The 115,343-nt window shown below is 44.9% G+C and carries 90 protein-coding genes and 1 pseudogene (1 of these 91 running past the window's edge); 33 read left to right on the plus strand and 58 right to left on the minus strand.

Going from position 1 to position 115,343, the window contains the following annotated elements; all coding sequences use genetic code 11:
• Positions 1-301: 301 nt before the first annotated feature.
• The 4 genes from ACJB0T_RS00005 to potA form a co-directional block, all read right to left on the minus strand.
• Positions 302-1,336, minus strand: coding sequence for an extracellular solute-binding protein (locus ACJB0T_RS00005; RefSeq protein WP_479292254.1), 1,035 nt, complete (start codon positions 1,334-1,336; stop codon positions 302-304).
• 94 nt (positions 1,337-1,430) lie between these two features.
• Positions 1,431-2,201, minus strand: a complete 771-nt coding sequence (gene potC, locus ACJB0T_RS00010) for a spermidine/putrescine ABC transporter permease PotC (protein ID WP_112460191.1) — start codon at positions 2,199-2,201, stop codon at positions 1,431-1,433.
• Entirely contained in the window at positions 2,201-3,058 is an 858-nt protein-coding gene (potB, locus tag ACJB0T_RS00015) for a spermidine/putrescine ABC transporter permease PotB (protein ID WP_479290186.1), read from the minus strand. The genes potC and potB overlap by 1 nt, the downstream gene beginning before the upstream one ends.
• Positions 3,042-4,211: a spermidine/putrescine ABC transporter ATP-binding protein PotA gene (gene potA, locus ACJB0T_RS00020; RefSeq protein WP_479290185.1), complete on the minus strand. Its 1,170-nt coding sequence runs from the start codon at positions 4,209-4,211 to the stop codon at positions 3,042-3,044. Before potA ends, potB begins: the two co-directional genes overlap by 17 nt.
• 273 nt (positions 4,212-4,484) lie before the next feature.
• On the opposite strand from potA, the gene ACJB0T_RS00025 reads away from it, so the two are divergent.
• The 4 genes from ACJB0T_RS00025 to ttcA all read left to right on the plus strand — a co-directional run bounded on the left by ACJB0T_RS00025 (position 4,485) and on the right by ttcA (position 7,853).
• A complete protein-coding gene (locus ACJB0T_RS00025) occupies positions 4,485-5,345 on the plus strand; it encodes a hypothetical protein (RefSeq protein WP_479290183.1) in 861 nt (286 codons plus the stop codon).
• Positions 5,338-6,132 carry a glucosaminidase domain-containing protein gene (locus tag ACJB0T_RS00030; RefSeq protein ID WP_479290182.1) on the plus strand — a complete coding sequence of 265 codons (795 nt, stop codon included), beginning with the start codon at positions 5,338-5,340 and terminating at the stop codon, positions 6,130-6,132. Before ACJB0T_RS00025 ends, ACJB0T_RS00030 begins: the two co-directional genes overlap by 8 nt.
• Positions 6,133-6,149: 17 nt before the next feature.
• Positions 6,150-6,806, plus strand: a complete 657-nt coding sequence (locus ACJB0T_RS00035) for a DUF2987 domain-containing protein (protein ID WP_479290180.1) — start codon at positions 6,150-6,152, stop codon at positions 6,804-6,806.
• 153 nt (positions 6,807-6,959) lie between these two features.
• Entirely contained in the window at positions 6,960-7,853 is an 894-nt protein-coding gene (ttcA, locus tag ACJB0T_RS00040; RefSeq protein ID WP_112479370.1) for a tRNA 2-thiocytidine(32) synthetase TtcA, read from the plus strand.
• A 69-nt stretch (positions 7,854-7,922) separates the two neighbouring features.
• Here the strand turns inward: ttcA and uspE are convergent, their stop codons facing one another.
• From uspE to ccoN, 10 genes are all read right to left on the minus strand, one after another.
• Positions 7,923-8,867, minus strand: a complete 945-nt coding sequence (uspE, locus tag ACJB0T_RS00045; protein ID WP_479290175.1) for a universal stress protein UspE — start codon at positions 8,865-8,867, stop codon at positions 7,923-7,925.
• Between the two features lie 157 nt (positions 8,868-9,024).
• Positions 9,025-9,771, minus strand: a complete 747-nt coding sequence (gene fnr, locus ACJB0T_RS00050) for a fumarate/nitrate reduction transcriptional regulator Fnr (protein WP_112460197.1) — start codon at positions 9,769-9,771, stop codon at positions 9,025-9,027.
• Between the two features lie 91 nt (positions 9,772-9,862).
• Positions 9,863-10,537 carry a sulfite exporter TauE/SafE family protein gene (locus ACJB0T_RS00055; RefSeq protein WP_479290172.1) on the minus strand — a complete coding sequence of 225 codons (675 nt, stop codon included), beginning with the start codon at positions 10,535-10,537 and terminating at the stop codon, positions 9,863-9,865.
• Entirely contained in the window at positions 10,527-10,730 is a 204-nt protein-coding gene (gene ccoS / locus ACJB0T_RS00060; protein ID WP_479290170.1) for a cbb3-type cytochrome oxidase assembly protein CcoS, read from the minus strand. Before ccoS ends, ACJB0T_RS00055 begins: the two co-directional genes overlap by 11 nt.
• Position 10,731: 1 nt before the next feature.
• The gene (locus ACJB0T_RS00065; protein ID WP_479290167.1) at positions 10,732-13,101 is read right to left on the minus strand and encodes a heavy metal translocating P-type ATPase; all 2,370 of its coding nucleotides are present in this window, start codon (positions 13,099-13,101) and stop codon (positions 10,732-10,734) included.
• 3 nt (positions 13,102-13,104) lie between these two features.
• The gene (locus tag ACJB0T_RS00070) at positions 13,105-13,584 is read right to left on the minus strand and encodes a FixH family protein (RefSeq protein WP_479290165.1); all 480 of its coding nucleotides are present in this window, start codon (positions 13,582-13,584) and stop codon (positions 13,105-13,107) included.
• 89 nt (positions 13,585-13,673) lie between these two features.
• Complete coding sequence (gene ccoP / locus ACJB0T_RS00075) at positions 13,674-14,648, minus strand: cytochrome-c oxidase, cbb3-type subunit III (RefSeq protein WP_479290164.1); 975 nt, start codon at positions 14,646-14,648, stop codon at positions 13,674-13,676.
• Entirely contained in the window at positions 14,648-14,821 is a 174-nt protein-coding gene (locus ACJB0T_RS00080; protein WP_479290162.1) for a cbb3-type cytochrome oxidase subunit 3, read from the minus strand. The genes ccoP and ACJB0T_RS00080 overlap by 1 nt, the downstream gene beginning before the upstream one ends.
• 10 nt (positions 14,822-14,831) lie before the next feature.
• Positions 14,832-15,452, minus strand: a complete 621-nt coding sequence (gene ccoO / locus ACJB0T_RS00085; protein ID WP_479290159.1) for a cytochrome-c oxidase, cbb3-type subunit II — start codon at positions 15,450-15,452, stop codon at positions 14,832-14,834.
• A gap of 11 nt (positions 15,453-15,463) precedes the next feature.
• Entirely contained in the window at positions 15,464-16,891 is a 1,428-nt protein-coding gene (gene ccoN / locus ACJB0T_RS00090) for a cytochrome-c oxidase, cbb3-type subunit I (protein WP_042501564.1), read from the minus strand.
• 259 nt (positions 16,892-17,150) lie between these two features.
• Here ccoN and ACJB0T_RS00095 point away from each other — a divergent pair, with 259 nt between their 5' ends.
• Positions 17,151-17,507 (plus strand): hypothetical protein, encoded by a 357-nt coding sequence (locus ACJB0T_RS00095; protein WP_479290158.1) that lies wholly within the window; start codon positions 17,151-17,153, stop codon positions 17,505-17,507.
• Between the two features lie 21 nt (positions 17,508-17,528).
• Here ACJB0T_RS00095 and ACJB0T_RS00100 read toward each other — a convergent pair whose 3' ends face one another.
• The 5 genes from ACJB0T_RS00100 to ACJB0T_RS00120 are packed head-to-tail and all read right to left on the minus strand — an operon-like array spanning position 17,529 to position 26,291.
• Positions 17,529-19,673: an ATP-binding cassette domain-containing protein gene (locus tag ACJB0T_RS00100; RefSeq protein ID WP_479290156.1), complete on the minus strand. Its 2,145-nt coding sequence runs from the start codon at positions 19,671-19,673 to the stop codon at positions 17,529-17,531.
• A complete protein-coding gene (locus ACJB0T_RS00105) occupies positions 19,670-21,304 on the minus strand; it encodes an ATP-binding cassette domain-containing protein (protein ID WP_479290154.1) in 1,635 nt (544 codons plus the stop codon). The genes ACJB0T_RS00100 and ACJB0T_RS00105 overlap by 4 nt, the downstream gene beginning before the upstream one ends.
• A gap of 48 nt (positions 21,305-21,352) precedes the next feature.
• Positions 21,353-22,732, minus strand: coding sequence for a TolC family protein (locus ACJB0T_RS00110; protein WP_479290152.1), 1,380 nt, complete (start codon positions 22,730-22,732; stop codon positions 21,353-21,355).
• On the minus strand, positions 22,707-24,941 hold the full coding sequence (locus ACJB0T_RS00115) for an ATP-binding response regulator (RefSeq protein WP_479290151.1): 2,235 nt from the start codon (positions 24,939-24,941) through the stop codon (positions 22,707-22,709). Before ACJB0T_RS00115 ends, ACJB0T_RS00110 begins: the two co-directional genes overlap by 26 nt.
• 3 nt (positions 24,942-24,944) lie before the next feature.
• The gene (locus tag ACJB0T_RS00120) at positions 24,945-26,291 is read right to left on the minus strand and encodes an HlyD family type I secretion periplasmic adaptor subunit (RefSeq protein ID WP_479290150.1); all 1,347 of its coding nucleotides are present in this window, start codon (positions 26,289-26,291) and stop codon (positions 24,945-24,947) included.
• Between the two features lie 319 nt (positions 26,292-26,610).
• On the opposite strand from ACJB0T_RS00120, the gene ACJB0T_RS00125 reads away from it, so the two are divergent.
• The 3 genes from ACJB0T_RS00125 (at position 26,611) to ACJB0T_RS00135 (ending at position 48,950) form a co-directional block, all read left to right on the plus strand.
• Entirely contained in the window at positions 26,611-47,226 is a 20,616-nt protein-coding gene (locus ACJB0T_RS00125) for a tandem-95 repeat protein (RefSeq protein WP_479290148.1), read from the plus strand.
• Positions 47,227-47,704: 478 nt separating this feature from the next.
• The gene (locus ACJB0T_RS00130; RefSeq protein ID WP_479290145.1) at positions 47,705-48,082 is read left to right on the plus strand and encodes a phage protein; all 378 of its coding nucleotides are present in this window, start codon (positions 47,705-47,707) and stop codon (positions 48,080-48,082) included.
• Between the two features lie 616 nt (positions 48,083-48,698).
• Positions 48,699-48,950, plus strand: a complete 252-nt coding sequence (locus ACJB0T_RS00135) for a hypothetical protein (RefSeq protein ID WP_042498800.1) — start codon at positions 48,699-48,701, stop codon at positions 48,948-48,950.
• 78 nt (positions 48,951-49,028) lie between these two features.
• Here the strand turns inward: ACJB0T_RS00135 and ACJB0T_RS00140 are convergent, their stop codons facing one another.
• Together ACJB0T_RS00140 and matP are read right to left on the minus strand one after the other, a co-directional pair.
• Entirely contained in the window at positions 49,029-49,340 is a 312-nt protein-coding gene (locus tag ACJB0T_RS00140) for a DUF3634 family protein (protein ID WP_479290143.1), read from the minus strand.
• 5 nt (positions 49,341-49,345) lie between these two features.
• Positions 49,346-49,804 (minus strand): macrodomain Ter protein MatP, encoded by a 459-nt coding sequence (gene matP, locus ACJB0T_RS00145; RefSeq protein WP_479290141.1) that lies wholly within the window; start codon positions 49,802-49,804, stop codon positions 49,346-49,348.
• Positions 49,805-49,975: 171 nt separating this feature from the next.
• Here matP and ACJB0T_RS00150 point away from each other — a divergent pair, with 171 nt between their 5' ends.
• Positions 49,976-51,613, plus strand: a complete 1,638-nt coding sequence (locus ACJB0T_RS00150) for a S16 family serine protease (RefSeq protein WP_479290140.1) — start codon at positions 49,976-49,978, stop codon at positions 51,611-51,613.
• 70 nt (positions 51,614-51,683) lie between these two features.
• A complete protein-coding gene (fabA, locus tag ACJB0T_RS00155; RefSeq protein WP_479290139.1) occupies positions 51,684-52,202 on the plus strand; it encodes a bifunctional 3-hydroxydecanoyl-ACP dehydratase/trans-2-decenoyl-ACP isomerase in 519 nt (172 codons plus the stop codon).
• Positions 52,203-52,328: 126 nt separating this feature from the next.
• Here fabA and rmf read toward each other — a convergent pair whose 3' ends face one another.
• From rmf to ACJB0T_RS00225, 14 genes are all read right to left on the minus strand, one after another.
• Positions 52,329-52,502, minus strand: coding sequence for a ribosome modulation factor (gene rmf / locus ACJB0T_RS00160; RefSeq protein WP_042475718.1), 174 nt, complete (start codon positions 52,500-52,502; stop codon positions 52,329-52,331).
• Between the two features lie 164 nt (positions 52,503-52,666).
• Positions 52,667-54,772, minus strand: a complete 2,106-nt coding sequence (locus tag ACJB0T_RS00165) for a DUF3466 family protein (RefSeq protein WP_479290137.1) — start codon at positions 54,770-54,772, stop codon at positions 52,667-52,669.
• 5 nt (positions 54,773-54,777) lie between these two features.
• Positions 54,778-56,700 (minus strand): ABC transporter ATP-binding protein, encoded by a 1,923-nt coding sequence (locus tag ACJB0T_RS00170; RefSeq protein WP_479290135.1) that lies wholly within the window; start codon positions 56,698-56,700, stop codon positions 54,778-54,780.
• Positions 56,678-56,929, minus strand: a complete 252-nt coding sequence (locus tag ACJB0T_RS00175; protein WP_479290133.1) for a glutaredoxin family protein — start codon at positions 56,927-56,929, stop codon at positions 56,678-56,680. The genes ACJB0T_RS00170 and ACJB0T_RS00175 overlap by 23 nt, the downstream gene beginning before the upstream one ends.
• 8 nt (positions 56,930-56,937) lie before the next feature.
• Positions 56,938-59,061 carry a bifunctional 23S rRNA (guanine(2069)-N(7))-methyltransferase RlmK/23S rRNA (guanine(2445)-N(2))-methyltransferase RlmL gene (rlmKL, locus tag ACJB0T_RS00180; protein ID WP_479292252.1) on the minus strand — a complete coding sequence of 708 codons (2,124 nt, stop codon included), beginning with the start codon at positions 59,059-59,061 and terminating at the stop codon, positions 56,938-56,940.
• Positions 59,062-59,645: 584 nt separating this feature from the next.
• Entirely contained in the window at positions 59,646-60,191 is a 546-nt protein-coding gene (locus ACJB0T_RS00185; RefSeq protein WP_479290131.1) for a cell division protein ZapC, read from the minus strand.
• Positions 60,192-60,356: 165 nt separating this feature from the next.
• Positions 60,357-61,367 (minus strand): quinone-dependent dihydroorotate dehydrogenase, encoded by a 1,011-nt coding sequence (pyrD, locus tag ACJB0T_RS00190; protein ID WP_479290130.1) that lies wholly within the window; start codon positions 61,365-61,367, stop codon positions 60,357-60,359.
• A 208-nt stretch (positions 61,368-61,575) separates the two neighbouring features.
• Positions 61,576-66,420, minus strand: coding sequence for an NAD-glutamate dehydrogenase (locus ACJB0T_RS00195; protein WP_479290128.1), 4,845 nt, complete (start codon positions 66,418-66,420; stop codon positions 61,576-61,578).
• 157 nt (positions 66,421-66,577) lie between these two features.
• Positions 66,578-66,796, minus strand: coding sequence for a DUF2835 domain-containing protein (locus tag ACJB0T_RS00200; RefSeq protein ID WP_479290126.1), 219 nt, complete (start codon positions 66,794-66,796; stop codon positions 66,578-66,580).
• A 95-nt stretch (positions 66,797-66,891) separates the two neighbouring features.
• A complete protein-coding gene (gene pepN, locus ACJB0T_RS00205; RefSeq protein ID WP_479290124.1) occupies positions 66,892-69,501 on the minus strand; it encodes an aminopeptidase N in 2,610 nt (869 codons plus the stop codon).
• Positions 69,502-69,662: 161 nt separating this feature from the next.
• Positions 69,663-70,325 carry a hypothetical protein gene (locus tag ACJB0T_RS00210; RefSeq protein WP_479290122.1) on the minus strand — a complete coding sequence of 221 codons (663 nt, stop codon included), beginning with the start codon at positions 70,323-70,325 and terminating at the stop codon, positions 69,663-69,665.
• Between the two features lie 180 nt (positions 70,326-70,505).
• On the minus strand, positions 70,506-72,509 hold the full coding sequence (gene prc / locus ACJB0T_RS00215) for a carboxy terminal-processing peptidase (protein ID WP_479290121.1): 2,004 nt from the start codon (positions 72,507-72,509) through the stop codon (positions 70,506-70,508).
• Between the two features lie 17 nt (positions 72,510-72,526).
• Positions 72,527-73,156 (minus strand): RNA chaperone ProQ, encoded by a 630-nt coding sequence (gene proQ, locus ACJB0T_RS00220; protein ID WP_479290119.1) that lies wholly within the window; start codon positions 73,154-73,156, stop codon positions 72,527-72,529.
• A 98-nt stretch (positions 73,157-73,254) separates the two neighbouring features.
• Positions 73,255-73,728 carry a GAF domain-containing protein gene (locus ACJB0T_RS00225; protein WP_479290117.1) on the minus strand — a complete coding sequence of 158 codons (474 nt, stop codon included), beginning with the start codon at positions 73,726-73,728 and terminating at the stop codon, positions 73,255-73,257.
• Between the two features lie 81 nt (positions 73,729-73,809).
• On the opposite strand from ACJB0T_RS00225, the gene ACJB0T_RS00230 reads away from it, so the two are divergent.
• From ACJB0T_RS00230 to rsmF, 4 genes are all read left to right on the plus strand, one after another.
• Positions 73,810-75,606, plus strand: coding sequence for an ABC transporter ATP-binding protein (locus ACJB0T_RS00230; RefSeq protein ID WP_479290115.1), 1,797 nt, complete (start codon positions 73,810-73,812; stop codon positions 75,604-75,606).
• A gap of 36 nt (positions 75,607-75,642) precedes the next feature.
• Entirely contained in the window at positions 75,643-76,896 is a 1,254-nt protein-coding gene (locus tag ACJB0T_RS00235; RefSeq protein ID WP_479290112.1) for a PqiA/YebS family transporter subunit, read from the plus strand.
• Positions 76,897-76,904: 8 nt separating this feature from the next.
• On the plus strand, positions 76,905-79,541 hold the full coding sequence (locus ACJB0T_RS00240) for an MlaD family protein (RefSeq protein ID WP_479290110.1): 2,637 nt from the start codon (positions 76,905-76,907) through the stop codon (positions 79,539-79,541).
• A gap of 164 nt (positions 79,542-79,705) precedes the next feature.
• On the plus strand, positions 79,706-81,127 hold the full coding sequence (gene rsmF / locus ACJB0T_RS00245; protein WP_479290108.1) for a 16S rRNA (cytosine(1407)-C(5))-methyltransferase RsmF: 1,422 nt from the start codon (positions 79,706-79,708) through the stop codon (positions 81,125-81,127).
• A 297-nt stretch (positions 81,128-81,424) separates the two neighbouring features.
• Here the strand turns inward: rsmF and ACJB0T_RS00250 are convergent, their stop codons facing one another.
• Positions 81,425-82,264: a CvfB family protein gene (locus tag ACJB0T_RS00250; protein ID WP_479290106.1), complete on the minus strand. Its 840-nt coding sequence runs from the start codon at positions 82,262-82,264 to the stop codon at positions 81,425-81,427.
• 113 nt (positions 82,265-82,377) lie between these two features.
• Between ACJB0T_RS00250 and ACJB0T_RS00255 the strand changes: the two genes are divergently transcribed.
• Positions 82,378-83,727, plus strand: coding sequence for a hypothetical protein (locus ACJB0T_RS00255; RefSeq protein WP_479292250.1), 1,350 nt, complete (start codon positions 82,378-82,380; stop codon positions 83,725-83,727).
• Between the two features lie 44 nt (positions 83,728-83,771).
• On the opposite strand, the gene ACJB0T_RS00260 is transcribed toward ACJB0T_RS00255, so the two are convergent.
• Positions 83,772-84,251, minus strand: a complete 480-nt coding sequence (locus ACJB0T_RS00260; protein ID WP_479290104.1) for a PaaI family thioesterase — start codon at positions 84,249-84,251, stop codon at positions 83,772-83,774.
• A gap of 178 nt (positions 84,252-84,429) precedes the next feature.
• On the minus strand, positions 84,430-85,329 hold the full coding sequence (locus ACJB0T_RS00265) for a putative PEP-binding protein (protein ID WP_479290102.1): 900 nt from the start codon (positions 85,327-85,329) through the stop codon (positions 84,430-84,432).
• Positions 85,330-85,589: 260 nt separating this feature from the next.
• Here ACJB0T_RS00265 and ACJB0T_RS00270 point away from each other — a divergent pair, with 260 nt between their 5' ends.
• A complete protein-coding gene (locus tag ACJB0T_RS00270; protein ID WP_479290100.1) occupies positions 85,590-86,654 on the plus strand; it encodes a 3-deoxy-7-phosphoheptulonate synthase in 1,065 nt (354 codons plus the stop codon).
• A 1-nt stretch (position 86,655) separates the two neighbouring features.
• Positions 86,656-87,138 (plus strand): YajQ family cyclic di-GMP-binding protein, encoded by a 483-nt coding sequence (locus tag ACJB0T_RS00275; protein ID WP_479290098.1) that lies wholly within the window; start codon positions 86,656-86,658, stop codon positions 87,136-87,138.
• A gap of 50 nt (positions 87,139-87,188) precedes the next feature.
• Here ACJB0T_RS00275 and ACJB0T_RS00280 read toward each other — a convergent pair whose 3' ends face one another.
• Entirely contained in the window at positions 87,189-88,127 is a 939-nt protein-coding gene (locus ACJB0T_RS00280) for a precorrin-2 dehydrogenase/sirohydrochlorin ferrochelatase family protein (RefSeq protein WP_479290097.1), read from the minus strand.
• Between the two features lie 458 nt (positions 88,128-88,585).
• Here ACJB0T_RS00280 and ACJB0T_RS00285 point away from each other — a divergent pair, with 458 nt between their 5' ends.
• The 6 genes from ACJB0T_RS00285 to ACJB0T_RS00310 all read left to right on the plus strand — a co-directional run bounded on the left by ACJB0T_RS00285 (position 88,586) and on the right by ACJB0T_RS00310 (position 94,143).
• Complete coding sequence (locus ACJB0T_RS00285) at positions 88,586-89,614, plus strand: amino acid ABC transporter substrate-binding protein (protein ID WP_479290095.1); 1,029 nt, start codon at positions 88,586-88,588, stop codon at positions 89,612-89,614.
• A gap of 68 nt (positions 89,615-89,682) precedes the next feature.
• A complete protein-coding gene (locus ACJB0T_RS00290) occupies positions 89,683-90,885 on the plus strand; it encodes an amino acid ABC transporter permease (protein ID WP_479290094.1) in 1,203 nt (400 codons plus the stop codon).
• A gap of 1 nt (position 90,886) precedes the next feature.
• Positions 90,887-91,984: an amino acid ABC transporter permease gene (locus ACJB0T_RS00295; RefSeq protein ID WP_479290092.1), complete on the plus strand. Its 1,098-nt coding sequence runs from the start codon at positions 90,887-90,889 to the stop codon at positions 91,982-91,984.
• A 21-nt stretch (positions 91,985-92,005) separates the two neighbouring features.
• The gene (locus tag ACJB0T_RS00300) at positions 92,006-92,755 is read left to right on the plus strand and encodes an amino acid ABC transporter ATP-binding protein (RefSeq protein WP_042498733.1); all 750 of its coding nucleotides are present in this window, start codon (positions 92,006-92,008) and stop codon (positions 92,753-92,755) included.
• 215 nt (positions 92,756-92,970) lie between these two features.
• Positions 92,971-93,633 carry a Bax inhibitor-1/YccA family protein gene (locus tag ACJB0T_RS00305; protein WP_112461762.1) on the plus strand — a complete coding sequence of 221 codons (663 nt, stop codon included), beginning with the start codon at positions 92,971-92,973 and terminating at the stop codon, positions 93,631-93,633.
• Between the two features lie 180 nt (positions 93,634-93,813).
• Positions 93,814-94,143: a TusE/DsrC/DsvC family sulfur relay protein gene (locus ACJB0T_RS00310; protein WP_479290090.1), complete on the plus strand. Its 330-nt coding sequence runs from the start codon at positions 93,814-93,816 to the stop codon at positions 94,141-94,143.
• 37 nt (positions 94,144-94,180) lie between these two features.
• Here the strand turns inward: ACJB0T_RS00310 and yccX are convergent, their stop codons facing one another.
• A complete protein-coding gene (yccX, locus tag ACJB0T_RS00315) occupies positions 94,181-94,456 on the minus strand; it encodes an acylphosphatase (RefSeq protein WP_479290088.1) in 276 nt (91 codons plus the stop codon).
• Positions 94,457-94,605: 149 nt separating this feature from the next.
• On the opposite strand from yccX, the gene ACJB0T_RS00320 reads away from it, so the two are divergent.
• From ACJB0T_RS00320 to ACJB0T_RS00335, 4 genes are all read left to right on the plus strand, one after another.
• Positions 94,606-95,796, plus strand: coding sequence for a class I SAM-dependent methyltransferase (locus ACJB0T_RS00320; RefSeq protein ID WP_479290086.1), 1,191 nt, complete (start codon positions 94,606-94,608; stop codon positions 95,794-95,796).
• Between the two features lie 396 nt (positions 95,797-96,192).
• Positions 96,193-97,509, plus strand: coding sequence for a TolC family outer membrane protein (locus tag ACJB0T_RS00325; RefSeq protein WP_479290084.1), 1,317 nt, complete (start codon positions 96,193-96,195; stop codon positions 97,507-97,509).
• Between the two features lie 2 nt (positions 97,510-97,511).
• On the plus strand, positions 97,512-98,135 hold the full coding sequence (locus tag ACJB0T_RS00330; RefSeq protein WP_479290082.1) for an OmpA family protein: 624 nt from the start codon (positions 97,512-97,514) through the stop codon (positions 98,133-98,135).
• A gap of 122 nt (positions 98,136-98,257) precedes the next feature.
• Entirely contained in the window at positions 98,258-98,617 is a 360-nt protein-coding gene (locus ACJB0T_RS00335; protein ID WP_353496136.1) for a DUF2750 domain-containing protein, read from the plus strand.
• A gap of 60 nt (positions 98,618-98,677) precedes the next feature.
• On the opposite strand, the gene queC is transcribed toward ACJB0T_RS00335, so the two are convergent.
• Positions 98,678-99,364, minus strand: coding sequence for a 7-cyano-7-deazaguanine synthase QueC (queC, locus tag ACJB0T_RS00340; RefSeq protein WP_479290080.1), 687 nt, complete (start codon positions 99,362-99,364; stop codon positions 98,678-98,680).
• Positions 99,365-99,384: 20 nt separating this feature from the next.
• Positions 99,385-100,065, minus strand: a complete 681-nt coding sequence (gene queE, locus ACJB0T_RS00345) for a 7-carboxy-7-deazaguanine synthase QueE (RefSeq protein ID WP_479290078.1) — start codon at positions 100,063-100,065, stop codon at positions 99,385-99,387.
• A gap of 149 nt (positions 100,066-100,214) precedes the next feature.
• On the opposite strand from queE, the gene yidA reads away from it, so the two are divergent.
• The gene (yidA, locus tag ACJB0T_RS00350) at positions 100,215-101,018 is read left to right on the plus strand and encodes a sugar-phosphatase (RefSeq protein ID WP_479290076.1); all 804 of its coding nucleotides are present in this window, start codon (positions 100,215-100,217) and stop codon (positions 101,016-101,018) included.
• 53 nt (positions 101,019-101,071) lie between these two features.
• On the plus strand, positions 101,072-101,977 hold the full coding sequence (gene yegS, locus ACJB0T_RS00355; protein ID WP_479290075.1) for a lipid kinase YegS: 906 nt from the start codon (positions 101,072-101,074) through the stop codon (positions 101,975-101,977).
• Positions 101,978-102,008: 31 nt separating this feature from the next.
• On the opposite strand, the gene ACJB0T_RS00360 is transcribed toward yegS, so the two are convergent.
• The 4 genes from ACJB0T_RS00360 to ACJB0T_RS00375 all read right to left on the minus strand — a co-directional run bounded on the left by ACJB0T_RS00360 (position 102,009) and on the right by ACJB0T_RS00375 (position 104,867).
• Positions 102,009-102,479: an RES family NAD+ phosphorylase gene (locus ACJB0T_RS00360; RefSeq protein ID WP_479290073.1), complete on the minus strand. Its 471-nt coding sequence runs from the start codon at positions 102,477-102,479 to the stop codon at positions 102,009-102,011.
• A complete protein-coding gene (locus tag ACJB0T_RS00365) occupies positions 102,479-102,922 on the minus strand; it encodes an Xre family toxin-antitoxin system antitoxin (protein ID WP_353496130.1) in 444 nt (147 codons plus the stop codon). The genes ACJB0T_RS00360 and ACJB0T_RS00365 overlap by 1 nt, the downstream gene beginning before the upstream one ends.
• 122 nt (positions 102,923-103,044) lie before the next feature.
• Positions 103,045-103,953 carry an N-acetylglucosamine kinase gene (gene nagK, locus ACJB0T_RS00370; RefSeq protein WP_479290071.1) on the minus strand — a complete coding sequence of 303 codons (909 nt, stop codon included), beginning with the start codon at positions 103,951-103,953 and terminating at the stop codon, positions 103,045-103,047.
• 152 nt (positions 103,954-104,105) lie between these two features.
• Positions 104,106-104,867 carry a tRNA-uridine aminocarboxypropyltransferase gene (locus ACJB0T_RS00375; protein WP_479290069.1) on the minus strand — a complete coding sequence of 254 codons (762 nt, stop codon included), beginning with the start codon at positions 104,865-104,867 and terminating at the stop codon, positions 104,106-104,108.
• 69 nt (positions 104,868-104,936) lie between these two features.
• Between ACJB0T_RS00375 and ACJB0T_RS00380 the strand changes: the two genes are divergently transcribed.
• Entirely contained in the window at positions 104,937-105,728 is a 792-nt protein-coding gene (locus ACJB0T_RS00380; protein ID WP_479290067.1) for a sterol desaturase family protein, read from the plus strand.
• A 5-nt stretch (positions 105,729-105,733) separates the two neighbouring features.
• Here the strand turns inward: ACJB0T_RS00380 and ACJB0T_RS00385 are convergent, their stop codons facing one another.
• The gene (locus ACJB0T_RS00385) at positions 105,734-107,779 is read right to left on the minus strand and encodes a methyl-accepting chemotaxis protein (protein WP_479290065.1); all 2,046 of its coding nucleotides are present in this window, start codon (positions 107,777-107,779) and stop codon (positions 105,734-105,736) included.
• 143 nt (positions 107,780-107,922) lie between these two features.
• Here ACJB0T_RS00385 and ACJB0T_RS00390 point away from each other — a divergent pair, with 143 nt between their 5' ends.
• Positions 107,923-108,393 (plus strand): NlpC/P60 family protein, encoded by a 471-nt coding sequence (locus ACJB0T_RS00390; RefSeq protein WP_479290064.1) that lies wholly within the window; start codon positions 107,923-107,925, stop codon positions 108,391-108,393.
• 57 nt (positions 108,394-108,450) lie between these two features.
• On the opposite strand, the gene ACJB0T_RS00395 is transcribed toward ACJB0T_RS00390, so the two are convergent.
• Positions 108,451-108,795 carry a DUF3802 family protein gene (locus ACJB0T_RS00395; protein ID WP_479290062.1) on the minus strand — a complete coding sequence of 115 codons (345 nt, stop codon included), beginning with the start codon at positions 108,793-108,795 and terminating at the stop codon, positions 108,451-108,453.
• A gap of 179 nt (positions 108,796-108,974) precedes the next feature.
• Between ACJB0T_RS00395 and ACJB0T_RS00400 the strand changes: the two genes are divergently transcribed.
• A complete protein-coding gene (locus ACJB0T_RS00400) occupies positions 108,975-109,841 on the plus strand; it encodes a fructosamine kinase family protein (protein ID WP_479290060.1) in 867 nt (288 codons plus the stop codon).
• Positions 109,842-109,851: 10 nt separating this feature from the next.
• Here the strand turns inward: ACJB0T_RS00400 and ACJB0T_RS00405 are convergent, their stop codons facing one another.
• From ACJB0T_RS00405 to ACJB0T_RS00430, 6 genes and pseudogenes are all read right to left on the minus strand, one after another.
• Positions 109,852-110,310 (minus strand): HAD family hydrolase, encoded by a 459-nt coding sequence (locus ACJB0T_RS00405; RefSeq protein WP_495292908.1) that lies wholly within the window; start codon positions 110,308-110,310, stop codon positions 109,852-109,854.
• Positions 110,311-110,373: 63 nt separating this feature from the next.
• A pseudogene (locus ACJB0T_RS00410) lies at positions 110,374-110,907 on the minus strand (GNAT family N-acetyltransferase); the annotation flags it as partial.
• Positions 110,904-111,368: a GFA family protein gene (locus tag ACJB0T_RS00415; RefSeq protein WP_495292904.1), complete on the minus strand. Its 465-nt coding sequence runs from the start codon at positions 111,366-111,368 to the stop codon at positions 110,904-110,906. The gene ACJB0T_RS00415 and the pseudogene ACJB0T_RS00410, both read right to left, overlap by 4 nt.
• Positions 111,299-111,898: a LysE/ArgO family amino acid transporter gene (locus ACJB0T_RS00420; protein WP_479292246.1), complete on the minus strand. Its 600-nt coding sequence runs from the start codon at positions 111,896-111,898 to the stop codon at positions 111,299-111,301. The genes ACJB0T_RS00415 and ACJB0T_RS00420 overlap by 70 nt, the downstream gene beginning before the upstream one ends.
• 71 nt (positions 111,899-111,969) lie before the next feature.
• Positions 111,970-112,161 carry a CPXCG motif-containing cysteine-rich protein gene (locus tag ACJB0T_RS00425; RefSeq protein ID WP_479290056.1) on the minus strand — a complete coding sequence of 64 codons (192 nt, stop codon included), beginning with the start codon at positions 112,159-112,161 and terminating at the stop codon, positions 111,970-111,972.
• Between the two features lie 325 nt (positions 112,162-112,486).
• On the minus strand, positions 112,487-112,942 hold the full coding sequence (locus ACJB0T_RS00430) for a GNAT family N-acetyltransferase (protein WP_479290054.1): 456 nt from the start codon (positions 112,940-112,942) through the stop codon (positions 112,487-112,489).
• A 314-nt stretch (positions 112,943-113,256) separates the two neighbouring features.
• Between ACJB0T_RS00430 and ACJB0T_RS00435 the strand changes: the two genes are divergently transcribed.
• On the plus strand, positions 113,257-113,856 hold the full coding sequence (locus ACJB0T_RS00435; protein ID WP_479290052.1) for an outer membrane beta-barrel protein: 600 nt from the start codon (positions 113,257-113,259) through the stop codon (positions 113,854-113,856).
• Positions 113,857-113,897: 41 nt separating this feature from the next.
• On the opposite strand, the gene arfB is transcribed toward ACJB0T_RS00435, so the two are convergent.
• The 4 genes from arfB to ACJB0T_RS00455 all read right to left on the minus strand — a co-directional run.
• Positions 113,898-114,308 carry an alternative ribosome rescue aminoacyl-tRNA hydrolase ArfB gene (gene arfB, locus ACJB0T_RS00440; protein WP_112479918.1) on the minus strand — a complete coding sequence of 137 codons (411 nt, stop codon included), beginning with the start codon at positions 114,306-114,308 and terminating at the stop codon, positions 113,898-113,900.
• Positions 114,309-114,314: 6 nt separating this feature from the next.
• Positions 114,315-114,611, minus strand: coding sequence for a Dabb family protein (locus ACJB0T_RS00445; protein WP_479290050.1), 297 nt, complete (start codon positions 114,609-114,611; stop codon positions 114,315-114,317).
• A gap of 81 nt (positions 114,612-114,692) precedes the next feature.
• Entirely contained in the window at positions 114,693-114,965 is a 273-nt protein-coding gene (locus ACJB0T_RS00450; protein WP_479290048.1) for a hypothetical protein, read from the minus strand.
• A gap of 144 nt (positions 114,966-115,109) precedes the next feature.
• Positions 115,110-115,343: the 3' end of a mechanosensitive ion channel family protein gene (locus tag ACJB0T_RS00455; RefSeq protein WP_479290047.1), read on the minus strand. It continues 1,446 nt past the right edge of the window; the window shows 234 of its 1,680 coding nt (coding positions 1,447-1,680); its start codon lies beyond the right edge, outside the window; the stop codon is at positions 115,110-115,112.

Below are 115,343 nucleotides of genomic sequence, written 5' to 3' on the forward strand. Positions count from 1 at the left end.
GGCTCCCTGTTAACAATGCCACCCTCAAACACAGTATAGGCCTGACTGAGTATCGGGCTTCGCGCTTTTTTGCACGCTTACCCACCTAAACTGCCGAAGCAGGTTCACTTGCGTTGTGTACTGTTAACTTCCTATCGCTTCCTTCAGACCCTACCGTTGGCCAGCAACGCCCTTGCGATTCGGATTATCTTCCCCTCAGTCGGGGCGATTCAGGTTTCTTTCAACCTGACGGGTTTGCCAGCTTCGCTGGGCAAACAAAAAAGGTGGCTACTGCCACCTTTTGGTACCGAATAAGTAAAGATTACTGACCCGCTTTGAGTTTTAGGAAATAATCTTCGTAAACGACTGTGCTGTCACCAACCGCATCTTGCCACTCTACACGATCTAAATCTTCTTGAGATGGGAATAGAGCAGGGCTGTCTTTAAATTTCTCGTTTGACGCTTTTACTGCTGTTAGATAACCGGTATCGCGAGAAATTTGTTCTGCGATTTCTGGGCGTAGCAAAAAGTCGATCATCTTGTGTGCTGCATCAACGTTTTTCGCACCTGAGCTGATCGCGAAGTTGTCTACCCAACCTATACCGCCTTCTTTCGGGAATACAAGTTTAATTGGTAGACCTTCATTTTGAGCCGCCGCCGCTGAGCCATTCCAAAGCATACCTAAGCCAACTTCACCTGACATGTAAGGTGCACCTGGGTTGTCTGAGTTAAACACCACTACGTTTGGCATTAGCTTTTGCAGTTCTGCGTAAGCTTCGTCAATTTGCGCTTTGTCAGTCGTGTTACCTGAGTAGCCCAATTTACGTAGCGCGATGTGAAACACTTCACGCGTGTCATCCATCATCATTAGCTGGCCTTCAAGCTCTGGCTTCCACAAATCAGCCCAGCTAGTAAACTCTTCAGGATCATACATATCTGTGTTGACAGCCAGACCTGTGATCGCGACAACGTGTGGGATAGAGTAGTCGTTGTTTGGATCGTATGGTTTGTCTAGGTAGTTTGCATCTAGGTTGCTAAAGTTCGATAGCTTTGATTTATCAATCTTTTGAAGCATGCCTTCGTCACGCATTTTTGCTACGAAGTAGGTCGATGGAACGACGAGGTCATAGCCTTTATTGTGCGTTTTTAGCTTTGCATACAAGGTTTCGTTCGACTCGTATGTTGAGTAGATGACCTTGATACCAGTTTCTTTGGTAAATTGCTCTAGGATATTACTGTTGATGTAAGGCCCCCAGTTCATAAATACCAGTTCTTTATCTTCTTTTGCACTAGCTGCTCCAGAAAGAAGAGAAAGTGCACATGCACTACCAGCTAAAAAAGTAGCCCATTTTTTCATTGACGTTAGCTCCAAAACAAACGCTGCCTTAAAGGCATAGATAGAAAAAGAGCAGAATGACAACGCCATTCTGCTCCATTAGTAAAATAGCGGTTTACTTAACCTTTTCTCTTGCCAGTAATTGTGAGGTCACAACCAAGATAAGAGAGACAATTAGCATAATGGTCGCAAGGGCATTCACTTCTGGTGAAATACCGACTTTTACCATTGAGTAAATCTTAAGTGGCAGAATCTCGTACGTTGGTCCTGTCACAAACGAACTCACAATCACATCATCCAGCGATAGGGTGAAGGACAATAACCAACCTGCCGCAACTGCCGGTTTAGCCAGTGGTAAGATAATTTGCTTAAGAATTGTCCATTCACCCGCTCCAAGATCCTTGGCCGCTTCAAGCATTTTTACATCGAAGCCTTTTAAGCGGCTGTACACAGTTACAACCACGAACGGTAAACAGAATGTAATATGTGCAATCAACAAGCTGAAGAAGCCAAGTTGAGCGCCAAGCACCAAGAAAATCGCTAATAACGAAATGGCCATAACAATATCTGGTGACATCATTACAATAAAGAGTAGGCCACTCACTGCGCCTTTACCTTTAAATTGGTAACGGAACAGTGCAACCGCAGTTAAGCTACCAATAATGGTTGCAGCGGTTGCCGAAAAAACAGCGACATTGAGCGAGTGCCAAGCCGCTTGCATTAAGCTGTCGTTGTTAACCAAGGCGTCATACCACTTGGTTGTAAAGCCACCCCATTTCATGCCAAATTTGTTGGCATTGAATGAGTTAGCGATCAAAACAATGATCGGTAGATACAAAAACGCGTACACTACCGTCATAAAACTAAATCTTACAGCGCGTCCCATTATTCGAGCTCCACTTTACGGTTTAAGAGCTTGCCCGCACGGTAGTAGGCATACAACATCACTGCCATCGCGGCGGTGAGAGCGATACTCGTCGCTGCGCCAAATGGCCAATCACGAGCATTCAATATTTGACTCTTAATCACGTTACCAATTAGAAGGTTCTTCGCGCCACCGAGTAGATCGGCGATGTAGAACATACCTAGTGCAGGTAGTAGTACGAGCAGACACCCGCCAATAATACCTGGCATGGTCAATGGCAAGATGACTTTCGTTAGCGTTTGCCATTTGTTAGCACCGAGATCACGCGCAGCCTCAATATAGGTACCGTCCAGCTTCTCAATCGCTGAGTAAAGCGGGAGAATCATGAAGGGTAACAGGATGTAGACCAAACCGATCATTACTGCTGTTTCGGTGTACATAATGCGCAATGGCTTATCGATAATGTCTAAAGCGATTAAACTCTTATTTAAGATACCTTGGGTACCTAGGACAATCTTCAGACCGTAGGTACGAATTAGTGAGTTAGTCCAAAATGGCACTATCACCAAAAACAGCATAAACGGACGCCATTTTTCTGGCATCTTCGCGACGATATACGCAAATGGATAACCAACCACCAAACAGATAAAGGTTGCCACGATCGCCATGTAGAACGAGTGGAATAAGACCTTAGCGTATAGCGGGTCGAGTAATCGAGCGTAGTTCTCGAGTGTGAACGTCATTTCAATCAGGTTGGCTTCGTCTCGAGTTAGGAAGCTTGTACCAATGATCATCACATTTGGGATCAGTACGAATAGTACTAACCAGCTGACAATCAGAGTGATAATGGCGTTCTGTAGATTAAAATTCTTGCTCATCTTTTAGCACCACTTCCCAGCTTTCAACCCAAGTAACGGCAACCTTTTGACCTAGCGAGTGGTCGACATCTGGATCGTCTTCGTTAAAGAATTCGCTCACCATTACACGCATACCAGACTCAAGTTCTACGACAGAATCGAGCGTCATGCCTTTGTAGGTGCGTTCTGCTACGTGACCAACGATACCTTTGTTTTCAGACTCTTTGATCTCTTCGATGCGTAGATCTTCTGGGCGAAGCAATACTTGAAGCTTTTCACCAGATTCAAACGCTTTGTCATAATAAACGATGCTCTTCTGACCTTCGATTTCTGCATTGATACGTTTGTCGTCAATGCGGTCAATTGCCGTTGCGTTAAACACGTTAATCTCACCAATGAAGCGAGCGACGAACAGATTTTTCGGCTCTTCGTAGATTTCACGAGGAGAACCGTCTTGCTCGATCACCCCATCACGCATCACGATGATACGATCTGACATCGACAGTGCTTCTTCTTGGTCGTGGGTAACGAAAATAAAGGTAATACCCAGTTGGCGCTGAAGCTGCTTAAGCTCAATCTGCATTTGCTTACGCAGTTTGTAGTCAAGTGCAGATAGGGATTCGTCCAGAAGTAGAACCTTTGGCTTGTTCACTACAGCGCGAGCAATCGCAATACGTTGCTGCTGACCACCAGAAAGTTGGTGAGGTTTACGCTGAGCCATTTTCTCTAGGCGTACCATTTTCAACGCTTCTAGAACGCGAGGCTCTATTTCAGCGTTTGGCACTTTTTGCATGCGCAAACCAAATGCCACGTTTTCGAAAACGGTCATATGAGGGAAGAGGGCATAGCTCTGGAAAACAGTATTGACGTGTCTCTGTTCAGCAGGGACTTCCGTTACATCTTGGCCAGCGAGATTGAGTCTACCACTGTCGACGGTTTCAAAACCGGCGATCATTCTTAGTACTGTGGTCTTACCGCAACCCGAAGGACCCAAAATAGTGAGAAACTCACCATGATTAACGTTTAAGTTAAGATTTGCGATGATTTCCTTACCATCGAAACTTTTACTCACACCAGCAAGCTGTACGACTGGTGTTCCTTCTGAATGTTTAGCGTTCAACGTCTGTTTATCTCCACCTCGGCCGGAATTTGAGCGGCCAGTTGCTATACACATTTAAGGCGCGCATCATAATCACCAATTAGGTGAAATCAAAGCATTTTCTTATCCCGAAACGAAAAAATTTTGCAGGTAAAAGTAAACATTATTTACCATACTAGGTTTAGAGCGCGTCGAGTTGAATATTTTGCCTTATCAATTGGTTAATTATCACCCAAAAAGACCGAAAAGCAAGGTGATAACAGTGATAAAACAATCTCGTTACCGCTATAATGTCGCAGCCTTTTCAACGAAGAAATGTACTCGTATAGAGTGTCACTTGGAAAACATATGAAAAACGATTTTGAAAGAGACTTCAATTTAGGTGGCTCAATTGAGCGCGCTATCTCAGGAAAATATGACCTCAAGGCTGGGGCTGTGTTCCAAGAAGCGTGGCAGCAAACCATAAAGCATTTTTTGTCTTTCTCTCCAGCAATTATTGCCCTCATTTTTGTGCAAGTGGGTATTTTTTATATCGCACTGCAATTACAACTCGGCGATCCATCCGTTATCTTGCAAGCGTTCCAAGATCCAAGCTTGCTAGATCAGAGCATTTTTCAGGCTATTTTTGTTGCTAACTTTAGTTATGAAGTCGTGAGTGCACCTGTATTCGCGGGCATCTCGCTTATGGCGATGAGCCACGCCGCAGGCCTAACAACGAAAACCAGACACATCGGCAAAGGTCTACAGTTTACCGTTCCGGTTATTATCGCTACGCTATTTAGCTTGATGTTGCAAGGCGTGGTGAGCATGATTTTGCCATTCCTTTCGATGTATCTATCCCTTGCATTTAGCCAATCTATATTGCTTATCTGTGAGAAAAAAGTTCCGCCACTGCAGTCTCTGCTGCTATCACTGCGAGCGGTAAACAAGAAGATTTTCGTACTGGCAGGTATCTACACCTTAGTGATGTTAATGTTCGTGGTCGGTGCGATGTTCTACGGTATTGGTCTTATCTTTGTATTACCGTTTTTCTTCCATGTAAAAGGCATTGTTTATCGCGAAATGTTTGGTATCACCCTAAAGATTGTTGCCACTGAAGATAATGGCTCAAACGATTCTGGTAACGACAGCAACGACGATAACAACGACAGTACACCACCTAGAAACGACGATAAGCCTAATAAGAACCCTGAGGTATTTGATGCGTAGTTCGCATAAATTTCTTTCTATTGCTGCGCTCCTGACAGGGAGCGCTTTTTTGTTCCTTTCTGAAAAATCTGCGGATGACAATGAAGGTGAAGCTATCATCTTGCCAGCCATCGCGGAAGAGAAGCCAGATATCGCGAGCATTACGGACACTAATCAGAAAAAGCAGACGTTTTTTGACTACTTGAGACCAGGTGTCGCCATTGAAAACGCGCGAATTGAGAAAGAGCGCAGACGATTACTTGGCATCAAGCAAGCACTGGATGAGCAGTCTCTGACGAGTGAACAACAGGCTACAGCAAAGCGTCTTGGCAAACTTTATTCATTGGAGCCCTCCGAGGTGAACTATGAATGGGTCAATGCAATGCTTGAAAGGGTAGATGTTTTGCCTGAAGCATTGGTGCTAACGCAAGCAGCCAACGAATCGGCATGGGGAACATCACGTTTTGCCAACGAAGCAAATAACTATTTTGGTCAATGGTGTTATACGAAGGGATGCGGCCTTGTACCGTTGAAGCGAAGCGAAGGAATGTCGCATGAAGTCGCTAAGTTTAGCTCTCCTCAGCAATCTATCCACGGTTACTTTATGAATGTGAATCGCAACAGAGCATATCAAGAATTGCGTGATATTCGTGCTGGTATTCGAGATCGAGGTGAAGATTTGCTGTCAGAGATGACGGCACTGGAGCTCACTAATGGATTACTGCGTTATTCGGAGCGGGGTGAGGCATACGTCAAAGACCTGCAAGCCATGATTCGACATAATGACAAGTTCTGGACAACACAATAATAATCAAAGAATTAAACATGAAAGTAGTAAAGTTAGCCCTTTTAGGTTTTGCCGCAGCCACATTTGCGGTTCCCACTCTTGCCCAAGAGTACATGTTCACCTATTCAAAACTGTTTTCACAAATGAAGAACAATGCGAAAGAAGGCCATGAAGATGTAAAGGTGGGTTTCTTCTTTGTCGATGCCGACTCGAAAACCTTGTGTCGTATCGAAAAAGCTTGGATGGAAAAAGAAGAACACTATGAAGAGTTACCAGCGAGCCCAATCAATGAGCTTGTGGTGCCGCTAGATAACAACCTCAAGTCAGCGAATCCGTTGGTGTTTGTACATACTCCACAAGATCAGCGCTGCGACTTCTCTATGGTGGTGATGACGACCGAACCTATGTCTGGCAAGGTGACTTATGCAGACGTCGAAAAACTGCTGCCGCAAATGCAGGTGATGCTAGAAGACTTAGGTGGCATGTTTGCCAGCTGGTTCACTCCGGATGTTGAAGGCATTACTCTAGAATTCGCGCCTGACATGGAAGGCGTAATATCTTTTTCCAATGGCGACTCCATCGCATTAGAAAACGGCAAAGCGCAAGTACGTCTTAGTGACATCGGCGCAGGTGGTTACATGACTCTTCCAGGAGAGACGATTCGTATCCTGCCTTATCTTCCTGGCGCTCAGTAAGCTGACCCATCTTTCTAGAATTGTTTGACTCCTAAACCAAAGGGGGTCAAACAACCATTTAATCTTTATCAAAAAGCTCGTATAATCCACGCCCCAGATTATTCCCAGTAGGAAATCCTATCGTCGACATTGTCGGCAATGTGAGAGCACGTGATGAATCAGACAGATACAAGAAAAGAAACTCTAGAGTTCAACAAACTTCAAAAGCGTCTTAGAAGAAATGTTGGCAACGCAATTATCGACTACAACATGATAGAAGAAAATGATGTGGTGATGGCGTGTATCAGTGGTGGTAAAGACTCATTCGCGATGCTGGATATCCTATTGAATCTTCAAAAAGCAGCACCAATCAAGTTTGATGTGGTTGCGGTTAACCTTGATCAGAAACAGCCAGGTTTCCCAGAGCACATCCTGCCAGACTATTTTGAAACGCTGAACATTCCTTATTACATCGTTGATAAAGATACCTATTCAGTGGTTAAAGAGAAGATCCCTGAAGGCAAAACGACATGCGGCCTATGTTCGCGTCTTCGTCGTGGCACGCTTTACTCATTTGCTGAGAAAATTGGAGCGACTAAAATTGCACTTGGTCACCACCTTGATGATATTGTGGAAACCATGTTCTTGAACATGTTCCACGGCTCTCGACTAAAAGCGATGCCACCTAAGCTTCGTTCTGATGATGGCCGTAATGTGGTGATTCGACCGCTAACGTACTGCCGTGAAAAAGATCTGATCAAATACGCAGAACATAAAGAGTTCCCAATCATTCCATGTAACCTGTGTGGTTCTCAAGAGAACCTTCAACGTCAGTCGATTAAGGCGATGTTGATTGATTGGGATAAGAAGACTCCGGGTCGCGTTGAAGCTATTTTCAAATCGATTCAAAACGTTAGTCCTAGTCAGCTAGCTGACCGTGAACTATTTGACTTTGTTAACTTGCCACTCGATCGTGAAGGTAATAGAGAAGAATACGAGTTCAGTGAAGCAACTGTGTCATCGACCAACATTGATGAATCGATGTTTATTGATGTGACTAACGTTTAATAGTGACACTTTTTAGAAGAGCGCCCCTCGATGAGGGGCGTTTTTTTATCGAATTGTATGATGTCGTTATTAAGACTGACTTGGGTCTAATGGGCTAATATAGCCATCTGGTTTAAGCGCCATGACATCACAATTGATCTTATCAATCACATGCTCTGCCGTATTACCAATAAACACTGCGGATAAACCAGTACGACCGGTAGTACCAAGAATCACCATACCAGCATCTAGTTGACGAGCTACATCGGGAATGATGTCCTCTGGCAATCCTTGCTCTACGATCGTTTGCTCTTCAGCATAACCATGTTTTTGACGTAGGGCTTTCATAGCTGTTAAATGGTGACCACGAACAGCGTCAGTGTAGGTTGCAGGATCGAACTCTGGGAGTTCAATAGTGATATTTGCAGGTGTAACGGGGTAGGCGTTAACAAGATAACCCGTTGCGTCTAGACGTTCAGTTAAGCTATCAAGCTGCTTCACCATACAATCATTCAAATCAATGTGAGTCGGGTTTTCTGACCCAACGTGAACCGATGCAATAATGTTGGCTTTCTCTGGCCAATCGGCATTCTTAACTAATAAAACAGGGACTGGACACTTACGCAATAGATGCCAATCTGTAGGTGTAAATATTACCGACTCAAGAATATCGTGTTTACGAGTCGCCTTAATAACAATGTCCTGCTTACCTTCAAAAACTTCCTCAACGATCGCTACATACGGTCGGTTATGCCAAACAACAGTGACGTCAAAATCAAAGCTGTCATCGAGATAAGGTTTGGCGACACTTCTCATCCATTCTTCACGCTGGTGTATTACACCGCGCCTCATGGCGTCACGCTCTTCATGTGACAACATAGAAGTCATGTCGTATGAGAAATCGTAGATAGATAAGAAGAAACGGATGTGGCTCCTGGATTTGCTCTTCTTAGCAAGTTGAACCGCACGAGCAAGGGCAGGCTGCTCATCGCTGTTGAGATTCGCTACGACGAGGATTTTACTGTAGATGCTCATAGATACTCCCTACCTAATTGGGTCATTACCTATAAACACTTTAGCGCAAATCTATGAATTTTTTTAGAAAAATTAGATTTTAAGGGGGAGAAAATTTGAAGTGGCTCATTGTAGAGCCACTTTAGAAAGGTTGCCAAAATTTAGGAGTTTGACGAACTTATTCTTTTGATACGCCAGCCATTTCCATCAGTGCATCGTGGTCGATAATAGTGATGTATTTGCCTTTTACACTCAGTACTTCTGCTTTTTGGAAGCGCCCGAGTAGGCGACTGATGGTCTCAACCGTTAGACCCAAATAGTTACCGATGTCACCGCGAGTCATAGTCAGGCGGAATTCTCTTGGGCTGAAGCCACGCTGAGAGAAGCGCGTTGATAAGTTGTATAGGAAAGCCGCTAGACGCTCTTCAGCGTTCTTCTTAGACAGCAGCAGGATCATCTCTTGGTCGCCTTTGATTTCATTCGACATCAAACGCATGATTTGTTGGCGAAGTTTAGGCATTTTACCTGAGAGGTCATCGAGAATTTCGTAAGGAATTTCACACACCATTGAAGTTTCAAGAGCTTGTGCAAAGCTTGGGTGTTCATCACCAGTGATAGCATCAAAGCCCACTAGGTCACCAGCTAGGTGGAAGGCCGTGATCTGCTCGTCGCCTTGCTCTGTAATGGTGTAACTTTTAATGGTCCCTGAGCGAATAGCGTAAAGTGACTTCAACTCGTCACCAGCTTTGAATAGCTCTTGGCCTTTTTGAATCGGCTTTTTACGCTCAATGATTTGGTCGAGTTGATCAAGCTCAGATTCGTTGAGAGTAAAGGGGATGCAGAGCTGACTAATGCTGCAATCTTGGCAATGAATCGCACAGCCGCCAGACTGAACACGTTTTGCTACAGGCTTTTCAGAAATCATAACAACCTTTCACTATTTGATGTACATCAAGATTTTATCATTCATTACCCCCAAAGGGTAGCTAAAAAATCAATGATAAAACAATCATCTATTAGTTTGCGCTAAAAATCATCACTGACTCGTAACCTGTGTATAGTCCATAAACAAGTATCGAAACTGCAGCGATGTTGCGGAAAATGAGTGAATTTTGCAGGGATTTTAATTTTGTAGCACTTGAGCCTACAAGTAGCATAGCGGGTAGGGTACCAAGACCAAAGGCCAACATGGTGGCTGCGCCGCCGAGTGCACTTCCTGAAACAGCTGCCCAAGTCAATACCGAATACACTAGACCACATGGCAACCAGCCCCATAGAAAACCAAACGGAATAGCTTGGGAGTTGTGTTTCAATGGAAGCAGTCTGTTCGCTAGAGGTGAAATACGCTTCCATAACGACTGACCCAGAACTTCAACCTTAAGCAAACCGTTCCACCATCGACCCACATAAAATGCGAGTAACACCATAAACAGAGCAGCGATGATACGAACAAACGCAAGTGATTGATTAAACTGAGAAAGCGATGCAATCCCTGCAATCGTTCCACCCACAACACTACCTATCAACGTGTAACTTAGCAAACGGCCAAGGTTGTAATTGATGATAAGTGCGGTGGGGGTTTTATTCGATTGTCCAATGGAAAGAAGGGAAGCTATGCCACCGCACATTCCCATGCAGTGGCCGGCACCAAGAAGGCCGATGGTAAATGCACCAATGAGGTCAAGATTCACCCTTACTTCCTTTTGTCGTCTTCTCTTTGTTACTTGGTGTATGGGAAGCTTCAGTCTCTTCATCAAATAAGATGTTGTGACCCTGGCGTTCTAAATCTTCAAATTGTTCACTTTTTACCGCCCACAAGAAGATCGCAACCGCCACACACACAAGCACAATCGCAATAGGTATTAGGATATAAATACTTTCCACGTTACTTACCTTCTTCTTTTAGCAAGCGTAGCGAGTTTGACACCACGATAATTGAACTACCAGACATACCGACTACTGCAATGTAGGGTGCAACAAGACCGGCAACCGCGAGCGGTAGAATCAGAAGATTATACCCCAAAGACCAGGCTAGGTTCTCTCGAATAATCTTACGAGTTCTCAAGGCCAATTCACGTGCCGTTAAAATCTTGTCGAGTCGATCTCCAAGTAGCACTAAGTCTGCAGATGCTTTTGCGACGTCGGTGCCACCACCCATGGCAATAGAAAGGTGAGCACCAGCCAAAGTTGGGGCATCATTAATACCGTCACCAATCATCATTGTTACGTCTGAGCTATCTAAAGATTTCAAATAATCGAGTTTGTCACTTGGAGAGGCGCTAGCTACCACGTTATCAATGCCAACACTATCGGCCACAGGCTTAGCATTTGCTAGAGTGTCACCAGTTAATAGGCTTGTTTTAACGCCAGCTGCACGCATCTTTTTGATAAAGTCGGCTGCTTCTTTGCGAATAGGATCGCGATACTCGAAGGTTGCAACGTGTGTGTCATTTATTGACATATAAACACTGTTACGAGCGACATCTTCTCTACCTAAAACAAAAAGCGCACTACCTATTTTAACAGAGGCAGAGTCCAGCTTTCCTATTAGACCTGAGCCGATAACATTCTCAACATCACTGACTTGCACATTTCGATCTAGATAAGGTTTGAATGCTCGGGCAATAGGATGGTTTGCATGACTCTCGATGGAAGCGGCAATTTTCAATAGCTGATTTTCTTCAAATTTACCGAGAACGGTCGTGTTTGCAATCTCAATATCACCATGCGTTAATGTGCCGGTTTTATCGACCACCAAGTGGTTCACTTTGCAAAGTGTTTCGAAGACATGACCACGTCGCGACAAAATCCCTAAGGTGCCCATTCTCGAACTCGAGCACGTAATAGCAGTTGGGGTAGCAAGAGACAAGGCACAAGGGCATGTCGCTACCAGCACAGATAGCATTATCCAGAATGCATCATCTGGTTTGCTTTGGTGCCAGAAGAACCAAGTACCAGCAGCAATGATTAAGATAATTGCAACGAAGTAGCGAGCAACAATGTCCGCGATCTCGGCGATTTTAGGTTTACTAAGCTGAGCTTCATCTTGCAGGCGAACGATACTTGAGATCATCGAATCCGCTTTGGTAGAACTTACCTCTAACTCAAATGCTTCGTCTCCATTGAGCGTACCCGCATAAACAAAGTCATCTTTGTTTTTTACGACAGGAAGCGATTCACCCGTAAGCATAGATTCATCAATGTGAATACGACCATTGAGCACAACGCCATCTGCTGGAATATGTTCACCTGGTAGCACTTTAATCTGATCACCGATCTGTAACGATTTTACCGGGACTTGATCGCCATTTAGCTTATTGGCAATAGCAGGGATAAGCTTTAATAAATTCCCACTTGCCGCCGCAGCTTTACGGCGAGCACGCATTTCCAAATAACGTCCGACTAATAAGAAAAAAGTGAACATGGAAATCGATTCAAAGAACACTTCACCTTTTTCTGCCACCGTCGCGACTAGGCTCGCTACGTAGGCGAGGATCAACGCAATGGAGACGGGGACATCCATCCCAAGAGTACGGCCTTTAATACTACGCCAAGCGTTGATGTAGAAGGGCAGAGCTGAATACAAAAGAACCGGTGTAGCAAAAATCAAACTTACCCAACGGAAGTAGTTTTTGAACTCAGGTTCTAAATCACCGAATACCTCAAGGTACAACGCCACGGCAAGCATCATGACCTGCATAGTTGCAAGACCGGCAATCCCTAGTCGATATAGATACTGCTTCATGGTTGCATGGTAGGCAGCTTCTTGCTTATCTGCCTCGAACGGTGCGGCTTTGTAGCCAAGGGCATGTATGGAAGAGAGAAGTTGGCTAAGTTGGGTCTTGGTTTTATCCCACTTAAGCAAGGCCCGATTCGTTGTCGTGTTTACTCGTATTGAAACGACTCCAGGTTCTACGGTCATTCGTTTTTCAATCAACCACGCACAGGCTGCACAAGAAACACCATCAAGTGACAGTGTCACTTCTTTTGTGTCCTCGTGGTTTCTCACAAACTCGGCTTGTACGTCCTCATTATCGTAATGAATTAATGACCGCAATTGCTCTGGAACGAGATCCGCCTTCTCGGCAGGTGCAGTTCGGTATTGATAGTAGGACACTAGACCACTATCAACGATGGTTTGAGCCACACTTTCGCAGCCGGGACAACACATCTCCCGGTCTGTACCTAAAATTTCTACGTTGAAGTTCGTGTTGGCTGGTACATCTTCACCGCAGTGATAACACGTCTTACTCATAATTTAATCTAACAACACTACATCAGTTTCAGTTGGGAATGTTACTCGGCCTTGAACCATCCAAGCTTGGTCGTGTGGCTGTAGCTCTACGAACCAAGGACCTTGAACATCGTGATCAAGTGTTAGTCGGTAGGTGCCTTTAGCGTCTGCAGTAAGAAGCCTTTCAAAATCACGGTCCGGTAGTGTACGGTGGGTAAACGTAGCGGTAAGAGCAGGGTAGTGAGGCAGTTGTCCTTTTTGGAACTTAATCAAAATAGTATCGCCCACTGACGATACCGCTGCATTGAGCTCTAGTTCTCTAGCAACGTTTATCTTGGTTAAATCCACATTAATCCCTTTTCCTTTTTTATAGTAATCCTCGGCAACTAAGCTGACTTGGTTGTCCATTAACAGCGAGATTCGATAACCAGTTCCGATCACAACAGACAGAGGCAACGCGATCAGGAACCACGGCCAAAATTGTTTATACCAAGGCTTTACCATAAAAAAGTTCTCAACAGCTGAATAAGAAAGAAATTATAATTTATCTAGAAAAGACAGCCCCTTACAAGGGGCTGTTATTGAAATGTTACTTATTTGTCGGAATTACTTAGGCTCCAAACGTACGCTGATACCAGCTGTACTTTTTCTTCACCTAGGATGTCTTTCCATGCTGGCATCACACCCGAACGACCATTCATAACGGTTTCCGTTACAGCCGCGCGCGAGTCACCAAATAACCATACTTGGTCGGTAAGATCTGGTGCACCAACAGCAGGGTTACCCTTACCATCTGTACCGTGACACGCTGCACACACGACGAAACGTGCTTTACCCGCTTCCGCTTCGCGAGCGTTCACTTTACGACCAGAAAGGCTTAGCGTGTAGCTAACGACTTCACGTACGCCGTCTTCGCCCAACGCTTCTTTCCAAGCTGGCATCTGACCAATACGACCTTGCATAACAGTAGTAACGATAGCTTCAGGTTCACCGCCGTATAGCCATGCATTATCTGTTAGGTTAGGGAAGCCAGTTTGACCGCGAGCATCCGAACCGTGACATTGTGAACAGTTTTGTAGGAACAAACGTTGACCTACTTTAAGTGCTTCACTGTCGGTAGCAATTTCAGGGATAGGGCGCAGTGCACCATCCGATGTTTTTGCTAGGCGGTTAAATGCTTCACCGAAGTAGGCATCTGCATCATCAAGCTCTTTTGCGTATTGAACAAGAGTTTTATTCTCTTGTGCAGCGGCAATAGAAGCTTTTGACTCTTCAAGTGAGCGTACGGTTTGATCCGAACTTTGCCAGCCAAGAAGACCCTTGTAGTTACCCAAACCTGGGTACATAGCAAGGTAAATAGCGGCAAAGATGAACGTACCGACAAACAAATAAGTCCACCACTTAGGTAGTGGGTTGTTCAGCTCACGAATACCATCGTATTCGTGCCCCATATCTTCGCCTTCTTCGACACCCATTTTGTCGCGAACACACCAATATAGGATAGCTGCACAACCAACCAGCGTACCGACTGTGATGACAATAATCCATAGACTCCAGAATGTAGTCATTACTTAGTCACTCCTTTTTCTTCGGAGGCAGCTTTTTGTTCGTCCGCAAACACTAGGTTTGCGTCTTCTTCAAAGCGTGCTTTGCGGCTTTTACCAAAGGCCCACCACACAACACCAATGAAGCTTGCGAACAACACTATGGTCCAAATACTGTGAATAGTACCGATATCCATAAGCCCCTCCTTATTTCATCGCATGGCCTAAAGATTGAAGATAAGCAATGATGGCGTCCATCTCTGTTTTACCTTCTACGTCTTTAGCCGCGTTTGCGATTTGCTCATCCGTGTATGGAACGCCAAATTGATTTTTGAAGATTTCAAGCTTCTTCTGTGTCAATTTGCCATCCAGTACGTTTTCCTCTAGCCAAGGGAAACCTGGCATGTTTGATTCTGGAACCAATTCACGAGGATCGATTAGGTGAACACGGTGCCACTCATCAGAGTAACGTCCACCTACACGGGCGAGATCTGGGCCAGTACGCTTAGAGCCCCATAGGAATGGGTGTTCCCAAACGCTTTCACCAGCGACAGAGTAGTGACCGTAACGCTCAGTTTCTGAACGGAAAGGACGGATCATTTGGCTGTGACATACGTTACAACCTTCGCGAATGTAGATATCGCGACCTTCCATTTCCAGTGCACTGTACGCACGAAGATTTTTCACAGGTTCAGTGGTTTGCTTTTGGAAAATCAGTGGAGTGATTTCAACAAGCGCACCTAAACTGATTGCGAATACGATTAAAATAGCCAGTAAGCCAACGTTACGTTCAACGACTTCATGGCGATTGTTAGAGTTTGAGCTCATCTTTAATCTCCTTAAGCCGGTTGAGGGGCAGCTTTCAAGCTACCTTTAGCTGCTGTTACTGTCTTATACGTGTTGTATGCCATTAAGAACATACCCGCTAAGAAGATGAAGCCGCCAACAAAACGAACGAAGTAGAACGGGTACGACGCTTGTACAGATTCAACGAAGCTGTAAGTTAGCGTACCGTCCGAGTTAACTGCACGCCACATCAGACCTTGCATTACACCAGAGATCCACATCGCAACGATGTACAGAACTGTACCGATAGTTGCTAGCCAGAAGTGGGTGTTAATAAGACCGACAGAGTACATACGCTCTTGACCGAATAGACGAGGGACTAGGTGGTATACAGAACCGATAGATACCATCGCAACCCAACCAAGTGCACCCGAGTGTACGTGACCAATTGTCCAGTCTGTGTAGTGAGACAGTGCGTTAACCGTCTTAATAGACATCATCGGACCTTCGAACGTTGACATACCGTAGAACGATAGGGAAACGATCAAGAAACGAAGAATTGGGTCGTAACGCAGTTTATGCCAAGCACCTGACAGCGTCATGATACCGTTGATCATACCACCCCAAGACGGAGCAAATAGAACCAAAGACATCACCATACCTAGAGACTGAGTCCAGTCTGGTAGAGCTGTATAGTGTAGGTGGTGAGGACCAGCCCAAATATACAGAGAGACAAGCGCCCAGAAGTGAACGATCGATAGACGGTAAGAGTAAACAGGACGTTCAGCTTGCTTTGGTACGAAGTAGTACATCATACCCAAGAAACCGGCTGTAAGAAGGAAACCTACCGCGTTATGGCCGTACCACCATTGAACCATCGCATCGACGGCACCTGAATAGACGGAGTAAGATTTACCCATCGAGACAGGAATTGCCATACTGTTCACGATGTGAAGTACTGCAACGGTGATGATGAACGCACCAAAGAACCAGTTCGCTACATAGATATGTGACGTTTTACGCTTAATGAGCGTTCCGAAGAACACAATAGCGTAAGACACCCATACCACTGCAATAGCGATATCGATTGGCCATTCTAATTCTGCATACTCTTTCCCTGAGGTGAATCCCAAAGGTAGAGTAATTGCAGCGGCTAATATAATTGCTTGCCATCCCCAAAAGGTGAATGCGACAAGAGGGCCTCCAAATAATCTCGTTTGACAGGTACGCTGTACAACATAATAAGACGTTGCAAACAGAGCACTGGTACCAAACGCAAAGATTACCGCATTAGTATGCAAAGGACGTAAACGACTGTACGTCAACCACGGCGTATCAAAGTTGAGCTGTGGCCAAACTAATTGAGCGGCAATCAAAACACCTACTGCCATACCAACAATACCCCAAAGAATCGTCACTAAAGTGAACTGGCGTACGACGGTATAGTTGTAGACTTGTTCAAGCTGCTTTTCTTGGCTCATTAACATGCTTCCAATTTTCTAATTAACTACACTTTACTTCCAACACGACACATGTCGTAATGCTACCCAACCCATCAAAAGAACTAACGTCGAATCAAAACGTTACTTCTCTTGCCGGATTTAACAAAAAGTAGCATTTTCAAAGGACAATAATACTTCAATTAACAATTCAAGAACAGGGCAGTAACCTTACACTTGGTCTGGTTTATGACCATTTATTTCAAAACTTTGAAGTTTGTTACACGGAGAACTCGTCACAATGGCAGCACAGAAGCTAACAAAAGCAAGGCTTGTACAAATAATCATCATGATGTCGGTGCTCATTGCGGCATTTAGTTACCGTACGATGACGCATGATGTGAGCAATACGGTAGATTGTTCAGTTAACGAACAATGCAAGCTACAAGTGGGAGAGGAAAATATCACCTTTTTGTATCATTCTTCGACAAAGGTGCTGAACGTCACAAAATCAGAACTTTTAACATTTAAAGTTCAGAATATGGATGATGTGTTAATGAAAACGGTTAAACAATCAACAGTTGAAGGAGTTGAGGCGCCAGTGACCGTCACAGTGACTTCGTCATCGGGCGAATCAAGACAAGTCGTTATCCGCTAGTTTCGGAAAGTGCCTACGATATCACCCCATAGCGTTCATTACTTTATCTGGCAGACCGAAATACTTTTGGTTGCCGTCAGGTTCTAACAATAGACAATGTGTAGAGCTGGTGATGAGCGCAGGATCCACTGTCGTGTACACCACCGTTTTGTCTTTTAGCGCGCCCGTGAAGAGCTGATTCAAATACCCCGCGTGCTCTGCCTCACATCCAACAAACGGTTCGTCAATAATGAATAAGCTCTGCGACATGTCGCCAAGGCCAATCGCTATTTTCAGCTTTTGAATGACGCCACTAGGGAGGTTCTTTAATACATCGGTATTTAAGTGGCTATCCAACCCATCACTAAACCATTTAGAAAGCTCGAGAAGGTTAAAGGTGTAGTTCATCTGAGCTTCGGAAATCACGCCGTTGTGCAGAACATAGTTCGACCGAATAGAACCCTCAAAAAGGTGCATATCAAACGGAATGAAGTTAATCGCTTTTCTATAGCGATAGTTGTTGAACTGCTTGATATTGTAGCCATCGATATAAACCGCGCCTTGATAACGCTCTTCTAGGCCGGCAATGATCATCAGCAGCGTTGTTTTACCACTTCCGGCAGGGCCAGAAATGGCGGTTTTACTTCCGGGCATGAGCTTAAACCCTAAATTAGTTAGCCCCGTTTGAGCACCTTGGTATCGATGTGTGATGCCACTACCCACCACTTCACCAACGAACTTACGAATAGGCGGACTTTTCTCTAGCGACGTCTTGTCGTCGTTAAGCGACATTAAGGCATTGATCTGAGCCGCTGAAGATTTAATGGTTTGAAACTTGGTAATGGAGTTATATATGCCCATGATAGGGCCGAGCGCTTTCCAAACCAAAATGACCGTGGCTAACATAGCGCCAGCATCAGAGTTTCCATCCATCACAGTTATCACGGCGGTAACAATCGAAGCCGTACCGATCGCCTGAATTAGGCCACCACCAATTGCTTGAATGTTACTGTTGGTCATTGCAACGTGTGCAGCATCATTCGAGCTCTGTTCGTGTGATGCATTAAATCGAGACTGAATAACGCGAAGAAGAGGCAGCCCCTGAATGGTATTGATACCTCGAAGTAGCTCGTTCCATTGATAAGAGACCATGGCATTCGCCCTGGAACTGTTGGCGGTTGCTTGAGAATAGATATAACGCGAATAAATACAGAAAACTACCATTAAGAAGATGCCCGCTAAGACCGTAAGTGCTGCGTATCCAGAGAGAATGGTCACCGCTAAAATGAAAATAACGATAAACGGCATATCGAAGTAACTGAGTGTCGCTTCAGCTGTGACGAGCTTTCTGAACTGATCGATATCTTTTAAACGCGCCAACTGAGACGAAACTCCAGCAGAAGAAGTCATTGAGTAGGGCAGCCACAATAACTTTGCTATCACATTGCGAGATATGTGAACGGCCAAGTCTTGTCCGGAGGTGGCGAGAATATTCATCCTAACTTTTTTTACTGCATATTCAGCAAATCCTAAAAAGACAGCAAACAGGGTCAGCCAATACAAGGTAGAAACAGAGCTAGAAGCGAGTGCGAAGTTATAAACACTCATAATGAAGAACGGCTGTAAAGCACCAAAGATATTGATAACCAGAGAGAGGAAGATCAGACTTTTAAACTCATCGTTATAGCGATAGAACGCATACTTGATCCAATTAGACTTATCTTGTGACTCCGGTGGCGGTTCTCGAAACAGCTTAGAATATTCAGAGATAACGGTAATTGAATAGGTGGCATCAACCAATGTCACCGTGACACTGTTATTGTTCTTGTAATCAAACAACGTAGCAACACCATCGCGCACAGAGAGAAGTATTGCTTCAAGCTTATCTAGCTCAATAAAACACGGTAAATGTAACCCCTCCGTTTGGGCAAGCTCGGCTTTTTCATATTTAGTGGTGCGGCATTGATAACCCAGCCTTGTTAACGTCGCCTCAAAACCGTCCGAATCTGATTCCCCTGGCATAAAGGCATCGGATAGGAGTTCAGGAGTTCCTTCCCATTCCATGGCGATAAGCGTATAGGCCAGTCCTCGAAGTAAAGGGGAGCCTTGGTAGCGCTCCTGAAACTGTTCGGACTCAAAGTCGGAGAGTCGTTGCCCGATGTTGTTGAAGTCGACAAGAATACTCATGCAGCTACCTCTTCGCCAGTTAAACGAATCGATTTGAGCCCATACTTTCTGCTGTCGAGTTTGTTACTGACAATGATTAGGAATTGCTGGTTTGCTTTGGGTATGAGTGTTGAAACCACTCGTTCGCCAAACGCGTTGTCAAAAACAGCGTCTATATCGTCTAGCACCAATAATATTTTTTGGCTTAGCATCGCCCTCACAATTAAGAGGGCGTATTGAACCTGCCTCGAAACAGGCGCGTTCTTGTGTCCGGTAAGTTGAGTGTAGAAGCCGTCGGTCAGTGCATCGATCTCGTGTTTGATGCCAAGGTTCTTGCAGATAGTAAACGCAGCACTGTTTAGAATAGGCCTGAAACAGGTTAGGTTATCGATAATGGTTCCTTCTACGAAAGTACTGTTTCCATCGATTCTGTGTACGGCCTCACGCCAGGTGTGATAGTGAACATCATGAAGAGGTTTATGGTTAATGTAGATTTCTGATTTATCACATTCAACATCTCGAGTTAAGCAGCGAGTAATATGACTCTTACCACTGCCAGAGAGGCCTCGAATAACTGTGGGTCTACCCAATGTGAACTCGATTCGTTGTCCCGTGGAGAGTTTTACTTCAATGAGATTCCCGATATCTTGATCAATTGGAGCGGGGAGTGATTCATCCTGAGTTTCAACCAGCGCAATATCACGTTGCTGCTTGTATTCCAATTCCAATAACTCAGACACTTTCTCAATGTGCAGTTTGTTAAGCTTCCAGCGACCAATAGTACGCATAACCTGTTGGTACGGGGCAAAGTATCGGTTCGTCAGCATAATGATGGCAGCCATAACGCCTTGGCTTGCAGACAAATTAATGACCGACGTTGCAAGCAGCACGACAACGCAAGCAATAGATAGCTGCTGAATCAGCGCAAGAACAAGGTTAAAATCAGATTCTAGGTTTTCGTACTCGATATTTTTGCGTTCTCGCTCCTTAACCATATCTGTCATTAAGCTTTCTAAGCGATATTCCATAGTGCGGCTTTTATTGTCGAGAGGACTTGAAACAATCTCGATGATTTTGGAATTAGTAAGACCTTCGATCTCTGATTTTTCCTCGAGCGTCACAATCTTTTTACTAGAAATACGTAGCGCGGCGACATAGAGAATGATTGAAGCCACGACCAGCGTGAGACCGGCACCAACATTGATAAGGCCGATAATAATGATGGTTATCACACTGACCACCGCGTTGATGACCGCTCGAACGGTTTCTCCTCCAAAGAAGCTTTTAATCTCAGGGATGGTCGAAATACGTTCTAAGTACTGGCCGGGTTCGAGTTGATTAAACTTGTTTATTTCAGACAAACACACCGACTTAAACACGCGGTTGGTCAAATCGGTTTCAAAGTCCTTCATTAGCGTCGAGGTGATGACTTCCTCTTGTTTTTTCAGCAGGTAATCGAGGTAGATAGCAACAAGGATTATCGCGAAAAGTAAAGAAAGGGTATCTTTGGCTTGGTTGGGCAATACACGGTCGAAGATAATCAATATTGAGAAGGGTAGTACCAAAGCAAACAGAGTCGACATGATGGTCGAAAAGGTGAGATACACCGTATCGGCAAATGTGATTCGTTGGGAGAAATGCTCACTACTCATCGACCCGTCCTATTGCTACTCAATGTTGAAAGAAAAATGCACATATTTTCAGTTTTTTAAATGCTCAGGTATTACGTCCATATCGCGAATGCTGGATTCGTTGACCATTAAAGCCATGATTTTTTCTATGCTCAGCGGGGATAAATTTCCCACCGTTTTATCAAGTCGAATCGACTCAATAACATAATCGTATTTTGCGCTTTCATAATCTCGAATAGCACTAAACAACTTGCTCTCTGCAGCAAGTAAATCGGTTAGGGTTCGCGTACCCAAATCGTAAGCCCTCTTAATTCCATTGTAGGAAGAATAATTGGCACGAATAATATTTTCGAAGGTGAAAATCGATTGAGAGAAATCGTTGATGTTGAGAATGGAGGTTTCTAGGTCGTTTTTGACTGTGTTGCGCGTATCGAGAAGCAGTAGCTCATTGCGCTCAATGGATTTTTCATTCTTCTTATAAGCATAGTAATCAGAGCCACCGGTCGTGATAGGGACGGTTAGCGTAAGCCCAAGAGATTTAGAATCGCTAATCCCGGTTGCGCCGGGTGTGGTAATCGGGTCGAAGTTGTTGGTGTCATCATGACGATAACTGGCGCTTGCAGATAGACTTGGCGCAAAATTTGAACCCGTTTCTTTCAGTGTTCTAAAACTTCGCTCTAGTGTTTTCTCGGAGACGATAATGTCATTGTTATACTGCATTGCCTGCTCAAGTAAATCGCCGCTGCGCTCAAAAGTAATTTCTGACAATATCAGGCTACGCTCTAAGTCTTGAGTTGGAATAACTGGGTATTGTGTGAGTAACTCCAGTGTATTGAGAATCACATCCTTGTCTTTACCGAGGGTTCTCAAACGATTGGCTATCCCTTCTTTTTGCGCCACCACTTCATAAAGCTCACTTGCAGCAACATTACCAAGCTCCACATTGCGTTGCATCTGTTTGAGTCTAGCGAGAGACGAGTCAAGCTCTGCTTTAGTAGCGCGAGTTTGAGCGCCGTTTTTTAAATACTCAAAGTACTGAACGGCAATCTCTTGAATGATCTCTTGAGTTTTATTTTCGTTCTTAATCTCTTCAATGTTGAAGTCCAGTTTCGCCGTGCCGTACTTGTAGATATCCGCAAGATTAAACAAGCTTTGACTCAGTGAAACGCTATAACCGTGATCATTGTAGCTGTTGGTGGTGTCATCGGCATTACTAAGAACGGTACGGTTACCACTCCAAGTACTCGTCGCATTGGCTGAAATGGTAGGGAGAAATTTTGAACGACTTACATCGATGTTGTAGGCGTTCTCTTCAACGCCCCTTCGACTCGCGATAAGCGACACATTGTTGTTCAAACCAATCTGTACTGCCTCCAGCAAGGTTAATGCTTGAGAAGGAAAACTAACAACGATAAAAGCACAACTAACTAATCTTCTGATAGGCCACATATTTTTTGATCACCTTGAGAATTTCATCGCTTTTGTAAGGCTTGCTGATTACGTAATCCATACCGGCTTCGATACATGCTTTGTGTTCTGCGACACTGGTCAATGCCGTTGCGCCGATGATCGTCGAAGGAATGGTGATATCGTTTTCTTTTTCGTGTTCACGTATTAAGCGAGTTGCCTGTATGCCCCCCATGCCCGGCATAATACAGTCCATAAAGATAATGTCTGCGCGCTGTTTCTTAACCCATTCGACCGCTTCTGAACCATCGCCCACGGTATCGGCGTTGTATTCTTGTTTCATCAAAATACGTTTGAGTAGGAACTGCTGTACCTTGTCATCTTCAACAATTAAGAATGAACTGTTTTCTAAGGTCTCCTCAACGGACTCCGCTTCCAATGCTTCACGTAAATGAGGAATAAATTCGTGCGGCAAAATAGGACTGAAAAAGACTTTGTCGACGAATTCATGAGTGATTTGAGCCAGCTCAGAGGTGCTCGACATCAAAAACAGCTTAGTACCGGTAGGTTTTAGTCGCTTGCTCAGCGTTTTACTGAAAGGCGCGATTTGGATACCTTCAATGGCATCGGTGATGATGACGCCGTCTACTTTATCTTCAGATGGGTTTAGACGGAAAAGCTCATTAGGATCATCGCAGACGGTAAACTTAGCACCATTCATCTTGAGCACATTGGTTAATATCTCCAGTGATAGCATGCCGGAACTACAAACAATAAGATTTTTACCTTCCAATGTAATTGAGTTTGGCGCGAAGTAACTTTGAGCTTCGAGATCAACTTCCACTTGGAAGCGTCGCTGTTTACCGGATTCAAACCATTTGGAATTAAAGTGACCAACATTCCCAAGGATTGACTTTGTCCATTCATCATTGCTACCCATTGAATCGGCACGTTCAGACCAATGTAGTGAATCAACTTTAGCCATTTTCACATTTGTGTTGGTGAGAAACATAAGTGACAATGTAACTCTTGAGCGGTCGACATCTAGACCACTGCCAGTCTCTACTTTAAACAGCACGTTTCTGTCAGTTTGAACTTGCAGTGCGTTTGACAGCTTTAGGAAAAGCATCCAAAACAGACTTGTTTGATGACCCAGTACCATAGCAGGAACACTGCCAATGAATGCACACTCGAGTGTAAGGTTTTCTCGCTGGAGTTTAGATTTCATGTGGATAGTCAGCTCAGAAACCACATCCAAGAAAGAAAACGCGCTACTGCTTTTATCTCGGCCTTGAGAGAGCAGCCGATTGTAGTTTTCGGCAAGTTCAGAAAGGGTATTGGCGGCAGAAGTAATGTCCTGAGCGAGAACCGCTGTGTTCTCATCGGCATCTTGGACTAGATAATGAATTCCGCCTTTGATGGTATTGGTTATCCCGCGAATTTCATAACCAATAAGCCCATAGAGCTGTTGATTTAAATCGGCATCTTGTTGCTGCTTATCGACCTTTTCATGGAGCAATCTCAACTTGGAATAAATGCTACGCTCAATGGGGTCAATCTCAGTAGTACTAAGGATCTCTTCGATTTTTGATGAATCTAGTCCATCCAAACGCTCAGCGAGAGACTCAAAACTCTGATTCACAGAGCGACGATCACGAACCGTTTTCTTCAGTCGATTCCAACCGCCAAGAACGACAGCGATGGCAATAATGGCCAGCAGCGGAAAAATAACGACAATAATGTTCACAGAAGAGCGGATATCCTCAACAACTTGCTTGTGTTCAACAAAAAACAGGTCGTCAAACCGGTTACGGATCTCGACATAGTTGTTGCTGAGAGTTGTACGAAGCAGGTAATGGTCTTCTCGCTCAGGAGAGTCTTGTGCAAAATATCGATTGATCGCGAGCTGCACGTTACTGTATTCCACAGCACCGACTAAACTGACTTGTTTTTTATCCAATGCAGCTAGCGCTTTGAAGGCGGCCATTTCATTCATTAATGACCTAACGTGGTGGCTAACGTGATCACATTCACTATTCTGAAGGCAGATATCTAAGGTAAGAATGGTTGACTCAAGCGCTGTGTTTAGTTTTTCTGTTTGCGCGATAAGCGGTGTAGTGAAGGTGCTTTCTTTGGGAGCGGCGGTGTAGTACTGATAAGCAAACCAGAGGCCAATGGCCGAAAGGCATAGTAAAACTACTATGCCTAATTTGATTACTGGGAAGCTGTATACTTTGTACCTTGGTTTCATGGTTTAACGCTCGTCAAATGCATCTTCAATTGCCGACATTACGGGCTTGGCTGCGTACTCTATGACACGCCTATCACCCGTTTTTATATCTGCCGTAAACTCCATAAATGGTGAGAGACTGTACTTAGTGCCAGAACGTTCAAGATAATCATGCTCTATCGTGATTTTCGCTAGGTAGTACTCTGTTTCCTCCTCCTCATAAGAGGAGCGACTGATCGAGGAAATCTTGCCTAGCATAAAACCGTACTTGGCAAAATTGTAGGTATCGAACTTCAGTTTTACTTCCTGTCCAACTTCAACAAAACCCATCTCTTTACGAGGGAGCTTCGCTTCACCATGCAAGGTATTATTTAACGGTGCAATATCAGCAATGCTTTCGCCTGGAGGCACTACCGCAGAGCGAAAATTAAAATGCACCTTGTCAACAACCCCATCAACGGGAGAATAAACCACAAGACGATTTACTTTATCCGTATGCTGAGGTTGCTGTATTCTTTTAATGTCGAGATCTTTATTCGCTTGAATTATTTGTGCTTGATACTCCGCGTTCCTATTTACAATCAGATCGTTAAGCTGTTTTTCTAACCTTAGCATCTGAAAGTCTTCATTCATGAGAGATTCATCTAGGTTTTCGATTTCCCTCACCATATTAGACTCTTGAACCTGCATATTTAGTACGTCTACGTAAGAGGCCATTTCTTCGTTGTACAGCGTTTGCTTTATCTCAAGCTGTTTACGGATCAACTTAAGCTGGTTAAGAGAGCTCACGCGTCTTTTCTTCATCGACGCAATAAGGCGATCTTTGTGTTCGATATCATGTTTGATCAATGATTCCGCAGAGACATTTTTAGCGTTCTCTTTACGCCATGTATCCTCATTCACTCGCACGAGATCCGGAAAATCGGAATAAGGTGTATAATCCGGCTCTTTCTGAGCAATTAGACTCAAATAGCGAAGTCTATCGAGTTCAAGCTGTGCAATCTCAGCATTCATTGTCGAAAGCTGTGAGTTTCTCTCAATGGCTCTAAGCCTCGCGATTGGCTGGCCTTCGTAAACAATGTCCCCCGGTTTCACGAGCATTGAATCGAGTATGCCTCCTTCAAGATGTTGAACTTTCTCTATATCTGATTCGAGTAAAAGCTCACCCCTTGATGAAACGACAATATCGATACGAGCTTGAGAAGCAATGCCAAGTAGAATCAGAATGATAAAGAAAGTCAAAAGAAGGGTTTTGTGAACGGTTGTCATCGCACTCTTTATTTCAACCGCTTCAACATAATCAGACTCCGATTTATCTGTATTTTGAATCAAGGCATTTCTAATGTGATGCTCGATGTTACTTTTACTCACAACTGCCTCCCGGACAACAACCTAAACTATAGTATTAAATCTACGTGATAACAGCGTGTTAGGTTTAGATTGCACAAATATCACCTTAACTAATAGTTAAGTATATTAATGCTCATTTTTCAAAAAAAATTCCTTGTTAATCTGTAGTTTGTGTTTAGTTGCTTAGCTAAATATTTTTGGTACGCATAAATTTCAATTTTTTCATCTAAACTTTTTGCTTTTTTTTCGCAAAAATTGCCTTGTCTTTCGTGTTTTTTGTCCTTTACTTAGTTTTTAGGAAGTGTCTGATTTTTAAAGCTAACAACGCGACTGAGGCAACATGGCTGACAACAACGAAAATAACCCTCTCAATGATGCGGTCGAACAAGTAGAAACCGGTAATGATGGTACGGAGCAGCAACAGGCTCAACAGAACCAACAAAATACAATTGCAACCACTATAGCGACAGGGGCAGATGCTGCCGATGCCGCTGACGACATTAACCAGGCAATGGAAGATAATCCCAGCGGTGCCGGTGCACCAAGTGAAGGTGATGACAGCAGTGGTGCGCAATTTTCTGAGGCTGTAGATAGTGAAGCCGCTTCGTCCGAGGGTGCTCAGTCAGGTGTTGTTGATAGTCAGATGGCAGACGAAGGCGCTAGCGCTGATGCGGGTTCTGGTGGCGCTGGTGGCGCAGGAGCTGGCGCGCAAAGTGTAGGTGGCCAAGATTCCCAAGGCTCAGATGGTGGTAGTGACGCTGAAGGGCAAACTCAGCAAGCTTCTGGCGCACCGCAAGCATCAGCGGCTTCACCTGCCGCTGGGGCTGGCGAAGGTGATGATTTTGACACGCAAACTGACAGTGAAACATTTGAGGTCAACGTTCTTGATGAAGGCGAGCAAGCCAACCTAGATCAAGAGCGATTGGATGACGACTTTGACTCTGAGACAACAGAGCAAACGTTCGAAGTCCAGGTCGAAGATGTGAACGATGAGGCAGAAGTTGAAGATGTTGCTTATACCATCCAGGAGGATGGTTCGCTAACATTTACTGATGCGCAGCTGTTAGCGGGAGCAACCGATGTAGACGGCGATGATCTTACCGTAGCCAATGTAACTTACACGGGTGCCGATGGTGTGTTCACCGATAATGGTGATGGCACATACACTTTCTCTCCAAATGAAAACTTCAATGGCGAAGTAGACCTAAGTTTCTCTGTCAGCGATGGAACTACAACTACTGAGGCCAATATTGATGTGACTGTCGAAGCCGTTAATGATTTGCCTGTCGCGGGGTCAACGACTTACTCAGTTAACGAAGATGGCATCATCACAATTAGCGATGACCAGTTGTTAGCTAACTCAAGTGATGTTGAAGGAGACGTTTCCGTCAGCGATGTTTCCTACTCAGGCACTGACGGTATCTTCACTGACAATGGTGATGGTACTTACAGCTTTGCACCAAACGAAAACTTCAATGGCAATGTCAGCCTCGATGTCGTTGTTGTAGATGAAGATGGCGCAACCGCAGAGACCACAGCTGGTATTGATGTCATCGCAGTGAACGACGCACCAGTTTCAGGTGATTTAGCTTATTCGGTTGATGAAGATGGTTCTATTACTCTTACTCAAGAGCAACTTCTGTCGCAAGCGAGTGATGTGGACGGCGATGATCTGACAGCCGCTAACTTAAGCGTTGGCGACAGCGCGACGGTGACGGCTAACGAAGACGGCTCATTTACTATTACGCCAGATGCGGATTTCAATGGTGACATTGACCTAAACTTCGATATCTCTGACGGCACCGACACTATCGTGGCTAATGCTGATCTCACTGTGAATCCAGTGAATGATGCAGCGGTTGTGGAAGATGTCGGTTACACCATCCAAGAAGACGGTTCGTTAACCTTCACGGATGAGCAGCTTCTCGCTGGCGCATCAGATATTGATGACGATGACCTTTCAGTAGCGGATGTTAGCTACTCTGGTACAGAGGGTGTGTTCACCGATAATGGTGATGGCACATACACTTTCTCTCCAAATGAAAACTTTAATGGCGAAGTAGACCTTAGTTTCTCTGTCAGCGATGGAACTACAACTACTGAGGCCAATATTGATGTGACTGTGGAGTCAGTCAACGATATCCCAGTAGCCGGTTCTACCACATACTCAGTCGATGAAGACGGCATTATCACTATCTCTGACGACCAATTACTTGCTAACTCGAGCGATATTGAAGGCGGAGTCGCGGTTGATGATGTCTCTTATTCAGGCACGGACGGTATCTTTACTGACAACGGTGATGGTACTTATAGCTTCGCACCAAATGAAAACTTCAACGGCAATGTCAGCCTCGATGTCGTTGTTGTAGATGAAGACGGTGCAACTGCTGAAACTACGGCAGGTATTGACGTTATTGCTGTAAACGATGCACCAGTCTCAGGTGATTTAGCTTATTCGGTTGATGAAGATGGTTCTATTACTCTTACTCAAGAGCAACTGTTATCGCAAGCTTCAGATGTAGACGGCGATGACTTGACGGCTGCGAATTTATCAGCGGGTGACAACGCTACGGTAACTGCCAATGAAGATGGCTCATTTACTATCACACCTGATGCAGACTTTAATGGTGACATTGACCTCAGCTTCGACATCTCCGATGGCACCGACACTATCGTGGCCAATGCTGACCTCACTGTGAACCCAGTGAATGACGCAGCGGTTGTGGAAAATGTGGGTTACACCATCCAAGAAGACGGTTCGTTGACCTTCACGGATGAGCAGCTTCTCGCTGGCGCCTCTGATATTGATGGTGACGACCTATCTGTAGCGGATGTTAGCTACTCAGGTACAGAAGGTGTGTTTACCGATAATGGTGACGGTACGTATACCTTCGCACCAAACGAGAACTTTAATGGAGAAGTCGACTTAAGCTTCTCAGTAAGTGATGGCACGACTACGACAGAAGCCAATATTGATGTAACCGTTGAGTCCGTTAATGACATTCCAGTGGCTGGTTCAACCACATATTCAGTTAACGAAGATGGCATAATCACTATCTCCGATGAGCAGCTTCTGGCAAACAGCTCAGACGTGGAAGGTGAAGTCGCGGTTGATGATGTGTCGTACTCTGGCACGGACGGTATCTTTACTGACAATGGTGATGGTACTTACAGCTTCGCGCCAAACGAAAACTTCAACGGAAACGTATCGCTAAATGTGACTGTTGCTGACGAAGACGGTGCAACCGCTGAAACAACGGCAGGCATTGATGTTATTGCAGTCAACGATGCACCAGTCTCCGGTGACTTAGCTTACTCAGTCGATGAAGATGGTTCGATTACTCTTACTCAAGAGCAACTTCTGTCTCAAGCTTCAGATGTAGACGGCGATGATCTGACTGCCGCCAATCTAAGCGCTGGCGACAACGCTACCGTCACGACCAACGAAGACGGCTCATTTACCATCACACCTGATGCAGACTTCAATGGTGACATTGACTTAAGCTTCGATGTCTCAGATGGCACCGACACCATCGTCGCAAACGCTGACCTAACTGTGAACCCAGTCAATGACGCAGCGGTTGTGGAAGATGTGGGTTACACCATCCAAGAAGACGGTTCGTTGACCTTTACGGATGAGCAGCTTCTTGCGGGCGCATCAGATATTGATGGTGACGACCTATCAGTCGCGGATGTCAGTTACTCAGGCACAGAAGGTGTGTTCACCGACAATGGTGATGGCACGTATACCTTCGCACCAAACGAGAACTTCAATGGAGACGTGGACCTAAGCTTCTCCGTAAGCGATGGCACGACCACCACAGAAGCCAATATTAATGTGACTGTGGAGTCGGTCAACGATATTCCGGTTGCCGGTTCAACCACTTATTCCGTCGATGAAGATGGCATCATAACTATCTCGGACGATCAGCTTCTAGCGAACAGCTCTGATGTTGAAGGTGAGGTTGCGGTTGAAGATGTGTCTTACTCAGGTACGGACGGTATCTTCACGGATAACGGCGATGGCACTTACAGCTTCGCACCAAATGAAAACTTCAACGGCAATGTATCGCTTGATGTCACCGTTGTTGATGAAGATGGTGCGATGGCGGATACCACAGCTGGCATTGACGTTATTGCCGTTAATGATGCTCCTGTTTCAGGTGATTTATCGTACTCAGTAGATGAAGACGGTTCGATTACTCTGACTCAAGAGCAATTGCTATCACAAGCAAGTGATGTGGACGGCGATGATCTCACTGCGGCTAACTTATCAGCAGGTGACAACGCAACTGTAACTGCCAATGAAGATGGTTCATTCACTATTACTCCAGATGCGGACTTCAATGGTGACATTGACTTAAGCTTCGATATTTCTGATGGCACTGACACCATCGTGGCTAATGCTGATTTGAGTGTGAACCCAGTGAATGACGCAGCAGTCGTGGAAGACGTGGGTTACACCATCCAAGAAGATGGTTCACTGACCTTCACTGATGATCAGCTCCTTGCGGGGGCGTCAGATATTGATGGCGATGACTTGTCAGTAGCAGATGTCAGCTACTCAGGCACAGAAGGTGTGTTCACCGACAATGGTGACGGAACCTATACCTTCGCTCCGAACGAGAATTTCAATGGTGAAGTTGACCTAAGCTTCTCTGTAAGCGATGGCACGACTACCACAGAAGCCAATATTGATGTGACGGTTGAGTCTGTCAATGATATTCCGGTGGCCGGCTCTACGACTTACTCAGTCGATGAAGATGGCATCATCACTATCTCTGATGAGCAGCTTCTAGCGAACAGCTCGGATGTGGAAGGTGAAGTCGCGGTTGATGATGTGTCTTACTCAGGTACAGACGGCATCTTTACTGATAATGGAGATGGAACCTACAGCTTTGCGCCAAACGAAAACTTCAACGGCAACGTATCTCTTGATGTCACCGTTGTAGATGAAGACGGTGCAACCGCAGAGACCGCAGCTGGTATTGATGTCATCGCAGTGAACGATGCCCCAGTCTCAGGTGATTTAGCTTATTCGGTTGATGAAGACGGTTCTATTACTCTGACTCAAGAGCAACTATTGTCTCAAGCTTCAGATGTCGATGGCGATGACTTGACGGCTTCGAATTTATCAGCGGGTGATAACGCAACTGTAACTGCCAATGAAGATGGCTCTTTCACCATCACACCGGATGCTGACTTCAATGGTGACATTGACTTAAGCTTCGATATTTCTGATGGCACCGACACCATCGTAGCTAATGCAGATTTGACTGTGAATCCAGTGAATGACGCAGCAGTTGTGGAAGATGTGGGTTACACCATCCAAGAAGACGGTTCGTTGACCTTTACTGACGAGCAGCTTCTAGCAGGTGCGTCAGATATTGACGGGGATGATCTATCCGTTGCGGATGTCAGCTACTCAGGAACCGAAGGTGTGTTCACCGACAATGGTGATGGTACTTATACCTTTGCACCAAATGAGAACTTCAATGGTGAAGTAGACCTAAGCTTCTCAGTCAGCGACGGTACGACCACCACAGAAGCCAACATTGATGTGACCGTTGAATCTGTCAACGATATTCCAGTGGCTGGTTCAACGACATACTCAGTCGATGAAGACGGTATTATCACCATCTCTGACGACCAATTGCTTGCTAATTCAAGTGATGTTGAAGGCGAGGTGAGCGTAAGTTATGTGTCTTACTCGGGTACTGATGGTATCTTCACTGACAACGGCGATGGCACCTACAGCTTCGCGCCAAATGAAAACTTCAACGGTAATGTATCACTTGATGTAACCGTTGTAGATGAAGACAGTGCTACGGCAGAAACTACCGCAGGCATTGATGTCATTGCAGTCAACGACGCGCCAGTCTCAGGCGACTTAGCTTACTCAGTCGACGAAGACGGTTCGATTACTCTGACTCAAGAGCAATTGTTGTCGCAAGCGAGTGATGTAGATGGTGATGACCTAACGGCAGCCAACTTATCTGCAGGTGATAACGCGACCGTAACGGCCAACGAAGATGGCTCATTTACCATCACGCCAGATGCGGACTTCAATGGCGACATTGACCTAAGCTTTGACATCTCGGATGGTACCGACACTATCGTGGCCAATGCTGACCTCACTGTGAACCCAGTGAATGACGCAGCAGTTGTGGAAGATGTGGGCTACACCATCCAAGAAGACGGCTCGTTAACCTTCACTGATGAACAGCTTCTAGCAGGTGCGTCAGACATTGATGGCGATGACCTGTCAGTTGCGGATGTCAGTTACTCTGGTACAGAAGGTGTGTTCACCGACAACGGTGATGGTACATATACCTTTGCGCCAAACGAGAACTTTAATGGTGACGTCGACCTAAGCTTCTCTGTAAGCGACGGTACGACCACGACTGAAGCCAACATTGATGTAACGGTTGAGTCGGTCAATGATATTCCAGTGGCCGGTTCAACCACATACTCAGTTGATGAAGACGGCATTATCACTATCTCTGACGACCAATTACTTGCTAACTCGAGTGATGTTGAAGGCGAAGTCGCGGTTGATGACGTGTCTTACTCAGGCACTGACGGCATTTTTACTGACAACGGTGATGGTACATACAGCTTCGCACCAAACGAGAACTTCAACGGCAATGTTTCTCTCGAAGTGACCATTGTAGATGAAGACGGTGCAACCGCAGAAACCACAGCGGGTATTGAAGTTATCGCAGTCAATGATGTGCCTGTCTCGGGTACTGTTGCTTATTCAGTTAATGAAGACGGAACCATCACGTTAAACCAAGATCAACTACTTGCTCAGGCGTCAGATGTTGAAGGAGACGCGTTGACTGCGTCTAACTTAAGCGTTGGCGGAGATGCCACCGTTGTCGATAACGGTGATGGAACCTTTACCATTACGCCAGATGCCAATTTTAATGGAGAAATTGATCTTAACTTCGATATCTCGGATGGCACAGACACTATTGTTGCGTCAGGTGGTTTGACCGTTAACCCAGTCAACGATGCTCCGGAAGTATCGGGCATTGTCGCTCAGGTGGATGAAGATAACAGTATCACCATCACTCAAGAGCAATTGTTGGCGAATGCGTCAGATATCGACGGCGACGACCTAGTTGCCAGTGATCTGCAATTGTTTGGTACTGAAGCAGAAATCGTTCAGAACGAGGATGGTTCGTTCACTATCACTCCGGAAGAAAACTTCAATGGCGAGTTGGATTTCACATACACGGTTTCTGATGGTGAAGAGAATGTTGTAACGACCTTAGATCTTACGGTCAATCCAGTGAATGACGCACCTGATGCAGGAGATGAAATCTACATTCAGGCGGAAGAAGACCAAACTGTTGGCGTAAGTATGCGCGAAGAGCCAGCGATTCGTCTCGACCAACAACCTGAATTCGGTATTGTTCAAGCAAACATTGAAGATGAGTGGGTCACTCTCGAAGTTGGGCAAGAAGTTTCTCCAGACACTGAGATTCGCTTTGTTCCAGATGAGACTGCGGTAGCTGATTCTACATCAACCACGCAACTAGGTACCTTCGATGACAACGCTAAAGTCAGCGACTGGGGTGATGAAGTCGATTCTCATACTCGCCAATTTACCGATGGTGACTTGACCGTTACCACACAAAGTACCGATGGTCCGCTTGGCGCTTGGAACGGTAACACCCATATCGGTCATGGTATTGGGGATACTGACAGACAAGGCCTAAGTGGTGATGAACAACTTGTCGTCACGGTAGAAGGTCAGGACATTAACGAAATCAGCTTCAATCTAGATGGTCTAGGTGGCTGGTTTATGGAAGAGTCTAGACACTTCACAGAGGTTGAGATCCGAGCGTTTGATGCGGATGGAAATCTCATAGATTCTGAAACTTACCATAAAGATGATCGCAACAGCTATGAACACGAGTATACGTTAACGACCGATGAACCTGTGGCTCGTTTCGAACTCGGTACTATTCAAGGTAACGGTACTTACGTTGTTCAAAACATGTCTGTTTCTCAGACACTACCTGACGATGTCGTATTTACATCTATCGGTATCGACGGTACTGAAGTTACCGAAACCATTAGTCTGAATGTTCGTGAAGGCGATCAAGAGATCGATCTAACTGCTGACTTACCAGCTGTAACTACGACAGAAGAGGGAGCAGACGGTTTTGCTTCTATTGTCATTACCGAGGAGCAGTTATTGGCTCAAGCCAGTGATATCGACAGTGATGAGCTAGATATCATCAATCTGGCTCTCGAAGATGAAAATGCGACCTTAACTGACAATGGTGATGGTACTTGGACAGTCACGCCAAATGAGAACTTCTCTGGTGATATTGACCTAACGTATCAAGTCACTGATGGTGAGTTGGTTGATGACAACACTATTCACATTAACTTCTCGGAAGTAAACGACGCGCCAGTGGTTTCTGGTCCTGTTATCTTGAGTACCGAAGAAGACAACTCCATCACCTTTACCGATGAAGATCTGCTTGCGAATGCTTCCGATGTCGAGGGTGATGAGTTAAGCATCTACAACGTCAGCTACAACGGGGATAGTGGTGAGTTAACTGATAACGGAGATGGTACATACACATTCGTTCCAAACGAAAACTTCAATGGCGATGTGGATCTCAGCTTTGGTGTCAGTGATGGCGAAGACGTCACTATGAACCAAATTGATTTGGCTGTGATTCCAGTGAACGACGTTCCTGTTCCTGGCGCTCCGCTGAATTTGGATATGCTAAATGATGGCACAATCACAATTAGTACATCGAGTTTGTTGAGTGGTGCGACTGATGTAGATGGAGACATTCTACATGTTGAAAACCTTGTCCTAACTAATCAATTGGACGGCACACTGGTTGATAATGGCGATAATACCTTCAGCTTCACACCATCTGAAGGCTTTACAGGCAATGTTTCGTTATCGTTTGATATCAGTGATGGACAAGCCACGGCGCCAAGTTCACTAAACATTGATGTTGTTGACTCCAACGTTGGTCCAGAAGTAACAGGCCCACTATCTGCTACGGTAGAGGAAGATGGCACCATCACTATCACTCAAGAAGAGTTGCTTGCTAACGCGAGTGACCTTGATGGCGACGATCTCACCGCAGTCAACCTAAGCACGAACGATGAGAACGCTACTATTGTTCAAAACGAGGATGGTAGTTTCACTATCACTCCAAGTGAAGACTTCTATGGCGATATCGACTTCACCTATGATGTGACAGACGGAATCGCTACAGTAGGCACCGAGTTAGACCTAACCGTAACGCCTGTAAACGATGCACCTGATGTACCCGATTTATCATTCAATGTCTTGGAAGACGAATCGATTATTGTCACAGCAGAAGAGTTGCTTGCCCAAGCAACTGACGTTGAGGGTGATGATTTAACTGTCGTCAACGTCAACTCCGATGAGCCAAATGTATCAGTAACTGATAATGGTGATGGTACTTATACCTTAACGCCAGCACCGGATTATAGTGGCAGTGCAGGTCTTACGTTTGATGTTAGTGATGGTACCGATACGGTTACCGCTGACATCGCGTTGAAAGTTCAGTTTGTCAATGATGCGCCAGAAGCAGAACCAGTTGTCGCGGAAATGGATGAAGATGGCGTTATCTTGGTTACACAAGATATGCTGCTTGAAAACGCAACTGATAGAGACGGTGACTTCTTAGTCGCAGAAAACCTTGAGACTAACGACCCGAACGCAACAATCGTCAATAATGGTGATGGTACGTATAGTGTTACGCCGTCACAAGATTTCAATGGTGATATCGTATTTAGCTACAGCGTTTCTGACGGTGAACTAGATACAACCAGTGAACTTACATTAACGGTTAATCCGATAAATGACGCGCCAGATGTTGCTCCACTTAACGTTGAAATACAGGAAGATAATACATTTGTCTTCACAGAAGAGCAGCTTCTAGCTCAAGCGACAGACGTCGAAGGTGATGAGCTGAGTATTACCGATGTGAGTTACAGCGGTGATGAAGGATCTCTCGTCGATAATGGAGATGGTACATACACCTTTACGCCGGAAGAGCACTTTAGCGGCAATCTAGATATCGGCTTTACCGTATCAGATGGTGAAGCTGAAGTTGCCCAAACTATCGGTGTGAATGTCGAAGCGGTAGCCGATGCACCAGACTTGGAGGTGACCACTGGTGATGGTGACGCCGTCACAGATGAAGCCATTATTGTAGAACCTGGTAGCACCACCGAACTAAACATCGGTGCTGCGCTTGTAGACCAAGACTTGTCAGAGACACTAACGCTGGAAGTGGGCGGCTTACCAGAAGGTACTGTGATTCGCTATGACAACGAGGGTGTACTTGACGACCAGTCTGGCGGTATTACCAGTTATGAAACCACGGATATCACTGTCACTTTCGAAGGTGAAGGCGCTGGTTTCCAAAATACCGCTGGTTACTACACTGTTGATGAAGATGGCAATATTACCGACGTAAACATTGGGTTTGAGAACGCATCCCAAGTTGGCTCCGGTGGCGACTTGATTCCGGGTCAATCGTCAATCACGTTTGAAGTGGAAGAAGGCGAAAGCTTCAACCTGTTTGTCATTCCAAATGGCTTCAATAGAAATGACTTCGACTCGATGCAAGATGGAACCTTTATGTTCCGCGACGCGGACGGAAACCCAGCTACCATTGATTCTGTCGACCCGCAACTGGTTCATATTGATCCTGATGGCAATGAAACCGTTATCCAAAGTCAATTTGGAGACTCGGTGTTCCATGGTGGTACGAATACCAACCTGAACCAAGATGGCGTTGAACATACCAGAACAACGTTAAATGATGATGGCGAGATTGTTTATGGTATCGAAGATCTCTATGGCGGTGGTGATCGTGACTACGATGACTTCACGTTTACTGTAGACGTCGGTGAAACCAACAGCCAAATCTTGCAAGGTGAGATCGTTATTGGTGAAGATGGCACAGCCGTGCTTCCAACTCTGGTCATCGATCAAAACATCGAAATCACCTTCCCAGAGGACTATACAGGCTCCACTGCGTTAGAAATCAAAGCGACCGCAACAGAACTTTCTAACGACGATGAAGCGAGTACGATTCAAGTTGTTAACTTTGAAGTTGACCATGCACCTGAATCAGACTCGGTCTCTGCACAAGTCGACGAAGATGGCTCCATTACCATTACTCAAGAGCAGTTACTGGCGAATGCCAACGATCTCGATGGCGATGCTCTAACTGCGCTTAATTTGAGCACAGAAGATGAAAACGTCACTGTTGTGGATAATGGCGATGGTACCTTTACCATCACACCAGACGCAGACTTCAACGGTGATGTAAACCTCAGCTTCGATGTCAGCGATGGCGACCAAATCATATTGACAAATCTAGACTTAACCGTTAACCCTGTTAACGACGCTGCAGTGGTTGAAGATGTCGGTTATACCATTCAAGAAGATGGTTCATTAACCTTTACTGATGAGCAGCTATTAGCTGGCGCATCAGACATTGATGGCGATGACTTGTCTGTCGCCGATGTGAGTTACTCAGGCACGGAAGGCGTGTTTACCGATAATGGTGACGGCACTTATACCTTCGCGCCAAATGAGAACTTCAATGGTGAAGTGGATTTGAGCTTCTCAGTAAGCGATGGAACTACAACGACTGAAGCGAACGTCGATGTTACCGTAGAGTCTGTCAACGATATTCCAGTTGCAGGTTCAACTACGTACTCGGTTGACGAAGATGGCATTATCACAATCTCCAATGACCAGCTTCTAGCAAACAGCTCAGATGTTGAAGGTGAGGTTGCGGTTGACGATGTTTCTTATTCAGGCACAGATGGTATCTTCACGGATAACGGTGACGGCACCTACAGCTTTGCGCCAAATGAAAACTTCAACGGTAATGTATCGCTAGATGTAACCGTAGTAGATGAAGATGGTGCAACGGCAGAAACAACGGCTGGCATCGAAGTCATCGCTGTTAATGACGCGCCAGTTTCTGGTGATTTAGCATACAGCATTAATGAAGATGGCTCGATTACACTTACCCAAGAGCAGCTATTGTCTCAAGCTAGTGACGTTGAAGGTGATGATCTCACTGCTTTAAATGTGACCGCAGCAAGCAATGCTACCGTCGTCGCTAATGATGACGGCTCTTTCACTATCACACCAGAAGCGGATTTCTATGGCGATATCGACCTAACGTTCTCTGTCACCGATGGTACAGACTCAACGGTCGCTAATATCGACTTGACTGTTAATCCAGTTAACGATGCAGCGGCGATTGTTGAAGATGTGGCTTACACCATGGAAGAGGATGGCTCGCTCACCTTCACCGATGAACAGTTGTTGGCCAATGCTACCGATATCGATGGTGATGACCTCAGCGTTGAATCCGTCACATACAATGGCTCTGAAGGGGTATTTACAGATAACGGTGATGGTACTTATACCTTTGCTCCAAACGAGAACTTTAGTGGTGAAGTCGACCTCTTGTTTGAAGTATCTGACGGCACGGAAATCACCCCTGCGAATATTGATATCACAGTAACTGAAGTCAATGATTTACCAGTCGCTGGTTCAACGACTTATAGTGTTGACGAAGATAATATTCTTACATTCACCAACGAGCAGTTGCTCGCCAACAGCTCGGATGTCGAAGGCGATGTCGCTATCTCTGATGTTTCGTACTCAGGTACAGACGGTATCTTTACCGACAATGGTGATGGCACATACAGCTTCGCACCAAATGAAAACTTCAACGGTGAGGTCTCGATTGACGTCACTGTTGTGGATGAACAGGGTGGGACAGCAGAGACAACTGCAGGTGTAGAAGTCATTGCAGTTAACGATGCACCAGTCTCTGGTGACTTGGCGTACAGCGTCGACGAAGATGGTTCTATCACACTGACTCAAGAGCAACTGCTATCGCAAGCTTCAGATGTAGACGGCGATGATTTAACCGCTGCCAATCTGTCAGCAGGCGATAACGCTACAGTTACCGCTAATGAAGATGGCTCATTCACCATAACACCATATGCTGATTTTAATGGCGACATTGATCTAAGCTTCGACATCTCTGATGGTACCGACACTATTGTCGCTAACGCTGACCTCACTGTGAACCCAGTGAATGACGCTGCGGTTGTGGAAGATGTTGGCTACACCATCCAAGAAGATGGCTCACTAACGTTTACTGATGAGCAACTTCTAGCGGGTGCATCTGACATTGATGGCGACGATTTATCTGTTGCTGATGTCAGCTACTCGGGTACAGAAGGTGTGTTCACTGACAACGGTGATGGCACCTATACCTTCGCACCAAACGAGAACTTCAATGGTGAAGTGGATTTAAGCTTCTCTGTCAGTGATGGCACAACCACCACTGAAGCGAATATTGACGTGACGGTTGAGTCGGTCAATGACATTCCTGTTGCTGGCTCTACTACATACTCAGTCGATGAAGATGGCATTATTACCATCTCAGACGAACAGCTTCTCGCCAACAGCTCTGACATTGAGGGCGAAGTGGCCGTTGATGATGTTTCGTACTCAGGCACTGACGGTATCTTCACGGACAACGGCGACGGCACTTACAGCTTCGCACCAAATGAAAACTTCAACGGCAATGTGTCGCTTGATGTAACCGTTGTTGATGAAGATGGAGCAACAGCGGATACCACTGCGGGTATCGATGTCATTGCGGTTAATGACGCACCAGTCTCAGGTGACTTAGCTTACTCTGTTGATGAAGACGGTTCGATTACGCTGACGCAAGAGCAATTGCTGTCTCAAGCAAGTGATGTCGAGGGGGATGACCTTACTGCAGCGAACTTGTCAGCGGGTGACAACGCGACAGTTACAGCCAACGAAGATGGCTCATTCACCATCACACCAGATGGAGACTTCAATGGCGACATTGACTTAATCTTCGATATCTCTGACGGCACCGACACTGTAGTGGCTAATGCCGATCTAACGGTTAACCCAGTGAACGACGCCGCGGTTGTAGAAGATGTTGGCTACACCATCCAAGAAGATGGTTCACTGATGTTTACTGACGAGCAACTCCTAGCAGGTGCATCAGACATTGATGGTGATGATCTCTCTGTTGCGGATGTTTCGTACACAGGCACTGATGGCGTATTCACCGATAACGGTGACGGCACCTATACCTTTGCTCCAAACGAAAATTTCAACGGTGATGTTGATCTTAAGTTCTCTGTTAGTGATGGCACAACGAAAACAGAGGCCAACATTGATGTCTCGGTCGAATCTGTTAATGACATTCCAGTGGCAGGCTCTACCTCATACTCCGTGAATGAAGATGGCGTGATTACCATTTCAGATGATCAGTTGCTTGCTAATAGCTCTGATGTTGAAGGGGATGTGAGAGTCAGTGATGTGTCTTATTCTGGCACAGATGGTATCTTCACGGACAATGGTGACGGTACCTACAGCTTCGCACCAAATGAGAACTTCAACGGCAACGTTTCGCTTGATGTCGTCGTCGCTGACGAAGATGGCGCAACCGCCGATACCACAGCAGGTATCGACGTGATTGCGGTTAATGATGCACCTGTCTCAGGCGATCTTGCCTACAGCATCAACGAAGATGGTTCGATTACGTTAACCCAAGAGCAGTTGCTGTCTCAGGCTTCAGATGTGGATGGTGATGACCTCACTGCTGCTAATTTGTCTGCTGGCGATAACGCGACCGTGGTTGATAATGGTGACGGTACCTTTACCGTAACACCAGAGGTCAACTTTAACGGCAACATTGACCTGAATTTTGATATTTCGGATGGTACAGAAACCATTGTTGCTAATGCCGATCTATCGGTCAATCCAGTCAACGATCTTCCAACAACATCGGATGTTTACGCTAATGTTGATGAAGACAACACCATCACGATTACTCAAGAGCAATTACTTGCCAATGCGGCTGATATCGAGGGAGATGCACTCACTGCAGACAGCTTAGTAGCAGACAATGCCACCATTATTGACAATGGCGATGGTACTTTCTCCATCACGCCAAATGAGAACTTCAACGGTTACATTGATGTGGCCTATAGCATCAGTGATGGTGACACCCCAATAGCAGCCAACCTCGGCTTAACGGTTGACCCAGTCAATGATGCGCCAATTGTCTCTGCTGATGTCGCTATTACGATTGAGGAAGATGGCTCTTATACCATCACTCAAGAGGAGCTATTGCAGTTCGCAACTGATATCGAAGATGATGACATGACAGCCATCATTGGAGAGCAGGGCGATGATACAACGGTGACAGGTACCGTGCTGGATGCGGAAACCAGTAATCCAGTGTCCGGCGCTGATGTTACGTTGGCTGACGGTGCGGGTAATAGCTACACCACCGTAACCGATGACTCGGGTAATTACTCAGTCAGTGGCTCGATTGTCAACGAAGGTACAGTAACGATTGAGCAAGAGGGGGCAATTACGACAAGCTTTGTTGTCCCAGCAGGAGAAGAGACCAACGGTGGCGTAACCGCAATATCTGAAGTCTTAGATGACGCCGATATGCGTGTGGTTGTAACTTGGGGTGATGAACCTCGAGATCTTGACAACCACCTATGGCTATACAATCAAGACTCAGGACAAGAGCTTGATCATATCTACTATCGAGATATGAGTTACAACCAAGGAGGCGGAGACCGAGTCAGCCAGGATGTTGATGACGTAAATGGCAATGGCCCAGAAACCATCACCATTCCAAACTACGAAGATATGAACATGCACTATTCAGTGCACAATTACAGTGGTCGTAGTTGGGACGTAGATGGTGTTGAAGAGGTTCAGGTTCAAATCTTTGTTGGTGATAGCCTGATTCAATCCTTCACGCCGGATCTACCGGACAATCCACAAGGCGATCACTGGCATGTGTTTGACATCGTCGATGGCGTGATAGTACCGAGCCAAGACGTCAGCACGGTCACTAACTTTGAACTACCAACGTCTGAAGAAGCTTCGGCGGCCGACAATGGCATTGATATCTCAGAAGTCATTGCAGGTGATACCGAAGAAACAGGATCTGGCGAAGAAACTGACGGTAATGAACCAAGCATCGGTGATATCGCTATTGAAAATGCGATCATCACAGACAACGGTGATGGTACTTATACCATTACGCCGGAAGAAAACTTTAACGGTGAGTTCTCAATCAGCTATAACGTTGACGACGGCAACGGCGGTGTTACCCCAGCGGAACTTGATGTTACGGTGACTGCTGTAAATGACTTGTCTGTCATTTACGACCACGACTACACCATTAATGAAGATGGCTCGCTAACCTTTACTGACGAACAGCTACTCGCTGGCGCAACTGACATCGACGGTGATGATTTAACTGTTGAGTCCGTGAACTATGAGGGAGCAGATGGTGTCTTTACCGACAACGGCGATGGCACTTACACCTTCGCACCAAATGAAAACTTCAATGGCAATGTTGATCTTACCTACGACGTAAGTGATGGAACGGATACGGTCTCTGCCAATATCGATGTCCAAGTCGTGCCAATCAACGATGTTCCAGTAGCCGGTGCAACAAGCTATAGCGTTAATGAGGATGGAAGCATCACCATCAGCGACGCACAATTGCTTGCCAACAGCTCTGATGTTGAAGGTGATGTCGCACTTGATAGTGTTACCTACACCGGTACAGATGGTGTGTTTACTGACAATGGTGATGGCACCTATACCTTCTCTCCAAATGAGAACTTCAACGGTGACGTAAGCCTCAATGTTACTGTTGTCGATGAAGACGGTGCGACAGCGGATACCACGGCTGGTATCGATGTCATCTCAGTGAACGACTTACCGGTTGCAGGAGCGACGACTTATAGTGTTGACGAAGACAACATCATCACCATTACAAGTGACCAGCTGCTAGCTAATAGCTTGGATATAGAAGGTGAGGTGGCTGTTGAAGATGTCTCTTACTCTGGTACAGACGGCATACTTACCGACAACGGTGATGGCACGTTCAGCTTCGCACCAAATGAGAGCTTCAATGGTAATGTCAGTCTTGATGTCACTGTTGTAGATGAGGATGGTGCGACAGCGGATACCACGGCAAGCATTGACGTTATTGCAGTCAACGATGCACCAGTATCTGGTAATTTGGCCTATAGCGTCGATGAAGACGGCTCTATTACACTGTCTCAAGAACAACTGCTAGCGCAAGCTAGTGATGTTGAAGGCGATGATCTTGAAGCAGCGAATCTAACTGCTGGTGACAACGCTACAGTAACAGCTAATGAAGATGGCTCGTTCACTATCACACCAGATGCGGACTTCAATGGTGACATTGACTTAAGCTTCGATGTCTCAGATGGCACCGACACCATCGTCGCAAACGCTGACCTGACTGTTAACCCAGTCAATGACGCAGCGGTTGTGGAAGATGTGGGTTACACCATTCAAGAAGACGGTTCGTTAACCTTCACGGATGAGCAGCTTCTTGCAGGCGCGTCCGACATTGATGGTGATGACCTGTCAGTTGCTGATGTGAGCTACCCAGGCACAGAAGGCGTGTTCACCGACAACGGGGATGGCACGTATACCTTTGCTCCAAACGAGAACTTCAACGGTAACGTGGACTTAAGCTTCTCTGTAAGTGACGGTACAACCACCACAGAAGCCAACATTGATGTGACTGTTGAGTCTGTCAACGATATCCCAGTGGCCGGTTCAACCACATACTCCGTCGATGAAGATGGCATCATCACCATCTCTGACGACCAACTACTTGCCAACTCAAGTGATGTGGAAGGCGAGGTGAGCGTAAGTGATGTATCGTACTCAGGCACTGACGGTATCTTCACTGACAACGGTGATGGTACCTACAGCTTCGCGCCAAATGAAAACTTCAATGGTGATGTGTCACTAGATGTAATTGTTGCCGATGAAGACGGAGCAACCGTTGGTACGACTGCTGGAATTGAAGTTATCGCGGTGAATGATGCTCCGGTATCAGGCGACCTCGCTTACAGCGTTGATGAAGATGGTTCAATCACCTTGACTCAAGAGCAGTTACTAGCGCAAGCAGGGGACACTGATGGTGATGAACTAACTGCCTCTAACGTTACTGCTGGAGACAACGCAACAGTATCAGACAATGGTGATGGCAGCTTTACCATTACGCCGGATGCCAACTTCAACGGAGATATCGATCTTAACTTTGATATCTCTGACGGAACAGAAACGATCGTTGCAAACGCTGATCTGACTGTCAATCCAGTTAATGACGCAGCTACGTCGGATCCAGTTGACCTAGAAGGTATCGAAGATAATGCCATCATTATTTCACAAGAAGATTTGTTGAAACACGCTCAAGACATTGATGGTGATGATTTGACGGCTAGAGATTTGTCAATCGACGAGTCATTCGGATCACTGGTTGATAACACTGATGGCACGTGGACATTCACGCCAACAGAAAACTACAACGGTGATGTACCATTCAACTTCAACGTTGATGACGGTACCGAGCTCACACCAGTTCAAGGCAATATCGACATAGCTGCTGTTAACGATGAACCTCAGGCTCCAGCAATAGAAATGCAAGGAGAAGAAGACCAAGTAATGGTCATCGACCCTGAATACATCTTGGCGCAAGCTAGTGATTTAGATGGAGACGAACTCACACTCGAAAGCATTAGTGTTAAGTCACCACAAAACGCGCAATTGCAGCAACAGCCCGACGGTATGTATCACCTCGTTACATCACAAGACTTCAATGGCTTAGTTGAATTAGCCTACGAAATTACAGATGGTGAAGCGACAGCTGAAGGCTCACTAAATGTTGATGTCATCCCAGTGAATGATGCACCATTTAACGATGGCAACGCCTTCCTGACTACTAACGAGGATGGGGCATTTACCTTCGATTCATCCGACATGCTAGACCTGTTTGGAGATATTGACACCGAGAACCTAGTCATTTCTCGCATTATCATGCCAGATGGAGAAGACGCAGGTGACCTAAATGACAATGGTGATGGTACTTGGACATTTACACCAACAGGTGATTTTGCCGGAACTTCAGGGTTTCAAGTTGTCGCGTCAGATGGTGAATTTGAAACCGCACTAGACGTACCGGTATTTGTTCGTCCTGTCGCGGATGGTGCCGTTATCACTACGGACCACGAGGGGCCGTTAGTGTTCTCTGAAGATTCAACTGGTCACTTAGGGCTTAATGTTGACCTTATTGATGACTCAGAAATGCTCAGCAACTTAGTCATGACTGGTTTCCCAGTAGGGTTTGAAGTTAGTGATGGTGAGAATACGGTCATAATTACCGAGCCGGGACAAATGATAAGTATCACTAACTGGAACATAGATGATCTGCAGTTAACACCACCAGAAGATTTCTCAGGAAACTTCTTCGTGACCGTCAGCGCAACAACCGTTGACTACGGTGATGAGCCGTTACCAGAACCGGAAGGTAGCGAGATTGCAGGCGACTTTGATACAACGCTTGGCGAACCAATCATTCTTACTGAAGAAGATTTGATTGGCATGGCGCAAAACATCGATGCTAATGATGACGATGCAATCCAAATGGTTCACTTGGTTGATCCTAGCCAAGGCGCGATGGTAGACAATGGAGATGGCACATGGACCTTTAGCCCTGCTGATGGCTTTACCGGTGAAGTGGACTTCGCTTATGTAGTAGAGCGTGATGGCATTCTTCATGATGAACAAAGCACAATTGGTGTTCATGAGAATGAAGGGCAAATCACCGATGGCCCAGAAATCGAGTCTATTGCTTCTGCTACCGTTGAGGAAAGTGAACCACTTAACTTCACCGATAGCGACATGTTGGGTACTTTAAGTTCTGAAACGGGTGAAATGAACATTGAATCCGTCACACTGCTTGAAGGCGAAGGTCTCATTGAGTCTGACGGGCAGGGGGGTTATCAATTTACTCCTGCTGAAGGCTATACTGGAAGTGCACAAATTGGCTTCGTCGCTAGCGATGGAGAGAACTCTGTTGAAAGTCATTTCAATATCACGGTTGATGAACAAACTTCTGGCACAGTTGAACCATTAGCTCAATCCGACGATGGTTCTATCGGTATCAGCGGCGAACAGGTTCTTCAAAACCTTGATGTAGCAGATGATGCAAGTCTTTCTGAACTCAATTACACAGGTGATGAAGGTGCATTGGTACCGTCCGGTGATGACCAATGGACATTCTGGCCGGATCCTGAGTTTAGTGGTGACATTCCATTAGAAGCGACTGTGCAATCTGGAAGTGAGGAGCAAACATTAGAAACAACAATGAACGTTGAAACTGCACCTGAAGCAACAACTGCATCAAGCTCAGAGCCAGAAACCGCTGTAGCAGATACAGAAACAGTACAAGACACCATTGAAGCGACATCGGCAGATGAGACTGACACTGAAGATGAGGGTGCAGATGTTACGGCGGCACCTGGTACAGATGTTAACTTGTCCATACCAGATGATGTCACATCAGCTGAAGGTGTAGAACAGGTTGAGCTCTCTGGTATACCAGAAGGCGCATCAGTTAGCGGTGCACTTGATAATGGTGATGGTACTTACACAGTATCTGGTGACTTATCGCAACCTGTGACAATGTCACTAGGCGATACCTTTGAGGGTGAAGCATCAATATCATTCCAAGGTGTTGATGAATTGGATACTCCAATTGAAGGAGCAACAGCAACGACAACAATTGAAGTTGATGATCAATACGCAATGCAAGTGAGTAGCCAAGCTCCAACAGACACTTCAGGTCTGCAAGACGCAGGAGGCAGCGGCGATTGGACATCTGGCGACAATACAGATACGGGTGTCGACTTTACAGATGACTCTGGAAGCTTCGGGCACGACGACCAATCATCGGGAGGAAGTCAGCACGACATCGACGACAACAACTTCTAGTCACTAACGAGTGAACTAGAATCTTCAAAGCCCGTGCTAGCAAACAAGCACGGGCTTTTTTCTAATAATCACATTACTAATCAACGATTAAGTAATGTGATTATTAGGTATTTTATGGTAAATCCACATTATCGTTAAATACGGTACGTTTGATGAAGGGAGTAGTAGCTCCGCCACAAAGATTTCAAGCTCACACACGTTCAATTTAACATAAGATAGATAATACGCACTGAGATATTAAATGTTAACAATCAACGGCTTGGGTTCCATTCTGTGTCAACAGCCTTGGTAAATTACTGACATGTATACCGAAAAACATTTTAACTCGTCTTTTCAATGCCTTAGCAGTTTCTATGCTGTGAGTCGCTTGCTTCCACATGTGCTGCGCATTATGCAGCGTTCGGTAAATTACGACTCTTACAGCTGCAAATCAGGCGGAAAATTTTTTTCGCCTCCCTTCAAATTTGTTAGGCATTTCATGTTTTATGATTCGTTCAAAACGCTCTACTGGCGAGAATTTAAATCTGTGCGTCAAGGCGCTGAGTTTTTCCATGTGAATGTGGCCACCGTTCGACGTTGGCTCGATGGCACGGTTCCGATCAATCCGATGGCTGAAAAACTGCTGATTATGAAATCTCTGGGCTATGTGCCCAATGATATGCGCTGGCGTGGTTTTCGTGTTGATGAAGCTCGCGCTCTGCTCATCACTCCGACTGGTCGAGAATTTAGCCCTCACGAACTCGAATCGTTTGTTTATTGGCGTGACGAACACATACAGCTCGTTGAGATCCATGGGCATTTGGATAACGTTAAGCACTATCCAGCGAAAGAAAATTTACTGCCGGATTTAGCATGACTGCAGCGCCTTGTCAACCGCTGTTAGATTAACAGGCTTGCATAAACTAATGTTAAGCAAAGCATTTGGGGGGATTTTCAATACTGCTTAAGAAATAACTCAGCCCAATAAACACCAAATGCATCACTGAGGAGTATAATACACAGACCAATAGGCCGCGCGGTCAATGATAATATATATCCAGTCACGGCCCTATCACATCAACCATCATAATTCCTAGTCGCTGTTATATCCAGCAATGGAATAAGTAAACAAGGATTTATGAATTGAAGCATTTAGCTTTGTATTATATATATTTACCGGACACCCCCTCTAACTCCCTACAATAAATCGAGGTGAATATTAGAAGTTAGCAACATAACCCCTTTATTTATTTAACCTCACCAATCATAAGGCTCACACATATCAAACAAAGTTAAGACAAACAAAGCCATTATCATGACAAATTTATAGCCCACTAATATTCACGCAATAAATCCTAAATTAGATTTAGAAATTTTTATTAAGTTTATTTCACACTACCCTTTACAAAATCATCAAAATATTCAATTCTAGATTCAGCGAAAAGACAATGTGTCTTGAAAATAATGATTAGATAATAGAAAAGGAGATTTCTATGTCACTTCCGATTGAATGGTTCAAAAACAGCTACGTTCGTATCCAAAAGTGGGATGTAGAGGGGCTATCTCTAATAGAAGCGGAATCGGCGCTAGAAACTTACCTAACGGACAATAACCCTGTTTCGTTAGAAATGGCTGACTATATCGCGGAGAACTGGACCTGCAGAAGAATTCAAATGCTCGACTCTGAATCGCGTAGAACGTTAATGAAAATTTGGGACGAGCGTGAAATTGCGGCTAAAGCTTAATTATTGTTGTCGATGATATTAGTTATAGTGCATTAGAAACGTATAGGAAAAGGGCATTGCTGCCCTTTTCTCTATCTACTAACGGCTCTTTTTCTTACCTTTAGATTTGAAGCTTTGATGAGGAAAAATATTTCGAATTCTTTGCTGTATGTTCTTGGAAATTGTTTTGCTAAACTTAAGTTTCATACCGCTACGAGTTTGGTATACCTTAAGGTCTCCCGTCGTTTTATCTCGTTCTACAATCTCTTTAAGGTTGTGTTTGAACGTTGGTGGCAAATGGCCTTTAGTTTTGGTGATCTCGCCTTCTTTCATCTCGACAACTAACGAAGGTCGATCAATGGCAACTAGCCAAAATACAACTACAGCCCCAAGCAACACGACATACAACATAGCGACTACCTCCCTTCGTCACCTAATAACTTACTTAAGTCTTCTTTCAAACTGCTTACTTTCTGCGTGGCTTTCTCGCTACGAGATGCTTCGCTTAGCAAATACTCGATGGCTTCAGAGAGCGTACAGCCGAGATCGTTGGCGCGATGAGATAGTTTTTCCCAAACGCGAAAATCCAAATCAATGGACTTCTTTTTGGTGTGTACTTGCTCGGCATTGTAATGGCGCTTACGCTTAGCCCGAATCGCCTGTTTGAGCTTATTGTCGAGTTCAACTGACATATGTTCATCAATCCACTCAATAACCAGAGTAGGTTCATGCTCTAGCTGTTTAAGCATTGATACTGCTTGTTCGATCTCACTGGTATCAATATAGCGCGTGATGTTCTCACCTTCGCGCCATTTCTTCGTTAAATACTGCCACTTCCAACCACATTCTAAGTTTTCAAGTTGTTGGTATTTCATTGGTTTGCATCCCTACTCTGTTTACAGTGACAGCGTAACCCAAGATTCCAAACTTCTCAATAACAATGCTCAGTTAATGGGATTTTGCTCGCTATATGAGCAGTTGAAAAGCTAACGTTGAGTTGCGATTCATTGTATACTTCGTGCAAATTTAACTTAAGTTACGACGCAATGAATCAAGTCCCTTGGCAACAAGTCTGCCCCCTTTATAGCGATTTCGCTGATCTACTCGATAACGCAACTTCTCTCGCTCCACTAGATGCCATTGAACTACAGCCTCGCCTTAAAGCGGCACTGTCGTTTTTCGTCTCTGATGCGTGCCCTTCAAAAGTATTGATCATTAAAGATGGCGACAACTTGTTTCATCGACAACTCGTCAGCGATCATATAGAAGCGCTAGGCCACAAAACCGTCGTCAGTAAAGATGCAGATCCGAGCTTGCTGTTCGATCGCTATCAAATGTCTGAGAATGAACCTTCTCTTGCACAAGGTTTAGTAACACAAGCTGATGGTGGTTTTCTCATTTCATCGACTCAAACTGCGCTTGCAAGTCTTGGTGTTTGGACAAATCTAAAAGCGTTGCTTCAAGGTGCAAAGTTAGATAGTGTCTCGGTTGATACCAAAACTCGCGCGTTGACACCTCCTACTTTTTCAGCAGATTTTAAGCTTATCGTTATTGGCGATCGTGAACAGCTATCCGATTTAGATTTCATCGACGGTGATTTTCGCTCTGGCTTTATGCAATACACTGAAATCGAGAACGATTTGAAGGTGACGCACGGAACAGCCAAGCAATATTTATCGTTTGTAAACTCGATGATGTCGCAGTTCCTATCAGATAAACAACTTGATCGTTCGGGCTACTTGAAGCTACTTCAAGCCGGCTCGCGCGAAACAGAAGACAAACAATACTGGCCACTTTCTGTTGATTGGCATAAAGCTCTGCTTTGTGAAGCATCATCGTACAGTCACAATTCAACGATATCTTCTGAACACATAGAAGCAGCTATTGAAGCGAAGCGAAGTCGCGAGTCCTATCTGCCGGAACGTGCTATCGATGATATCTTGGAAGGTCAAGTTGTCATTGAAACCCAAGGCAAACAAGTCGGCCAAGTAAATGGTTTAACGGTTATCGATATCCCAGGACACCCTATCAGTTATGGTGAACCTGCTCGTATCTCGTGCGTTGTGCACTTTGGTGATGGCGATGTATCTGATGTCGAGCGAAAAGTTGACCTTGGTGGCAACATCCACGCCAAAGGCATGATGATCATGCAGGCATTTGTCTCTTCTGAGCTCGACCTAGACGCCCCACTACCATACTCTGCTTCCATTGTATTTGAGCAGTCTTATTGTGAAGTAGACGGAGACAGTGCGTCATTAGCTGAGTTATGTTCTTTAGTGAGTGCGCTATCGGGCTATCCAATTGACCAACAAATTGCGGTTACCGGTGCTGTCGACCAATTTGGTCGCGTTCAAGCTGTTGGTGGTTTGAATGAGAAAGTGGAAGGCTTTTATAACGTATGTAAACACCAAGGTTTAACAGGCAAGCAAGGTGTCATTTTGCCTAAAACCAATGTTCAGCACCTAGCACTGAACAAAGAGCTTGTTGAAAGCATCAAAAATGAAGAATTTCATATTTGGTCTGTGACTCACGTAGACGAAGTAATTCCTCTTCTGCTGGGTCAACCATTCAAAAGTGACACCGAAGATAGTGTGATTGGTAAGATAGCTGAACGTATTGAAAACTTTGAAAAACATGAAATGCCAGAGTCATTTGTGACACGGATTAAAAACTGGTTTGTCTAGTCGTGGTCGGACTTGTCTAGCGTACACCTGTTCACTAAGATGGCCTAACGCAAATTTGGAGTAATAAATAATGCAAAACAGACGTGAATCTTATAGCCGTGAAGACCTTCTAGCCTCTAGCCGCGGAGAACTATTTGGTGAGGGCTACCCTCAACTTCCAGCACCAAACATGCTGATGATGGACCGCATAGCAAAAATGTCCGAAACTGAAGGTGACTTTGGCAAAGGTTTGATCGTTGCTGAACTGGATATTACTCCTGATCTATGGTTCTTCGACTGCCACTTTATCGGTGACCCAGTAATGCCAGGTTGTCTTGGTTTGGACGCTATGTGGCAGCTTGTTGGTTTCTACCTTGGCTGGATTGGTGGCGAAGGTAAAGGTCGTGCACTCGGTGTAGGTGAACTGAAGTTTACTGGTCAAGTACTGCCTACTGCTAAGAAAGTTACCTACGAACTGCACATGAAACGTGTTGTAAACCGCAAGTTAGTTATGGGTATTGCTGATGGCCGTGTGCTGGTTGATGGCAAAGAAATCTATGTAGCAAAAGATCTTAAAGTAGGCTTGTTTAAAGACACTTCTGCTTTCTAAGTTAGTTTTAAATAAGCGACTCTCTCGAGTCGTTTATTTTTCCCAAGAACATTTAGTTATAGTGCATTAGATACCTACTATAAAGGCCTCATTTGAGGCCTTTTGTTACTTCAATTTCGCTCCCGACTACTTGAAGAGTCCTGATTGTTTATCATCTCTCGCGTCACGCCAACCGCCAAGCCAATACGACTTTGCATCCATTTGTTGATAGGGACAGGCTTCCATCGATCGCCCATTCAATCCAGCTTTGTAACCCTGTGATTGAGCTCGTTCTAGACGATCACGCTTTTGTCTCTTCATAGTACGGTCCTCGCTATACAAAATCGGTTTCCCGACTTTCTATCATTAAAGATTTATGGAGCTATTGTGACTCCTCTTTAATAATTGCTCATTTTGGCCGCGATCTCAAGACACAAAAAATCCCAGTTCCACTATTGTGAAGCTGGGATTTATGTCACTTGTGACTATTTGTTACGGCGTAACCCAAAGAATCCAAGTATAATCAACGCCATCCAACCTAGACTACCACCACTTCGCTTCACTGGTTGAGCTTCAATACCACGTGTTTGAATGTCGGCTGATGTAGCATTTGCGATCGGGATCAACTTAACTGCCACTACCTTTTCTTTCTTTTGACCATTGCCACAGTAAGAATTATGACCAGTGGTGTCATATCCGCCTTCACATTTGAGCGCTGTTGCTGCGATCACACCATCATCGTTGATGTCGGCTGCATCGACAACACGGTATTGGTTATTTTGCGTATTGTAGGTACCGCCATTGGTGAGATCGTCCAGTAACCATGGTTTTCCTTGGAAGATAGCCAATCTCTCAGCATCCGTCCCAGTAGTGTTATAAGGGTAAATAAATCCGCGCTGGCGTCGTTTTTTACCAAAATACTCTGTAGATTGCTCGGCATCAACGGCACCGACTATCTCATTGAAGTTGTTAATGGCACCTGGTTCTCCTCCTACGCCACGGAAGAAGATGCCGCTATTGCCATTTAGCTCGTCTAAGTAGCGCGCCGTAGGTGTAGAATAGCTACCGTTTTCATCATTGCTTAGGGTCACTTGACCCAAGAACATACGGTTTGCCGCTGCACCATTTTCACGTTTGTCGCCACGTCGCTTAGACGCGCCTAGAAACACAAGGTTTTTGTTGATATCAGTGGCGTATGAATTGCTATAAATAAAGTCATCACCAGACTTGATTCGGGCGTTTTCTACTGTCACTGGAGACCACTGTATTGCGGTGTCAATCGCGCCCGGATCAAATGTGGTCGATGGTACGAATACTGTTGCTTGAAGGAAACTATTTGAGCCATCACCAGTGGTATTTAAGCCAACAAGGAATGGTTTTCCGTTTCTCGGGTTGTCCGAAGCACTATCTTGCGCCGCAATTACAGCACCACGAGCACTACCTTGTGACGCTTTTCTGTCGTTATTAGTTGGTACACCATTTTGCCAGTTAGACACAATTGAAGCGCCCGCTGCAAAATTGGTTGAGTCCCATACCGCAGTTTTAGTCGCAAAAGCAAAGTTCTGGCAATCAGCGCGAGATGCCGGATCTTCAATCAAACAGTTATTCAGATCACCATTCCAGTTCTTATTGTCATCGTTGTAGTCAAACGGAGCGACAGCAGCACTGCCTACGATGTATTCTTTACCACCATAATTGAAACTACTCCAACCCATGGTACGACCCATTTGGTTGGTAATTCGTTGATCGCTATTCGGAGAGTCTACCAATAGTGGTAACAACATTTCTGTGGTATCACCATTTTGCACAAAGCCACGATGACGATAAGCGATTGCTAAATTGCCCTTTGCTCCATCACTAGACGCGTTAATGCGGTAGTAGCCTGAGCTAGTGTTACCAATTGCCATACCTTTATCAGACGTTAAGCTATTGATAACGACATTTTCTGAATTAGTATCAGGTGTCGCCACGCCACCAGGTTTATAGTCCGAAGTTGGCGCTACGCCCATTCTCGTTGCAGTAGATGCTTGATCCGGGTTGGACGCCGGCGTGGTTTCACTAAAGCCATGAGCGTTGGACAAATAGTTATCTTCACCAGCGATGTTGTTCCATCCAATTTGCGATGAATTGTAAAACGCGTCGCGCTCACGCAACAGACCACCTACATCACTAAAGCTGTACCACATTTTATCAGCCCAACCTGGATCACAGGTCTGGTAACCTAACTCAGAACGGCAATAATCTCGGTTACGGTTCCAATCGGTATAGAAGAATGACGAATCGTAGTTAAATGGAATCTCTTGGCGGTATGAGTGTCCTTCTGATCCATTTCGAGAATCACCGAACAGACGATACTCACTACATGTCGCACCTTCGGCAAAACACCCCATCGGGTTTGTCGCATCCGCTTTTTCTATTGCTGAGCCATAAAACTCAGTGATCACGCCTTGCGCATCTTCAACAAAAACACCGGTCGATTTAATACTTCCGGTTGGATCAACTTCCACTACTTTATACAAAGCAGCGTGGCTTGATGTCGCTGCAAGTACACTTGCAGCAATCAATGAAAACTTAAAAATATTACGACTCATCAAAACTAACTTTCCTGTTGCATTGCTTCGAGCTCTTCCCATCGCTCAAAAGCAACGTCTAGCTCCTGCTCTTTTGCAGCTAAACTATCTAAAATAGGTTGTGTTTCTTCTACAGGCTTGGCAAAAAACGCAGGGTCATTCACTGTTTCCTGTAGTTGTTCAAGCTCTTGCTCCAGTTGCTCTAACAAAGCTGGTAGCGCTTCTAATTCCCTTTGTAGCTTATAGGACAGCTTCTTAGGTTTAGAGTTCACTGCTTGTGTTTTGTTATTTTGCTCAACTGGCTGTTTTTTATTCTCTTTTACTGGTTCGTACGCTTTACGTGCGTCCAACACCTGTTGTCTCTGCTGCTGAGCATCATGATAACCACCAACGAACTCTTCGATAACCCCATTTCCTTCAAAAATCCAGCTAGCGGTCACAGTATTATCAACAAACTGACGGTCGTGGCTCACCAAAAGCAGTGTGCCTTGATAGTTTCCTAGTAACTCTTCCAAAAGCTCCAAGGTTTCAATGTCCAAATCGTTGGTTGGTTCATCGAGCACCAACAAGTTGTTCGGCTTCAGGAAGATACGAGCAAGCAATAGACGGTTCTTCTCACCACCCGAAAGTGCTTTTACTGGGGTCCTCGCACGTTTTGGTGCAAACAAAAAGTCTTGAAGATAACTTAGCGCATGACGCTCACGTCCGCCAACCATCACTTCTTGTTTACCATCAGCAAGGTTATCAATAACGCTCTTTTCTGGATCTAATGCTTCACGATACTGGTCAAAATAAGCGACTTCGAGCTTGGTACCACACTTGAGCTTACCTGATGTCGGTGTAAGCTCATCGAGTAACAACTTGATCAACGTACTCTTACCACATCCGTTAGGACCAATAAGCGCAATACGATCACCACGTTGGATATTGAACGAAAAGTTATTGATAATGGTTTTGCCTTCAATCTCATAGTTCAGACCATCAGCTTCAAATACAATCTTGCCAGAACGCGCGGTGTCGTCGAGCTTAAGATTCACTTTGCCTTGTACATCTCTACGGCCTTTACGTTCCTCGCGAAGTTTTTTCAGCGCTCGTACGCGACCCTCGTTACGAGTTCTTCGTGCTTTAATGCCCTGTCTTATCCACACCTCTTCTTGCGCTAGCTTTTTGTCGAACTCTGCGTTTTGCATTTCTTCAACACGCAACGCTTCTTCTTTTTCTACTAGGTACTTTTCGTAGTCGCCCGGGAAAGAAACAAGCTGGCCACGGTCAAGGTCAACAATGCGTGTCGCCATTGAGCGAATAAACGCTCGGTCGTGAGAAATGAAGATGATAGAACCACGGAAATCTTTTAAGAAGGTTTCTAGCCACTCGATGGTGGTTACATCCAAATGGTTGGTTGGCTCATCGAGTAATAAGACATCAGGATCGCACACCAACGCTCTAGCTAATGCCGCCTTGCGCTGCCAACCACCAGACAAATCGCTAAGTAGCGTAGCGCCGTTTAGCTTTAGAGCACCAAGAATGTTTTTAATGCGGTCCTCAAAGCGCCAAGCACCTGAAACTTCGAGGTTCTCTTGAATTTTGGCTAAGCGATTGATATGAGATTCACTTGGATCCTGAGCCACCAGCTCAAGTAAAGCGTGGTATTGCTTTAACTGCTCACCGATCTCTGCCAAGCCTTCAGCAACATAGTCTTCGACCGTTCCAGCTTGGTCGCGAGGAGGATCTTGTTCTAGACGAGATACCACAACATCTTGAGTAATTTGCAGCTTGCCATCATCCATAATGATGTCGCCTGCCAATACTTTCATTAACGTTGACTTGCCAGCACCGTTTCGACCAACCAGACACACACGTTCATTTTCTTGAAGCGCAAAGTCCGTTTTATCTAGAAGCGGGTGATCACCAAATGCAAGTTGTCCATTATGGATGGTAAGTAATGCCATTGACTGTTAACCATTGTTGTAGTTGTAAGATATCGAAGGGCCAGTTGATCTCAGATTCATCCACTTTGACCGCTGGAATAGTGACGCCGTAACGAGAAAACAGCTCATCGTCGAAAGCGATATCGACAATCTCTACCTGTTCCCCAAGCCCTACTTGTTTGATTAGCTCAAGGGCCATCTCACAGAGATGGCAACCTTCAGTGCTGTATAATGTCAGTTCCTTTGTCATGATTCGTATTAGCTATTGTGAGAGATAACCCAGCAGTTATGAATATGTTTATTACGAGCAAAGTCGAGTGGCAAGGTCTTATCAGAAATGTTTTTCGCCGTTAGGCCGATTTCTTCCAATGCGTCCAAATCCATCTTGAAGTGACGTTTGTTGTTTGAGAATACGATAGTCCCGTCTGCACTTAGTAGGCGTTTCAAGTCACGCATTAAAGTGACATGGTCACGTTGAACGTCGAACGATTGCTCCATACGCTTAGAGTTTGAGAACGTTGGAGGATCGATAAAGATAAGATCGTAACTGCCGTTTGCTTTCGCAAGCCATTGTAAGCAATCTGCTTGAACATATTGATGCTGGCGGCCTACTTGACCGTTCAACTTCATGTTCTCTTTCGCCCACTCAAGATATGTATTAGACATATCTACTGTGGTCGTGGACTTTGCACCACCAAGCGAAGCGTGAACAGTCGCTGAACCTGTATATGCGAACAGGTTCAAGAAATCTTTGCCCTGCGCCATTTCACCCAGTTTACGACGAGTAATTTTATGATCTAGGAACAACCCCGTATCTAGGTAGTCATGCAAGTTTACAATCAACTGTGCGCCGTACTCATGAACTTTCATGGTTGCCGACTTTTGAGCAAGCTTATTGTACTGTGAGCTGCCTTTCTTCTTCTCACGAGTTTTCAAAACGACGTTGTTGGTGTCAACACCAGTCACTTTAATCGAAGCACGGATAATATCTGTTAAGCGACGCTTTGCTGTTTCTTCCGGAATACTCTTAGGCGCCGCGTATTCTTGAATGACCAATGAATCTTGGTATACGTCTACCGCAACGTTGTATTCTGGCAAATCTGCATCGTAAATACGGTAGCAGTCTAATCCCTCTTTCTTAGCCCACTTGCCGATTTTCGCTATGTTCTTCTTCAAACGGTTTGAGAAGTCAGGTGCAATTACTTGAAGGTCATTGTTACCAGCAATCTGTTCTGCACTACGCGCTGAAATCGAATAATTTTTTTGGTGACATTGTAACGCACCGTTGTTCAACTTAAATTGCTTATCCGCACGCATGCGCAGGCAACTTAATAAATCATCTGAACTTGAGAAAATCGATGCCTGACAACCACCGAACTCAGTTTTTAGCTGATTACCAAACTCTGTATACAGCGCAATCAAACCTGGTTCAGTACCTAGTCGCTCACCATAAGGAGGGTTACACACAATCACGCCCTCTCCGAACTCTGCAGGCTTAGTCACTTTGCTAGCATCGCCAAGTTCAAACGTAATCAAATCATCAACGCCTGCGCGCTTTGCGTTTTCTTTTGCAGTACGAAGGACTTTAGGGTCGTTATCAAAGCCCCAAAATCTGCTGTCAGTCTTTTTGACACCGCGACGAGCTTGTACATTCGCTTCCGACTTCACTTCAGCCCAAACTTCTGGCTCGAAGTCTTCTAACGCTTCAAAACACCAAGTCTTACGGTTCACACCTGGCGCCATATTGGCTGCAAGCATAGCTGTTTCAATCAACAAGGTACCCGAACCACACATTGGATCGAGCATGTTCTTACCTTGCTCCCACCCACTTCTGGCGACAATAGCCGCGGCCAATGTTTCACGAAGTGGTGCACGGCCAGATTCAGTACGATAGCCACGTTGGTGCAAACCTGAACCCACCATATCGAGACCAATCAGTGCCTTATCACGGTGCAAACGCACATGCACACGAACATCAGCTCTATCTTTACTGATGTTTGGCCTTGGCAAGTTCTTCTTATTAAAGCAATCCACTACCGCGTCTTTCACTTTCATTGCGCCATATTGGCTATTACGGATCTCTCGGTTGGTACCGTTGAAATCAACAATGAATTTCTTTGTGCTGTGGAAGTGATTAACCCAGTTAATGGACGATGCAGCCAGATAAAGGTCCATATCATCTTGGCAAGTGAATTCCGACAGTACTTTAACAAAGCGAGAAGCATAACGGCTCCACAAACAAGCGCGATAAATCTGCTCATTTGTCGCTTTAAATTTCACCCCTGCTTGAACAGGCTTTACAGAAGTTAAGCCCATTTGTTCAAGCTCTTGAGCGAGAAGGTTTTCAAGTCCGTTAGAAGTGACGGCAAGATATTGGTTCATAGTGTTCATCTGGCTGTGAAAAATGGTGTTGATTATACCTGACATTGCCGCCTGTCACTAAACAATCCTTCAATAACCTGCTTTCAAAGTGTTTGTTCGCACAAGCTTTAACCGCTGTAAGTGCCTAACACAATCCAACACCTAATATTAGCTTCAACTTAATTTATACACGATAAACCAATGCCTTTCGCGATAGTGAATACTTATTCGAGCCAATTTTGGTATATACCAGACGCACTTTTCGCGTGTAATTTAGTTACAAAAATGCATAAATGAGGAATTCGCTAGTTAATTCGCCCTCTTAAGCGAAATAAATACGTCACTTTTGGAGTCAAAAAAATGCAAATTATTTGCTCTGCAACAAAATAGACACGACAAAACATCGCCGCTTGAGTGGTCAAAGAGTTCGCTTGGGGAGTAAAACTGAGAGGGATTTGTAGGTTTTTGGTAAACAGCAGACAAAAAAAATCGGCCAACTAGGCCGATAAATTCTACGAGAAATGAAAGAAACACATATTATTGTTGTTTAAAGCTGCCACTGCTTTTTCTTATAAGGCGCGTTAACGCGCTCTAAATGCCCCGCTCTAACCAACAAGAGCAATAGGCTGGTTTAATTCAATAAATTGCTGTGCACACGTCATACGGTCGTGCATCACCTTAATGCTTTGGCCAAACATGACTTGCTTGCTTGCTGTCAAACTGAATGACTCTAAGTCGACTAACACACACAAACTGGCACTCTCTCCCACCTCCAGAACGATGAAGAAGCCTTCTGAATGTGAGTTTACCAATCTAACTAATTCCCCTTCCTCTGGCTGATAAGAGCCATCTTGATGATCGAAGAACCAGCTTTTTGGTTGTACGGGTTTATGGAAGCGTTTGGCGGCCACGCAGTACAGCGTTAGCTCCGCCTGTCTAGGCTCTGATAACCCAAGTACACTAATTTGGTCTTTAAAAGTTTGAAACGCGGATGCGTCATCGACAGTAAAGTTGTTCTGACCCATCGCGCAGTCGACAAGGAGTTTACGGGAAAGATTGGTTTTAAATACCATATCGTCTCCCAAGTCCAGCATAAGAGAGTCTTCACTCTCATCCATATACCAGATCCATGTATCGCTGGGTTTAAGCATCGTTCCGTCTCTATATTTAAAGAATAATCAGACTGTTAGGTAAAACGCTTAATTACCTGTTGGTCAGTTGTTACTAATTCTAAAAACGAATAAACAAAAAAAAAAAGGGAAAACTAATTTCCCCTTTCTCGATTGAAACCTAGTCACTTTAGTAAATAAAAGTGCTTATAGATTCTTAACGATGTCTTTAACAAGTTTTGGACCGTGGTAGATGAAGCCAGAGTAAACCTGTACTAACGAAGCGCCAGCCATTAGCTTCTCTTTTGCAGACACGTACGAGTCAATGCCACCAACACCAATGATTGGAAGCTTACCATCAAGGTTCTTAGCTAATAAACGCACTACTTCTGTACTGCGGGACTGCACTGGACGGCCGCTCAAGCCACCAGCTTCATTGGCGTGCTTCATACCTTCAACGACAGAACGATCCAATGTGGTATTGGTTGCGATCACACCATCAATTTGGTTTTTGATCAACGAATCGCAAATCTGACTAATCTCGTCGTCACTAAGATCCGGTGCAATCTTTAGTGCAAGAGGTACATATTTACCATGTTTTTCAGCCAGTTCCTCCTGCTTCGTTTTCAACTCAGCAAGTAGTTCATCCAAAGCTTCGCCGTATTGTAAAGTACGCAGCCCAGGAGTGTTAGGAGATGAAATGTTCACCGCAATGTAACCCGCGTGCTCATAAACCTTCTCCATACAGATAATGTAGTCTTCAGCACCCTTCTCAATTGGCGTATCTTTGTTTTTACCAATGTTGATACCGATGATACCGTCGTATTTGGCTTTTTTAACGTTCTCCACCAGATTATCAACACCCAGGTTATTGAAACCCATGCGGTTGATAATGCCTTCCGCTTCTACCAAACGGAACAGGCGTGGTTTATCGTTACCTGACTGTGGGCGTGGTGTTACCGTACCAACTTCAACAAAACCAAAGCCCATTGCGCCGAATGCTTCAATACATTCGCCGTTTTTGTCTAGACCTGCAGCTAGACCGACAGGGTTTTTAAACGTCAAACCCATGCATTCTACTGGTCGATTTGGTAATTGTTGGCGATAAGCGAGATCAAGTGGTGTGCCGGTGAAGCGCTTGAAGTTTTGAATAGCGAGATCGTGAGCCTTTTCGGCATCAAGTTGGAAAAAGCCAGTTCTGGCAAGACGGTAAAGCATTGTGCCTCCGATAGAAAACCCGTGTAAACGGGGCGGTATTATTTACTGATTCGCCTAAACATGCAATCAAGATTTGTCTTTATCGAAAAAAAGCAAACGTTTCGCATAAGATTTCATCAAATTAACGTTACCCCGTCACTAAACTAGTCGCTGGATTAAAAAAAAGCGCCCCAAAGAGCGCTTATTTTTATGATATCAGGCAGTTAACCTATAGACTATTTGCACAATTCAAGTTCAACAAACTGAGTTCACGCAGTGCGACCGAGAACTTAGCGAACTCGTGTACATTCCCCACTTTGAACTCATTGAGAATATTTTCCCAACGTTGAAGGCTATGTGTATTAGTCTCCATCCAGTTATCAAGTGACAGGATCACGTCATCTGAATCTCCCCCACAACCACATCGCAGTACTTGAGCAGTCAATAGACGTTGCTGCCAATCAAGATCTTCACGGAATGCCGCTCTTGCCAATGCTTGCCAGTTGTTATCAACTGCTTGGCCGTTGATTTGATTCAAGAACCAATGCAGTGATAGACGATCGCCTAAGTGGAAGTACAGTTTCGACGCTCGTTCAACATCAAAGCTTGCTTCAGCTGCAATTTCGGCAATATCAACTGCAGAAAGTAAGCTAGACAAACGCGACACATAGTTCGCCAGTTCGCTACCTACCCCTTGCTCAACCCAAACTTGAGCTAGTTCATGATGCTCTTCGACTTCTTCGGCCACCAAACATTTCTCAAGTGTTTGCTCAACTTTAATAACGTCTTCACGATAACGAGCGACCAACTCTTCAACCGACTGCTTACCTGGACGGTTACGCAAAATCCAACGCGCCAATCGACGCAGCGTTCTACGAACGATAAACAACAGTTCATACTGTGCTTCCGAGCTCGCGACATTATCTAACTTTCTAATTTGCTCGAAAGTATAAGCAAAACCATAGATTTCACGAGATGCCGCGTACGCATTGGCAATGTCGACCACGGTCGCACCTGTTTCTTCTTGCAAGCGAGTCACAAAATTACAGCCCATCTCGTTAACCATTTGATTTGCAAGCATAGTTGAGATTATTTCTGCACGCAGTGGATGATTTGGCATACTTTCTAAGTAGTTACGGCGTAACTCTGATGGGAAGTATTGGGTCAGTTGTTGCTGATGATATGGGTCATTGGCGATGTCATCTGTCACCAACTCTTCTTTCAGCACCATTTTACCGTAAGCCACCAATACCGATAGCTCAGGACGAGTCATGCCAATCCCTTGCTTCTCTCGCTCAAGCAGATCTTCATCCGATGGAATGTACTCCAGAGCACGATCCAAATGCCCCGCCTTCTCTAGCGTATGAATAAAACGGATCTGCTCTTTCACAAGAGAGACACCTTGGAATTCTGTGACCGAAATCGATTCAGATTGACAGTAAGCATCATCAAGAACAATCTCACCTACTTCATCTTCCATAGATTCCAAGATTTGGTTGCGTTGCTTGACCGTTAGATCGCCATTTGAAACAAGACCATTCAAGAAGATCTTAATGTTGACCTCATTATCCGAGCAATCAACACCGCCAACATTATCGACAAAGTCGGTATTAACACGACCACCAGCCAAAGCGTATTCAATACGACCCAACTGTGTCATACCTAAGTTACCGCCTTCGCCAACAACTTTAGCTCTTAGCTCGCTACCATTGATACGCAACACATCATTCGCGCGGTCACCCACATCGGTGTGCGTTTCAGAACTCGCCTTCACATAAGTACCAATACCACCATTCCATAGTAGATCCACTTCCATGCCCAGAATCATCTTAATAAGATCATTAGGTGCAACAGACGCTTTCTTAGTGCCCAGCATTTTTTGGATTTCTGGCGTCAGCGTGATCGATTTGGCACGACGAGCAAAGACACCACCACCTTTAGAGATCAGCTTAGGATCGTAGTCTTCCCAACTAGAGCGAGGAAGATCAAACAGTCGCTTGCGCTCATCCCAACTCTTAGCAGAAGACGCTGGATTTGGATCAATAAAGATATGCATGTGGTTAAAGGCAGCTTGTAACTTAATATGCTTGGAAAGCAGCATACCGTTACCGAATACATCCCCTGCCATGTCACCGACACCAATGGCCGTAAAGTCTTGGTCTTGACAATCAATGCCCATTTCACGGAAATGACGTTTCACTGACTCCCAACCACCTTTTGCGGTAATGCCCATGGCTTTGTGGTCATAACCATTTGAACCACCGGAAGCGAATGCATCCCCTAGCCAGAAGTTATACTCATCTGATACTGAGTTCGCTAAATCGGAGAAGGTTGCGGTACCTTTATCAGCAGCAACAACTAAGTATGGGTCATCCTCATCGTGTCTAACTACACTCTTAGGAGGAACCACTTCCCCTTCAATAATGTTGTCCGACACATCCAATAGTGCTCGAATGAACTGTTTATAACAGCGCTGACCTTCAGCAAAGATTTCGTCTCGGCCAGAGAGTTGTGGCTGACGCTTACAAACGAAACCACCTTTTGCACCAACTGGAACAATTACAGTGTTCTTAACTTGTTGCGCTTTCACCAAACCAAGAATCTCGGTTCGGAAGTCTTCTTGACGGTCTGACCAACGTAGACCGCCACGAGCAACCTTACCACCACGAAGGTGCACACCTTCAATATCTGGGGCATACACAAAGATCTCAAATGCCGGCACAGGTGCTGGGATTTCTGGGATGTTCTTAGGCTCAAGCTTAAGCGATAGCCATGGCTTGTGCTCGCCAGCTTTATCTTTCTGGTAGTAGTTGGTGCGCAGTGTCGCTGAAATCATTTCAACGTAACGACGGATAATACGGTCATCATCCAAGCTATCGACTTGATCAAGCTGCTTATTGATTTTCTCAATCACACGCTGCTGGCCTTTCTTACTGCCTTTGAGTGAAGGCATAAAGCGTTGGGTAAACAGCTCAACCAGATCTTTCGCCAATTCTGGGTAGTGATTTAGTGTATCTTCAATGTAGTGCTGACTGAATGGGAAGCCGACTTGGCGCATGTAGCGAGCATAAGCACGAAGAATAGACACTTCACGGCCAGTTAAGCCTGAGCCTAGCACGAGTCGGTTGAAGCCATCGCTTTCAAGATCGCCAGACCAAATTGCGGCAAAGGCTTGCTGAAAGCGGTCTCTTGCTTCACGAAGATCCACTGCAGTGTCGCTCTTATGAAGCATAGAGAAATCTAGGATCCAATATGTACCGCCGTCGGTTTTAACGATCTCGTAAGGCGACTCACCGATCACGCGTAAACCAAGGTTTTCCAGCATCGGCATGACATCAGATAGATGGATTGGCTCATCACGGTGATAAAGTTTAAGACGAACCGCCTTAGAGTTAGCTGATTCTTCTTGTGGACGGTAGAAAAGCATGCCTAACTTGTTGTTTTCATCCAGCGCTTCCAGACGTTCAATGTCTGCCACCGCCGATGTTGGCATCATGTCCTCTTTATAAGAGCGCGGGAACGCTTTTGAATACACCTTAGAGAGCGGCAATCCTTTACTTTCACCAAAGTTAGCAACGATAGCGTCAGACAAACGGTCATCCCAAGACGCAGATACCTCCATTAGGTTTCGTTCAATCGCCTTCACATCTACATCCATATTATTGTTATCTACCCTAACGATATAGTGGGTTCTAGCCAGTGGGCTCTCAGAGAAATAAGTCGTAAACTCAACCTCTTGCTCAATACCAAAATAGTTTTTCAGGATCCGTTGCGTATCTTTTCTTAGCTCGGTGTTGTAACGATCTTTACTCACGTAGACCATACAGCTGAAAAAGCGTCCAAACGGATCTTTGCGCACAAACAATCGGATCAAATCACGATCCTGCATTTGCACCACACCCATACCAATCTCGAGAAGCTCTTCTTCTTTTGCTTGCAGTAACTCATCGCGTGGATAGTTTTCAAGAATATTTCTCAGTGCTTTGTAAGAGTACGAACCATCTCGATAGCCACTTGCCGATAGGATACGCTCTACTTTTTCACGGATAAGTGGAATGGTTGAAACACTTTGGTTATACACGGCAGAGGTATAAAGACCGGTAAAGCGATGTTCTCCAATGACCTTGCCGTTAGCGTCGAATTTTTTAATGCCTACATAGTCGGTATAAGCAGGTCTGTGAATGCGGCTCGCTTTATTACCTTTTGTCAGGATAAGTAGAAACGGCTTTTTCGCTTCTAAGCGCGCCGAATCGGAGAACTCAGAAATCTTCACCGAGCGAACGCGTTCCGCTTTCGAAAACAAGCCTAGTCCTAGCTCGTCAGTTGGTTTTAATACCGAATCCCCCTCTTCACTAATCAGATCAAATTCTTTGTATCCCATGAATGTGAAGTTGTGATCACCCAGCCACTCTAAGTATGCAATCGTCTCATCAAAACGATCCGCTTCTAATGGCAGCTTGCTTTTGTTTTTTACTAGGTCTTTCGTAATTTGCTTGAGCTTATCTGACATTGACTCCCATTCGTTGACCACCAAACTGGTGTCTTCAAAAATAGAAATCAATTCATCTTTAAGCGCCGTCATTTCTGATTTTTCGCTCAGTCTATCCACTTCGATATGGAACACGGATTGAAGATGCCCTTTCCCTTCATTGACCGAAGTAATTTGGCCTTGGTCATTTCTCTCAAACTGAGTTGGACCATGCAGCATAATATGACAGGTAAGATCAACACGATTGAGTGCCATTTTTACAGAGTCGACTAAGAATGGAGAATCTGGCACCGCAATTTCAACAATGGTATGAGTGGACTGCCAACCATGACGACTTACCGTCGGGTTGAATACTCGAACTGAAATCTCATCATACTTTTTCTCATTGAGATGGTGCCAAAGGCTGACAGCAGCACCATACAAGTCTGATTCGTTTCTCTGTAGCAAATCGTCAGGGGAAACGTTGCTGAAAATGTGTTTGGCAAGTTTAGTCACTAATGGCTGATTGACGCCTTCTACTTTAGATTCAATCAGTTGATAAACTTTCTCCAATAGAACCGGAACAACGGGTTCGCGCGTGGTCATATTAACGCTCCACTTTTTTGTTTTTATGAGGGGTGTAGGCTTGTCTTTATTGTAAAAGCTTTATTGAGAAAGGGTTAATAGAAAATGTGGGATGTGACAGGGAAATGTTTGATTGTGTGACTGGTGCACTTATTCATATCACTAGCAATGACGGGGGTTACAGTGATTCTAACCGTAAAAACTTGTTGTTTTGGTCAGTTGTTAACCTGAAGCGCCCTTTTAGACCTAATTGTGTTAAAAATGGACGAAATCGTGTCGCTGGCAGCTGTAATCTCAATCCTTGATCGGTATAGACCAAAACACTGGATGCATGACCAGCATAGTGTGTGAGGTACTGTTGATAGCTAATATTTAGAGTGAAATAGTAGTGTTTCATGACGCGGTGATGGCTTTATGAGTAATAAACGATCGATTTTTCTAAAGTGAAGAAAATGCCCACAACTGTATAAAAATACAGTTGTGGGTTAAACATTAAGATTCTAGCGCTTTCGTGACTTTTTCAAACAAGTCTTTAGCCAGGTTCTCAAGACCTTTCAACTTCTCGAGCTCCAGCTTGATCAATGCTTGACGTTCACTATCGTACTTCTTCAGTTTTAGAAGTGGGTCGATTAAACGCGAAGCCACTTGTGGGTTAGACTCATTGAGTTGCGTTAAGATCTCACCAGCAAATTGATAGCCTTTACCCGATTTATCGTGGAAACGACGTGGGTTCATATTTAAGAAGGAACCGATCAAACTGCGAGTACGGTTAGGATTACTCAAGCTAAATGCGGTATGTGACATACACGCCTTCACGTTGTCTAGAGCATCTTTTGATGGATTCGCACCCTGCAAAGCAAACCACTTATCCATAACCAAACCATCATGACTCCATTTTTCGCTGTAGTCAGACATGATTTCTTCACGGAATGTAAGTGACGCACTGTTTGCAGCGCTCATTGCAGCAATCGTATCGGTCATGTTGTTCGCCGATTGGTACTGCGCTTTAGCAAGGTGTGCGTACTCTGGTACATTCACCAAGTATTGAAGACACAGGTTTCTCAATGAACGCTTACCAATTGCTGCGTGCTCGATGGTGTAATCAGCTTGAGCAAGAGTGTGGTAAAGCGCAGACATTTCATCTTGAAGTTCCGATGCTAAGGTAAGTTTGATCCCTTTAAGTACATCACACACTGCATCAACATCTACTGTCTCATACCAACCCGCCACTTCATTGAAGCTCGGTAGCGACAGTGCTTCTGCAATAAAGGCTGGCTCAAGTTCACTATTTAGTACTACACCTCTAAAGGCATCGACAACCAATTCAGGAAGTTCAACGTTAGCACCCTTTTGTACCGCTTCTACATTGGATTTAATGTATTTCGCTAGCAACATTTGGCCCGCATCCCACTTGGCAAAATCATTGCGGGCGTGAACCATCAAGAACGCCAACTGTTCATCACTGTATTCAAAGTTCAAACGTACTGGTGCCGAGAACTCTCTGAGCATTGATGGAACCGGTTTGCTTGAAATATTTTCGAACACAAAGCTTTGTTCAGATTCGATAATGTTTAGCACATTGCCGCAAAGCTTTCCGTTACGTTGTAACTCGACAACTTTTCCTTGCTCATCATACAGTTCTACGTCAAATGGAATGTGTAGCGCCTGCTTTTCTGCCTGATCTTGTGTCGCTGGTGTTGCCTGCTTCACACTGAGGGTGTAAGTTTGCGCAGCTTCATCATATTGCTCAGTAACAGACAACGTTGGTGTACCCGACTGGCTATACCATAAACGGAACTGCTTAAGATCGATACCCGATGCATCTTCCATCGCTGCGACAAAATCTTCACAGGTTGCTGCCGTACCATCGTGACGTTCAAAGTAAAGCTTCATGCCCGCTTGGAATTTATCTTCACCCAACAAGGTGTGCATCATTCGAATAACTTCACTGCCCTTTTCGTAAACCGTTAAAGTGTAGAAGTTATTCATTTCAATCACTTTCTCTGGACGAATTGGATGTGACATTGGACTTGCGTCTTCAGCAAACTGAGGTCCACGAATAATACGTACATTGTTGATACGGTTGACAGAACGTGAACCTAAATCAGATGAGAACTCTTGATCACGGAATACGGTCAAACCTTCTTTAAGGCTTAGTTGGAACCAATCACGACAAGTTACTCGGTTACCAGTCCAGTTGTGGAAATATTCATGGCCAATGACTGCTTCGATACCAAGGTAATCGGTATCCGTCGCCGTTTGATCGTTGGCAAGAACAAACTTTGAGTTAAATACGTTTAGGCCTTTGTTTTCCATCGCACCCATGTTGAAGAAATCAACGGCAACGATCATGTAGATATCAAGATCGTATTCCAAACCAAAACGCTCTTCATCCCACTTCATAGAATTAATAAGCGAAACCATGGCATGGTTAGCGCGATCTAAGTTACCCTTATCTACAAAAATCTCTAGTGCGACATCACGACCAGAGCGCGTAATGTATTTGTCACGCAATACATCAAAGTCTCCTGCGACTAATGCAAACAGGTAAGATGGCTTCGGATGCGGATCTTCCCACGTCACGAAATGTTTGCCGTCTTCTAACTCACCTTCCGCGATCTTATTACCATTGCTTAGCAGGTATGGGAAGCTTGCTTTGTCTGCGATCACTTTCGTCGTGTATTTCGCCAAAACATCAGGTCTATCGAGGAAGTATGTAATACGGCGGAAGCCTTCAGCTTCACATTGAGTACAGTAAGCGCCGTCTGAAATATACAGACCTTCTAGCGCGGTATTCGTTGAAGGCGAAATGATATTTTCAATCGCGAGTTCAAATTCTGTCGGTAGATTATGAATCGCCAAGCCAGTGTCGGTCTGCGCATAATCTTGCCAAACTTGTCCGTTAACACTGATTTGTACTAACTCAATACCTTCTCCATCTAGCGTCAACGTTTTTTCATTGGCCATCTGTTTAACTTGAGAGATAGCGATGACACGAGTTTGAGTTTCGTGAAGATCGAAAGTGAGGTTTACATCTGTGATAGTGTGCGAAGGTGATTGATAATCACTTCGGTATTTGGCTTTAGGTGCTGACTCCGTCATCCTTTAGTCCTTGTCTTTATTATTTGTTAGCAGCATATTGAAATATTGCTGAATCGCGTCGATTATACTCCTACAGACAAAGGTTTGCAGACAATGTTTGCAAACCAAGACACAAAAAAGCGCCAACGTGAGTTGACGCTCAAATGTTTTATAAACTTTTGTTAACGGATACGATTTAACACCGCAAACATATCACCATCTTCAACTTCTAGAGTGAGTTCATCTTGATCTAGTGTATAAGTGGCATCGTGTTCACCATCTTGGTATAGGAGCACGATATGATCATCTTCTGTGTAGTAAACCCCACTATGAATAGCTTCACTACCTTCGCTTGAACTGACACGGAAGGTGAAAACAAAATCCGGCTGCAGAATTAAATCCATGCGAGCGATATCTTGAGCATGTTTGTCATCACCCGACACACTTACTGATGACCAAATTCCAGCAAGCGAGTTAGAGAGTGCTTTGGTAAAGACAACCCCATTAAGGTTGAGCATGTTGTGATTACCACTGTAACTATAGACTTGTGGCTCATCGGAATTTAGGCCAAGAATGATGGTATCGTCGTTGGCAGTGAACAACCCTTCCCAATGTTCGATACTGTAATCTTGTTTTTGAATATCAATACTGAACGAGTAGTTAGATTGAAGTGTGAGCTTGATGGCCATAAAAGCATCTGGTGATTCACCGGGGCTGGGATTGACCAAATACCAATCCCCAAGCAAAAACGGCTGATCAAACTGTGTCAAATCATTATTATCTTTGCGCGTTTCCGACATTACCCCAAACGAAAAAACACACAGAATTAGCGTAATCAATCTCATATGTATCCCCCTCACCGTTACTTAAAGCTTAGGAGGCTTAATACGAGATTGCTAAGTTTTTTGATCTAAATCACGGTTTTTAATTTCCAGTATCAGAATTGAAGCCGCTTTCATACAGGTGAAAAAAAACGAGCGTTGCCGCTCGTTTCTATTAGTCACACTTCTTTGTAGTAACAGCGCTTACGCTTTGCTGTTAACAAGATCGACAGTGATTGCAACTGCCTCATCCAAATAAGCGTCTGGCACTTCGTAATCTTTTGGAATGTCATCCAACGTCGCATAAGGCTTTTCACCTGCGGCTTTCTGGCGTTGGTTAACTCGTTCCAAACGACGAACGTCTGCTTCATCACTTTCTTGTTTACGTGCTGCTTCACTTAAAGACAACGTCTTATCATCTTTTTCCGCTTTGTATTTGGTAATGTCCTCAGCAATAAAGCCGAATTCCATATCCGTAGCAATGCGTTTTTCGTGTGATGCAGTCAGTGCAGCGATCACTTCATCGTTACGTTGTAACTGAGTGTATTTCGCTTTATCGATGCTATCCCAAGGTAGAGCGTTGTCTTCGACACTCTCTCCTGTTTCCGCCGGATCAACCGCCGTCGGGAAAGCTATATCTGGCACTACACCACGATTTTGAGTACTACCACCATCGATACGATAGAATTTCTGGATAGTGTATTGAACATATCCAAGCTCTTTGTCGAACAAATCATAGATATGATTTAGCGAACGGTGTTGCTGAACCGTGCCTTTACCGAACGAGTTCTCACCCAAGACAATAGCTCGACCATAGTCTTGCATCGCTGCTGCAAAAATTTCAGAAGCCGAAGCACTGTAGCGGTTTACTAATACAGTCAGGGGACCTTGATAACTGATTTTTCCGTCAGTATCACTGTTCACATTCACTCGGCCGTAGCTATCGCGAACTTGAACAACTGGACCGCTTTCAATGAACAGACCCGACATTGCTGTCGCTTCTGTTAGTGCGCCGCCACCGTTGTTTCTAAGATCAACGATGATGCCATCAACGCCTTTTTCTTTCAGCTCAGTAATCAATTTGTCAGTATCTTTTGAAAGTCCAACATAGAAGCTAGGTACTTCAAGGACACCTATTTTCTTACCGTCTTTCTCAATGACTTCTGACTTAACTGCACGATCTTCAAGGCGAATCTTGTCACGAACAATCTCTACGACTGACGCTTTAGCATCTTTGCCTTCTGGAAGTATTTGCAGTTTAACTTTGGTGCCTTTTGGCCCCTTAATTAGCTGCACGACATCATCCAATCGCCAACCGATAACATCAACAATGTCTTCACCATCTTGTCCGACACCGATGATTCGATCACCTTCACCCAGTTGTTTGCTTTTCGATGCTGGGCCACCAGCGACTAAAGAGCGGATAACGGTATAGTCATCTGTCATTTGTAACACTGCACCAATTCCTTCAAGAGAAAGATTCATCTCTGATTGGAACTGTTCAGCAGAACGTGGTGACAGGTAACTAGTATGAGGATCAACTTCACGCGCGAAGGCATTCATGTAAATCTGAAACGCATCTTCGTTATGTGATTGGGTAAGGCGTTTAATTGCGTTGTTATAACGCTTGCCCAATGTCTCTTTAATTTCGTCCCAATTTTTACCAGCGAGTTTGAGGTTCAAGGCATCATATTTGACGCGCTTACGCCACAACTCATCAAGCTCAGCCTCGTCTTTTGGCCATGCAGCCTCTGAACGATCAAGAGTAATTGCCTCATCAACATCAAACTTCATCTCTTTGTCTAACAAAGAAAGTGCGTAGACAAAACGATCGTAGCGTTTCTGCATTGAGAGATTGTAAACATCAAACGCAATCTGGTTGTTGCCCGCTTTCAGTTGATCATCGAGCTGAGTTGACCATGCGTCGAATTTATCAATGTCAGGTTGGGTAAAAATATTGCGGTTATAGTCGAGCATTTCCAAATAGCGAGCAAATATCGCCTTTGAAAATTCATCATCTAAAGTGAAATGCTTGTAGTGAGAACGAGTGAATCGAGATGTCACGCGTTTACTGGCGGTCTCATGCTGAGCTTCTGGAGCTAAAGTAGGAATCTTTGATTTTTCGTACTTTGCTTCAATGGCTTGAGCCGAAGATGCTGCTAGCCAAAGGCTAGCAGCGATTAAAGATACTTTTGAACGGCACTTCATGCGTAGGAATTTCTCCTTTATGCGCGCAGGTGCTCCGCTTTAACAACCATTTGTAGGCCATTTACTAGCTGAACGCGCACATCTTCCTTATTGATTTCAACAATGGTCGCAGCCATGTTCCCTTTGCCCATGTTTACGTTTACTTGCTTACCGATGATCATCTCATCTGCATTCAAAGCGCGCGTTTCAACTGGCTTACTTACTTTCGCTGTTTTCTTTGTAGTTTGCGGCTTACGTGCACCTTGAGGCTTTTTAGCCTTAGGTTTCGCTTTACCCTCTTCACGAGCTTTTTGAGCTTGTTCTTTACGACGCTCAGCTACTTTTGCCTTGCTTTCTGCAAGAGTCGCTTTTGCGTGCTCTACGTGCTCTTCTTCTAACACACCACAATCGTTGCCATCTAGGTCAACACGTACTGCACCAGGTTTAACACCGTGTAGGTAACGCCAAGAAGAAGTGTATTGTCTTAACGCTGCACGTAGCTGAGTCTTGCTTACTTTCTCATCATCTTTTAGACGCTCAGCAAGATCTTGAAAGATACCAATTTTAAGTGGTTTCGCTTCACCTTCTACAGTAAAGCATTTAGGGAAACATTCAGCAATATACGCGATAATTTCTTTGCTGTTCTTCAACTTCTCAGTGTTTTCCATGTGGGTTCCTGGTTAATGCGGTTATCCGCGAAGCATTAAGAAAAATATTCTTGGTATTATAGTGACCTGCAATAGAAAAACCACAGGCAAATGTGATTTTAGCCCACGTTTGTATGGGAATTAAGCACCTTTTGTATGGAATCCATGAACTTGGTTAATCCCTCTTCATCAATTTCGTTGAATCGGCCAATACTTGGGCTATCAATGTCCAGCACCCCAGCAATCTCACCATTGATAGAAAACGGAACTACAATCTCAGAATTACTCGCAGCGTCACACGCAATATGACCTTCAAATGCATGAACATCGTATACACATTGGACAGTGTTGGTCGCAGCTGCAGTGCCACACACGCCTCGGCCAACTGGAATACGTACACAAGCTGGTTTTCCTTGGAATGGACCAAGCACAAGCTCACCTTGCTTCATCAAATAAAAGCCAGCCCAGTTAAGGTCTTCTAACTCCATGAATAGAAGTGCACTAATATTAGAAAGGTTTGCGATGAAGTCGGTTTCCGATTCAATGAGCGCAACCGCCTGTTTTGTAAGACGCTCATAGTTGTCTAGATTCATGATATTTCCATTAATAGCTTTCAAATTCTGACGATAAACGTACAATCCCAAAAAACAGTAATAGGAACCGTTCTCAATAACATGCCGAATACCAAAGACACTATTAGCCGTTCCTGGTTGATAACTCAAGTAAAAAATCACAAGCCACGCTTAGTCGTTGCTAATGTCATCGCGATTATCGCCACACTGATTAGCGTCCCTATTCCACTTTTAATGCCCTTAATGGTTGATGAAGTTCTCTTAGATCAACCGGCAAGCGGCCTTGATATGATGAACACCTTTATGCTCGATAGCTGGCAAACTCCTATCGGTTACATTGCTATGACTTTAGTGCTGGTAGTTCTCATGCGCACAGTCAGCCAAGGTTTAAACATCCTACAAGGACGTCAATTCACCCTAGTGTCTAAGACCATTACCTATCAAATCCGCTGCAAAATGATCGACAAGCTTGGACGAATTAGCATTGCCCAGTACGAAACTCGTGGCAGCGGTGGGATTAACGCCCACCTTATTACGGATATTGAGACAATCGACCAGTTCATTGGCTCTACACTAAGCAAGTTTATTATTAGTTTCCTTACTGTGATCGGCACTGCAGTCGTACTTCTGTGGCTAGACTGGCGCCTCGGCCTGTTCATTCTGTTGGTCAACCCTGTAGTGGTTTACTTTTCAAAGAAACTAGGCGGCATGGTCAAGCACCTCAAAAAGCGCGAAAACCAAGCTTTTGAGAGATTCCAAAATCGCTTGGTTGAAACCTTGGACGGTATCTATCAGCTGCGCGCAGCTAACCGAGAGCGCGACTTTCTAAACCAATTAAAAGAGCATGCTAATGAGGTAAGATCTAATGCCGACAAGTATGCTTGGCAGAGTGAAGCTGCCGGTCGACTCTCCTTCTTGCTGTTCTTGATAGGTTTTGAACTTTTCAGAGCCGTAGCCATGGTAATGGTACTATTTAGTGATTTGACCATCGGACAAATTTTTGCGGTGTTCGGTTACCTGTGGTTTATGTTGGGTCCTGTTCAAGAGCTACTGAGTATTCAGTTTTCTTGGTACAGTGCTAAAGCGGCACTTAACCGCATCAATACCCTACTCGATCTTGAAGAAGAGCCACAAATTGTCAGTAAAATTAATCCGTTTGTCGACAACACCCAAGTCGATGTTGCGATTGAGAACGTGGTGTTCTCCTATAACTCAGAGAAATCTGTCCTCAATCAATTGAGTTTGAATATACCTGCCGGACAAAAAGTTGCCCTCGTTGGGGCCAGTGGTGGTGGCAAGTCAACACTCATCCAGTTACTTATTGGCGTGTATAAGCAAAACCAAGGAATCATCAGATTCAATGGAGTTGATACAAACGACATAGGTTTTGACATAATTCGAGATAAAATTGCTGTTGTTTTACAGCAACCTATACTCTTTAATGACAGCTTGAGGCATAATTTGACTCTTGGAAAAGAGTACGATGACTTCTCTATATGGAATGCGCTGAAAGTGGCGCAGCTACAAGATGTCACAGTTCAGCTTGTTGATGGGCTAGAAACTCAAATTGGCAAAAATGGCATTCGGCTGTCAGGCGGTCAAAGACAGCGCTTGGCAATCGCTCGTATGATTTTAAGCGATCCGCAGTTTGTGATTTTGGATGAAGCGACATCGGCTCTCGACACAGCGACAGAGGCTGCTCTTCATACTGCGCTTAGTGAGTTTTTAAAAGATCGCACAACCCTTATCGTTGCGCACAGACTCTCAGCAGTAAAGCAAGCAGACCTTATCTATGTACTCGAAGATGGTCAGGTAACACAATCAGGAACCCATATTGAATTGGTTGAAAAAGAAGGTCTGTACCAAACCTTATACGGCACAGTGCAGTCAGCAAGCTAACGTTACCCGCACATTACCTAAGCAACAAGACTGGTGATGATGAAAAGCTGTGCCCACTCATCACCGGCTTCGCAAGTTCGTCTCTGTGAGAACTGTGAATTACCTGTCGACACTATTCCTCTAGAACCAGGACAAACTGCAGATTGTCCTCGCTGCGGCACCACAGTGTATCGCAGCGAACACGCATCACTGAATGGTAATCTGGCGCTGGCTATCACCTGCCTATTGCTGTTTATTCCCTCTTATTATTTCGATTTTATTACGATTCGTTTGGTCGGAGTTAATATAGAGGGTACGTTAATGGAAGGCTTCCACGCTCTCGTTAAGGAAGGCTATCTTGGTCTAGCGCTACTTACCCTGTTTTGTCACACCATTGCACCACTTGCGATGTGTTTTTCTATTCTGACCGCGCATTTTTCGCTGAAACGACGTTGGTTTATGCCCTTTAAATGGTCGCTCTTCATTCTCGACCACAGTCGCCATTGGGTGATGTTGGATGTATTCCTGATTAGTGTGGCGATATCCTGTTTCAAGCTGCAAGACTATTCCGATATTTTCGTTGGCAATGCCCTTTACAGTTTGGTTATCTTGCAAGTCATAACTATTCTGATTATCAACCGCGTCAGCACTCGCCGCTATTGGGAGTTGTGGCATCCAGAAAGTCGCTTAACGATTACCGAAAAACGGATTCACTGTCACAGCTGCCATCTATCGCAGCAAGAAAGCACCGCATGTACTCGCTGTGGTAGCGCCCTGCACCACCGTAAGCCTAATTCGATGCAGAAAACTTGGGCTCTCCTAATTGCTGCAACCATTGCGATATTCCCTGCAAACTTGATCCCCATCTCGATTCTCATTACCAATGGTCAACTATTGGAAGATACGATCTTCTCTGGTGTGGCATCATTAATTAACAACGACATGTTGGGCATCGCGATCATTATCTTCGTTGCCAGTATCGTGGTTCCCGTCGCTAAAATAGTGGGACTGGCATACCTTCTTATTTGTATTCAATTCAATATGGTCAAAAATCATCGTCATGCGCTGATGATTTACCGAGCCATCAAGTGGATTGGTAAATGGTCGATGACCGACTTGTTCGTCATCGCCATCATGTTAACGCTAGTGGATCGCGGTCAAATCCTGAACTTCACCCCGGGGTTTGGCGCGGTTGCATTCGGAATTGTGGTGGTCTTAACTATGTTAGCCGCCGAATCTATTGACCCTAGATTGTTGTGGGATAAACATGCCTCCAAAATACAATCTGAGTCAGACAACACTGTTGAGTAGTAGCATTAATGAGTAATGATAATCAGCCACAGCCCTCTTTTGCGCCAGAGATAAAGAAAACGCGAAGAATTTCGCCGCTTTGGATCTTGCCTATTTTGACTATTGCCTTAGCAGGTTGGCTATTGGTAAAAGCGGTGCACGATGCAGGGCAACGTGTTCAAATCTATTTCTCCGATGCACAAGGCTTAATCGCCGGGCGTACCACCATCCGATACCAAGGTCTCGAAGTTGGTATGATTCGAGATATCAATCTATCCGAAGATCTCTCGAATATCTATGTTGATGCCGACATCTATCCAGAAGCTGCAAAACTGCTTGGCGAAGACACTAAGTTTTGGCTGGTAAAACCTTCCGCGTCTTTATCAGGCATTTCTGGTCTCGATGCACTGGTCTCAGGTAACTACATTGCCATTCACCCTGCAACAAAGTCCAGCAGCTCAAAATCCAAATTCATTGCTCTTGAGTCAGTACCAACAGAGCTTGCGATCAACGATGGCCTTACTGTTACTCTTCGAGCAAAGGATCTAGGTGGCATCTCCGTTGGCTCAAAGATTGTTTACAAGAAAATACCTATTGGCGAAGTTTACAACTTCAAGCTTGATGATGATGCGGAAACGGTCATTATCAAAGCGTCTATTCAAGAAGAGTTTGGTCACATCATTACCAACAAGAGTCGCTTCTGGAATGTGAGCGGCATTGGAGCAAGTGTCGGTTTTCAGGGCGTCGATATTCGCTTAGAAAGTTTAGCTGCGATTTTGGCAGGAGCGATTGCGGTGGATTCTCCTGATGGCGGTGAACCGGTTAAAGATGGCTCCGATTTTAAACTCTACAAAGACCTTAAAACGGCTGGCCGAGGCATTCCTGTTAAGATCACGCTACCGGACAACAGCAACCTTAAAGGTAATGGGTCACCAATCATGTACCGCGGGCTTGAAATTGGCCGCATAAACAATTTAGCTCTCAATGATGGACGTGATTCCATTATCGCTTCCGCTTCAATCGAACCGGCGTTTAGCGACATGCTCAACCAAGGCACCCTTTTCTTACTTGAAGAAGCCAAAGTATCCCTTACTGGTGTAGAAAACTTGTCGAACTTGCTGACTGGCAATTTTCTAACGTTAGTTCCAGGTGAAGGGCCACAAACTCGTGACTTTATTGCTATTCAGCAAGAGGAACTCGACCAAGTACAAGCAAAATCTGTCTCACTCCGCCTACTTGCTGACAATTCCTACGGGTTAGAGCCCGGGGTAAATGTTCTCTATCGTGGTATCCCTGTCGGCAACATATCCAGTGTTGAATTGGTAGACGATCAGGTGGCCATGGATATTGCGATTGATGTGGAATATAAGCATCTCATTCGTTCTCAAAACCGCTTTTTCGTGTCGGGTAGTGCAACCGCTGAGCTCACAGAGGCAGGGCTTAACGTCACCGTACCTCCAGCGAAACAACTGCTGACTGGCTCCATTAGTTTTGTTCGCGAAGGGCAAAAAACCGAACGTGCAGAGTTCCCCCTTTTCCAAACCAAAGCATTGGCAGAGCTTGCTAAACACAATCAATCTGGCGCTATGACAATGAAGCTATTTGCTGCTGAATTGCCACCGATTAAAAAAGGTAGCCCACTGCTGTATCGTAATATGGAAGTCGGGAGTGTCGCTGATTACGAGCTGACTGATGGTGGCGTGTATATCAATGTGTCTATTGATAATAAATACAAGCACCTTATCACCAAGCAAACGGTATTTTGGAATCGCTCGGGCGTTGAAGTTGAAGCGTCGCTCTCTGGTATTAACGTAAAAGCGGCACCCTTGAAAACGCTCATTGACGGTGGCATCGCCTTCGATAGCTTGCCAGGTATTGAAAACAAGACAGGCGCAAACTGGAAGCTCTATTCTGATTTTAACTCTGCGCGTAAGTTTGGTCAGTCAATCACTCTATTTACCACCGCTAACGATCAGTCCATCAATAAAGGTATGGCGATTAAGTATCAAGGTGTGAAAGTTGGTGAAGTGATGTTGACCCTACCGGATTTCGACAGAGATCGCGTCGAGGTGGTTGCTCGCATTCTGCCTGAATACGTAAAACAACTTACCAACACAGGAGCCTATTACTGGATGGTGAAGCCGGAGATTGGTCTCAATGGCGTGAAGAACCTCGGTGCCATTGTTTCTCAGTATATTGCAGTTGAGCCGGGTAAAGGCGAGCCGAGTAAGTCATTCGCCCTGCATGACTTCGCGAAAGTCGATAATGGCGTGCAGTTCATCTTACAAAGTGAGAACCGGGGTTCTATCAAGCCTGGAACCCCTATCCTCTATCGCGACATTGAAGTAGGCCGCGTAACGCTAGTCGAACTTGGGCCATTCGCAGACCGAGTGGTTTCTACCATCGAGATCGACCCTGACTACGCTTACCTTGTGCGTACCAATAGCGTATTTTGGAATGCCTCTGGCCTAAACGTTCAATTTGGCTTGTCCGGAGCCAATGTCAAAGCAGGCACTGTCGATAGTCTGCTACGTGGCGGTATTACGTTCTCTACACCAGAAGGCAGCCAATTGCAGCCAAAAGCAGAAGCTGGACAAACCTTCTACTTAAATAAAGAAGCAGATGCTAGTTGGACACAATGGCGCACGGCTATTCCTGCTCCCTAGGTAGGCCTTCGATTAAGCGTCCTATAATAGCCCGCCCAGCGGGCTATTTTTTGCTTGCTATTATACTGTTACTTCAATGCGCGTATCTGTGATAGCTGGTTTCATTCACACCCTGCTATGGTTATAATCCAGCGCAACTCAATACAGTATCAAAAGGCTTCATTTTGCATTCTAACGTCTATCTCCCAGAAGATTTTCTAAGTCACGTAGACAGCTTCCTTCCAAAGCACTTATCAATGAGTGATTTTATTGACGCTTGTCGCAGACCACTTAGGAAAAGTATTCGTGTAAACACGCTCAAGACGACCATTGAAGCCTTTCAACAAACCGCCGAACAAAAAGGCTGGAGCTTACAACCCATCCCTTGGTGTAAAGAAGGTTTCTGGATAGAGGCCGACGAGTCTGTTGTACCACTAGGCAATACAGCTGAACACATGGCAGGGCTATTTTACATCCAAGAAGCCAGTTCAATGTTACCACCGAGTGCCCTCTATTCAGACTCTACAGAGAATTTCGAGTCTGTATTAGATATGGCGGCAGCGCCGGGTTCTAAAACCACCCAATTAGCTGCACTTATGAACAACCAAGGTATATTGGTTGCAAACGAGTTTGCGGCAAGTCGCGTTAAAGTGCTCCATGCCAATATTGAGCGTTGCGGCGTACGCAATGCCGCGCTGAGTAACTATGATGCGCGTGTATTTGGTGGTTGGCTGCCAGAACAGTTCGACGCTATTTTGCTCGATGCACCTTGCTCGGGTGAAGGTACGGTTCGAAAAGATCCGGACGCGATGAAAAACTGGAGCTTAGATTCTACAGCCGAGATTGCCGCTACCCAAAAAGACCTCATTGAGAGTGCTTTCCATGCACTAAAAGTCGGCGGTACACTGGTCTATTCAACCTGTGCACTTAGCCCAGAAGAAAATCAAAACGTGGCCGCGCATCTTCTTGATACCTTCGGAGACGCAGTTCAAGCCGAGAGCTTGATCACTCTATTTGAAGGTGCTGACAAGGCGACAACTCCGGAAGGCTTCCTACACGTTTTCCCTCAGACCTATGATAGCGAAGGCTTTTTCATTGCCAAGTTTACCAAACACGCCTCTGTTACTTCACCAGATGTTAAGAAAAAGCTCGGTAAATTCCCTTTTAGTCAGCTTACCAAGAAAGAAGTTAGTGACATTGTCACGCACTTAGAACAAGCATTTTCACTTTCTATTCCAGAAAACAGCGAGCTTTGGAAACGCGATAATGACATTTGGTTATTCCCAAAAGCATTAGAGCCGATGTTGGGTGAGTTTCGCTTTTCCCGAATGGGTATCAAAATCGCAGAGCAGCATAAAAAAGGCTACAAATGGCAGCATCAAGTCGCCACTGCTTTAGCAACTGCCGAAGCTGATGCCGTACCTTTGAGTATTGAAGATGCCAGAGAGTGGTTTATGGGGCGTGATGTGCGTCCAGAAGGACTAAGCGGTAAAGGCGAAGTCTTGGTTAGCTACAATGGCTTTATCATTGGCCTTGGCAAATGGGTGGGAAATCGAGTTAAAAATGGATTGCCTAGGGAATTAGTGCGCGACAAAAATCTTTTTTAAGCCAATCGGATAGCGGTTTTACCTGGTTAAAACCGCTATCAGCATCGCTTTTTTACTGTTCTGTACTACACTTTAAAGGTTATCAAGACACAGGCAGAAAGCGTCCTTCGTTTGACATACTTTCCACGAGGCAAGTATTCAAAAGGCTTATAGGCTCATTGTTACAAGAAATAGCGTTTGAAACACCGTCCATCTTTTACAGTTAGCGTAGGCTCTCCATGAGCCATTCCCCTAGGCCCAAATCAGGATCAGTTTTGGGCCTCTTTTTGGTCGCAAACTTATGATGTTAACCAGTACCTATTCAGCGTTAAGGTAGATTCCGTCTTTCTCGATACGGATCTTACCTTGCTTGTATAGACCGCCGATACTCTTCTTAAATGTACCTTTACTGGTTTTGAATGCCGCGAAGATAGCTTCTGGTGTCGATTTATCGCTCAATGGCAAGAAGCCACCTTTCTTCTCAAGCAAGCTCAGAATTTTCTCACTCAAGTCATCCATTTTCGCCACGCCAATTTTTTGTAGTGACAGATCAATTTTGCCATCTTCACGGATCTGCTTGATAAAGCCTTTAAGCTTCTTACCGACAAACAGCTTGCCGATGACATCAGATGGGAAAATCATTCCCCAATGCTGACCGTTGACAATGGCTTTGTAGCCTAGCTCACTGCGCTCAGCGATCAGAAGTTCGACTTGTTCATTGCGCTGGTAGCGTGCTGGCGTCTTATCCAAGAGCTTATTGAACTTAGTGGTGCCAACAATGCGCCCTGATGCTTTATCCGTATAGACATAAACTAAGATAGTTTGCCCTTCTGACAGGCGACCACGTTGTTCACTAAAAGGGATCAACAAATCTTTTTCTTTAATACCCCAGCTTGCAAATGCACCGACGCTGTTAATGCCTTCAACTTTCATCAGACCCCATTCGCCCACTTGAGCAATAGGAGTATCCGTTGTTGCGACAACTTGGTTATCTGCATCGAAATAGATAAAAACATCGACCGTGTCACCGATAGCGATGTCCGCTGGAGCATGCTTTTTCGAAAGTAGAATAGAGCCATAGTCCTCTCCATCCAAGAACCAGCCGAAGTCTGCTTCTTTAATTACTTCCAATTGGTTAATACGACCTATGCTAATCATGTTTTTTATCTCTAATGGGGTTGTTGGCGCGATTATACCTAACTCCCTTTAAGATGCTAGTTTACCTTGGTTCTGATATGCTTAGCGCAATCTCAGTACTTGGAGAGAGTTGGTTGATCACCGTAGACAAACAAGATGCCATTACGCTAAAAATTGCGCATGTAATGGCCAACACGAAAAAGCTAGACTTAGATGTATTCTTATTTGTTCCCAATGAGTTAGGAATGAAATCTCATCTCATCTCTGAGTCTGATTTTTATCATGAATCTATTTCACAAAAACGTGCCTACTACAGTAATGAAACATTACTTCCGCTAGTCCACTCACGACTGGCGAAACGCGGCCGCTTATCAAACACACAATACCGTGTGAGTTTGAGCTTGTTTGCTTACCAATACGTCATCGCGTTGGATAAAGCAGTGGCGACACTAAAAGAAACCTCGCAAGACGAAGTGACGGCGGATGAAGTCGACGAAGTTATTGAACTGGTGCTCGATATTCTGAAAAAAATGCGTCGCTCTGTTCCTTATGAAGAGCACCTTAAGCGCCACTACGCCAATATTGATAACTACCTGTCTTGGTATACAGGACAAAAGCTGCTTGAGTTGGTCGTGTATATCCCGAATAGTAAATCTTACACGCCTTTAAAAGATCGTTTGATTACGATTGTTGAGAAGGAGCAAGCACATCGTAACTTAAATAATTACAACTCTGACAAAGTAAAGAACGACCCCACTCGTCTTGCCAACAAGATGCGTTTGTTGCGTCGCTTGATTGAGCACCCTATCGTGCTGCAATCGAAATCCACCAGCATGGGAAACAATACCAAGCGAGTCATCAAAGGCTCCGCGACGGGATTGGTGATGTTGTTTGTTACCTCGGCGGTGATATTGGCGCGGGACTATCTAGGGGAAATTACCGCCTCGTTTATTTTGGTGCTGTCCGTCATCTATGCCTTACGAGAAGTATTTAAGGACGACTTACGCGACATAATGTGGCGTTGGATACAACGAGGTAAACCGAAATGGCGTCGCCGCTTTATTGATGCCACAACAAAAAAAGAAGTGGGTAAGAAGATTGAGTGGCTAGACTACAGCACGTTCGACCAATTGCCCGATCGAATTAAGAGTATTCGCAAGAAACGTTCAGTGCAAAGAGAAGAAGAGGTGCTGCACTATCGTTCGCATACCGAAATGGCAACCTCGCGCTTTACAAGTGGCTATGAGCAAACGCGAGAGATTTTAAACATTAACTTTCGAGCTTTGACCCGATTAATGGATAAATCCAATAACCGGATCTACAAACTACAAGAAGGTCAGGTCGTTAAAGAGTCATTGGAGAAACGCCACCTACTCAACCTCATTGTAAGAGAAAACAACCAAGGCGAAGAGCCTGTTTACTATCGCTGGAAGATTGTTCTCAATCGTTCAAAAATTGTCGATATTGAGCAGATACCCGTTTAAGGCTGTTTGGCCTTGAGTCATTTCCTTCTTGGGAGACATTCGCTTTAAGAAGCCTTCGCCTTAAGAGACAACACTAAAGAGAATTCGGCCATAGGTTCATCACCATGCAAACTTGGACACGTGGCCACAATTCGAACCGGTTTATTGATTCGCTCACCCGAGCGAATCGTCTCATCTAGCATCTCATCGATAAGATTGCCATCTTTACAGGTGAAAATCACATCGGCTTCGGGACGTTTAAGAAACTTGCCCTCCACTTCCTTAAATGCTAACGACACACGTTTACCCCGCTGCTGCGCTTTACTCATCGCCATAAAACCGCCAGCGACATCAGCCCCCACTGCAAGCACCCCAAAGTACATACTGTTTAAATGATTTTTAGTACGGCGCTTTAGCGGAATCAGCAACTGCACCTCGTCTTCATCGAGCTTCAATAACTTAGGGCGACAAAGCCAAATTAAGGGCACCTTAAAGAAACCGAATGTGTTGAGATAAAAGTTGGCTTTTTGCAACGCGCTAAACATGTTGAGATCCTTCTGAACAACTAGTCAGACCAGTAAGCCAAAATACGCACCAATTGTCAAAGAAATGTTAACAACACAAAAGCCAAGCGAGAAAACTTTGCAATAAAAAACGGCTGACTTCTATAAAATAAGAAGTCAGCCGCTGAAGCGTTCCTATAATTAGCCTGATAAGGTAGCTCTACTCACTAACGGGAAATACCGTTACCTTAGTTTCATCTTGCAGCAGCTCTGCCAATTGAGGCAAGTCAGACAAATTGTCGACTAGGAGACTCGCTGGTTTGTTAACTTGATGACAGGCGGCTATTGCTTGCTTGACTAACGCCAACACTGCTTCATTTTGAGGGTCATACAGATGAGCTAACTCATCATGCTGCAAATCAACACCGAGCGTTAGCTGGGTTAAACTTTCTAGCTTAAGCACTAAGCCGTCGAAGTAATGTAATAGGCGCTCTGATAGCAGAACGGCCGATGGCGTATCACACGCAAACAATACTTTCAGACCGTTTAAACCGCGAGGCAGTCCGCGTTCCGCCAATCGATCAATGATCTTGGCAGCGTCACTGAGCGCACGAACACAAGGTACAACAATAGCGACATCATGACCTTGGCTTCGCAATGTCTTGATGACTTCGCACTCAAGGGCAAAACAGGCTTGATACGACTCAGAAGAAAAACGAGAAACACCGCGTAGGCCTAACTGTGGATTGATTTCGTCCGCTTCCACTTTACCGCCCAGTAACGCACTCATTTCGTAACTGGTCGCGTCATTGAGTTCAACACAAATCGAAGAGTGTTCAGGCGTAATCGATGACGTGATCGACTCAACAAGTGTGGAAACAAAGAACTCTTCCGCGGTTTGTTCTCCAAGCAGCGCTTGAATGGCTTCTGTTTCTACCGGATCAAGTTCAGATTCTGCCGCGGAAAAGCCCGGGTGAAAAAACACCTTTTCCATAATCAGCTCTGAAATGGATACATAGAGAGAAGACGCTGGGACTTGCTCCACAAAACTGGGCAAAACATTGCCGACATTGAGTCCCGATGGCGTGTTAGTTTGAGGCTGTTCTTTTTGGTAACTCATTGTTGCTCCATGCTCTAATTATTACTGCTTTTGGCAAAATACCGACTCACCACATAGAATACAAGGTATTCAGGCAATTTAATGGCTAACCGACTTTCGTTCAGTAACTTAACAGCAAAATCGCTCTGTTTTTAGGCAAACATAGCGTTAAAATTTAAGTGTTCATGGAAATGATTGAGCAATAGCTATATTAGTGGTTTATTCTACTGAACAATTCCGTTATCTTAACCGCTTCATAATAATTTGCAGGCTGCACCATCATGCCATTAAAGACCGATGAACTAAGAACACAGGCATTAGGTCCAATGCCAACTCCATCAGAATTGAGCGCTAACCACCCAATTACTGATGACGTAGCAGAGCGCATTGCGCATTCTCGCCGTCAAATTGAAAATATTCTTACTGGAGACGATAACCGTCTTCTTTGCATTGTAGGCCCATGTTCTGTACACGATACCGAAGCGGCTTTAGACTATGCTAAACGCCTCAGCGCTATCCAAGATCAGTACAAAGACCAACTATTTATTGTCATGCGCACGTACTTTGAAAAGCCGCGCACCGTAGTCGGTTGGAAAGGTTTGATTACCGACCCTAACCTAGACGGTTCGTACGCACTTGAAGCGGGCCTGAACAAAGCACGTGGATTGCTTCTTGATATCAACAAACTTGGCCTTGCAACAGCAACTGAGTTTCTAGATATGATTACCGGTCAATACATTGCAGACCTAATCACTTGGGGCGCTATTGGTGCTCGTACTACAGAGTCACAAATCCACCGTGAAATGGCCTCTGCCCTTTCTTGTCCGGTCGGCTTTAAAAATGGCACAAACGGCAGTGTTAAAATCGCTATCGATGCGATTCGCGCATCAAAAGCGTCACACTACTTTTACTCGCCAGATAAACATGGTCGCATGACAGTATATCGCACCAGCGGCAACCCGTTTGGTCACGTAATTTTACGTGGTGGCGACACAGGTCCAAACTTTGACGAAGCATCTATCGACGCTGCATGCGAACAGCTTGCATCGTTTGACCTACCAGCACGATTAGTTGTCGACTTTAGTCATGCTAACTGTCAAAAGCAGCACCGCAAACAGATCGACGTTGCTAAAGAAGTCGCGCGCCAAGTCATTGCTGGTTCTCATAAAGTATCAGGTATCATGGCTGAAAGCTTTATTGAGGAAGGAAATCAAGGTATGGAAGATATCCATAACCTTACTTACGGCAAGTCCATTACAGATCCATGCTTGAGCTGGAACGACACCGTTCATATGCTCGATATTCTTGCTGACGCCGTTAAACAACGTAACGAAAAGGAAAGTTAACATGCCATCTTTTGATATCGTTTCTGAAATCGATACCGTAGAGCTGCGCAACGCCGTAGACAATGCGAACCGTGAGATCTCTACTCGATTTGATTTTCGCAATGTTGAAGCAACATTCACTTTAAATGATGAGACCGTCAAACTCTCTTGTGAAGGTGACTTTCAGCTTAAGCAAATGCGTGACATTTTGCGTGGCAACCTGACGAAACGTGGCGTTGATGTAAACGCAATGGAATCTCAAACTGCAGAACAATCTGGCAAGCTATGGAACCAGACGGTATTGTTCAAACAAGGCATAGAGACTCCTATGGCGAAGAAAATCGTCAAGCTTGTTAAGGATTCAAAGATCAAAGTACAAGTGTCTATCCAAGGCGACAAAGTTCGTGTAACAGGTAAAAAACGCGACGACTTGCAAGCAACGATGCAACTGGTTAAAAACGGCGAGCTTGGCCAGCCGTTCCAGTTCAATAACTTCAGAGACTAAGCGAATTCTTTCAGCTTAATCTGTAAAAAATAAAAGGGCGATACGCCCTTTTATTTTACCTTCGCCAACTCAATCACTTCATCACCTTCCTTGAGCAGTTTATAAGAAGACGAATTCGGTTCGACAAACACCACAATACGTTGTTTGTCCGCTTTTCTTGTCATAATGTCAGAAGAGACCTGAGTAACATCATCAAACGCTATTCGCTCTGCATCTCGTCTTACCAAGTCGACAAAGCTAAACGGGCACTGCTTATCATGAAATACAATCTCCGCTTCCTGCATAATTCGCATCGCTTTGATCGGTAGCAGCTCGGGATCTTCGCCAAATTCAATCCAAGTACACGAATCGGTAAATTCGGCATCAGCGTGAATCAACGCTTGATAGGCTTTTTCAAGCTCTTGATTGTCTTTACAATTGATAACAAGCGGCTGCTTGAAAAACAGTTCCCAAAACTTTCTTCTCTCATCTACCGTCGCAAAATGGCGCTTAATATCGCTGCGTTTGCTGGCAGCAAAATCCGCTAACTGAGCCGTGTTCATTGGCAAAACGGCTTCTAACTTCTCTCGTATACCTCGAATCAAAACCGGTGAAGAGCCGCCACTAGAGATCGCAATTTGTACTCTTCCACGGTTAATAATCGATGGTGTAATGAAGTCACAGTAAGGTGTATCGTCCACTACATTGACTAAAATACCGGAACTTTTCGCATCTTTATGCACTCTATGATTTAGCTCAGGGTTGTCTGTCGTCGCCCATACTTGGACAAACTCATCTCGCATCAACTCTTGTTCGTAAAAACGCGGAATCCAAACACACTTTCCACTCTCGCTCAGTTCCCGAAGATAAGGCTCAACTTTAGGTGAGACAACCGTAACACGAGCGCCTGCTCGAACAAGAGTTTCGACTTTTCGACAAGCGACTTCGCCGCCGCCAACGACTAAAACAGGCCTTTCAAGTAAGTCCATAAATAGTGGAAAGTAACGCATAATTTTCCTTTTCTAAACGATATAACTATTCATTCATGATCACCAAAACAGTGCAAAATCGTCACCGAGACATTGATCACAAAACTATTTCCAACCAAATTTAACGCATTTAATAGATGAAAATATAAACAACTAGCGAAATGACATTAACTTTATCTTGCCTTAACGAAACTTTAACACACCACTCTCTAATTCACTTTTTTAGTGCTTAGTTGCACTATTTACAAAGTCATCACACTTAGCCATTCTAACAATTGTTTGGCGTTGAGTGACTACTCAAAAAACCATTTAAATTAATAATTTGAGTATTCATAGTTCATTATCTACGCTTTAAACGGCTGTGACAACTTGCACCAATTCGGTTCAAAAACAACAGCCTCTACCGAAACACAACAATAATTAGCACATGGTATTCAGGCTGGACCTGACTTACACGGAAATAACAGGAAGGATACACAATGGCAAAGAAACTCACTCTTATTGCTTCTTTAGTGGCGGCTTCTGCTGCGATGATGAGTACTTCAGCAATGGCTGCAGACTCAACTCTGGACAAAGTCACTAAAGCTGGCGTTTTAACTTGTGGCGTTAGTACTGGTCTTCCAGGATTCTCTAACCCTAACTCAAAAGGTGAGTGGGAAGGTATTGACGTAGAATATTGCCAAGCGCTTGCGGCAGCGGTACTGGGCGACAAAACCAAAGTTAAATACGTTCCATTGACAGCAAAAGAACGCTTTACCGCTCTCCAATCAGGTGAAATCGACGTTCTTTCTCGTAACACAACTTGGACTTTACACCGTGACACGGCTCTAGGTCTGAACTTCGTTGGTGTTAACTACTACGACGGTCAAGGCTTTATGGTCAAAAAAGAACTTGGCCTAACAAGCGCTAAAGAGCTGGATGGCGCATCTGTATGTGTTCAGTCTGGTACAACAACTGAGCTTAACCTAGCCGATTACTTCCGTAACAACGGTATGGAGTATAAGCCAGTTGTATTCGATACGGCAGCACAAACTTCAAAAGGTTTCGACTCTGGTCGTTGTGACGTGCTTACCACTGACCAATCTGGTCTTTATGCGCTTCGTCTAAACCTTGCAGACCCAAGCTCAGCGGAAGTACTACCAGAAATCATCTCTAAAGAGCCTCTAGGCCCTGTAGTTCGTCAAGGTGACGATCAGTGGTTCAACATCGCTAAGTGGACATTGGCTGCTATGGTGAACGCTGAAGAGTACGGCATTTCTTCAAAGAATGCTGACGAAATGCTGAAATCTACAGATCCAAACATCAAGCGTATCCTTGGTGTTGACGGTCCTAAAGGTAAAGGTCTTGGCATTGCTGACGACTGGGGTTACCAAGTTATCAAACAAGTAGGTAACTACGGTGAAAGCTTCGAGCGTACAGTAGGTGAAGGCTCTCCTCTGCAAATCTCTCGTGGCGTAAACGCACTATGGAATGCTGGCGGCTTCATGTACGCGCCACCAATTCGCTAATCGCGTTTTCATGCTCCAATAAGGGCGGTTTTACCGCCCTTTTTCAAAGGATTTGAGGTTATAGCTGTATGAAACCTACTACGACTCAAGTCGCATCGCAGGATAAACCTGCGAAAAGCGCAAATCTACTATACAACCCCACCTTTCGCTCCGTTGTATTCCAGGTCTTCGCCGTACTCGCTCTTGGACTTTTCTTCTACACCATCGTTAACAATGCTCTAGATAACCTTGCTGCTCGTGGCATCGCTACTGGTTTTGATTTCCTAAGTCAAGAGGCAGGTTTTGGTATTGGTCTAACGCTGATAGAGTACGATGAAACCTTCTCTTACGGACGCACCTTCTATGTGGGGCTTTTAAACACGGCTCTGGTTTCTGTACTGGGCATTGTGTTTGCGACCCTTCTCGGTTTTGTCATGGGTATCGCGAGACTGTCATCAAACTGGCTCGTTAGCCGTTTTGCTGCAATCTATATCGAGATCTTCCGTAACATTCCTCTTTTGCTGCAAATTTTCTTTTGGTATTTCGCAGTACTTCAAGCTCTGCCTTCTGCTCGTCAAAGTATGAGCTTAGGCGAAGCAATCTTCTTGAACGTTCGCGGTCTTTACTTCCCTGCTCCAGTATTTGGTGAAGGCAGTGGCGTTGTGATCGCAGCGTTTGTTATTGGTATTGTTGCGACAATTATTATCAATATTTGGGCGAACAACCGCCAAAAGATCACAGGTCAACAAACACCTATGGGTCGTATTGCTCTTGGACTTATTGTTGTTGTTCCAACGGTTGTATTCGTTGTTATGGGTATGCCGATCACAGCTGAGTACCCTGTATTGAAAGGCTTCAACTTCCGCGGTGGTATCAGCATCATTCCAGAACTAGCAGCATTAACTTTGGCACTGAGTATTTACACTGCCTCGTTTATCGCTGAAATTGTACGTTCTGGTATTAATGCGGTTAACCATGGTCAAACTGAAGCTGCGATGTCACTTGGGCTGCCACGTTCAAGAACGCTTAAGCTTGTCGTTATTCCTCAAGCAATGCGTATCATCATTCCACCACTCACCAGCCAGTACTTGAACCTGACGAAAAACTCATCGCTTGCGATGGCAATCGGTTATCCCGATTTGGTTTCGGTGTTCGCCGGTACCACGCTTAACCAGGTGGGTCAGGCTATTGAAGTTATCGCAATGACGATGGGTGTCTACCTAGCTCTAAGCTTACTCACGTCTGCACTGATGAACGTTTACAACAAGAAAGTTGCTTTGGTGGAGAGATAATATGAGTCAGCATCAATTTCAACCCGATCTCCCGCCACCAGCCAACACTGTAGGTGTTGTCGGTTGGCTACGTAAAAACTTATTTAATGGTCCTGCTAACTCAGTTTTGACGATTGTTTTAGGATACTTTGCTCTATCACTACTTTGGTATGTGTTCGACTGGGCAATTCTTAAAGCCGACTGGGTAGGTACTACGCGCGATGCTTGCTCTCGCGAAGGGGCATGTTGGGTATTTATCAGCGTACGCTGGGAACAGTTCATGTACGGTTTCTACCCGCAGGCTGAACTGTGGCGACCACGCTTGTTTTACGCGACATTGGCACTGTTCGTTGCCCTACTGGCCTACGAACGCACACCTAAGCGTCTATGGATTTGGTTGTTCTTTGTTAACATCTATCCATTTATTGCTGGTGCACTTCTGTATGGTGGTGTGTTTGGGCTAGAAGTCGTTGAAACACACCGCTGGGGTGGCCTATTAGTAACGCTTATTATCGCTTTAGTCGGTATTATCGTATCCCTGCCGATTGGTGTAGCGCTGGCCCTTGGGCGCCGCTCCGAAATGCCAATCATCCGCAGTATTTGTACGGTGTATATTGAGGTTTGGCGTGGAGTCCCACTTATTACGGTTCTGTTCATGGCATCGGTTATGCTACCGCTGTTCTTCTCAGAGGGCGTAGAAACCGATAAGCTAATTCGTGCACTCATCGGTGTGGTAATGTTTAGTGCCGCCTACATGGCCGAGGTTATTCGTGGTGGTCTACAAGCGATTCCTAAAGGGCAATACGAAGCCGCCGATGCATTGGGTTTAAGCTATTGGAAAAAGATGGGACTGATTGTTCTGCCTCAAGCGCTGAAAATCACTATTCCATCAATCGTAAACACCTTTATCGGTCTCTTTAAAGATACCAGTCTGGTACTCATCATCGGTATGTTCGATGTACTCGGTATTGGACAAGCTGCGAACACCGACCCTGAATGGTTAGGTTTTGCTACGGAAAGTTATGTATTTGTCGCGTTAGTGTTCTGGGTGTTCTGTTTTGGCATGTCGAGATACTCGATTTATCTCGAGAACAAACTGCATACCGGTCACAAACGATAAACGGAAATTCGAGGACGTATTATGACGCAACAAGAAGATTACATGATCCAACTAAAGGACATGAATAAGTGGTACGGCGAGTTTCACGTACTAAAAAACATCAATCTAGACGTTAAGAAAGGCGAGAAAATCGTTATCTGTGGCCCGTCTGGCTCAGGTAAGTCAACGATGATTCGCTGTATCAACCGTCTAGAGGAACACCAAGCTGGTCACATTTACGTTTCTGGCACTGAGCTCACCGAAGATCTGAAAAACATTGAAGCGGTTCGCCGTGAAGTTGGCATGTGTTTCCAGCACTTTAACCTCTTCCCTCACCTAACGGTGTTAGAAAACTGTACCCTCGCTCCAATTTGGGTAAAAAAGATGCCTAAAGAAGAAGCTGAAGCGATTGCAATGAAGTATCTTGAACGCGTTAAGATCCCAGATCAGGCAGACAAGTATCCAGGTCAGCTTTCGGGTGGTCAGCAGCAGCGTGTGGCTATTGCACGCTCTCTATGCATGAACCCTCAGGTTATGCTTTTTGATGAGCCGACTTCAGCACTCGATCCAGAAATGGTTCGTGAGGTACTAGACGTTATGGTGGAATTGGCAGAAGAAGGTATGACCATGCTGTGTGTAACACACGAAATGGGCTTTGCGAAAGAAGTAGCGGATCGCGTTATCTTTATGGATGCAGGGGAAATCATCGAAGAAAACAACCCAGTTGATTTCTTTGAAAACCCACAATCCGACCGCACGCAGAACTTCCTTAGTCAGATTCTGCACCACTAATAAGTACCAATGTAATAAAGGCGACCAAGGTGTCGCCTTTTCTTTGTAGGTCTTTGATGTACAGTGGAAATATTGTGTTACAACTTGTTATATCCTTAAGCAGTTATTTTTATTATGATTTTGTGCAATGACTTTCGCTGCGGGACTTGATCTTTTGAACATTTAACCCCATAAATAGTCATATAAACATAAGTCAATCATCTATGAGGAAGATTATGAACGATCCTATGGTATCTCGCAGTTCTGCTCAAGCGAGTGTACTGCAAACAAACAAAGTATTGCGAAATACTTACGCGCTGCTCTCTATGACGCTACTTTGGTCTGCGGTCGTTGCAGCATTCTCTATGGCAATGAACCTACCTCGTCCAGGACTAATCCTAATGTTGGTTGGTTTCTACGGCCTACTATTCTTGACGGAGAAGAACCGTAACAACAGCATGGGTCTAGTATTCACGTTCTTGTTCACTGGTTTCCTTGGTTACACAACAGGCCCTATCCTAAACGCCTATGTCGGCGCAGGTATGGGTGATGTCATCGTTACAGCACTGGGCGGTACTGCTCTAGCCTTCTTAGGCGCTTCTGCATACGCACTAACGACTAAACGTGATTTGTCGTTCCTAGGCGGTGTACTAATGGCAGGTTTCGTTGTTCTTCTGATCGGTATGGTCGCGAACATCTTCCTACAAATGCCAATGATTCACCTAGCAATGAGCGGCATGTTTGTTCTGTTCTCTACTGGCGTAATCTTGCTAACAACTCAGCAAATTGTACGTGGTGGTGAAACAAACTATATCTCTGCAACGGTTAGCTTGTACGTATCTATTTACAACCTATTTATCAGCCTATTGTCTATCCTAGGCATTATGAACAACGATTAATTCTAGTTCGTAAGTTACATAGATTGTATGAAGCCCGAGACACTGTCTCGGGCTTTTTGTTTGCCTACGAACGCTAAAGAATCAGAACAGAATAGAAAGCCAAAACAGCACACGGCACTTGATAAATAAGATAAACCTAAGCTAACCTTGCGTCGATGATCCTCAACTAGATTGCAAATCATGTTTGAATACAACGGAAAAACCATCGATACCGATGCAGAAGGCTACCTACTCAATCATCAAGATTGGGAACAAGGTATGATCACTATTTTGGCAGAGCAAGAAGGCATTGAAGTAACAGAGGCTCACTTAGAAGTGGTCCTATTTGTTCGCGAGTTTTATGAAGAGTTTAATACCTCTCCAGCAGTAAGAATGTTGGTCAAAGCCATGGAAAAAGCACATGGCCCGGAAAAAGGTAACAGTAAATACCTATTTAAACTGTTCAAGAAAGGCCCAGCGAAACAAGCAACCAAACTTGCCGGTCTTCCTAAACCGGCAAAATGCTTGTAATCCAGCCATCGATTCAATTACATAACGCTAATATCGATTACATGATAACAAAGCCTGAATAGACTTTTGTTTGCTCACAAGGCTCTCTGGTTACCGAGTCTACACTCGCCGTCCTAGGGCCTTTTAGCAACCAATCACACAACGCCTCAACCTTCAATTCGTCTCCACAAGCAACCACTTCTACCGAACCATCGTAGAGATTTTTAGCATAACCGGTAAGTCCTAGCTTTAATCCTTCATGGCAGGTGTGATAACGAAAACCGACACCTTGAACCATGCCGGTGACAATCAACTTCTGACAATACTGCGCCATAATTACTCTCCTGGATCCATCGCATGCTATGCTGATTTTAGTTCAGAATGAGGTATTGACGTTTTAACTCATCAAGCCAATTTGCATTTATTTGAAACTTCACACAAAATACCCCACCTTTTCTCCATTTCAACATCGTAAGGTATACCATGGCATCAGCTATCCACCTTGTAAAAGGCCGTGAAAAATCACTCCGACGCAAACACCCTTGGGTTTTCTCCAGAGGCATTTCTCGTGTCGATGGCACCCCAGAGCTTGGCGAGACAGTTGACGTGTATGCGCACAACGGCGAGTGGTTGGCAAAAGCTGCCTACTCTCCAAACTCTCAAATCCGTGCACGTGTATGGAGTTTCACTAAGCAAGACATCGATGTTGACTTCTTCGTTGAGCGTATTCAGCACGCACAACTTCTGCGCGAAGACATCATTGAGCGTGACGGTCTTACAGGCTATCGCTTGATTGCCGCTGAATCTGATGGTCTGCCAGGTGTAACAATTGACCGTTATGGCAATTTTCTCGTTTGCCAATTGCTCAGTGCTGGTGCAGAGCACCAAAAAGACACGCTAGTTAAAGCGTTAAACCACTGCTTCCCAGATTGCTCTATCTATGAGCGCTCTGATGTATCTGTGAGAAAGAAAGAAGGCTTGGAAGAGCGCACTGGCGTACTATTTGGTCAATCACCAGATGAGCCGGTTGTAATTGAGGAGAACGGTGTAAAAATCAGTGTCGACATCATTAACGGTCATAAAACTGGCTTTTATCTCGACCAGCGTGATAGCCGCTTCCAAGCACAGAAATACGTGAAGAACAAAGAAGTACTTAACTGCTTTAGTTACACAGGTGGGTTTGGCCTTTATGCACTTAAAGGTGGTGCTAAGCGAGTTATCAACGCCGACGTGTCGCAACTGGCACTGGATACAGCAAAACATAATGCTGAGCTTAATGGCTTTACTGAAAAGAAAAAAGCCGTATTCCTAAATGCTGATGTGTTCAAACTGTTGCGCGAATATCGTGACCAAGGCACCAAGTTTGATGTGGTCATTATGGATCCACCAAAGTTTGCCGAATCGAAAGCTCAGCTCAATGGTGCTTGTCGCGGTTACAAGGACATTAACATGCTTGCCATGCAAATCCTTAAGCCAGGTGGCACATTGCTCACCTATTCTTGTTCAGGCTTGATGGACGGCAACCTGTTCCAAAAAATCATTGCCGATGCGGCACTCGATGCTAACCGCTCGGTAAAATTTGTTGAACGTTTTGAACAAGCTGCGGATCACCCAACCGACACCGCTTACCCGGAAGGTTTCTATCTCAAAGGATTCGCGTGTAAAGTGCTCTAGCATTTAATGCGTAAACCCGCTTTTCGTTTTCCTCAAGCCAACCTAACTCAGGTTGGCTTTTTTTGGTTTCTAGCGTCTCAAAAACAAGAAACCATTCCATTGTTTCAATTGCATTGGCCAATTTCTTTACTATTTTCAATAATATGTATGGGTAGATCACTGTTGAGGCGATAAAATAGGCGCCAGTCTTACATTAGATACATAATCTAGACAAATCGACATTGAAAAGCACCTAGCTCTCGCTATAGTTAGTACTACAGTGGGTAACATTTTGACTTGGCTGAAATTATTTCAAGACTAATGAGTAAAGCAAAGATGCGAACTCTGTAAAACACAATAGAGCTAAATGAATTCAAGCCGAAGTGCCCAACAGGCACAGGATCAAGGAGAAAGACTTTGAATAAGCTTACCACTACCGCAGCAGCTTGTTTTATGGCCCTTAGCCTCCCTGTTAGTAGCCAAACACTTGAACAGGCCGTTGCTTACACGCTCAAAACCAACCCAGATATTAAAGCAGCGTACAATGAGTATGTCAGTAAGCGATACGATGCAGACGCCGCGGTTGGTGCCTACCGTCCAAAAGTTGATTTAGACGGTGGTATTGGTTATGAGAAGACAGATTTTGACAGAGAAAACTCCATTCCTAGAAATGAGAGTCTCACAAGAAAGGAAGTTGGAATATCTCTCACCCAGCTCATCTGGGACGGTAACGAAACACTCAACGATATAGACCGTACCGCGGCTGAAGCCGAATCCGTGCGCTACCAACTCCTCGCAGATGCCTCAGATATCGCTTTAGAAGTCGCACAGATCTATTTGGACTCAACCAAAGCTTACGAAGTCCTTGCACTGTCTGAAGCAAATTTGGATGTTCATAAAAAGATTTACTCGGATATTAAGAAACGAGTGGATTCCGGTATTGGTTCTACGGCCGATCTATCCCAGGTAGAAGCTCGTATCGCGAAGGCTCACGGTAATCTACTGGCTGCTCAAAACAATCTCTTCGATACACACACTCAGTTTAAGCGCCTTGTAGGACAAGCACCTCTGGGACTTAAATACCCAAGAGCTGATGAAGTAGCTATATCGCTTTCAGTAGAAGACGCCCTAGAGACTGCAATGGAGAGGCATCCTGTTATTAAGATTTCTCAGGTGGATGTTGACTCAGCACGTTTCCAATACCAACAAACCAAAGGTGTTAACTACCCTACTTTCTATATCGATGCTGGCCACAACTGGCGAAATGACGCTGGCGGCAACATAGGTACCGATAACGAAACCCGAGCGATGCTACGTATGCGATACAATTTGTACAACGGTGGTTCAGATTCAGACCTCAGTGAATCGGCAGCCTACCAGCTCAACAAGGCGAAAGACTTTAGAGACAGAACGTATCGTATGGTTGAAGAAGGACTGCGACTGTCTTGGACGGGACTCGAATTTACCGTTCAGCAACGTGAGTTTTTATCCGATCACGTAGATTCAGCGTCTGAAACCGTAGTTGCCTATCAAAAGCAATACAAGATCGGCAAACGTACTCTGCTGGATGTGTTGAACACCGAGAACGAGTTATTTGAAGCTCGCAAAGGCTATTTAGATGCCAAATATGCTGAGCAATTAGCACGCTACCGAGTCATGAACGCAACAGGTGCCCTGCTTGATGCACTGCGCGTTGATACGCCGTCGGAATGGAATGAGAAAGTGGAGTATTAATCATGAAACTACAGAGAAAACTGCTCATCTGTGGGCTAATGGTATTACCACTTACCGCTGCGGCCTCCAACGAAGAAAACGACAAGTACGAATATATGCCAACACCGGTAGCAGATCAAAAAGCAGATTTGATTGATGACGATGGAGACGGTGTTATCAATGCTAGAGATCTATGTATCACTACGCCGCAAGGTGCAGCACTCGATAACGACGGCTGTGAAGAGTACATTGATGTTTCCAACTCACTGGCATTGCGTATTTTGTTTGATAACAATTCAACCTTCATCAAGCCGGTGTTCCAAAATCAAATCAGTGAGATGGCTGACTTCCTCAAGGAGTACCCGGAAACCAGCATCGAAATTCAAGGTTTTGCGAGTATCGTCGGCAACACGGACAAGAATATGCTACTTTCGCAAAATCGCGCCGAAGTCGTAAGACAGGCCATCATCAACAATGGTATCGACCCAAACAGGCTAACTATCATTGGCTTTGGTGATACTCAACTTGAAGAATTAGGCGATAGTGAATTTGCCCATGCAATGAATCGCAAAGTCGTCGCCTCGGTAGTCGGCTACAAGGGCGAAGTCAAAATGGAATGGACGATATTCACCAAAATCGGTAAGTAGTTTAGTTCTCCATCAATCAGACACAAAGCGCTCTCCTAGAGCGCTTTTTTATTGCCAATTCATTTAGATATTAACGATCTCATGCTAGTCTTGTAAGCAGTTCTTACTATGAGTAGATAACAATGAGCAAATTAACGTCTGATATCGAACAAAACCTAAAGCTGTTTATTGAAGAAACAAGCAAAACCCAACTTGTATGGGGTCTTCGTAACGAAGATGGTTGGTTGGCGTGTGATTCAACCGAGTTCGAAAACAGTGAAGTAATGCCTTTCTGGTCGTCAGAAGAAGACGCAAAAACTCACAACGTCGAAGAGTGGGCTGACTTTGAAGTACTGCACATCCCTCTTGATATCTTCGTTGAAGATTGGCTACTGACATTGGACGAAGATGGCGTCCTGATCGGCACGAACTGGAACGCTCAGCTAGATGGTAAGGAAATGGAGCCTTCAGAGGTTGCTAAGCTGTATCTAAAGCTTAACTAATCAGCACCCTATCGTTTAAAACGTAGATAGATAGCAAAGAGGCGCATAATGCGCCTCTTTTTAGTATGATTTCTCGTTAAGTGATTGCATCACAGCTTGTTGATTGTCGAGGTAATGATTAAGCCCATTAGCTCGCAGCTCACAAGCCGGGCAGTCACCACAGCCATCACCAATAATGCCGTTGTAACAGGTCAGCGTCTCGTTACGAACAAGCTCTAGCGCATCATACCTATCAGCCAGCGCCCATGTTTCGGCTTTATCTAGCCACATTAGCGGCGTAACGATTTCCAACTCTCTGTCCATACCCTGCACCAAGGCACTGTTCATCGCCCTAATAAAGTCATTGCGACAATCTGGATAGCCAGAGAAGTCCGTTTCACACACACCCGTGATGACCGCTGAGGCACCAATTTGATATGCGTAAATGCCAGCTAAGGTAAGAAACAGAATATTGCGACCCGGAACAAACGAGTTTGGCAGGCCGTTTTCTTGCAGTTCATGAGAGACTGGAATGTCATCGCGTGTCAGTGAGCTAATCGCTAATTCATTGAGTAGGCCCACATCCATCACTTTATGTGCTTTTATCCCAAGCTTTTCTGTTAGTGCTTGTGCCACTTCGATTTCTAGCTTATGTCTCTGACCGTAATCAAACGTGATTGCGTGTACTTCGTCATACTCTTTTAATGCTTGCACCAAACACGTGCTCGAGTCTTGGCCACCACTAAAAACTACTACTGCCTTCTTCATTACCGTCTCCCTATTTGGTGTTATGCAATATTTAAGTATTTATGAGTTTGTACCGACAAACGCCAGTTGCGCGCGATACACGTGCTCATGCAAAGCTCAGTCGCGCGTGGCTTCTGACTAATCGGCTGCAGTGCAATCACCACATCCGGCTTTAATGCGACACCATCAAGCAGCGCATCAAGTTGTTCAATATTCTTATCTGTTGCAACAGGGTGTTTAATTTCATTCGCTCGCTCTAGCGCTGAGGTAAGCACTTCGAGTTTGCCTTTCATGGCGATCTTGGGTGACACTGTCACCCAAGTATTCTCAGTGACTCTCACTTCTGACGTGCCACTGGTTTCTATTTGGCAACGAGCATCAATAGCCTCAAACGCCTCACAAAGTGGCGTTAAATCATATTCGCAAGGCTCACCACCAGTAATGACAATATGCTTCGCTGTAAAGCCTTGGGTTCGATACATAGCAACGATCTCATCAGCGCTAACATCACTCCAAGTAGGGCTGTCACCTTGCTTGGTAATGATTTCGCCGAACGCGCGCTCATCTTCCTGCTTTGCTTCCCAAGTCTGCTTGGTATCACACCACGCACAACCCACATTACAGATCTGAAGACGAATGAATACCGCCGGAACGCCTGTGAACACGCCCTCGCCTTGAATGGTTTCAAACATCTCATTGATCTTGAATTGTTTACCGATCATTAAATTTTGCCATTTATGTAAGATGAGCAGACCTTAAAGGATGCGCGCTAGAAATTCAACATTATCCGAACGACAAAATCACTGGCAGTCTGCGGCTAATTTCCCTATTCTGATGCGGTTTTGTTTTATTTCTTTTTTAGGTAAGTCACGTGTACAAACTCATCGCTATCGATATGGATGGAACCCTACTCACATCCGATAAAAACATCACCCCTCGCACTAAACAAGCCATCGCTGCTGCTAAAGCCAAAGGCGTTACGGTCGTTCTTGCTTCGGGCAGGCCACTTAACGGAATGAAGGATGCACTTGTAGAATTAGGTTTAACAGAGCAAGACGACTTTGTTATTCACTTTAACGGCACCTATGTTGAAAAAGTTGCAAGTGGTGAAAAGCTTCACGAGCAGCCACTAACAGGTAAAGATGCTAAGCGCATCGCACGCCTTGCAAACGAGCTAGGCCTGCACTGCCATGCGTTCAGCACGCAAATCGGATTGATCACTACAGAAGCTAACCCTTACACCGACCACGAAGCAGAAATCAACAAGCTCGACTTCACTGTTTATGACTTTGAGCGCTTAGAAGATGACCATGAAATCATCAAAGCGATGATTGTTGGTGAGCCAAACAAACTCACTGAGGGCATTGCTAAGATTAACGCGTCGTATCATGATGATTACACCATCGTTCAAAGTGCCCCATTCTTCTTAGAGTTCTTAAACCCACTCAGCAATAAAGGTGAAGGCGTTAAAGTCATTGCCGATCACCTGGGTATTCCTTACGAGCAAACGATGTGCTTTGGTGATGCCGAAAACGACCATCACATGATCAAGTTTGCAGGCAAAGGTGTCGCGATGGCGAATGCGATGGAAGCGACCAAAGCGATTGCCGATTACATCACAGACAGCAACGATGAAGACGGCGTAGCAAAAGCGATTGAGAAATTTGTGCTATAGTTTTTCGTATTATCGCTGCATTTAGTGCTAACTCGCTGTTTTGAGGGAAGAACATGACCATCCGCCTACTGCTAAACGGTAAAAAAGCTGCTCAAGAAGACATTCGAGAAGCAGTCTATCAACTTCGAGAACAAGGGCATCAGCTTGAAGTTCGCGTGACGTGGGAAGGTGGAGACATTGAAAGGTTAGTAGGAGAAGCCGGTGCTGAGGGTGTCACTCGACTCATCGCAGGTGGTGGTGACGGTACTATTAATGAAGTGGTCGATGCCCTATTCAAACAAAAGCTTTCTCACATCGAGTTAGCCGTCCTCCCTCTCGGTACGGCCAACGACTTTGCTACAGCCTGCGAAATTCCAACTTTCTCCCCTTATGATGCATTGCATTTAGCACTTACCGGCCAAGCAACATTTATCGACGCTGCATCGGCGAATGAAAGACACTTCATCAATATCGCCACGGCCGGATTTGGCGCGCAGGTCACCGCAAACACACCCGTGGCACTTAAAAACTTCTTGGGCGGCGGCGCTTATACCCTTGCAGGACTTGTTCAAGCCATTAACTTTCAGCCTTTTAGCGGCAGAGTTTTGTATGACGGTAAAGAGATTGACAGTCACGTTGTCATCGGCGCAGTATGTAACGGAAGAATGGCAGGTGGCGGTCAACCTTTGTCTCCCAACGCCATGCTCAATGATGGACTGCTTGACGTAGTATCATTGGAAGAGTTTACGCCAGGTGATATTCCCGCGGTGGTTGACGAACTACTTCAACAGCCAGAGTTTAGTGGCACGTTTGTAAAACGAAACCAAGTGAAAATATTGGAGTGGATTTCTGATTCAGTGATGCCAGTGAACCTTGACGGTGAACCATTAACATCAAAGCACATCAAGTTCAGTGTACTGCCAAACGCCATTAAATTGGTGCTTCCGGCTCACTGCCCTGTCGTAGTTAACCTGGATTAACTCAACCTTAATTGTCTCAGCCTTGATTTCCTTAACCAGCCAAACGAGGATCCGGCTCAAAGCTAAGCTTAACAACGTTAAGTTTCTCTAAGTCAAAATCAGGATGAGTAAGGTTTAGCAGGCAACTGAACTCTCTCGGGACAATAGTCGATGGAACTTTGAGGCAAAGACTCATTTCACTGGTGATCCATTCATCACCGATTTGTGCGGTCGACGCTGGTGCAGGATCTTCTTTCCAATCATCTGGCAAATAACTTTGGTCAAGTTCGATGATCGCACTATCGTCCATATCAATGCGATATAGCTCATAGTCATTGAGTAGCTCGGAATCGTTTAGATGCACCAGCACTTCTAAAATAGCTAAAGACTCGGACGTCGCGAGATACACACATCGCGTGCCTGCCGAATTCCATCGCCCACCATAACGTCTTGCCCCCTCGCCATCAAAGACTTGTTCTGTGCTTGTCGCGAACTTTCTTTTTACGATTCGATACAACTGCATTAGTTGAACACGCCATGCTCAAGGCGACCAATGACGCTCAACACTTCTTCCGTTTCAGCACTGGTTTTCAGCATATCGCTTGGCGCTATATACCCTAATGCCTTCACTGGGTTGTGCATCCACTGAAATGCTTTGATTTTGTTGTTCTCAAACAAGCGCAGTGACGCATTGTAGACTTCTGCATATCGATAAAGCCTGTCACTTTCATCTGAGGAGAACTTACCGTCCTTCGCTCGGCGGCTCAGCGTTGCGCTTTTGATGTTGGTGATACGAGCAAGTTCTTTTTTCTCGATACCCGTCGCCGTCGCGAGCTTCTGGTAGGTCGCAAAATCGAAGCCTGCTTCAATCGCTTCATAGAGTTTGCGCCCTCTTGGAGGCACGCCAATCTGCGACCAAAAACTAGCCTTTGAACGAGAAGGAACAAATTTGGTTGAAGCACTCATCTAAACCACCATTTGATACGGTCTTAACATATCAAATGATAGATCACTTTCACTTTCACAACAACTACCACCTAAAACAAAAAAGGCGACCCATTGGGTCGCCTTACTTAAAATGATGGCAATTACTTGATGTTCAAGAATGCTGCGCCGCGAACGCCGCCTGAATCACCGTGTTTCGCCTTCACAATCTTAGGGCATTTCGCCACAGACATTAAGTATTTTGGCACACGCTTAGGCATCTCTTCGTAAATCAATTCGAAGTTAGACAGGCCACCACCCAATGTCACTACATGTGGGTCGTTGCCAGTGAAAATGTTAGCAAAACAGATCGCCAACAGTTCCATGAACATGTCAACAAACTCAATCGCATCTGCATCACCTGCTTCACGCGCTTGAATAATATCAATCGCTTTCTTGCGTTCACCATAATAGTTCGCATAAAGAAGCTCAAAGCCACGACCCGACAAGTAATTATCCAAGCAACCTTTTTTGCCACAACCACAATCCAAAAGAGGCGCTTTTTCTCCTAGATGGAACCACGCATCGATAGGCAGACGCATATGGCCTAACTCGCCAGCAACGTTGTTGCGACCAGAGAATACTTTTCCTTCGTAGATCAAACCACCACCAAAACCAGTACCTAGGATTAACCCCATCACTGAAGGCGAATCTTTAAGTTCCTCATCCCAAGCTTCAGAAAGCGCGAAACAGTTCGCGTCATTTTCTAACTTCACTTGACGACCAATTTTTGCTTCTAGATCGCGACGTAGCGGTTTACCTTTCGCACAGCCGATATTTACTGTCAGTACGGTACCGTCGTCCGCATCTTCCATACCAGGAAGACCGAGACCTACTTTGCCTTCTGTACCCAACTCTGCGTCGTACTTCGCGACTAAGCCCGCTAATGTGTCGACCAATACTTGATAGTCATCAACTGGTGTTGGAACGCGCTCTGTGGCTACACGTTCTAGTTTTTCGTTGAAAGCACCAAACTCAATTTTTGTGCCGCCGACGTCAAAGCCGTAATACATGAAAACTCTCCTTGAAACCCCAATCCGAGGCGAAAAAATAGAATAACTGATGGCATTATCCATATCCCTACCCCCTCAAACCGTGATGCAGCACCAATTTATACCTTTGCTTGCACCGCTTGGCTAACAAGTCGTCACCTAAATGAACACTATTAGAGCAACATCTCGTTTTTTATTAGAGCTATGAAATTATTTAACTCAGGACGGGTAAGATCGGAAGAGAAGCGGGTCTTACTCAACATGTAGCTTTCACGAAAAGCCGCAAACCAAAGTGCGAGTGTATTGGCGGTTTTTCCTTCACCAAATTGCTCAAACACCAAGCTGGCCACTTCTGCGGTCGCTAGGTGGTCTTCATTTACAGACTTGCGCATTACATAATTCGACACCGCTTCTGGTTTGATAGAGCAAACTGGGAATTTGTCGAGATAAGGTGACTTGCGAAACATCCTTCGTGCTTCTCGCCAACTGCCATCCAAAAAGATAAAAAGTGGCTTTTTACCCTCAGATAGAATCATGTTTGTCTCCTGTTGCTCACCTATTTCTAGAACACGAGTTTTGTCATCTACATAATCTTCAGGAAAGATTATAATCGGCTGTAAGGTCTCATCATTTAACACTGCCAACATCTCTGGATTCGGCTCGGTACGATGCCAAGGAAACGCATAGCCTTGCTCAACCGTATCAAGTATTAGGCGTCCGGTATTACTTGGCTTTAGAATCTCTGCATCAGAGACCAGCAGCATAACTGCAATATCAAGGCTCGGTGCGGGTTGATGTTCGCAGATACAATATTGCTTGGCGATTTGGCAGGTTTTACAACGTTCAACTTTTGCACCGCGGGCGTTGAATGGCTTGGTGGCTGCGGCAAGTCGCTCGTCATACATGGCGTGGAAGGCGTGGCGTCTCATAATCATGGTACTTTGACAAAAGGTGGCGGGATTCTACTCTGCCAACGTGCGTTAGTAAAAGGAAACTCAACAGCAATGGAAAACAGTGACACTATTCGCCTAGCGATCTTTCTTTCTGTATTAGTACTCTGCGCTGCTTGGGAGTGGGCAGTCCCAAGGAAGGCGCGAACGCGCAGCCGTTTATTACGTTGGAGTAACAATCTCGCGCTCGTAGGGTTTAACTCTTTAACCTTAGCGGTTGTCATGCCCCTTTTAGCGATTGAAGCATCTTTGCGCGCGGCAGAGCATCACGTGGGGCTTTTTAACTACCTTACCTTGCCCTTATGGCTGGTACTGCCAATCAGTGTCATCTTGCTTGATGGCGTCATTTACTTTCAACATGTCGTGTTCCATCGACTGCCCATTCTTTGGCGATTACACCGCATGCATCATGCTGATAGAGACATCGACGTCACCACTGGCGCGCGCTTCCATCCCATTGAAATCGTTCTTTCAATGTGGATCAAAATTGGCGTAGTTATGGCGCTTGGGATCCCACCAATAGCGGTATTGGTGTTTGAGATTGTGCTTAATGCGAGCGCGATGTTTAACCACAGTAATGCCAAGCTACCACTGGCCGTTGATAAGGTACTACGAAAAATTGTAGTGACACCCGACTTTCATCGAGTTCATCACTCAGTGATCCCCAAAGAGACACATTCCAACTTTGGTTTCTTTTTGTCGGTATGGGATCGCTGGTTTGGCACCTATCGCGCTCAACCAGAGCTTGGACACGATAAGGTGGAAATAGGCATTCCAGAGTTTACTACTAAAAACGAGCAAAGGCTGGATAAGTTACTGACCCAGCCTTTCAGAAATGACCACTAGCGAGATTAAACAGCTAGACGGTTGAGGTCATACTTGTGCAACATCGCTTGCTGATGACCCGCGATATCGGCCACCTGCTCCGCGCTTTCAACCATAGACTCAAGCTGCATATTTGAGTTCTCACCTTGATCGGTAACATGAACGATAGCGCGCCCTACTTCCGCAGTGGCTCGCTCTTGCTCTTCAGTGGCCACAGACACTTGCTCAGCACGCTCTCGAATATGATTCACAGATAACGCTATATCCGAAAACGATGCTTTAACTCGCTCACTAGAATCAAGGGCGTGATTCATTTCAGCTCTAGACTCGATAACAGATTGTCTCGAATCTTGGGCGGCATGCATCAGCTCAGCCATCATTTGACGAATATTGGTGGTTTGCTCTGAGGTATCGCTAGCAAGCTTACGTACTTCATCCGCAACAACGGCAAAACCGCGTCCCATTTCTCCCGCTCGCGCCGCTTCAATGGCTGCGTTGAGCGCTAACAAGTTGGTGTTGTCTGCAATGCCACTGATCATATCGACCATTTCTTGAATTTGCTTCACTTTGCCATCCAGCTCAGTCATGGATGCTTCATTGTTACCCAGTGTCGTTTCGAGGGAATGCAAACGTTGCTGGTTCTCTTCGACCGCTTTTAGTCCCAGAGAAGCAAACTCTTCTGCCTGCTGCGAATCAGAGAATGAGGACGTCGTCACCGTTGCAATCTCTTTGATTGACGCTTCCAATTGACTCACTGTCGCAACCATACTGTCGAGAGATTCGTTCTGCGCTCGCAAACTGCTTCGCGTCTCTTCTGCTGCGCCATGACTGATTTCTGCGGTTTGGTACAGGGTTTCACAGTTACGTGTTACCACCTCAATAGAATCGTGGGTCGATTCAATAACCCGATTCAACTTTCTAGCGATATCGAGCATTTCAGATGGACCTGAAAGCTCTACGACGCCCGTTAGGTCGTGCTCAACCAAACGCTTTAGCTGCCTAGTAATATTCTTAAGGGCGCGATTAACCCAGCGACGCAGTCCAAAGAACAACCCGAGAACAACCATCACTAACACAACAGTTGTTACAAGCAGTGTATAAATATTGGTTTGAATGGTGTTATTCACTACAGATTGGCTTTCATCAATCAGCCCTTCTGCGGTTGTCGAAATGGCAGACAAGATCTGTGTGGTCTCATTTGCCAATATGGCCGCTTTGGCGAGCTCTTCACGCTGCTTGGTCGCAATCTCCAATCGCGCGATGATCTGACGAACCACGCCGTCTTGCTTAAAACCTGTTTTCACCATGTCATAAGGCGCAGTAAAGCTTGGAAACTCACTGATTTCAGGATGCCACTCTTCAAACTGATCGTAAGCTAAGTTGATGCTGGCATAGCGATTGCGCATCTGACGATATTCGCCATTGGCCTTGTTTAGATCGGTCTGCATCATCAGCATCAAGAATGCGCTCTCTAAAGAGCTAGCAGCCGTCACCACTCGTGTCGCGGCATCAGCCGAAGACGGATTGTTTTGTGTAAACAGCAAGCTGATGCGATTCATTTCTTGACCAAGCGTACTGATGGCATATCGAAAACCAGCCACTTCCTTGTCAATACCGGCACTCATGGCCAGTATTTGCGATTGGTACGCCAGAATCGCTTGAGTGCTTCTCTGGAGTTCAACAATTTTCTGCCCAAGGAGCTCTCGCTGCTCGGGTGTCACGGCATTGCCCATACCTGACGCTATGGTAAATAGGTTTTCAACCTTTTGATTACTTTGCTCTACAAGCTGCGTGATGCGTTGGCGGGTCTGCTCTAACTCTTCTGTTGACTCAAGCTGTGTACCATAGTTAAGCAGTTTTACTTGTTCCAGTACATCTTGCGTCAATGCCGCATTATTAAGAGACAGTGGAAGGGCCTTTTCTGATAAGTTATCAAACTGCTGCTTAACTTGATTAAGGCCATTCGTGCTCAGTACACTCACGCCCACAAAAATTAGAATAATGGTTAAGAAGATAGCACTCAAAGAGTGAATCAAAGAGATGGCACGTTTTCCCTTGTCTGGGGTTTTCATAAACAATCCGTCGAGTTGATCCATTAAACGGTAACCAAATAAGTAATAGGTTCGTACTATTTAATAACTTGGTATAGAATTATCAGGATATTAGTAATCCTTAATGACATTTTTATTACGTTTAAATGTAAGCAGTGTGACAGATGAAAGTTGTTAAATTATTGATTTTATATGGCATGGTGGTTTTGCTATCGGCCTGCTCTAGTCAGCCGAAGCAAGCGGAGCATACTCAGCAACACTACAACACTCCTGAAAATGAGCCCTTCCTCGCGGAATATAAAAAATGGCAAGGTGTCCCATATCGTTTGGGCGGCACCAATTATTCCGGTGTAGATTGTTCGGCCTTTGTACAAGCAGTCTTTAAAGACGCCTATTCTGTATCTTTGCCAAGAACGACAGCACAGCAAGTCAAAATAGGCGAAAAAGTTGCCTACAATAACGCACAAAGCGGAGATTTGGTGTTTTTTAAAACTGGCTATAAGACCCGTCATGTTGGAATCTATTTAGGCGGGAATACATTTATGCATGCTTCAACATCAAAAGGCGTGGTGATGTCTCGTTTAGATAACCCATACTGGGCTTCAACGTTTTGGCATTTTAGAAATGTGCAATAACCTTTCTCTCTGCTACTGGATACAGAGAGAAAGTATTAGACAGAGTGAAAGCTAAGATTAATCGTATTTCGCCACCGCAGTGTCGAATAGATTTTTCACTAGTGCGATATATTCCTCAAGAAAAGCGACTTGTTCATTGGTCGCTTTTTTGTTCCAAGCACCAGCCAATACCTCTTCCAGATCTTGAATAACTAAATCTACTTCTTTAAGAAGCTTAAAACGCACGCTGGCATGAAGCTCAGGATTTTGTTCGAAGACCGTCATAATATTTGAGGCAACCATATCCGTTGATACGTCCTCGATGGTCTCTTCTCCTGTATCCCCCAACTCTGAGGTAAACACACTTAGATTGAGTGCAAGGTGTTCAATAAGTGCTTGATAGCCGTCAGTATCTACAACCACGACTGCTCTCCTAGCAAAGACAATAATAACAAGATCATCACCATAACAAACCTAGGTCACGTTTGTAAGAACACAAGAGAAAAATCGGGTGTCACATCAACGATTCTGTGCGCTGACAGTATGTTATGTAAGCAATATTGTTCTACACTAGCCATAGTGTTGGCAGGTGGGAGGCGTTTATGTGGCAAGCAATTTCAGATCAGCTTTCAGAAACTCTAATGTTTGAGTTCAATATCTCCGAGCGTATCAAAATGAGCGGAGGGGACATTAATCAGTGTTATATGATCAGCGATGGCGATCAGCGGTACTTCGTCAAAATCAATGACAAAGACTTTATCGCGAAATTTGAAATCGAAGCCGACAATCTCACTGCCCTAAGAGAAACCAGCACCGTTCACGTGCCTGAACTGGTTCACATTGGTAAAACCAAAGAGTGTGCCTTTATCATTCTCAATTACATCCCAGTTAAACCCTTAGATACCGCTCCCGCCAGTTATCAGCTTGGCGAAGAGCTTGCCAAACTGCACAAGTGGGGCGAGCAAAAAGAGTTTGGGTTCGATCAAGACAACTACATTGGCACCACGCTACAACCTAATCAGTGGCATAAAAAGTGGTCCCGCTTCTTCTCTGAGCAGCGAATAGGCTGGCAACTACAACTCCTCAAAGAAAAACAAATCAGCTTCACGGACATAGATGATTTCGTTGAACTGGTAAATGACCAGCTTTCCGGCCACAACCCTAAGCCGTCGTTACTACATGGCGACCTTTGGTATGGCAATGCGGCTAATACCGCATTTGGGCCAATATGCTACGACCCCGCGAGCTATTGGGGAGATAGAGAATGCGACTTAGCAATGACAGAGCTTTTCGGCGGGTTTAGACAAGAGTTTTACGACGGATACGAGAGCATATTGGCGATTGAGCCTATGTACGAGTACCGCAAACACATCTACAACTTGTATCATGTGCTCAATCACTGCAATCTGTTTGGTGGTGAGTATTTGGATCAAGCAGAAAAGCTTATCACCACCATCCAATCATCGTGATAGCCGTCTTCTAGTCAAGATCAACCAGCGACATGCGGCTTTGCTCCCGATAGAGAATATCCTCTAGTCGAGCAAAGCCGTTTTCTTTATTTGGGGTTGCACTCGGATTAAACCAGTTCGTTCGTAGCCCTGCACGCCTTGCTGGCATTATATCCCGTTCGAGTTGATCTCCAGTCATCACAAGTTGACTGGTATCTATGTTGAGCTTCGACGCAATGCGTGGGTAAAAGTCCTGATCATCTTTTCCAACACCAAGATTGCTAAAACAAAAATACCCAGATAGGTATTCAGCAAGCTGTGCTCTTTTAAAGGCTCTTTTTACGTCTTCTTCCGCCGAATCTTTGGCATTGGTTGCGACATAAATGGGACAGTACTTTGCAAGCCCACTTAATAGCTCCCTCGCGCCCTCGACCTGCTGAACTTTTGGCCAATTACACATCTTACCGCTTTGGGTGGGGTCATCGACCATTAATGTATCGCCCCAGTCAAACAAGTAAATATGGTCACGTTGATGCCAAAGCTTTTCTTGTTCACGCCACTCCTCTCGCAGCACGCCAAACTTAACGCTGTCGTAATAGTGCCCTTGATAGTAACGAACTTTGCGCAGGCAAGCTTCCTGAATCATGCCAAGCTTTAGCGCACACTTCATCATTCGCGGATTCCCGCTCCAGGTGGTTAGCCCTACTCGCTCTATGTCTAGGGTATTGAACAGATAACTCACCCAAGGGATCAGCGCTTTCATGCCGATGTCACAGCCCCATAGTCGCGAGTCATAAACCAGTACTCCAACCTCAAGCCAACGCGTCTTTTGGTCTTCCCAGTAACAACTTACCGTCCCAACGACTCTTTGATGATATTCAATAACAAGCGCTTCATTACCCAATAAGAGTTTGGAAAAGCCTCCCTCTCGAAACTGCGCGCGCGTTGGACGCTGATAAACAAAATAAGGGCCATTGAGCTCCGTCCAAGCTTCATCCTCTGTCATGAGTCGGTATAACGGCTCAAAGTCTTGCTCACTTGCGACTCGCAGCGTGATATCTTGAAAACTCAACCTATCCTGATTCATACCTTGCGCACCTTACTTTCATCAAGAAAACACCATGACTCAGCGCCGTCGAAATATTTAACCTGGGAAGATTTAAGGCTATCCGCCATTCTAAAATTGATGGCCGTTCTCGGAGTCGATAAGCTATCTGCAGACTCATAGTGAGTAACGCAACCACACACAGCGCAGTGATGGAAATCGATGCAACCATCTCCCCAGCGATACGCTACTGTCTCGTTGGCTACCTCAACCGTTACGTCTTGGGGTTGGAAATAACCCCAAAGCGCCGCATATCGACGACAAATTGAGCAATTACAGCAGGTGACCGATTCCGGCCAAGAGTCAAAAGAAAGCTGCACATTTCCACAATGACAACTTAGCAAATTATTCTTTATTATCATTTCCCTGTTCTCTAACCTGAAACCAAAGACACCGCAATCGCCAGCATGATAAAGCCCACTAGCCCCTCCAAAATCTTCCATGAAATGGGCTTATGGAAAATCGGGGTGAGTAGTCTGGCACCATAGCCAAGCGAAAAGAAAAACACGAATGAAGCCGTTACCGCGCCAAGGCCAAAGGAGATTTGCTGAGGGGCATATTGCGTTGAGATAGAACCTAGAAGAACGACGGTGTCTAAGTAAACATGAGGGTTGAGCCATGTTAATGCTAAACAAATAAGCACTGTTTTCATCAGACTGGCATTGCTATCCCCTTCAGGATCTAGCTGATGGTTGCTTGAAAGTGCCGAGCGAAAGCTCTGAAAGCTGTAGACAAAAAGAAAGGCCGCGCCTGCATATCGAGCAACTACTTCGACCGAGGGGTACGCTTCAATCACCGCTCCGAAGCCACTAACACCAGCAGTAATAAGCAACGCGTCAGAAACCGCGCAGACCGCGCAAACTGCAAATACATAGTGGCGCTTTAACCCTTGCTTTAGGACAAATGCGTTTTGTGCGCCGATCGCGAGAATTAACGATAAACCTAACGAAAAACCGGTAAAAAAGACCCCAATATCCAAACCAACTCCGAGTTACATCCATATAACAATCCGATGTTTTAACGCGTAATTAGTTGAATTTCAATCTAAACCTCATTCTCGTGCCGGACGGTAACAAACACATCTTCACTTTCTAGGGTAACTTCAAACAAAATAGGACGACAGCAGACATAGCAGTCTTCAATGTACTCCTGATTGTCCGATGTGCAATCGATGACGGCCTCAAAAGCCTCACCACAATATGGGCAGTTCACCCGCCATTCTTTGATCGCTTCCATATTTCAATCCTTTTGCTTTTTATCAAGTTTAGAATTTGAATATGAAATTAACAAACCTCACTATAGCCAACAGCACTCGGCCATTTAATGTAGCATTTAAGTAGTCACAGACAATGCAATCGCCAACAACATGGGAATCAAGCCCGCAATAAATAGCGATAAACCAAAGCGGTGACACACCATATTGAAGCGGCATTAAAAAACGCCCCATCCATAAGACTGGTGACTGTAAAAAACGGGATGAACAAACCTAACCCAAAGACAGTTATAGCAGCGACTATATTTGCAAGCCCGATCAGACGAATTAGATGGAACATCGTTCCTCCTAAAGCGGCTTAGTCATGAATACGCTATTGGGATCAAGCACGTAATCAGCAAAAGGCTCACATTCAACAAAGCCATGGCCAGAGTAGAGTGTGCGAGCAGCGGCAAAATAGTCTTCTGTGCCCGTTTCCAAGCTTAAACGCGAAAAGCCGCGCGAAGATGCCTGACTTACAAGATGATTGAGAAGTGATTTGGCAACTCCTTTACCCCTTGCTCTATGCGCGGTACGCATCGATTTAATTTCAGCGTGATTTGCATCCAAAGCTTTCAGCGCAATACACCCTAGCAACTCCTGCTCTTCCCACGCCGTCCAAAACTCTATGTTAGATTGACGTAGAGCTTCAATGTCTAAAGCATGAACACTTTCCGCTGGCGACGTGGCATACATGTCATCTAAGTGTTCTCGAAGTAAGGCCTGAATTTGGTGGCCTTGCAAATCATCTTTAACAATATCCAACTGTCTTTCCTTTGGTTGCTAGCTTCAAACTAACACTATACTGCCTCGCTTTACGAAATCCATATCTCATTGAAAGTTAACAGCCTTTGCTGTTTTTTGTGAGGTTTAGATCTCAAAACTCCCCGCGTCCAATATAGATTCACCCAAGCATCAAAATGCACTGAATCAGCAACTCATCATGATATACGAGTCATGCATAACACAAATAAAAACCAATCATTGGATTGTATCTGCAATAGGCTGCTAGTCTAAATCACCTATTAACAAGGACGTTGCTTACTCTAATTTAAACAAAGGCAACTCAAATGAAAAAAATGACACTATCCCTTCTAACGTTAAGTCTTATCTCTGGATCAGCATTGGCAAACGAGGCTGGCTGGCGCGTTGGCGGGGGTGCCAACATTTCCTCTTTTGATTCATCAGCGTTGGATCAACATGGAACCGTAACGGATACGGATAACGGTGTTGTGATAGAGGGTGGGTATGACTTTAATGGAATTGCGGGAGTGAAATTTGGTTTATCCACCAGCTATCCTGAAATGACGCATATCTCGACAGATCAAACAATAAAAAGTCAACTTGACGGCAGCGCCAACTCCCTGTTTATAGGAACCGATTTAGGTTATACATTTCAGCTTGGCGACACGTTCGACATCAAACCCTACGTAGAGCTTGGTGTCGCCTATACCATGGTAGACTTGACGTTAAAGCAAAGCAGCAACGGTAATGACCTTCCTTCACAAGGCACAGATACTGGCAACTGGAATGGCTATTACGGTGTCGGTATACGCACCGTTTATAATAACAACCTCTATTTTGATGTAACTGCAGCAACCATGGATCCAACAGGCAATGTCGCTCAGTACATTGATGAATCAGGTTCCATCAGAGCGACAATCGGTTGGAAGTTTTAGACGCTTTAACAAAGCGGAAAAATGCGCGCTATAACATGAATTTACTGCACCCTCCCTCGTAGCGACTTGGTTTGGCTCTTGCGCTTTTTGTTATCGACACGTCGTTTTTGGGAGGCTCTTGTCGGCTTGGTGGCTCTACGTGCTTTTTGAACGACTGTCGCGGAAAGTATTATTTGCTTAAGTCTTTCTAGTGCGTCTTCACGATTCTGTTCCTGAGTTCTAAACTGTTGAGCCTTTATGATGATGACGCCTTCTTTTGTAATTCTCGAATCAGTTAACGATAGGAGCCTTTCTTTGTAAAAGTCAGGCAATGTAGAACGTTTAATATCGAAGCGTAGGTGTATCGCTGAGCTGGTTTTATTAACCTTTTGACCACCAGCGCCCATTGAACGAATGGCAGTGAGTTCAATCTCCCAATCGGCAATCGTAACGGTATTTGAAATATGTAACATGATGGTTTAAATAGAGTAATCAAAGACAATAATGTCTTCGAGTAGTGGTCGAAACACGGCTTTGAGCGCGTCATGCTCTGGGTGCGGTAAGTAGTTTTGACGGCCTTGTTCATCGCGGAAGGTCATTAGCACAGAGTGCGTATAATCTCTATTTTTGCCTTCAGGGCTATCATTCATACCCCACTCTACCGCTTCTACTCCATCCACTTTTGATGGAATCACCTCGAATAATGACATGAGTGCCAAAATGTCCGCTTCCGTCACTGTCGATTTGAATTGGATGAGTAATATGTGACGTATCATGCCAAGTTCCTATTAACGAATTTACTAACGTAATAATTTCATTAGATAATAACCAAGATCTGCAAACAGTACCACCTAGCACTACCTCTGACGCATCAATGCGATAGCAAACCCTGAACCCAAAAAAGAAACGCTAGCGCCGACATTAAGTCCAGATACTACTCTTGGTTTGTTCTTTAGCCTCGATACCAAGCGTGATGCAAATACGCCCATCAAAGCAAGGTCAGACACCAGAGCTGCCAATTTGCCCTGACTAAGCCCTCTGCCAACCGCAAGCAGGTTATCTGGTCCGGGGGATAACACCAATAACACACATGCTGTGGTATAAGCGATAAAGACTTCTATTGGGAACATTGGCAACTCCATTTGCTCTCGAAAACTCAACCTAAATCAACCATTATGGTCGCATGTTCGCACATTCCCTAGACTAGAAAATTCGTGAATGAAGTCGCAACTCACTACATAAAATAAGATCTAGAATCTTGCATCGTTTATTGGTTAACTCTCTTTAATCATATGCAGATGCACATCCTGTTGAGGGAATGGAATAGAAATTCCCTCTTTGTCGAAACGAAGCTTCACTTCTTTTGTGATATCCCAATACACATCCCAGTAGTCGTCAGTTTTTACCCAAGGTCGGACAATAAAATCAACAGATGAAGTATTGAGCGTATGCACTTTGATCATTGGCTCTGGTGATTTAAGTGTTGCTGGATGAGCATGAATAATCTC

The organism is Vibrio sp. CB1-5, assembly GCF_059412285.1.

Coding starts and splice junctions, on each gene's coding strand:
- ACJB0T_RS00025 (WP_479290183.1), top strand. CDS start 4,485: ATGAAAAACGATTTTGAAAGAGACTTCAATTTAGGTGGCTCAATTGAG.
- ACJB0T_RS00125 (WP_479290148.1), top strand. CDS start 26,611: ATGGCTGACAACAACGAAAATAACCCTCTCAATGATGCGGTCGAACAA.
- ACJB0T_RS00290 (WP_479290094.1), top strand. CDS start 89,683: ATGAAACCTACTACGACTCAAGTCGCATCGCAGGATAAACCTGCGAAA.
- ACJB0T_RS00320 (WP_479290086.1), top strand. CDS start 94,606: ATGGCATCAGCTATCCACCTTGTAAAAGGCCGTGAAAAATCACTCCGA.
- ACJB0T_RS00425 (WP_479290056.1), bottom strand. CDS start 112,161: ATGGAAGCGATCAAAGAATGGCGGGTGAACTGCCCATATTGTGGTGAG.
- fnr (WP_112460197.1), bottom strand. CDS start 9,771: ATGATTTCTGAAAAGCCTGTAGCAAAACGTGTTCAGTCTGGCGGCTGT.
- ACJB0T_RS00070 (WP_479290165.1), bottom strand. CDS start 13,584: ATGGTAAAGCCTTGGTATAAACAATTTTGGCCGTGGTTCCTGATCGCG.
- ACJB0T_RS00405 (WP_495292908.1), bottom strand. CDS start 110,310: ATGGTCGATGACCCCACCCAAAGCGGTAAGATGTGTAATTGGCCAAAA.
- ACJB0T_RS00140 (WP_479290143.1), bottom strand. CDS start 49,340: ATGTTGTATGTCGTGTTGCTTGGGGCTGTAGTTGTATTTTGGCTAGTT.
- proQ (WP_479290119.1), bottom strand. CDS start 73,156: ATGGAAAACACTGAGAAGTTGAAGAACAGCAAAGAAATTATCGCGTAT.
- ACJB0T_RS00100 (WP_479290156.1), bottom strand. CDS start 19,673: ATGAGTATTCTTGTCGACTTCAACAACATCGGGCAACGACTCTCCGAC.
- ACJB0T_RS00330 (WP_479290082.1), top strand. CDS start 97,512: ATGAAACTACAGAGAAAACTGCTCATCTGTGGGCTAATGGTATTACCA.
- ACJB0T_RS00065 (WP_479290167.1), bottom strand. CDS start 13,101: ATGAGTAAGACGTGTTATCACTGCGGTGAAGATGTACCAGCCAACACG.
- ccoP (WP_479290164.1), bottom strand. CDS start 14,648: ATGACTACATTCTGGAGTCTATGGATTATTGTCATCACAGTCGGTACG.
- potC (WP_112460191.1), bottom strand. CDS start 2,201: ATGGGACGCGCTGTAAGATTTAGTTTTATGACGGTAGTGTACGCGTTT.
- ACJB0T_RS00225 (WP_479290117.1), bottom strand. CDS start 73,728: ATGAATCTAGACAACTATGAGCGTCTTACAAAACAGGCGGTTGCGCTC.
- ACJB0T_RS00435 (WP_479290052.1), top strand. CDS start 113,257: ATGACACTATCCCTTCTAACGTTAAGTCTTATCTCTGGATCAGCATTG.
- ACJB0T_RS00105 (WP_479290154.1), bottom strand. CDS start 21,304: ATGAGTAGTGAGCATTTCTCCCAACGAATCACATTTGCCGATACGGTG.
- ACJB0T_RS00195 (WP_479290128.1), bottom strand. CDS start 66,420: ATGACCACGCGCGAACCCGTTGTTCCGGTTCTATTGGAGAAAGTTTAT.
- ACJB0T_RS00360 (WP_479290073.1), bottom strand. CDS start 102,479: ATGCAGTTGTATCGAATCGTAAAAAGAAAGTTCGCGACAAGCACAGAA.
- rlmKL (WP_479292252.1), bottom strand. CDS start 59,061: ATGAACCAATATCTTGCCGTCACTTCTAACGGACTTGAAAACCTTCTC.
- ACJB0T_RS00385 (WP_479290065.1), bottom strand. CDS start 107,779: ATGAAAACCCCAGACAAGGGAAAACGTGCCATCTCTTTGATTCACTCT.
- ACJB0T_RS00210 (WP_479290122.1), bottom strand. CDS start 70,325: ATGAGATTGATTACGCTAATTCTGTGTGTTTTTTCGTTTGGGGTAATG.
- ACJB0T_RS00310 (WP_479290090.1), top strand. CDS start 93,814: ATGTTTGAATACAACGGAAAAACCATCGATACCGATGCAGAAGGCTAC.
- ACJB0T_RS00110 (WP_479290152.1), bottom strand. CDS start 22,732: ATGTGGCCTATCAGAAGATTAGTTAGTTGTGCTTTTATCGTTGTTAGT.
- ACJB0T_RS00175 (WP_479290133.1), bottom strand. CDS start 56,929: ATGACAAAGGAACTGACATTATACAGCACTGAAGGTTGCCATCTCTGT.
- ACJB0T_RS00260 (WP_479290104.1), bottom strand. CDS start 84,251: ATGTTTAGCGCGTTGCAAAAAGCCAACTTTTATCTCAACACATTCGGT.
- pyrD (WP_479290130.1), bottom strand. CDS start 61,367: ATGCTTTACCGTCTTGCCAGAACTGGCTTTTTCCAACTTGATGCCGAA.
- ACJB0T_RS00200 (WP_479290126.1), bottom strand. CDS start 66,796: ATGAAACACTACTATTTCACTCTAAATATTAGCTATCAACAGTACCTC.
- yegS (WP_479290075.1), top strand. CDS start 101,072: ATGACCATCCGCCTACTGCTAAACGGTAAAAAAGCTGCTCAAGAAGAC.
- ACJB0T_RS00035 (WP_479290180.1), top strand. CDS start 6,150: ATGAAAGTAGTAAAGTTAGCCCTTTTAGGTTTTGCCGCAGCCACATTT.
- ccoO (WP_479290159.1), bottom strand. CDS start 15,452: ATGAGCTCAAACTCTAACAATCGCCATGAAGTCGTTGAACGTAACGTT.
- ACJB0T_RS00005 (WP_479292254.1), bottom strand. CDS start 1,336: ATGAAAAAATGGGCTACTTTTTTAGCTGGTAGTGCATGTGCACTTTCT.
- ACJB0T_RS00295 (WP_479290092.1), top strand. CDS start 90,887: ATGAGTCAGCATCAATTTCAACCCGATCTCCCGCCACCAGCCAACACT.
- ACJB0T_RS00130 (WP_479290145.1), top strand. CDS start 47,705: ATGTTTTATGATTCGTTCAAAACGCTCTACTGGCGAGAATTTAAATCT.
- ACJB0T_RS00270 (WP_479290100.1), top strand. CDS start 85,590: ATGCCATTAAAGACCGATGAACTAAGAACACAGGCATTAGGTCCAATG.
- ACJB0T_RS00335 (WP_353496136.1), top strand. CDS start 98,258: ATGAGCAAATTAACGTCTGATATCGAACAAAACCTAAAGCTGTTTATT.
- ACJB0T_RS00445 (WP_479290050.1), bottom strand. CDS start 114,611: ATGATACGTCACATATTACTCATCCAATTCAAATCGACAGTGACGGAA.
- ACJB0T_RS00185 (WP_479290131.1), bottom strand. CDS start 60,191: ATGCTTAAACCCAGCGATACATGGATCTGGTATATGGATGAGAGTGAA.
- matP (WP_479290141.1), bottom strand. CDS start 49,804: ATGAAATACCAACAACTTGAAAACTTAGAATGTGGTTGGAAGTGGCAG.
- nagK (WP_479290071.1), bottom strand. CDS start 103,953: ATGTATTACGGCTTTGACGTCGGCGGCACAAAAATTGAGTTTGGTGCT.
- ACJB0T_RS00365 (WP_353496130.1), bottom strand. CDS start 102,922: ATGAGTGCTTCAACCAAATTTGTTCCTTCTCGTTCAAAGGCTAGTTTT.
- rmf (WP_042475718.1), bottom strand. CDS start 52,502: ATGAAGAGACAAAAGCGTGATCGTCTAGAACGAGCTCAATCACAGGGT.
- queE (WP_479290078.1), bottom strand. CDS start 100,065: ATGATCGGTAAACAATTCAAGATCAATGAGATGTTTGAAACCATTCAA.
- ACJB0T_RS00300 (WP_042498733.1), top strand. CDS start 92,006: ATGACGCAACAAGAAGATTACATGATCCAACTAAAGGACATGAATAAG.
- ACJB0T_RS00285 (WP_479290095.1), top strand. CDS start 88,586: ATGGCAAAGAAACTCACTCTTATTGCTTCTTTAGTGGCGGCTTCTGCT.
- ACJB0T_RS00390 (WP_479290064.1), top strand. CDS start 107,923: ATGAAAGTTGTTAAATTATTGATTTTATATGGCATGGTGGTTTTGCTA.
- queC (WP_479290080.1), bottom strand. CDS start 99,364: ATGAAGAAGGCAGTAGTAGTTTTTAGTGGTGGCCAAGACTCGAGCACG.
- ACJB0T_RS00380 (WP_479290067.1), top strand. CDS start 104,937: ATGGAAAACAGTGACACTATTCGCCTAGCGATCTTTCTTTCTGTATTA.
- pepN (WP_479290124.1), bottom strand. CDS start 69,501: ATGACGGAGTCAGCACCTAAAGCCAAATACCGAAGTGATTATCAATCA.
- ccoN (WP_042501564.1), bottom strand. CDS start 16,891: ATGAGCCAAGAAAAGCAGCTTGAACAAGTCTACAACTATACCGTCGTA.
- ACJB0T_RS00230 (WP_479290115.1), top strand. CDS start 73,810: ATGCCGAATACCAAAGACACTATTAGCCGTTCCTGGTTGATAACTCAA.
- yccX (WP_479290088.1), bottom strand. CDS start 94,456: ATGGCGCAGTATTGTCAGAAGTTGATTGTCACCGGCATGGTTCAAGGT.
- ttcA (WP_112479370.1), top strand. CDS start 6,960: ATGAATCAGACAGATACAAGAAAAGAAACTCTAGAGTTCAACAAACTT.
- arfB (WP_112479918.1), bottom strand. CDS start 114,308: ATGTTACATATTTCAAATACCGTTACGATTGCCGATTGGGAGATTGAA.
- ACJB0T_RS00135 (WP_042498800.1), top strand. CDS start 48,699: ATGTCACTTCCGATTGAATGGTTCAAAAACAGCTACGTTCGTATCCAA.
- ACJB0T_RS00275 (WP_479290098.1), top strand. CDS start 86,656: ATGCCATCTTTTGATATCGTTTCTGAAATCGATACCGTAGAGCTGCGC.
- ACJB0T_RS00235 (WP_479290112.1), top strand. CDS start 75,643: ATGATGAAAAGCTGTGCCCACTCATCACCGGCTTCGCAAGTTCGTCTC.
- ACJB0T_RS00030 (WP_479290182.1), top strand. CDS start 5,338: ATGCGTAGTTCGCATAAATTTCTTTCTATTGCTGCGCTCCTGACAGGG.
- ACJB0T_RS00450 (WP_479290048.1), bottom strand. CDS start 114,965: ATGTTCCCAATAGAAGTCTTTATCGCTTATACCACAGCATGTGTGTTA.
- ACJB0T_RS00150 (WP_479290140.1), top strand. CDS start 49,976: ATGAATCAAGTCCCTTGGCAACAAGTCTGCCCCCTTTATAGCGATTTC.
- fabA (WP_479290139.1), top strand. CDS start 51,684: ATGCAAAACAGACGTGAATCTTATAGCCGTGAAGACCTTCTAGCCTCT.
- ACJB0T_RS00115 (WP_479290151.1), bottom strand. CDS start 24,941: ATGAAACCAAGGTACAAAGTATACAGCTTCCCAGTAATCAAATTAGGC.
- ACJB0T_RS00240 (WP_479290110.1), top strand. CDS start 76,905: ATGAGTAATGATAATCAGCCACAGCCCTCTTTTGCGCCAGAGATAAAG.
- ACJB0T_RS00250 (WP_479290106.1), bottom strand. CDS start 82,264: ATGATTAGCATAGGTCGTATTAACCAATTGGAAGTAATTAAAGAAGCA.
- ACJB0T_RS00170 (WP_479290135.1), bottom strand. CDS start 56,700: ATGGCATTACTTACCATCCATAATGGACAACTTGCATTTGGTGATCAC.
- ACJB0T_RS00265 (WP_479290102.1), bottom strand. CDS start 85,329: ATGAGTTACCAAAAAGAACAGCCTCAAACTAACACGCCATCGGGACTC.
- potB (WP_479290186.1), bottom strand. CDS start 3,058: ATGAGCAAGAATTTTAATCTACAGAACGCCATTATCACTCTGATTGTC.
- prc (WP_479290121.1), bottom strand. CDS start 72,509: ATGAAGTGCCGTTCAAAAGTATCTTTAATCGCTGCTAGCCTTTGGCTA.
- ACJB0T_RS00080 (WP_479290162.1), bottom strand. CDS start 14,821: ATGGATATCGGTACTATTCACAGTATTTGGACCATAGTGTTGTTCGCA.
- ACJB0T_RS00165 (WP_479290137.1), bottom strand. CDS start 54,772: ATGAGTCGTAATATTTTTAAGTTTTCATTGATTGCTGCAAGTGTACTT.
- ACJB0T_RS00375 (WP_479290069.1), bottom strand. CDS start 104,867: ATGATTATGAGACGCCACGCCTTCCACGCCATGTATGACGAGCGACTT.
- ACJB0T_RS00305 (WP_112461762.1), top strand. CDS start 92,971: ATGAACGATCCTATGGTATCTCGCAGTTCTGCTCAAGCGAGTGTACTG.
- potA (WP_479290185.1), bottom strand. CDS start 4,211: ATGTGTATAGCAACTGGCCGCTCAAATTCCGGCCGAGGTGGAGATAAA.
- ACJB0T_RS00280 (WP_479290097.1), bottom strand. CDS start 88,127: ATGCGTTACTTTCCACTATTTATGGACTTACTTGAAAGGCCTGTTTTA.
- ACJB0T_RS00095 (WP_479290158.1), top strand. CDS start 17,151: ATGGCAGCACAGAAGCTAACAAAAGCAAGGCTTGTACAAATAATCATC.
- uspE (WP_479290175.1), bottom strand. CDS start 8,867: ATGAGCATCTACAGTAAAATCCTCGTCGTAGCGAATCTCAACAGCGAT.
- ACJB0T_RS00400 (WP_479290060.1), top strand. CDS start 108,975: ATGTGGCAAGCAATTTCAGATCAGCTTTCAGAAACTCTAATGTTTGAG.
- ACJB0T_RS00415 (WP_495292904.1), bottom strand. CDS start 111,368: ATGGAAGATTTTGGAGGGGCTAGTGGGCTTTATCATGCTGGCGATTGC.